The organism is Kitasatospora cheerisanensis KCTC 2395 (assembly GCF_000696185.1).
Taxonomy (GTDB): Bacteria; Actinomycetota; Actinomycetes; order Streptomycetales; family Streptomycetaceae; genus Kitasatospora; species Kitasatospora cheerisanensis.
Window position 1 is genome coordinate 2,202,006 of the sequence record NZ_KK853997.1, and the last position, 114,283, is coordinate 2,316,288.

106 protein-coding genes, 1 pseudogene and 2 riboswitches (2 of these 109 only partly in view) are annotated in these 114,283 nt (G+C 73.3%); of the genes and pseudogenes, 40 read left to right on the forward strand and 67 right to left on the reverse strand.

Annotation, left to right across the window (positions count from 1 at the left end):
• The 3 genes in view from hisB to hisD are tightly spaced (at most 7 nt apart) and all read right to left on the reverse strand, a layout consistent with a single transcriptional unit that may run on beyond the window.
• Positions 1-399, reverse strand: the 5' portion of a protein-coding gene (hisB, locus tag KCH_RS09915; protein WP_035861560.1) for an imidazoleglycerol-phosphate dehydratase HisB. It extends 195 nt beyond the left edge of the window; 399 of the gene's 594 nt are visible here — the first part of the coding sequence; the start codon lies at positions 397-399; the stop codon falls past the left edge of the window.
• A 7-nt stretch (positions 400-406) separates the two neighbouring features.
• Positions 407-1,507, reverse strand: coding sequence for a histidinol-phosphate transaminase (locus tag KCH_RS09920; protein WP_035861568.1), 1,101 nt, complete (start codon positions 1,505-1,507; stop codon positions 407-409).
• Positions 1,504-2,838, reverse strand: a complete 1,335-nt coding sequence (gene hisD, locus KCH_RS09925; protein WP_051652930.1) for a histidinol dehydrogenase — start codon at positions 2,836-2,838, stop codon at positions 1,504-1,506. The genes KCH_RS09920 and hisD overlap by 4 nt, the downstream gene beginning before the upstream one ends.
• A 318-nt stretch (positions 2,839-3,156) precedes the next feature.
• Here hisD and KCH_RS09930 point away from each other — a divergent pair, with 318 nt between their 5' ends.
• Genes KCH_RS09930 through ybaK form a run of 3 tightly spaced genes read left to right on the forward strand, consistent with a single transcriptional unit; the run spans position 3,157 to position 5,867 of the window.
• Positions 3,157-4,587 (forward strand): oxidoreductase, encoded by a 1,431-nt coding sequence (locus KCH_RS09930; protein WP_425268752.1) that lies wholly within the window; start codon positions 3,157-3,159, stop codon positions 4,585-4,587.
• 48 nt (positions 4,588-4,635) lie between these two features.
• Complete coding sequence (locus KCH_RS09935) at positions 4,636-5,364, forward strand: LON peptidase substrate-binding domain-containing protein (protein ID WP_035861571.1); 729 nt, start codon at positions 4,636-4,638, stop codon at positions 5,362-5,364.
• A 14-nt stretch (positions 5,365-5,378) separates the two neighbouring features.
• A complete protein-coding gene (ybaK, locus tag KCH_RS09940; protein ID WP_035861574.1) occupies positions 5,379-5,867 on the forward strand; it encodes a Cys-tRNA(Pro) deacylase in 489 nt (162 codons plus the stop codon).
• A 34-nt stretch (positions 5,868-5,901) separates the two neighbouring features.
• Here the strand turns inward: ybaK and KCH_RS09945 are convergent, their stop codons facing one another.
• The 4 genes and pseudogenes from KCH_RS09945 to KCH_RS09960 all read right to left on the reverse strand — a co-directional run bounded on the left by KCH_RS09945 (position 5,902) and on the right by KCH_RS09960 (position 9,562).
• Complete coding sequence (locus KCH_RS09945) at positions 5,902-6,522, reverse strand: hypothetical protein (RefSeq protein ID WP_084223423.1); 621 nt, start codon at positions 6,520-6,522, stop codon at positions 5,902-5,904.
• Between the two features lie 70 nt (positions 6,523-6,592).
• Positions 6,593-7,339: pseudogene (locus tag KCH_RS09950) on the reverse strand (ABC transporter permease); the annotation flags it as partial.
• 49 nt (positions 7,340-7,388) lie between these two features.
• Complete coding sequence (locus KCH_RS09955; RefSeq protein ID WP_035861582.1) at positions 7,389-8,354, reverse strand: ABC transporter ATP-binding protein; 966 nt, start codon at positions 8,352-8,354, stop codon at positions 7,389-7,391.
• Between the two features lie 53 nt (positions 8,355-8,407).
• On the reverse strand, positions 8,408-9,562 hold the full coding sequence (locus KCH_RS09960; protein ID WP_035861585.1) for an NYN domain-containing protein: 1,155 nt from the start codon (positions 9,560-9,562) through the stop codon (positions 8,408-8,410).
• A 156-nt stretch (positions 9,563-9,718) separates the two neighbouring features.
• Between KCH_RS09960 and KCH_RS09965 the strand changes: the two genes are divergently transcribed.
• The gene (locus tag KCH_RS09965; RefSeq protein WP_157031978.1) at positions 9,719-10,495 is read left to right on the forward strand and encodes a hypothetical protein; all 777 of its coding nucleotides are present in this window, start codon (positions 9,719-9,721) and stop codon (positions 10,493-10,495) included.
• Positions 10,496-10,546: 51 nt separating this feature from the next.
• Here the strand turns inward: KCH_RS09965 and KCH_RS09970 are convergent, their stop codons facing one another.
• Both KCH_RS09970 and KCH_RS09975 read right to left on the reverse strand, forming a co-directional pair.
• Positions 10,547-11,575 carry an aspartate-semialdehyde dehydrogenase gene (locus KCH_RS09970; RefSeq protein WP_035861591.1) on the reverse strand — a complete coding sequence of 343 codons (1,029 nt, stop codon included), beginning with the start codon at positions 11,573-11,575 and terminating at the stop codon, positions 10,547-10,549.
• 150 nt (positions 11,576-11,725) lie between these two features.
• A complete protein-coding gene (locus KCH_RS09975) occupies positions 11,726-12,553 on the reverse strand; it encodes a dihydrodipicolinate synthase family protein (RefSeq protein ID WP_035871396.1) in 828 nt (275 codons plus the stop codon).
• Positions 12,554-12,624: 71 nt separating this feature from the next.
• Here KCH_RS09975 and KCH_RS09980 point away from each other — a divergent pair, with 71 nt between their 5' ends.
• Positions 12,625-13,509 carry a LysR family transcriptional regulator gene (locus KCH_RS09980; protein ID WP_035861594.1) on the forward strand — a complete coding sequence of 295 codons (885 nt, stop codon included), beginning with the start codon at positions 12,625-12,627 and terminating at the stop codon, positions 13,507-13,509.
• Positions 13,510-13,516: 7 nt separating this feature from the next.
• Here the strand turns inward: KCH_RS09980 and KCH_RS09985 are convergent, their stop codons facing one another.
• A complete protein-coding gene (locus KCH_RS09985; protein ID WP_035861596.1) occupies positions 13,517-14,371 on the reverse strand; it encodes an alpha/beta fold hydrolase in 855 nt (284 codons plus the stop codon).
• A gap of 59 nt (positions 14,372-14,430) precedes the next feature.
• On the opposite strand from KCH_RS09985, the gene KCH_RS09990 reads away from it, so the two are divergent.
• The 3 genes from KCH_RS09990 to KCH_RS10000 all read left to right on the forward strand — a co-directional run bounded on the left by KCH_RS09990 (position 14,431) and on the right by KCH_RS10000 (position 16,112).
• Positions 14,431-14,886: a MarR family winged helix-turn-helix transcriptional regulator gene (locus KCH_RS09990; protein ID WP_051652931.1), complete on the forward strand. Its 456-nt coding sequence runs from the start codon at positions 14,431-14,433 to the stop codon at positions 14,884-14,886.
• 21 nt (positions 14,887-14,907) lie between these two features.
• Positions 14,908-15,357, forward strand: a complete 450-nt coding sequence (locus KCH_RS09995) for a type II toxin-antitoxin system PemK/MazF family toxin (protein ID WP_035861601.1) — start codon at positions 14,908-14,910, stop codon at positions 15,355-15,357.
• 89 nt (positions 15,358-15,446) lie between these two features.
• Complete coding sequence (locus tag KCH_RS10000; RefSeq protein WP_035861604.1) at positions 15,447-16,112, forward strand: RDD family protein; 666 nt, start codon at positions 15,447-15,449, stop codon at positions 16,110-16,112.
• A 51-nt stretch (positions 16,113-16,163) separates the two neighbouring features.
• Here KCH_RS10000 and dnaE read toward each other — a convergent pair whose 3' ends face one another.
• Complete coding sequence (gene dnaE, locus KCH_RS10005; RefSeq protein WP_035861607.1) at positions 16,164-19,697, reverse strand: DNA polymerase III subunit alpha; 3,534 nt, start codon at positions 19,695-19,697, stop codon at positions 16,164-16,166.
• A 178-nt stretch (positions 19,698-19,875) separates the two neighbouring features.
• On the opposite strand from dnaE, the gene KCH_RS37120 reads away from it, so the two are divergent.
• Complete coding sequence (locus KCH_RS37120; protein ID WP_051652932.1) at positions 19,876-20,616, forward strand: hypothetical protein; 741 nt, start codon at positions 19,876-19,878, stop codon at positions 20,614-20,616.
• A gap of 69 nt (positions 20,617-20,685) precedes the next feature.
• Positions 20,686-21,777: a winged helix DNA-binding domain-containing protein gene (locus KCH_RS10015; protein WP_035861611.1), complete on the forward strand. Its 1,092-nt coding sequence runs from the start codon at positions 20,686-20,688 to the stop codon at positions 21,775-21,777.
• Positions 21,778-21,784: 7 nt separating this feature from the next.
• On the opposite strand, the gene KCH_RS10020 is transcribed toward KCH_RS10015, so the two are convergent.
• From KCH_RS10020 to KCH_RS46570, 5 genes are all read right to left on the reverse strand, one after another.
• Positions 21,785-22,411 (reverse strand): dienelactone hydrolase family protein, encoded by a 627-nt coding sequence (locus KCH_RS10020; protein ID WP_051652933.1) that lies wholly within the window; start codon positions 22,409-22,411, stop codon positions 21,785-21,787.
• A 72-nt stretch (positions 22,412-22,483) separates the two neighbouring features.
• Positions 22,484-24,712, reverse strand: coding sequence for a M9 family metallopeptidase (locus tag KCH_RS10025; protein WP_425268892.1), 2,229 nt, complete (start codon positions 24,710-24,712; stop codon positions 22,484-22,486).
• Positions 24,713-24,980: 268 nt separating this feature from the next.
• Positions 24,981-25,307 carry a DUF4180 domain-containing protein gene (locus KCH_RS10030; RefSeq protein ID WP_051653920.1) on the reverse strand — a complete coding sequence of 109 codons (327 nt, stop codon included), beginning with the start codon at positions 25,305-25,307 and terminating at the stop codon, positions 24,981-24,983.
• Between the two features lie 32 nt (positions 25,308-25,339).
• The gene (locus KCH_RS44280) at positions 25,340-25,573 is read right to left on the reverse strand and encodes a hypothetical protein (protein ID WP_244305742.1); all 234 of its coding nucleotides are present in this window, start codon (positions 25,571-25,573) and stop codon (positions 25,340-25,342) included.
• Entirely contained in the window at positions 25,510-26,028 is a 519-nt protein-coding gene (locus tag KCH_RS46570) for a helix-turn-helix domain-containing protein (RefSeq protein ID WP_341865369.1), read from the reverse strand. Before KCH_RS46570 ends, KCH_RS44280 begins: the two co-directional genes overlap by 64 nt.
• 205 nt (positions 26,029-26,233) lie before the next feature.
• On the opposite strand from KCH_RS46570, the gene KCH_RS10040 reads away from it, so the two are divergent.
• Positions 26,234-27,223, forward strand: coding sequence for a serine protein kinase RIO (locus tag KCH_RS10040; protein WP_084223425.1), 990 nt, complete (start codon positions 26,234-26,236; stop codon positions 27,221-27,223).
• A 47-nt stretch (positions 27,224-27,270) separates the two neighbouring features.
• Here KCH_RS10040 and KCH_RS10045 read toward each other — a convergent pair whose 3' ends face one another.
• Entirely contained in the window at positions 27,271-28,143 is an 873-nt protein-coding gene (locus KCH_RS10045) for an MBL fold metallo-hydrolase (RefSeq protein ID WP_063750137.1), read from the reverse strand.
• Positions 28,144-28,349: 206 nt separating this feature from the next.
• On the opposite strand from KCH_RS10045, the gene KCH_RS37125 reads away from it, so the two are divergent.
• From KCH_RS37125 to KCH_RS10060, 3 genes are read left to right on the forward strand one after another with little or no spacing between them, the layout of a single operon-like run.
• A complete protein-coding gene (locus tag KCH_RS37125) occupies positions 28,350-30,209 on the forward strand; it encodes a serine/threonine-protein kinase (RefSeq protein ID WP_051652934.1) in 1,860 nt (619 codons plus the stop codon).
• A 57-nt stretch (positions 30,210-30,266) separates the two neighbouring features.
• Positions 30,267-30,821, forward strand: coding sequence for a hypothetical protein (locus KCH_RS10055; RefSeq protein ID WP_035861618.1), 555 nt, complete (start codon positions 30,267-30,269; stop codon positions 30,819-30,821).
• Entirely contained in the window at positions 30,818-31,234 is a 417-nt protein-coding gene (locus KCH_RS10060; protein WP_051652935.1) for a DUF6924 domain-containing protein, read from the forward strand. The genes KCH_RS10055 and KCH_RS10060 overlap by 4 nt, the downstream gene beginning before the upstream one ends.
• Positions 31,235-31,241: 7 nt before the next feature.
• On the opposite strand, the gene KCH_RS10065 is transcribed toward KCH_RS10060, so the two are convergent.
• Together KCH_RS10065 and KCH_RS10070 are read right to left on the reverse strand one after the other, a co-directional pair.
• On the reverse strand, positions 31,242-32,099 hold the full coding sequence (locus KCH_RS10065; protein WP_035861621.1) for an ABC transporter permease: 858 nt from the start codon (positions 32,097-32,099) through the stop codon (positions 31,242-31,244).
• Positions 32,096-34,738, reverse strand: coding sequence for an alpha/beta fold hydrolase (locus tag KCH_RS10070; RefSeq protein WP_035871413.1), 2,643 nt, complete (start codon positions 34,736-34,738; stop codon positions 32,096-32,098). The genes KCH_RS10065 and KCH_RS10070 overlap by 4 nt, the downstream gene beginning before the upstream one ends.
• A 346-nt stretch (positions 34,739-35,084) precedes the next feature.
• On the opposite strand from KCH_RS10070, the gene KCH_RS10075 reads away from it, so the two are divergent.
• Entirely contained in the window at positions 35,085-36,098 is a 1,014-nt protein-coding gene (locus KCH_RS10075) for a mechanosensitive ion channel family protein (protein ID WP_035861623.1), read from the forward strand.
• Between the two features lie 146 nt (positions 36,099-36,244).
• Here KCH_RS10075 and KCH_RS10080 read toward each other — a convergent pair whose 3' ends face one another.
• The 4 genes from KCH_RS10080 to KCH_RS10095 all read right to left on the reverse strand — a co-directional run bounded on the left by KCH_RS10080 (position 36,245) and on the right by KCH_RS10095 (position 39,039).
• Complete coding sequence (locus KCH_RS10080) at positions 36,245-36,706, reverse strand: GNAT family N-acetyltransferase (protein ID WP_035861627.1); 462 nt, start codon at positions 36,704-36,706, stop codon at positions 36,245-36,247.
• A 1-nt stretch (position 36,707) separates the two neighbouring features.
• Positions 36,708-37,646 (reverse strand): RluA family pseudouridine synthase, encoded by a 939-nt coding sequence (locus tag KCH_RS10085; RefSeq protein WP_035861630.1) that lies wholly within the window; start codon positions 37,644-37,646, stop codon positions 36,708-36,710.
• 63 nt (positions 37,647-37,709) lie between these two features.
• Entirely contained in the window at positions 37,710-38,411 is a 702-nt protein-coding gene (lspA, locus tag KCH_RS10090) for a signal peptidase II (protein ID WP_425268893.1), read from the reverse strand.
• A gap of 124 nt (positions 38,412-38,535) precedes the next feature.
• On the reverse strand, positions 38,536-39,039 hold the full coding sequence (locus tag KCH_RS10095) for a TraR/DksA family transcriptional regulator (protein WP_035861634.1): 504 nt from the start codon (positions 39,037-39,039) through the stop codon (positions 38,536-38,538).
• Between the two features lie 583 nt (positions 39,040-39,622).
• On the opposite strand from KCH_RS10095, the gene ileS reads away from it, so the two are divergent.
• Positions 39,623-42,754 (forward strand): isoleucine--tRNA ligase, encoded by a 3,132-nt coding sequence (gene ileS / locus KCH_RS10100; RefSeq protein ID WP_035861637.1) that lies wholly within the window; start codon positions 39,623-39,625, stop codon positions 42,752-42,754.
• 165 nt (positions 42,755-42,919) lie between these two features.
• Here ileS and KCH_RS10105 read toward each other — a convergent pair whose 3' ends face one another.
• From KCH_RS10105 to rsmH, 16 genes are all read right to left on the reverse strand, one after another.
• Positions 42,920-44,224, reverse strand: coding sequence for a DivIVA domain-containing protein (locus KCH_RS10105; RefSeq protein ID WP_035861640.1), 1,305 nt, complete (start codon positions 44,222-44,224; stop codon positions 42,920-42,922).
• 46 nt (positions 44,225-44,270) lie between these two features.
• Complete coding sequence (locus tag KCH_RS10110) at positions 44,271-44,561, reverse strand: YggT family protein (protein ID WP_033216891.1); 291 nt, start codon at positions 44,559-44,561, stop codon at positions 44,271-44,273.
• Positions 44,562-44,638: 77 nt separating this feature from the next.
• Entirely contained in the window at positions 44,639-45,256 is a 618-nt protein-coding gene (locus KCH_RS10115; RefSeq protein WP_035861643.1) for a cell division protein SepF, read from the reverse strand.
• A gap of 193 nt (positions 45,257-45,449) precedes the next feature.
• Positions 45,450-46,238, reverse strand: coding sequence for a YggS family pyridoxal phosphate-dependent enzyme (locus KCH_RS10120; RefSeq protein ID WP_244305264.1), 789 nt, complete (start codon positions 46,236-46,238; stop codon positions 45,450-45,452).
• Positions 46,235-46,969 carry a peptidoglycan editing factor PgeF gene (gene pgeF, locus KCH_RS10125; protein WP_035861646.1) on the reverse strand — a complete coding sequence of 245 codons (735 nt, stop codon included), beginning with the start codon at positions 46,967-46,969 and terminating at the stop codon, positions 46,235-46,237. Before pgeF ends, KCH_RS10120 begins: the two co-directional genes overlap by 4 nt.
• Complete coding sequence (gene ftsZ, locus KCH_RS10130) at positions 46,966-48,189, reverse strand: cell division protein FtsZ (RefSeq protein ID WP_035861650.1); 1,224 nt, start codon at positions 48,187-48,189, stop codon at positions 46,966-46,968. Before ftsZ ends, pgeF begins: the two co-directional genes overlap by 4 nt.
• Before the next feature lie 333 nt (positions 48,190-48,522).
• The gene (locus KCH_RS10135; protein ID WP_035861653.1) at positions 48,523-49,296 is read right to left on the reverse strand and encodes a cell division protein FtsQ/DivIB; all 774 of its coding nucleotides are present in this window, start codon (positions 49,294-49,296) and stop codon (positions 48,523-48,525) included.
• Entirely contained in the window at positions 49,289-50,395 is a 1,107-nt protein-coding gene (gene murG, locus KCH_RS10140) for an undecaprenyldiphospho-muramoylpentapeptide beta-N-acetylglucosaminyltransferase (protein WP_035861656.1), read from the reverse strand. The genes KCH_RS10135 and murG overlap by 8 nt, the downstream gene beginning before the upstream one ends.
• A gap of 5 nt (positions 50,396-50,400) precedes the next feature.
• Positions 50,401-51,765 (reverse strand): putative lipid II flippase FtsW, encoded by a 1,365-nt coding sequence (gene ftsW, locus KCH_RS10145; protein WP_425268753.1) that lies wholly within the window; start codon positions 51,763-51,765, stop codon positions 50,401-50,403.
• Between the two features lie 161 nt (positions 51,766-51,926).
• A complete protein-coding gene (gene murD, locus KCH_RS10150) occupies positions 51,927-53,348 on the reverse strand; it encodes a UDP-N-acetylmuramoyl-L-alanine--D-glutamate ligase (RefSeq protein WP_157032401.1) in 1,422 nt (473 codons plus the stop codon).
• On the reverse strand, positions 53,348-54,409 hold the full coding sequence (gene mraY, locus KCH_RS10155; RefSeq protein ID WP_035861658.1) for a phospho-N-acetylmuramoyl-pentapeptide-transferase: 1,062 nt from the start codon (positions 54,407-54,409) through the stop codon (positions 53,348-53,350). Before mraY ends, murD begins: the two co-directional genes overlap by 1 nt.
• A complete protein-coding gene (locus KCH_RS10160; RefSeq protein WP_035861664.1) occupies positions 54,406-55,809 on the reverse strand; it encodes a UDP-N-acetylmuramoyl-tripeptide--D-alanyl-D-alanine ligase in 1,404 nt (467 codons plus the stop codon). The genes mraY and KCH_RS10160 overlap by 4 nt, the downstream gene beginning before the upstream one ends.
• A complete protein-coding gene (locus KCH_RS10165; protein WP_035861668.1) occupies positions 55,806-57,350 on the reverse strand; it encodes a UDP-N-acetylmuramoyl-L-alanyl-D-glutamate--2,6-diaminopimelate ligase in 1,545 nt (514 codons plus the stop codon). Before KCH_RS10165 ends, KCH_RS10160 begins: the two co-directional genes overlap by 4 nt.
• Before the next feature lie 121 nt (positions 57,351-57,471).
• Positions 57,472-59,598, reverse strand: a complete 2,127-nt coding sequence (locus KCH_RS10170; protein ID WP_035861671.1) for a peptidoglycan D,D-transpeptidase FtsI family protein — start codon at positions 59,596-59,598, stop codon at positions 57,472-57,474.
• Positions 59,595-60,053 (reverse strand): cell division protein FtsL, encoded by a 459-nt coding sequence (ftsL, locus tag KCH_RS10175; RefSeq protein ID WP_208865941.1) that lies wholly within the window; start codon positions 60,051-60,053, stop codon positions 59,595-59,597. The genes KCH_RS10170 and ftsL overlap by 4 nt, the downstream gene beginning before the upstream one ends.
• Before the next feature lie 125 nt (positions 60,054-60,178).
• The gene (gene rsmH, locus KCH_RS10180) at positions 60,179-61,147 is read right to left on the reverse strand and encodes a 16S rRNA (cytosine(1402)-N(4))-methyltransferase RsmH (protein ID WP_035861674.1); all 969 of its coding nucleotides are present in this window, start codon (positions 61,145-61,147) and stop codon (positions 60,179-60,181) included.
• A gap of 488 nt (positions 61,148-61,635) precedes the next feature.
• Between rsmH and KCH_RS10185 the strand changes: the two genes are divergently transcribed.
• The 4 genes from KCH_RS10185 to KCH_RS10200 all read left to right on the forward strand — a co-directional run bounded on the left by KCH_RS10185 (position 61,636) and on the right by KCH_RS10200 (position 67,060).
• Positions 61,636-62,151 (forward strand): beta-class carbonic anhydrase, encoded by a 516-nt coding sequence (locus KCH_RS10185; RefSeq protein WP_035861677.1) that lies wholly within the window; start codon positions 61,636-61,638, stop codon positions 62,149-62,151.
• A 232-nt stretch (positions 62,152-62,383) separates the two neighbouring features.
• A complete protein-coding gene (locus KCH_RS10190) occupies positions 62,384-63,331 on the forward strand; it encodes an AAA family ATPase (RefSeq protein ID WP_035871431.1) in 948 nt (315 codons plus the stop codon).
• A gap of 1 nt (position 63,332) precedes the next feature.
• Positions 63,333-64,652, forward strand: coding sequence for a DUF58 domain-containing protein (locus KCH_RS10195; RefSeq protein WP_035861680.1), 1,320 nt, complete (start codon positions 63,333-63,335; stop codon positions 64,650-64,652).
• On the forward strand, positions 64,649-67,060 hold the full coding sequence (locus KCH_RS10200) for a transglutaminase TgpA family protein (RefSeq protein WP_035861684.1): 2,412 nt from the start codon (positions 64,649-64,651) through the stop codon (positions 67,058-67,060). The genes KCH_RS10195 and KCH_RS10200 overlap by 4 nt, the downstream gene beginning before the upstream one ends.
• Before the next feature lie 176 nt (positions 67,061-67,236).
• On the opposite strand, the gene KCH_RS10205 is transcribed toward KCH_RS10200, so the two are convergent.
• The 3 genes from KCH_RS10205 to KCH_RS10215 all read right to left on the reverse strand — a co-directional run bounded on the left by KCH_RS10205 (position 67,237) and on the right by KCH_RS10215 (position 69,180).
• Positions 67,237-67,614, reverse strand: a complete 378-nt coding sequence (locus KCH_RS10205; protein ID WP_035861687.1) for a DUF3040 domain-containing protein — start codon at positions 67,612-67,614, stop codon at positions 67,237-67,239.
• A 238-nt stretch (positions 67,615-67,852) separates the two neighbouring features.
• Positions 67,853-68,605 (reverse strand): methyltransferase domain-containing protein, encoded by a 753-nt coding sequence (locus KCH_RS10210; protein WP_084223433.1) that lies wholly within the window; start codon positions 68,603-68,605, stop codon positions 67,853-67,855.
• 92 nt (positions 68,606-68,697) lie between these two features.
• Positions 68,698-69,180: an SAV_6107 family HEPN domain-containing protein gene (locus KCH_RS10215; protein ID WP_035861692.1), complete on the reverse strand. Its 483-nt coding sequence runs from the start codon at positions 69,178-69,180 to the stop codon at positions 68,698-68,700.
• 450 nt (positions 69,181-69,630) lie between these two features.
• On the opposite strand from KCH_RS10215, the gene KCH_RS10220 reads away from it, so the two are divergent.
• Positions 69,631-70,239 carry a DUF4126 domain-containing protein gene (locus KCH_RS10220; protein ID WP_035861695.1) on the forward strand — a complete coding sequence of 203 codons (609 nt, stop codon included), beginning with the start codon at positions 69,631-69,633 and terminating at the stop codon, positions 70,237-70,239.
• A 69-nt stretch (positions 70,240-70,308) separates the two neighbouring features.
• On the forward strand, positions 70,309-71,700 hold the full coding sequence (locus KCH_RS10225; protein WP_035861698.1) for a phytoene desaturase family protein: 1,392 nt from the start codon (positions 70,309-70,311) through the stop codon (positions 71,698-71,700).
• Positions 71,701-71,707: 7 nt separating this feature from the next.
• Here the strand turns inward: KCH_RS10225 and KCH_RS10230 are convergent, their stop codons facing one another.
• Positions 71,708-72,445 carry a hypothetical protein gene (locus KCH_RS10230; protein WP_035861701.1) on the reverse strand — a complete coding sequence of 246 codons (738 nt, stop codon included), beginning with the start codon at positions 72,443-72,445 and terminating at the stop codon, positions 71,708-71,710.
• Positions 72,446-72,619: 174 nt separating this feature from the next.
• Positions 72,620-73,534 (reverse strand): methylenetetrahydrofolate reductase [NAD(P)H], encoded by a 915-nt coding sequence (gene metF / locus KCH_RS10235; RefSeq protein ID WP_035861703.1) that lies wholly within the window; start codon positions 73,532-73,534, stop codon positions 72,620-72,622.
• Between the two features lie 171 nt (positions 73,535-73,705).
• Between metF and KCH_RS10240 the strand changes: the two genes are divergently transcribed.
• A complete protein-coding gene (locus KCH_RS10240) occupies positions 73,706-74,812 on the forward strand; it encodes a polyprenyl synthetase family protein (RefSeq protein ID WP_035861705.1) in 1,107 nt (368 codons plus the stop codon).
• 7 nt (positions 74,813-74,819) lie between these two features.
• Here KCH_RS10240 and KCH_RS10245 read toward each other — a convergent pair whose 3' ends face one another.
• From KCH_RS10245 to KCH_RS10260, 4 genes are all read right to left on the reverse strand, one after another.
• Positions 74,820-75,365: a VanZ family protein gene (locus tag KCH_RS10245; protein ID WP_035861708.1), complete on the reverse strand. Its 546-nt coding sequence runs from the start codon at positions 75,363-75,365 to the stop codon at positions 74,820-74,822.
• Between the two features lie 366 nt (positions 75,366-75,731).
• The gene (gene thiE, locus KCH_RS10250) at positions 75,732-76,382 is read right to left on the reverse strand and encodes a thiamine phosphate synthase (RefSeq protein ID WP_035861710.1); all 651 of its coding nucleotides are present in this window, start codon (positions 76,380-76,382) and stop codon (positions 75,732-75,734) included.
• Positions 76,379-76,744, reverse strand: a complete 366-nt coding sequence (locus KCH_RS10255) for an Rv2175c family DNA-binding protein (RefSeq protein WP_035861713.1) — start codon at positions 76,742-76,744, stop codon at positions 76,379-76,381. The genes thiE and KCH_RS10255 overlap by 4 nt, the downstream gene beginning before the upstream one ends.
• Positions 76,745-76,764: 20 nt before the next feature.
• The gene (locus tag KCH_RS10260) at positions 76,765-77,970 is read right to left on the reverse strand and encodes an NAD(P)/FAD-dependent oxidoreductase (RefSeq protein WP_035861716.1); all 1,206 of its coding nucleotides are present in this window, start codon (positions 77,968-77,970) and stop codon (positions 76,765-76,767) included.
• Positions 77,971-78,028: 58 nt separating this feature from the next.
• Positions 78,029-78,140: riboswitch (TPP riboswitch) on the forward strand.
• Here KCH_RS10260 and thiO point away from each other — a divergent pair.
• From thiO to pknB, 4 genes are all read left to right on the forward strand, one after another.
• A complete protein-coding gene (thiO, locus tag KCH_RS10265; protein WP_035861719.1) occupies positions 78,135-79,280 on the forward strand; it encodes a glycine oxidase ThiO in 1,146 nt (381 codons plus the stop codon). Its footprint overlaps the riboswitch before it by 6 nt.
• Complete coding sequence (thiS, locus tag KCH_RS10270; protein WP_035861722.1) at positions 79,277-79,486, forward strand: sulfur carrier protein ThiS; 210 nt, start codon at positions 79,277-79,279, stop codon at positions 79,484-79,486. Before thiO ends, thiS begins: the two co-directional genes overlap by 4 nt.
• 1 nt (position 79,487) lies before the next feature.
• The gene (locus tag KCH_RS10275; protein ID WP_035861725.1) at positions 79,488-80,279 is read left to right on the forward strand and encodes a thiazole synthase; all 792 of its coding nucleotides are present in this window, start codon (positions 79,488-79,490) and stop codon (positions 80,277-80,279) included.
• An 86-nt stretch (positions 80,280-80,365) separates the two neighbouring features.
• Positions 80,366-82,114: a Stk1 family PASTA domain-containing Ser/Thr kinase gene (pknB, locus tag KCH_RS10280; RefSeq protein WP_051652938.1), complete on the forward strand. Its 1,749-nt coding sequence runs from the start codon at positions 80,366-80,368 to the stop codon at positions 82,112-82,114.
• A gap of 16 nt (positions 82,115-82,130) precedes the next feature.
• On the opposite strand, the gene KCH_RS10285 is transcribed toward pknB, so the two are convergent.
• Entirely contained in the window at positions 82,131-82,760 is a 630-nt protein-coding gene (locus KCH_RS10285) for a sulfite oxidase-like oxidoreductase (protein ID WP_035861728.1), read from the reverse strand.
• A gap of 301 nt (positions 82,761-83,061) precedes the next feature.
• On the opposite strand from KCH_RS10285, the gene bfr reads away from it, so the two are divergent.
• Positions 83,062-83,541, forward strand: a complete 480-nt coding sequence (bfr, locus tag KCH_RS10290; RefSeq protein ID WP_035861732.1) for a bacterioferritin — start codon at positions 83,062-83,064, stop codon at positions 83,539-83,541.
• 6 nt (positions 83,542-83,547) lie between these two features.
• Here the strand turns inward: bfr and KCH_RS10295 are convergent, their stop codons facing one another.
• Together KCH_RS10295 and KCH_RS10300 are read right to left on the reverse strand one after the other, a co-directional pair.
• Positions 83,548-83,781 carry a (2Fe-2S)-binding protein gene (locus tag KCH_RS10295; protein ID WP_035861735.1) on the reverse strand — a complete coding sequence of 78 codons (234 nt, stop codon included), beginning with the start codon at positions 83,779-83,781 and terminating at the stop codon, positions 83,548-83,550.
• A 131-nt stretch (positions 83,782-83,912) separates the two neighbouring features.
• Positions 83,913-85,244, reverse strand: coding sequence for a class II 3-deoxy-7-phosphoheptulonate synthase (locus KCH_RS10300; protein WP_035861738.1), 1,332 nt, complete (start codon positions 85,242-85,244; stop codon positions 83,913-83,915).
• Positions 85,245-85,541: 297 nt separating this feature from the next.
• Here KCH_RS10300 and KCH_RS10305 point away from each other — a divergent pair, with 297 nt between their 5' ends.
• The 5 genes from KCH_RS10305 to KCH_RS10325 all read left to right on the forward strand — a co-directional run bounded on the left by KCH_RS10305 (position 85,542) and on the right by KCH_RS10325 (position 90,661).
• Positions 85,542-87,479, forward strand: coding sequence for an anthranilate synthase family protein (locus tag KCH_RS10305; RefSeq protein WP_051652939.1), 1,938 nt, complete (start codon positions 85,542-85,544; stop codon positions 87,477-87,479).
• A gap of 99 nt (positions 87,480-87,578) precedes the next feature.
• Positions 87,579-87,929 carry a CU044_2847 family protein gene (locus KCH_RS42430; protein WP_167574026.1) on the forward strand — a complete coding sequence of 117 codons (351 nt, stop codon included), beginning with the start codon at positions 87,579-87,581 and terminating at the stop codon, positions 87,927-87,929.
• A complete protein-coding gene (locus KCH_RS10315; RefSeq protein WP_035861744.1) occupies positions 87,926-88,813 on the forward strand; it encodes a trypsin-like peptidase domain-containing protein in 888 nt (295 codons plus the stop codon). The genes KCH_RS42430 and KCH_RS10315 overlap by 4 nt, the downstream gene beginning before the upstream one ends.
• A 3-nt stretch (positions 88,814-88,816) precedes the next feature.
• Entirely contained in the window at positions 88,817-89,773 is a 957-nt protein-coding gene (locus KCH_RS10320) for a hypothetical protein (protein ID WP_035861747.1), read from the forward strand.
• 9 nt (positions 89,774-89,782) lie between these two features.
• Entirely contained in the window at positions 89,783-90,661 is an 879-nt protein-coding gene (locus KCH_RS10325) for a transporter substrate-binding domain-containing protein (protein ID WP_035861750.1), read from the forward strand.
• On the opposite strand, the gene KCH_RS10330 is transcribed toward KCH_RS10325, so the two are convergent.
• The 3 genes from KCH_RS10330 to KCH_RS10340 all read right to left on the reverse strand — a co-directional run bounded on the left by KCH_RS10330 (position 90,658) and on the right by KCH_RS10340 (position 93,407).
• Positions 90,658-91,326: a response regulator gene (locus KCH_RS10330; protein WP_035861753.1), complete on the reverse strand. Its 669-nt coding sequence runs from the start codon at positions 91,324-91,326 to the stop codon at positions 90,658-90,660. The genes KCH_RS10325 and KCH_RS10330 overlap by 4 nt on opposite strands.
• Complete coding sequence (gene macS / locus KCH_RS10335; protein ID WP_157031980.1) at positions 91,319-92,425, reverse strand: MacS family sensor histidine kinase; 1,107 nt, start codon at positions 92,423-92,425, stop codon at positions 91,319-91,321. Before macS ends, KCH_RS10330 begins: the two co-directional genes overlap by 8 nt.
• A 109-nt stretch (positions 92,426-92,534) precedes the next feature.
• Entirely contained in the window at positions 92,535-93,407 is an 873-nt protein-coding gene (locus tag KCH_RS10340) for a lysophospholipid acyltransferase family protein (protein WP_051653923.1), read from the reverse strand.
• Positions 93,408-93,586: 179 nt separating this feature from the next.
• On the opposite strand from KCH_RS10340, the gene KCH_RS10345 reads away from it, so the two are divergent.
• Both KCH_RS10345 and KCH_RS10350 read left to right on the forward strand, forming a co-directional pair.
• Positions 93,587-94,366: an alpha/beta hydrolase gene (locus tag KCH_RS10345; protein ID WP_035861756.1), complete on the forward strand. Its 780-nt coding sequence runs from the start codon at positions 93,587-93,589 to the stop codon at positions 94,364-94,366.
• A 10-nt stretch (positions 94,367-94,376) separates the two neighbouring features.
• Positions 94,377-94,973 (forward strand): hypothetical protein, encoded by a 597-nt coding sequence (locus KCH_RS10350; protein WP_244305267.1) that lies wholly within the window; start codon positions 94,377-94,379, stop codon positions 94,971-94,973.
• A 54-nt stretch (positions 94,974-95,027) separates the two neighbouring features.
• Here KCH_RS10350 and KCH_RS10355 read toward each other — a convergent pair whose 3' ends face one another.
• The 5 genes from KCH_RS10355 to KCH_RS10375 all read right to left on the reverse strand — a co-directional run bounded on the left by KCH_RS10355 (position 95,028) and on the right by KCH_RS10375 (position 98,993).
• Positions 95,028-95,786: an endonuclease/exonuclease/phosphatase family protein gene (locus tag KCH_RS10355; RefSeq protein WP_051652940.1), complete on the reverse strand. Its 759-nt coding sequence runs from the start codon at positions 95,784-95,786 to the stop codon at positions 95,028-95,030.
• A gap of 155 nt (positions 95,787-95,941) precedes the next feature.
• The gene (locus KCH_RS10360; protein ID WP_035861770.1) at positions 95,942-96,883 is read right to left on the reverse strand and encodes an ROK family glucokinase; all 942 of its coding nucleotides are present in this window, start codon (positions 96,881-96,883) and stop codon (positions 95,942-95,944) included.
• 198 nt (positions 96,884-97,081) lie between these two features.
• Positions 97,082-97,360 (reverse strand): DUF5304 family protein, encoded by a 279-nt coding sequence (locus KCH_RS45970; protein WP_035861778.1) that lies wholly within the window; start codon positions 97,358-97,360, stop codon positions 97,082-97,084.
• Positions 97,360-98,550 carry an ArsA family ATPase gene (locus KCH_RS10370; protein ID WP_035861780.1) on the reverse strand — a complete coding sequence of 397 codons (1,191 nt, stop codon included), beginning with the start codon at positions 98,548-98,550 and terminating at the stop codon, positions 97,360-97,362. Before KCH_RS10370 ends, KCH_RS45970 begins: the two co-directional genes overlap by 1 nt.
• Before the next feature lie 8 nt (positions 98,551-98,558).
• Positions 98,559-98,993, reverse strand: a complete 435-nt coding sequence (locus tag KCH_RS10375) for an SRPBCC family protein (protein WP_035861781.1) — start codon at positions 98,991-98,993, stop codon at positions 98,559-98,561.
• Between the two features lie 247 nt (positions 98,994-99,240).
• Here KCH_RS10375 and KCH_RS10380 point away from each other — a divergent pair, with 247 nt between their 5' ends.
• Entirely contained in the window at positions 99,241-101,040 is a 1,800-nt protein-coding gene (locus KCH_RS10380) for an AMP-dependent synthetase/ligase (protein WP_035861782.1), read from the forward strand.
• A 170-nt stretch (positions 101,041-101,210) separates the two neighbouring features.
• Here KCH_RS10380 and KCH_RS10385 read toward each other — a convergent pair whose 3' ends face one another.
• Positions 101,211-102,356 (reverse strand): glycosyltransferase family 4 protein, encoded by a 1,146-nt coding sequence (locus tag KCH_RS10385; RefSeq protein ID WP_035861787.1) that lies wholly within the window; start codon positions 102,354-102,356, stop codon positions 101,211-101,213.
• Positions 102,357-102,688: 332 nt separating this feature from the next.
• Between KCH_RS10385 and KCH_RS10390 the strand changes: the two genes are divergently transcribed.
• Both KCH_RS10390 and KCH_RS10395 read left to right on the forward strand, forming a co-directional pair.
• The gene (locus KCH_RS10390) at positions 102,689-103,984 is read left to right on the forward strand and encodes a glycosyltransferase 87 family protein (RefSeq protein ID WP_244305269.1); all 1,296 of its coding nucleotides are present in this window, start codon (positions 102,689-102,691) and stop codon (positions 103,982-103,984) included.
• A gap of 91 nt (positions 103,985-104,075) precedes the next feature.
• Positions 104,076-104,978 (forward strand): carbohydrate kinase family protein, encoded by a 903-nt coding sequence (locus KCH_RS10395; RefSeq protein ID WP_035861790.1) that lies wholly within the window; start codon positions 104,076-104,078, stop codon positions 104,976-104,978.
• A 5-nt stretch (positions 104,979-104,983) separates the two neighbouring features.
• Here KCH_RS10395 and KCH_RS10400 read toward each other — a convergent pair whose 3' ends face one another.
• The 6 genes from KCH_RS10400 to KCH_RS10425 form a co-directional block, all read right to left on the reverse strand.
• Positions 104,984-106,165 (reverse strand): gluzincin family metallopeptidase, encoded by a 1,182-nt coding sequence (locus KCH_RS10400; RefSeq protein ID WP_051652942.1) that lies wholly within the window; start codon positions 106,163-106,165, stop codon positions 104,984-104,986.
• A 94-nt stretch (positions 106,166-106,259) separates the two neighbouring features.
• Complete coding sequence (locus KCH_RS10405; RefSeq protein ID WP_035861792.1) at positions 106,260-107,312, reverse strand: C40 family peptidase; 1,053 nt, start codon at positions 107,310-107,312, stop codon at positions 106,260-106,262.
• A gap of 224 nt (positions 107,313-107,536) precedes the next feature.
• Complete coding sequence (locus KCH_RS10410; protein WP_035861793.1) at positions 107,537-108,610, reverse strand: C40 family peptidase; 1,074 nt, start codon at positions 108,608-108,610, stop codon at positions 107,537-107,539.
• Positions 108,611-108,620: 10 nt separating this feature from the next.
• Positions 108,621-108,801: riboswitch (cyclic di-AMP (ydaO/yuaA leader) on the reverse strand.
• 336 nt (positions 108,802-109,137) lie between these two features.
• A complete protein-coding gene (locus KCH_RS10415; RefSeq protein ID WP_035861795.1) occupies positions 109,138-110,175 on the reverse strand; it encodes a C40 family peptidase in 1,038 nt (345 codons plus the stop codon).
• A gap of 192 nt (positions 110,176-110,367) precedes the next feature.
• Positions 110,368-111,672: an NYN domain-containing protein gene (locus KCH_RS10420; RefSeq protein ID WP_051653924.1), complete on the reverse strand. Its 1,305-nt coding sequence runs from the start codon at positions 111,670-111,672 to the stop codon at positions 110,368-110,370.
• 297 nt (positions 111,673-111,969) lie between these two features.
• On the reverse strand, positions 111,970-112,236 hold the full coding sequence (locus KCH_RS10425) for a hypothetical protein (RefSeq protein WP_035861796.1): 267 nt from the start codon (positions 112,234-112,236) through the stop codon (positions 111,970-111,972).
• 152 nt (positions 112,237-112,388) lie between these two features.
• On the opposite strand from KCH_RS10425, the gene KCH_RS10430 reads away from it, so the two are divergent.
• Both KCH_RS10430 and KCH_RS10435 read left to right on the forward strand, forming a co-directional pair.
• Complete coding sequence (locus tag KCH_RS10430) at positions 112,389-113,192, forward strand: rhomboid family intramembrane serine protease (RefSeq protein WP_244305270.1); 804 nt, start codon at positions 112,389-112,391, stop codon at positions 113,190-113,192.
• Complete coding sequence (locus KCH_RS10435; protein WP_035861801.1) at positions 113,189-113,470, forward strand: Lrp/AsnC ligand binding domain-containing protein; 282 nt, start codon at positions 113,189-113,191, stop codon at positions 113,468-113,470. The genes KCH_RS10430 and KCH_RS10435 overlap by 4 nt, the downstream gene beginning before the upstream one ends.
• A 4-nt stretch (positions 113,471-113,474) precedes the next feature.
• On the opposite strand, the gene KCH_RS10440 is transcribed toward KCH_RS10435, so the two are convergent.
• On the reverse strand, positions 113,475-114,283 hold the 3' portion of the coding sequence (locus KCH_RS10440; RefSeq protein WP_035861804.1) for an aminotransferase class V-fold PLP-dependent enzyme. It continues 568 nt past the right edge of the window; 809 of the gene's 1,377 nt are visible here — the last part of the coding sequence; its start codon lies beyond the right edge, outside the window — the gene reads right to left on this strand; it ends in the stop codon at positions 113,475-113,477.

Sequence of the window (114,283 nt, forward strand, 5' to 3'; positions counted from 1 at the left end):
GGTGTCGTACGAGCCGATCATCGGGGCCATGCCCTCGGGCTCGGAGTGCACCAGGTACGGGCGGCCCGACAGGTCGACCGTGACCTGCGCCAGCGACTCGTCCAGCGGGACGGTGCAGTTGCCGAACCGGTAGATGCCGACCTTGTCGCCGAGCGCCTGCTTGAAGGCGGCGCCGAGGGCCAGGGCGGTGTCCTCGATGGTGTGGTGGGTGTCGATGTGCAGGTCGCCCTCGGTCTTCACCGTGAGGTCGAAGAGGCCGTGGCGGCCCAGCTGGTCGAGCATGTGGTCGTAGAACCCGACGCCCGTGGAGACGTCCGTCCTGCCGGTGCCGTCGAGGTCGATCTCGACCAGGACGGAGGTCTCCTTGGTGGTGCGTTCGACGCGGCCGATACGGGACATTGCGGGTTTACAGCTCCTTGATCACGGTGGAGACGGCGCCCAGGAAGGCGTCGTTCTCGGCGGGGGTGCCGGCGGTGACGCGCAGCCATCCTGGTACGCCGTTGTCGCGGACCAGCACGCCCCGGTCGAGGATCGCCTGCCACACCGCGTGGGTGTCGGCGAAGCGGCCGAACTGGATGAAGTTGGCGTCCGACTCGGTCACGTCGAGACCGAGCCCGCGCAGCGCGGCCACCACGCGGTCGCGCTCGGACTTCAGCTGCGCGACGTAGCCGAGCAGGGTGCCGGTGTGCTCCAGGCAGGCCAGCGCGGTGGCCTGGGTGACGGCCGACAGGTGGTACGGCAGCCGGACCAGCTGCACCGCGTCCACCACCGCCGGGTCGGCGGCCAGGTAGCCGAGCCGCAGCCCGGCCGCGCCGAACGCCTTCGACATGGTGCGGGAGACCACCAGGTTGGGGCGGCCCTCCAGCAACGGCAGCAGCGAGGCGCGGTGCGAGAACTCGACGTACGCCTCGTCCACGATCACCATGCTCGGGCCGGCGGCCTGCGCGGCCTCGTACAGCGCGAGCACGGTGTCCGCGTCCACGGCGGTGCCGGTCGGGTTGTTCGGCGAGCAGACGAACACCACGTTCGGGCGCAGCTCGGCGATCGCCGTGCGGGCCGCGTCCAGGTCGATGGTGAAGTCCTCGTTGCGCGGGCCGGAGACCCAGCCGGTGCCGGTGCCGCGGGCGATCAGCGCGTGCATCGAGTACGAGGGCTCGAAGCCGATCGCGGTGCGGCCGGGCCCGCCGAAGGTCTGCAGCAGCTGCTGCAGCACCTCGTTGGAGCCGTTGGCTGCCCACACCTGCTCCTTGGTCACCCGGTACCCGGTGGTGTCGGTCAGGTACGCGGCCAGGCCGGTGCGCAGCTCGACCGCGTCCCGGTCCGGGTAGCGGTTGAGCTGCCGGGCGGCCTCGGACACCCGCTCGGCGATCCGGGCCACCAGCGGCTCCGGCAGCGGGTACGGGTTCTCGTTGGTGTTCAGCTGGACGGGCACGTCCAACTGCGGGGCGCCGTACGGGGACTGGCCGCGCAGCTCGTCCCGGACGGGGAGGTCGTCGATCTTCGTCACGAGTTCGACCCCGTCCAGTCGCTGTGCCAGTTCTGTTCGTCTCCGACGAAACGCGCCTTGACCGCGTCGCCGTGGCCGGGCAGGTCCTCGGCCTCGGAGAGGTTGACCACGTGCGCGGCGATGTCCGCCAGCGCCTGCCGGTCGTACTCGACGACCTGGACGCCGCGCAGGAAGGTCTGCACGGACAGGCCCGAGGAGTGGCAGGCGCAGCCGCCGGTCGGCAGCACGTGGTTGGAGCCGGCCGCGTAGTCGCCCAGCGAGACCGGGGTGAAGCGGCCGAGGAAGATCGCGCCGGCGTTGCGCACCCGCTCGGAGACGGCGTGCGGGTCGGCGGTCTGGATCTCCAGGTGCTCGGCGGCGTACGCGTTGACCACGGCCAGGCCCTGGTCCAGGCCGTCGACCAGGATGATCCCGGACTGCGGGCCGCCCAGCGCCTCGGCCACCCGCTCGGAGTGCCGGGTGCGGGCGACCTGGGTCTTCAGCTCCGCCTCCACCGCGTCGGCCAGCTCCACCGAGGGGGTGACCAGCACCGAGCCGGAGGTCGGGCCGTGCTCGGCCTGGCTGATCAGGTCGGCGGCGACCTCGGCGGCGACCGCCGTGTCGTCCGCGAGCACCATGATCTCGGTCGGGCCGGCCTCCGAGTCGATGCCGATCCGGCCGGCGAACAGCCGCTTCGCGGCCGCCACGTAGATGTTGCCCGGGCCGGTGACCAGGTTGACGGGCGCGCACTCCTCGGTGCCGAGCGCGAACATCGCCACCGCCTGGGCGCCGCCCACCGCGTACACCTCGTCGACGCCGAGCAGCGCGCAGGCCGCCAGGATCGCCGGGTGCACCCGGCCGCCGAACGCCTTCTGCGGCGGCGAGGACACCGCGATGCCGCGCACCCCGGCCTCCTGCGCCGGCACCACGTTCATCACAACGGAGGACGGGTAGACCGCCAGACCGCCCGGCACGTACAGGCCGACCCGGTCCACCGGCACCCAGCGCTGGGTCACCGTGCCGCCGGGCACCACCTGCGTGGTGTGCCCGGTGCGCCGCTGGTCGCCGTGGACGGCGCGGGCCCGGCGGATCGACTCCTCCAGCGCGGCGCGCACCTTCGGCTCCAGTTGCTCCAGCGCCTCGGCGATCTGCTCGGCCGGGACCCGGGTGGACGTCAGCCGCACCCCGTCGAAGCGCTCGGTGATGTCGATCAACGCCGCCACGCCGCGATGGCGTACGTCCTCCGCGATCGGCCGCACCTTCTCAAGGGCGGCCGCCACGTCGAACTCGGCACGGGGCAGCACGTCGCGGGGGTCCTGGTCGGAGCCGCGGAGGTCGATTCGAGAGATCACAGGCCCAAGTGTAAGGAGTGACGAAAAACGACATCCGGGCATTTCAGTCCGTGATACGAAGGGTGAGACGACGACAAGATCATCGGGGGACGCGGTGGAGCAGGCACCGGACGACTGGACCGACACCGAACGCGGCCTGTGGGAGGCCTTCCGCCACGGCGACGTGTACGACCTGCGGACCGGGCCGGCCGAGCGGCGCACCGACCTGGTCCTGCCCGCCCCCGCCGGCGCCGCCGTCCGCCCGACGGGGACAGCCACGGCCCGAACGACCCGTTCACCGCCGAGGAGTGGGGGCCCGGGCGCACCGTCCGCGCCGAGGTGGTCGCCCGGCTGCTGCTGCACGGGCCGGAGCCCGTCCCCGGCCGGGTCACCGCGCTGAAGCTCACCGGCGCGCTGATCACCGGAGACCTCCGGCTGGCCGGCGGCAGCATCGGCTGCTACGTCGAGTTCCAGCTCTGCCGCTTCGACCGCAAACTGCTGATCTCCGAGGCCAACGCCAGCACCCTGCGGCTGGTCTCCTGCACCCTCCCCCGGCTGGAGGCCTCCCGGCTCGCCACCGAGGGCGACGTCCACCTCGCCCGCTGCGGCATACCCGGCGGCATCCGCCTCACCGACGCCCGCATCGGCACCGACCTGCTGCTCAACCAGTCCGCCGTCGGCCCCGACTCCTTCGGGCGCGCCGTCTCCGCCGACGGCCTCACCGTCAACCAGGACTGCGAGGCCGAACGCCTCGACCTGCTCGGCGAACTCAGCCTCCGCTCGGCCCGGATCGGCGGCCGGCTCTCGCTGCGCGGCGCCGCGCTGCGCTCCGTCCCCAACAACCCGAACGCGCTGAACGCCCCGCGGATCACCATCGGCCACACCCTGTACCTGTCCGGCTCCGACGACAGCACCTGGACCGGCTCCCGCACCGTGTACGGCTCCGGCTACGGCGAGTCCGGCGACGCCCTCGCGGACCGCACCACCCGCCACACCCCGTTCCGCGCCTGGGGCCGGGTCCGGCTCTCCGACGCCCGCTTCGACAACGCCTGCCTGATCACCGCCGCCGAGTTCCACCTCGGCCCCGGCCAGGAGCTCTCCCTCAACCGGATCCAGACCCCCGAACTGCGCTTCACCTGCGCGACCCCGCCCACCGGCACCGTCAGCCTCAACCGCGCCCGGATCGGCAACCTGGTCGACTCCCCCGGCGCCTGGCCCACCGACCAGCACGTCTCCCTCACCGGCTTCAGCTACGAGTCCCTCCGCCCGGCCTCCCCCTTCCCGCTGGAACGCCGCGTCGCATGGGTCGAGTCCGGCGCCGAGTTCCGCCCCGAGGCGTACGAGCAGCTCGCCGCCGCGCTCCGCCGGGACGGCGCCGACGAGGACGCCCGCACCGTCCTGCTCGCCAAGCAGCGCCGCCGCCGCGCCACCCTGCCGCTGCCCGGCCGGCTCTGGGGCCACCTCCAGGACGCCGCCATCGGCTACGGCTACCGCCCCGGCAGGGCCGCCGCCTGGCTGGTGCTCGCCTGGGCGCTCGGCACCCTCTACTTCCAGCACCACCCGCCGGCGGCCGTCAAGCCCGACGAGAAGGTGGTCTGGAACCCGGCCCTGTACGCCGCCGGCAAGGTCCTCCCGCTGATCGACCTCGGCCAGTCCGGCTGGAACCCCGACCACACCGGCCAGTGGGTCGCCACCGCCATGGTCCTGACCGGCTGGGTCCTCGCCACCACCGCCGTCGCGGGCGCCACCCGGCTCCTCCAGCGTGGCTAGCGGTAAGTCCGGAGCGGCGGCGGCCCCACGGGAACTACGCTGTCCGCCGTGACTGATCGGCTCCCGCTCTTCCCGTTGAACACGGTCCTGTACCCGGGCCTGGTGCTGCCCCTGCACGTCTTCGAGGAGCGCTACCGCCGCCTGGTCGCCGACCTGGAGAAGCTGCCCGAGGACGAGCCGCGCCGCTTCGGCGTGGTCGCCGTCCGGGACGGCCGGGAGACCGCACCGGTCCGCGAACTCGACGACCCCGCAGGCCCGTTGGACGGCATCGGGGCGCCCGGCGCCGACCCGCTGGACGCCCTCCACCCGGTCGGCTGCGTCGCCGACATCGCCTCCGTCCGGGAGCAGCCCGAGGGCCGCTACGAACTCCTCGTCACCGGCACCACCCGGTTCCGGCTGCGCGCGGTCGACGCCACCGGCCCCTACCTGGTCGGCGACGTCTCCGTGGTCCCCGAGCAGCCCGGCGAGGGCTCCGGCGCGCTCGCCGCCGGCGTCGAACGGGCCTTCCGCACCTACCAGAAGCGGCTGGCCGGCGCCCGCGAGGCCACCCTCAGCGGCGAACCCGAACTCCCCGACGACCCGCAGGTGCTCTCCTACCTGGTCGCCGCCGCGACCGCCCTGCCGGTGAGCGTCAAGCACGAACTGCTCGCCTGCCCCGACACCGCGCAGCGCCTCACCCGCGAGCTCGAACTGCTCCGCCACGAGAGCGCCGTGATCGCCAAGCTCCCGTCCCTGCCCGCCGTCGACCTCACCCGCCAGGCATTCAGCCCGAACTGAGGACTCCCCCGCCCATGCCCAAGAAGAAGACCGCCGGCGGCACCCCCGCCACCGTCGCCCTCGACGCCGCCGCGGTCCCGTTCACCGTCCACGAGTACGCCCACGACCCGGCCGCGAGCTCCTACGGGGCCGAGGCCGCCGAAGTCCTCGGCATCCCGCCGGAGCGCGTCTTCAAGACCCTCCTCGCCGAGACCGACGGGGCCCTCGCCGTCGCCGTCGTCCCCGTCTCCGGCCAGCTCGACCTGAAGGCGCTGGCGGCCGCGCTCGGCGCGAAGCGCGCCGCGATGGCGGACCCCGCCGCCGCCGAACGCTCCACCGGCTACGTCCTGGGCGGCATCTCCCCGCTCGGCCAGCGCAAGAAGCTCCGCACCGTCGTCGACGCCACCGCCCTCGACCACCCCACCGTCTACGTCTCCGCCGGCAAACGCGGCATGGAGGTCGAACTCGCCCCGGCGGACCTGGTCCGGCTGACGAACGCGAAGACGTGGGCGATCGGCCGGTAGTCGGGGCTGCGGGCGGGTGCGAGAACAGGGGCCCCTACTGCGCCCAGTACGGCGGCCGGTCCGGCTCCCGCTTGCCGAAGGTCGCCGACAGGGCGAGCAGCACGATGGTCGCCGTCATCGGCCACACCAGCAGCGCGCCGTGGGCGGTGAGCTCCAGCGGCCCGTCGAAGGTCCCGCCGTTGCCGACGGCGAGGGCGTGCGCGCGCAGGTCGGACGTGGGGCCGAGGCGGGTGCCGAGCTGCCAGCCGATGACGGAGCCGAGGAGGCCGCCGAGGGTGAGGCCGACGGCGACGGCGATGCCGCCGCCGCGGGCGCGGGTCCAGAGGAAGGCGCCGAGGGCGGTGAGGACGCCGAGGGCGAGGCCGAGCAGGGAGAAGACGCCGACCGCGGCGATCTGCTGTTCGCCTTCGGGGTCGCGGTAGAGGATCCGGTTGTCCTGGACCTCGAAGCCGATCCGGGGGGCGAGCCAGAGCCAGAGCAGGCCGAGGACGACGCCGAGGACCGCTCCGGCGACCGTGATGATCGCGCCGATCCGCAGTTCGGGGCCGACCGGCGGCCGCTCGACGGGGGCGGGCGCCTGGTGCGGGTGGGGCGGGGCGAACGGGTCCGACCCGGGCGGCGGCGTGTCACCCGCAGGTGTGTTCGGTACGGTCACGTCCCCATCGTTTCATGGCTGCCCCCGCCGCTGTCGATCTCCGGACGGGGCGGGGTTCCCGAACGGGGGCTCAGCGGGCGGCGCGCCGGTACGCCCACGTGGCGAGCGTCAGCGAGCCGAGGCCGACGGCGCCGCAGACGCCGAGGTCGAGCAGCACGCGGGCCCAGTCGGGCTGCGGGGCGAAGGTGAGGGCGAAGGCGTCGACGCCGTAGCTGGAGGGCAGCAGGTCGCGCAGCCACTGCACCGGGACGGGCAGCCGGGAGGCCGGCAGGACGCCCAGCAGCAGGGCCGCGGACATGCCCAGCTGTCCGGCGAGGGTGGCGAGTTCCTGTCGCGGGGCGAGGAGGCCGAGGGCCGCGCCGAGCCCGGCGAGCGCGGCGCCGGCCAGCGGGATCACGGCGAGCAGGATCCACAGCCGGCCCATCGGCAGGTCGAACATCCAGCTGCCGGCGGCGGCGGTGACGAACACGCCGGGGACGGTGAAGGAGGCGTACGCGGCGGCGGTGCCGAGGACCACGGAGGCGGGCGGGACGGGCAGCGTCGCGTAGTGGTCGAGGCCGCCGGTGTGCCGGAGCTTCCCGAAGTACTGGGCGAGCAGGTTGAGCGCGACGAAGGCGACGACCAGGACGGCGGAGCCGGACACCACGGCGTGCGCGGACGGGTTGTCGCCGGGGTCGACGACGCCGCGCATCATCACCAGGATGCCGATGGACTGGAAGGTGGCGACGAACAGCAGCGGGATCCGGGAGACCTTGGCGCGGGCCAGCTGGGCGCGGTAGACGGCGGCGAGCGCGGGCAGCAGCCGGGCGGCGGGGCCAGCGGGGCGGCCTGCGCGGTGCCGGTGGCGGCGGGGGCGTCGAGCAGGGTCATCGGGCGAGTCCTCCGTGCCGGCCGCCGAGCCGGAGGTAGGCGTCTTCCAGGGTGGGGGTGGCGAGGGTGAAGTCGTCGAGGGCGGCGAAGGCGGGCCCGGTGGTGACGGCGGCGACCAGTTCGCGGGCCTCGTCGGGGGTGGTGCGCAGGGTCCAGCGGCGGCCGGTGCGCTCGGCGCGGTCGGCGAGCGCGGCGACGGCGGGCACCTCGGTGGGGGCGTCGTGCCGCCAGACCAGGTCGAGCCGGACGTGGCCGTCGACCAGGGCCTTGAGGCCGCCGGGGGTGTCGCAGGCGATGACCTTGCCGCCGTCGACGACGGCGACCCGGTCGAGCACGGTCTCGGCCTCGATGACGTTGTGGGTGACCAGCAGGACGGTCGTGCCGCGCTCGGCGCGGCGGCGGTCGACGGCGCTCCAGACGGCGCGGCGGGCGACCGGGTCCATGCCGGTGGTGGGTTCGTCGAGGACCAGCAGCGGGCGGTCGCCGACCAGGGTGGCGGCGAAGCAGGCGAGGCGGCGCTGGCCGCCTGAGAGTTTGGCGAGCGGCCGATGGGCGAGCGGTTCGAGGCCGAGTTCGGTGATCACGTCGACGGTCTCGGTGCGGGCCTGGCGGCGGGTGAGGCCGCGGAGCCGGCCGGTGGTCTCGGCGGCGAGGGCGACGGTGAGCTCGTCGAGGGCGGTGGATTCCTGGCCGAGGTAGCCGAGCAGCCGGGCGGCCCGTTCGGGGTGGCGGACGATGTCGTGGCCGAGCAGGTCGATGCTGCCGGCGTCGGGGCGGAGCAGGCCGGTGAGCTGGCGGACCAGGGTGGACTTGCCGGCGCCGTTGGGCCCGAGCAGCCCGAAGATCTCGCCGCGTCGGACGGCGAGGTCGATGCCGTCGTTGGCCCGGACCTCGGTGCCGCCCGCCCGGTAGGTCTTGACCAGGCCGCTGACGGTGCAGCAGCCCTGAGGTGCCTTGCTCACGACGGAAGACTCTACGCGCCGTACCGGGCGTTCCGGGCACGCGGGTCGTGCGGTCAGCTGTCCTCCAGCGCCCCCTGGGGCTGCCGGGTGTCGGGGACGCGGGCGGCCAGTTCCTTCCAGAAGCCCTCGCGGATGGCGTACCGGTCCTGCTCGTCGATCTGGTCCTCCTTGTGCGCGAGCAGGCCGAACCGGGCGGCGTAGCGCAGCAGTTCGCCGTCGAGGCGGTGCGGGATGCGCGGGTGGTCGGTCCACAGCAGGGCGGGCCGGTCGGCGGGGCCGAGGCGGTCGAGCCAGCGGCGGGCGAAGACCTGGCCGACCTCCTGCGGGTCTCCGCCGACGCTGGTGAGGTCCTCCTCGCGGTCGGCCCAGCGCTGGGCGGCGGTGGTGAGGCGGTCCAGGGTGGGCAGCGCGTCGGCGGCGGTGGCGGTGTCGGCGCGGTCCAGCCAGCCGCGGTCGGAGGACCAGCGCAGCACCGGTCCGCCGAGCGCGGCGGCAGGCGGGACGACGGGTACGGGGGTGCGGCCGGCCAGGTCCTTGGGGGTGGGGATGACCCGTAACGGGGCGGGGGCGGCGGCCGCGGCGGCCGCCGCCGCGGCGCGGGGCCGGGGCGGGGCGGGCAGGACGGCGACGGGCGCGACCGCGGTGACGGGGGTGACGGGTTCGCGGGGGCGGGCCCAGCGTTCGATCCAGGCGCGGTCGAGGACCCGGCGCTCGTCGGCCTCGCCGACGAGTTCCTCGGACTGGTTGAAGTCGCCGTCGGCGGCCTCCAGCGCCCACAGGTGGACGGCGACACCGTGCTCCTTGGCGGAGGCGACGCCGGGCAGCAGGTCGCCGTCGCCGGTGACCAGGACCACGTCGGCGCAGGCGTGGTTGCGGGCGAGTTCGCTGAGTTCGGCGTGCATGGCGGCGTCCACGCCCTTCTGCACCCAGCGGCCCTCGGCCCGGGTGAGGGCGCCGAGCCGGACGGTGACCCTGGGCAGCACCCGCAGGCGGCGGTGCTCGGGCGCCGGTCTGCGGTCGATCGCGGCGTCGAACCAGTAGATCCGCAGCAGCGGGAGCCCGGTCTCCTCCTCGGCGCGCTCGCGCAGGGCGCCGATCAGCACCGGGTGGTCGACGGCGATCCGTGACCGGCCGGGTTCTCCGGCGAGCAGGCTGGCGGCGGCGCCCAGCACGTAGCCCGCGTCGACCAGGACGACGCAGCGGTCCATCTCCGGCACCTCCTCCTCGGCCCGGTGCCCGGCGGTGGGGGCCGCCCGGCGGTCCGGCCACCGTTGCGCACTCCTTTACCCGTCGTTCGCTCCGCGAACCGCGCCCGGGGGTTCCGCCGCGACCCTGGATACTGGGACATCGTGCGGAAGAGTGCGGTGGCATTGTGCGGAGTGGCGGCGGTCGGCGCGGTCGCCCTCGTCCTGGTGCCCGCGACCGTTCCGGAGACGTCCCGCGGGGACACCGCGCTGGTGTCGGTGGTGGTCAACGGCGGCCGCACGGTGGAGCTGGGCCCGACCGAGACCCGGACGTTCCCGGTCGAGGTGACGGCGACGGACCGGTCCGGCATCCGCGCGGTCGATCCGATCGGCCTGTGGGGCCCGAACTACGCGACGCTCAAGGTCGGCCCGATGACGTGCGTGCCGCTGGACGCCACCGGCACGGTGAGCCGCTGCACGGGCGAGGCGACGGCGGCGGCGACCTCCCGGGTGCTGTTCGACGACCAGGCCGGCACCTGGTTCGTGGACCTGCGGATCCGCGCCGGCGACGGCGACCGCTACGTGTCGAAGTCGGCGGGCGGTTTCTCGCTGAAGCGGACGGCGGGATTCGACGAGGTGTCCGCCCCGGCCCGCGCGGCCTCGGGCGACGCTGTCCAGGTGCAGGCCCGGCTGCGGCGCGCGATGTGGGACGAGCACGACTGGGTGCCGCAGCCGGGCACGCTGGTGTACCTGCAGTTCCGGCCGGCCGGCTCGGACACCTGGACCACCCTGTCGGCGGCGGGCACGGACGGCGAGGGCCGGGTGTCGATGCAGATGCCGGCCCGGCTGTCGGGCGCGTACCAGTGGTTCGCGCCGGGCGACAAGTGGACGGGGGCGGCCGTCTCCGCCGAGATCCCGGTCGAGGTGGACGCGGAGCCGGTGCACCCCGGGCAGTGAACGCGGAAGGGCCGCCGGGGAGTTGCCCCGGCGGCCCGTCCCGGTGGAGCGTCAGCCGCGCAGTTCGGCGGCGACCAGCTCGGCGATCTGCACCGCGTTGAGCGCGGCGCCCTTGCGCAGGTTGTCGTTGGAGAGGAACAGCGACAGGCCGTTGTCGACGGTCTCGTCCACCCGGATCCGGCCGACGTAGCTCGGGTCCTGGCCGGCGGCCTGGAGCGGGGTGGGGATGTCGGTGAGGACGACGCCGGGGGCGTCGGCCAGCAGCTCGGTGGCGCGCTCGGGGCCGATCGGGCGGGCGAAGCGGGCGTTCACCTGGAGCGAGTGGCCGGTGAAGACCGGGACGCGCACGCAGGTGCCGGAGACCTTGAGCCCGGGGATGCCGAGGATCTTGCGGCTCTCGTGGCGGAGCTTCTGCTCCTCGTCGGTCTCGTTGCTGCCGTCGTCGACCAGCGCGCCGGCGAACGGCAGCACGTTGAACGCGATCGGCCGCTTGTAGACGCCCGGCTCGGGGTACTCGACGGCCGCGCCGTCGTGCACCAGCGCGGTCGCGCCGTCGACGACCTTGCGGGCCTGCTCGTGCAGCTCGGAGACGCCGGCCAGGCCGGAGCCGGAGACCGCCTGGTAGGTGGAGACCACCAGCGAGACCAGCTCGGCCTCGTCGTGCAGCGGCCGCAGCACGGGCATCGCGGCCATCGTGGTGCAGTTGGGGTTGGCGATGATGCCCTTGGGGCGCTCGGCGACGGCCGCGGGGTTGACCTCGGCGACGACCAGCGGGACGTCGGGGTCGCGGCGCCAGGCGGAGGAGTTGTCGATGACGACGGCTCCGGCCTCGGCGACCTTCGGGGCGAGGGCCTTGGAGGTGGACCCGCCGGCGGAGAAGATCACGATGTCGAGGCCGCGGTAGTCGGCCGTGGCGGCGTCCTCGACGGTGACCTCGGTGTCCTTCCACGGCAGGGTGCGTCCGGCCGAGCGGGCCGAGGCGAACAGCCGCAGCTCCTGAACAGGGAAGTCGCGCTCCGCCAGGATCTCGCGGACCACGCCGCCGACCTGACCGGTGGCTCCTACGATGCCGACCTTCATCCGTCTCCTCCTCCTACGTGTTTCCCAGCAATCATGCCTTGTCAGAGGGGGTGCGCGCGGTGCCGTCCCAAGGCGTGAACTTCTGCCGTCCGGCGCGGCAATCCCTCCGGTCCGGCCGCGTCCGGGCCGGAAATTCTCCCGTCGGGCGGGTCAGTGGTGGGCGAGCAGCGGCAGCCGCACCGCGGGGGTGGGGATGCGGCCGGCCCGGTGCAGCAGGGCCTTGAGCGCGGTCGGGTTGGGTCCGGCGAACGCGGCCCGGGACACCTCGGCCAGTTCGGCTCCCAGCTTGCGGGCCAGCGGCACGTCGCCGTCCGCCCAGGCCCGGTGCAGGTCGACGAAGCGGGCGGTCTCCAGGTGCGCGGAGGCGAGGATGCCGCCGTCGGCACCGAGCGCGAGCAGCGGGGACAGGAACAGGTCGTCGCCCGCCATGACGCCGCGCGGTTCGGCGGCCAGCAGCGCGATCGTCTGCTCGTCGAGGCCGCCGGGCGCGTACTTGAGGCCCGCGACCTGCGGCAGCGCCAGCAGCTCCAGCAGGGCGCCGGCGCCGAGCGGCTGCCCGGTGCGGTACGGGATGTGGTAGATCACCAGCGGCACGGGGCTGCCGGCGGCCAGCTCGCGGAAGTGCGCGAGCACCCCGGCCTCGCCGGGGCGGACGAAGGCGGGGACGGCGACCAGGGCGGCGTCGGCCCGGCCCTCCAGTCGGCCCAGCGCCTCGGCGGTGCGGGCGGTGCCGCCGTGGCCGGCGCCGACGGTGAGCACGGCGCCGTGCTCGGCGGTGACGCGGCGGCAGAGTTCGACCACCGCGTCCTGTTCGGCGTCGGTGAGCGAGCCGGGTTCGCCGGTGGTGCCGAGGGCGACCAGTCCGGCGGCGCCGGCGTCCAGGCTGTCGCGGGCCAGCTGCTCCAGGGCGTCGAGGGCGACGGCGCCGTCGGCGGTGAAGGGCGTGACCAGCGGGACGTGGATGCCGTGGAGTTCCATGGGGGAAGCGTGCCGGGCGCCGACCGTGCGGGTCCAGTTCACATTTCCGATGCTTCTCATAAGCTGGGCCGATGCTCGATGTGCGACGACTGCGGCTGCTGCGCGAACTGGCCCACCTGGGGACGATCGCGGCGGTGGCGGAGGCCCTGGCGTTCAGTCCTTCGGCGGTGTCCCAGCAGCTGTCGGTGCTGGAGCGGGAGGCGGGGGTGCCGCTGCTGGAGCGGACCGGGCGGCGGGTGGCGCTGACCCCGGCGGGCCGGAACCTGGTGCGGCACACCGAGGCGGTGCTGGAGCTGCTGGAGCGGGCGGACGCCGAGCTGGCGCACGCCCGCCGCGGCCTGGCCGGCCCGCTGCGGATCGGCGCCTACCCGTCCGCGGTGCGCGCCCTGGTGCCCGCCGCGCTCGCCGAACTGGCTTCCCGACACCCGGAGCTGGAGGCGATGGTGAGCGAGGTGGACCCGGCGGCGGTGGCGGCGGCGCTGCGCGCGGGCGAGCTCGACCTGGCACTGGTGCACGAGTACGACCTGGTGCCGGGCGAGCCGGAGGAGGGCATCGCGCTGACCGGCCCGGTGTTCGCCGAGCCGCTGTACCTGGCGGCCCGCTCCCCCGGCACGCTCGCCGACCACCGGGGCAGCCCGTGGATCACCGCCCCGGCCGGCACGCTCTGCCACGAGATGACCCAACGGGCCTGCCAGGCCGCCGGGTTCAGCCCCCGGATCCGGCACCGGGTGGACGACTTCGCGGCCCAGCTGGCGCTGGTGGCGGTCGGCCAGGGCGTGGCGCTGGTGCCGCACCTGGGCACCGGCGACTGCCCGCCGGGCGTGTCGCTGACCCGCCTGCCGGTCTACCGCCGGACCCGCACCGCGTTCCGTGCGGGCGCGGCGGCGCACCCGGCGGTGGCGGCGTTCGCGGCGGCCCTGCACACGGCGGTGCCGGCCGAGCTGCGGACGGCCTGACGGCCCGTCAGCTTTCGGCGAACTCCCGCACTGCGTGCCAGACTTCGGCGGGCCGCTCCTCCTGCATGAAGTGCCCGCCGCCCTCGATCAGGCCGGTGCTGAGCGCCCGCACCCCGGCCTCCCGCAGGCCGGCCGCGTAGGCGTCGAGGTCGACGGGTTCGCGGGTGCCGCGCAGGTAGAGCAGCGGGGTGTCGACGGGGCCGGCGGCGGCCGAGTCGGCGTTGTCGCGGGCGTCCTGCGCGAGGGCCCGGTAGAGGTCGAACCCGGCGGTGAGCTGCGGCAGTTCGCGGTAGGCGGCGGCCTGTTCGGCGCGGGACCCGGGGGTGATCCGGTCGGGGTCGGCGGACAGCACCCGGCGGAAGTGGTCGAAGTACGCCTGCTGGCGTCCGTCGACCAGGAGCTCGGGCAGGTCGGGGACGGCGTGCAGGCCGAAGTGCCAGATGTGCGGGTTGCGCAGCACCTGCTCCCAGGGGGCGACGCCGGGCAGCACGGTGTTCATCACCACCACCCGGTCGACGGCGTCGTGGCGGCGCAGGTAGGCGTAGGCGGCCATGCCGCCGGCGTCGTGGCCGACCAGGGTGGCGCCGGTGAGGCCGAGTTCGCCGATCAGGGTGTGCACGGCGGCGGCGATCCGCCGCTTGGAGCCGCCGGTGGAGCCGGTGGAGCGGCCGATGCCGGGCAGGTCGACGGCCAGCAGGCGGGCGTCCCGGCCGGCCGCGGCCATCACGGGCCGCCAGCTGCGGGAGGACTCGGGCCAGCCGTGCAGCAGCAGGAAGGGCCGGCCGTCGGGGTCGCCGGATTCCACGACGTGCAGGGAGAGTTCGCCAACGGGCACCTGACGGCGCCTCAGTTCGATCGACATGCGACATGTCTACCAAAAGACATGGATCATGTCGATCACCGGCCGTCTAGGCTGGCGGCATGACAGACGACCGCCCGGCCTGGGAGCGCGGCACCGGCTTCCTGCTGGCCCGGCTCGGCTCGCTCACCGCCCGCTCCTGGACGGCCTTCCTCGGCGAGCACCGGCTGACCCAGGCCCAGTACGCGGTGCTGGTCGCGCTCGGGCGGCACGGGCCGGTCGGCCAGGGCCGGCTGGCCGAACTGGTGGCCGTGGACGCCCGCAACCTGGTGTCGGTGCTCGACGGCCTGACGGACCGCCGGCTGCTGGAGCGCCGCCCGCACGACACCGACGGCCGCCGCCGGGTGGTCGCGCTGACCGCCGACGGGCGCGCCCTGGCCGACGGCCTGGCCGCCGCGGCCGCCGCCGAGCAGGACCGCTTCCTGGCCGCGCTGCCGCCGGCCGACCGCACCCGCCTGAACCGGCTGCTCCAGCGCCTCTACGACGCCCAGCTGACCGGCCCCGACCGGGGGGCTTGAACCGGTCGATAGCCTTCCGCCATGCATGAGTTGAACGAGCAGACGGAGCAGCCCGGCCGGTTCGGCACGGCTGCCACGGTGGAGATCGAGGCCGAGCGGGTCCGCGGCGTGCGCACCGAGTACGCACCGGACCACGACGGCGACCCGGACCCGGGCGAGATCGTCTGGACCTGGGTGCCGTTCGAGGAGAACGACGGCCGCGGCAAGGACCGTCCGGTGCTGGTGGTGGCCCGGGAGCGGGCCGGCACGCTGCTGACGGTGATGCTGTCCAGCAAGGGCCACGACCGCGACCCGGACTGGGTGCCGCTCGGCGCCGGGCCGTGGGACCGCAGCGGCCGGGACTCCTGGGTCGCCCTGGACCGGGTGTTCCGGGTGCACGACGGCGGGATGCGGCGCGAGGCCTGTGCCCTGGACCGGGCCCGTTTCCAGCTGGTCGTCGACTCGTTGAGGCACCGTTACGGCTGGCACTGAGTAACGATTGTCGGATGGTCTTACACAGTCTGCCCTCAACCGGGTACAACGGCTCCAGCATCCCCAACAGTTGACCTGGAGTCGGACGCATGAGCAGCAACACCCCTCCTGGCTACGGGCCTCAGGACCCGTACGGCCAGAACCCGTACGGCCAGCAGCAGCCCCCGGCCGGCGGCGGCTACGGCGCGCCGACGCCGCCGCCCCCGCCGCCGGGCTACGGCGAGCAGCAGCCGGGGTACGGCGCCCAGCCCGGCTACGGGCAGCCGGGCTACGGCGCTCCGCAGGCCCAGTGGCCGGGCTGGCTCGCCCCGACCCCGCCGCCCGGCATGCAGCCGGCGCCGGGCACCCGGGTGCTGGCCTCGTTCGGCGACCGCTTCCTGGCGCGCCTGATCGACTGGGCGGTGCTGCTGATCCCGATCGCCGTGGTGTTCTCGATCGCGCCGAGCCTGTTCGTCTACTACCTGCTGATCGCGGTGGTCTACGCCGGCTACGACGCGGCGATGATGCTCACCCAGCACGGCCAGACCGTCGGCAAGAAGGTCATGAAGCTGCGGGTGGTCAGCCTGGCCCACGGCGGCCGTCCGACCGACAACGAGATCTGGACCCGCGCCGGGGTCTGGGGCGGCCCGATCCTGGTTCCGGTCGTCGGCGGCCTGGTCGCCCTGCTGAACGGCCTGTGGCAGCTGTGGGACAAGCCGCTGCAGCAGGCGTTGCACGACAAGGTCGGCAAGACCGTGGTGGTCAAGGAGTACTGACCGGGCGTCAGCAGTGGAGGCCCCCGCCGCGGTGCGGCGGGGGCCTCCGGGTCAGCCGGCCAGGCAGCTCGGGCCGAGCAGCTGCTTGAGGTCGCCGAACAGCGCGGGGTCGGACTTCACCCGGTGCCGGTCCAGGCGCAGCACCACGGTCCTGGTCCGCCCGCGCAGGTGGACGTGCACCTCGGTGCTGCCCTTGTGGTGGGTGAGCACCTCGCCGAGCCGGCCGACGATCGGCGGGGTGAGCTTGTTCTCCGGCACGGTGATCACGATCGGCAGCTGCGCGCCGACGTTGGACAGGTCGGGCACCGAGAGCTCCATGCCCATCAGCCGCGGCACGTCCTCCCGTTTGTCGAGCTTGCCACGGACGAACACCACGGCGTCCTCGACCAGTTGGGAGGAGACCAGCTGGTAGCTGGCGGGGAAGAACATGCAGTCGATGGAGCCCGCCAGGTCCTCGACGGTGGCGATCGCCCAGGCGTTGCCCTGCTTGGTCATCTTGCGCTGGAGGCCGGAGATGATGCCGCCGATGGTGACGATGGCGCCGTCGGGGCGCTCGGCGAGGTCGGCGACCGCGCAGTCCGCCTTGTCGGCGAGCACGTGCTCGATGCCGTGCAGCGGGTGCGAGGAGACGTACAGGCCGAGCATCTCGCGCTCCTGGGTGAGCAGGAAGGACTTCTCCCACTCCTCCTCGGAGAACACCACGTCCAGGCCGAAGCTCGGCTCGTCGGAGACGCTGTCGCCGCCGAAGAGGTCGAACTGGCCCTCCGCCTCCTTGCGCTTGATGCTGACCACGTTGTCGATCATCGGCTCGAACTGGGCGGTCAGGCCCTTGCGGGTGTGGCCGAGGGAGTCGAACGCGCCGGCCTTGATGAGGGATTCGACGGTGCGCTTGTTGCAGACCACGGCCTCGACCTTGTCGAGGAAGTCGGGGAACGAGGCGTACTTCCCCTTGGCCCTGCGGGTGCGGATCATCGACTCCACCACCGGCCCGCCGACGTTGCGGATCGCGGTCAGCCCGAACCGGACGGTCTCGCTGCCGTGCGGGGTGAAGTCGGCGTCGGACTCGTTGACGTCCGGCGGCAGCACCTGGATGCCCATCTTGCGGCACTCGTTGAGGTAGACCGCGGACTTGTCCTTGTCGTCCTTGACCGAGGTGAGCAGCGCCGACATGTACTCGGCCGGGTAGTTGGCCTTGAGGTAGGCGGTCCAGTAGGAGACCAGGCCGTAGCCGGCGGTGTGCGCCTTGTTGAAGGCGTAGCCGGAGAACGGCACCAGCACGTCCCACACGGCCTGGATCGCGGCGTCCGAGTAGCCGCGTTCGCGGCAGCCCTTCTGGAAGGGGACGAACTCGGCCTCCAGGATCTCCTTCTTCTTCTTGCCCATGGCGCGGCGCAGCAGGTCGGCCTGGCCGAGCGAGTAGCCGGCCAGGATCTGCGCGGCCTTCTGCACCTGCTCCTGATAGACGATCAGGCCGTAGGTCGGCTCCAGGATCTCCCGCAGCGGCTCCTCCAGCTCCGGGTGGATCGGGGTGATCTCCTGCTGGCCGTTCTTGCGCAGCGCGTAGTTGGTGTGCGAGTTGACGCCCATCGGGCCCGGCCGGTACAGCGCCAGGACGGCGGAGATGTCCTCGAAGTTGTCGGGCTTCATCAGGCGCAGCAGCGAGCGCATCGGGCCGCCGTCGAGCTGGAAGACGCCGAGCGTGTCGCCGCGGGCGAGGAGTTCGTAGGCGGGCTTGTCGTCCAGCGGCAGCTGGAGCAGCTCGATCTTGACGCCCTTGTTCTTCTCGATCGCCTTGACGGCGTCGTCCATGATCGTCAGGTTGCGCAGTCCGAGGAAGTCCATCTTGAGAAGGCCGAGGCCCTCGCAGGTGGGGTAGTCGAACTGGGTGATGGTGACGCCGTCGGTGTGCCGGGTCCACACCGGGATGTGGTCGGTGAGCGGCTCGGCGGACATGATGACGCCGGCCGCGTGCACGCCCGGCTGGCGGATCAGGCCCTCGATGCCGCGCGCGGTGTCGATCACCTTGCGGACGTCGGGGTCGTTCTCGTAAAGGCCGCGGATCTCGCCGGCCTCGCCGTAGCGGGGGTGCGAGGAGTCGGTGATGCCGGACAGCGGGATGCCCTTGCCCATGACGTCCGGCGGCATCGCCTTGGTGATCCGGTCGCCCATCGCGTACGGGTAGCCGAGGACCCGCGAGGAGTCCTTGATGGCGGCCTTCGCCTTGATGGTGCCGTACGTGACGATCATGGCGACCTTGTCGGAGCCCCACTTCTCCGTCACGTAGCGGATCACGTCGCCGCGCCGGCGCTCGTCGAAGTCGATGTCGACGTCGGGCATGGAGATGCGCTCGGGGTTGAGGAAGCGCTCGAAGATCAGGCCGTGCGGGATCGGGTCGAGGTCGGTGATGCCCATCGCGTAGGCGACCAGCGAGCCGGCCGCGGAGCCTCGGCCGGGGCCGACCGCGATGCCCTGGCTCTTGGCCCACATGATGAAGTCGGCGACCACGAGGAAGTACGCCGGGAACCCCATCTGGATGATGGTGTCCATCTCGTACTCGGCGAGCTTCTTGTGCTCGTCGTCGTAGCCGTTCGGGAACCGCCAGTCCATGCCCTCCCAGACCTTGGACTTGAAGAAGTCCGCCTCGGACGCGAAGCCCTCCGGGATGGGGAAGCGCGGCATCAGGTTCTTGAACTCGAACATGCCGGTGGTGTCGACCCGCTGGGCGACCAGCAGCTGGCTGTTGCGGCAGCCCTCCTGCCAGATGTCGGAGGAGTCCAGGCCGTACATCTCGGCGGCCGACTTGATGTAGTAGCCGGTGCCGTCGAACCGGAAGCGGTCCGGGTCGGAGAGGTTCTTGCCGGTCTGCACGCACAGCAGCAGGTCGTGGGCGCCGGCGTCGGCCTCGGTGGTGTAGTGCGAGTCGTTGGTGACCACCGGCGGGATGTTCAGCTTCCGGCTGATCTCGACCAGGCCGTCGCGGACCCGCTTCTCGATGTCGAGGCCGTGGTCCATCAGCTCCAGGAAGTAGTTCTCCTTGCCGAAGATCTCCTGGTACTCGGCAGCCGAGCGGACCGCCTCGTCGAACTGGCCGAGCCGCAGCCGGGTCTGCACCTCGCCGGACGGGCAGCCGGTGGTGGCCATCAGGCCGGCCGCGTGCTCGGCGATGATCTCCTTGTCCATCCGGGGCCACTTCACCAGCCAGCCCTCCGCGTAGGAGCGGGAGGTCAGCTTGAAGAGGTTGTGCAGGCCCTCCTTGTTCCGGGCCCAGATGGTCTTGTGGGTGTACGCGCCGGACGCCGAGACGTCGTCCTTCTTCTGGTGCGGCTGGCCCCACAGCACGCGCTTGGTGTTGGTCCGGGAGTCCGGCGCGACGTACGCCTCGATGCCGATCACCGGGGTGATGCCGGCGGCGGTGGCCTGCTTGTGGAACTCGGCCGCGCCGTACATGTTGCCGTGGTCGGTCATCGCGACGTGGCTCTGGCCCAGCCGCTCGACCTCCTTGAACAGCTGCTTCAGCCGGGCGGCACCGTCCAGCATCGAGTACTCGGTGTGGACGTGCAGGTGCGCGTACGGCTGGTCGCTCAAGGCGGGGCCTCCGGGGTCCTGAAGGGGGCTGAAACGCGTATGGTCCGAGCCACCACCTGGGCTCGGACCACGGCTTCCGGGATCGCGGGTCCGAGTCTAGTCCCTGCCGACCCGCTCCCCCCGCAGGCATGGAGGCGCTAACCTCCGACCACCAGACGGTTACGGGAGGGGACCCGCCATGGCCTTCGTCCAACCACCGCCGCCGGCGCCGCGCGCCGGGGCCCGCGGACTGCCCGGGATCGGCGTGCTGCTGCTGATCCAGGTCGTCGTGGAACTCGCGATCCTCGGCTACGACCTGAGCCAGGCCGGTGTGCACTACCTGCCGATCGCGCTCGGCGTGCCGCTCGACGCCCAGTACTTCGTGCCCGCCCCGGTCATGTTCACCGGCCTCGACACCGCGCTGGTGGTCGCCTCGCTGGTGCTGGCCTTCGCCGCGTTCGGCCGCCGCCCGTGGGCCAGGGCCGGCGCCGTCGTCGCCTGCGGCCTCAAGGGCTACATCGCGGCGACCGGCCTGATCACCCTGCTGATCCGCGACTCGGACGTCCTGCTGGACCGGGGCTTCGCCTGGACGCTGCTCTCCGCGACCATGGTGGTGAACGTCCTGATCGCGCTGGTCGTGGCGCTGGTGGCGGTCGCCGGCCGGGAGCCGTCGACGCCGGTGGCCGGCCCGTACGGGAACCGGCCCCCGTTGCAGTCCGGCTGGGGCGTGCCCCACCAGCCGCCCGCCCCGGCGGCGGGGTACCAGCCGCCGTACCCCGGGCAGCAGCCGCACACCCCGCCGCCGCCCCGGCAGCAGCCGCAGCACCCGCCGGTGGACCGGCCGCAGCAGCCCGCGGCCGAGCCCGGCGCCGCGTACGCCTACCCCCCGCCGCCGCCCGCCCCGCCCGCCCCGCCCGCGCAGCCGCCCGGCCTGTCCTGACGGGTTGTTACAGTGCCCGCCGTCGGCTCCCGCGCCCGGGGGCCGACGGCGACGAGAGGGGATCCGGCGATGCCCGCCGAACGCACGCTGTCCGACCGGGAGTTGACGGTCCGGTACTTCGAGCGGCAACTGCTGGACCGGGGCACGCCGATGCCCGCCGCCGAGGGCGTGCGCCGGCTGGCCGCCCTGCAGGCGCAGTACTCGCCCTCGCCGCACCTGGCGCTCTGGTCGCGGCTGCCGGGCTTCACCACCGCCGAGCTGGACGCGGCGCTGCTCGACGGCAGCGTGGTGAAGTCGACGCTGATGCGCGGCACCCTGCACCTGGTGCCGGGCGAGGACTACGGCCACCTGGCCGCCGCCTGGCGCCGCCAGTGGCTGACCTCGCTGCGCGGCCGGCACCGGACCGCCGGCCTGGACGAGGAGCGACTGGCGGCCGGACTGCGGGAGTTCACCGCCGTGCCGCGCAGCGCGCAGGAGCTGCGGGAGCGGGTGGCGGAGCTGTCCGGCGGCCGGGTCCGCACCGAGGACCTGCTGCACTACGCGCGGGCGCTGCTGCCGCTGGTGCACGTCGCCCCGTCCGGACACTGGCGCTCCCACGGGAAGCCGCAACTGGTGCTGTGGCCCGGCGAGTTGCCGCCCGAGCCGGCCGCCACCGCCCGGCTGGTGCGCCGCTACCTGGCCGCGTTCGGGCCGGCCTCGCGGGCCGACGCCGCGCACTTCACCGGCCTGCCGCTGCGCCGGCTCGACCCGGCGCTCGCCGAGCTGGGCGGGCTGACGGCGTACCGGGCGGAGGACGGCCGGGAGCTGCTGGACCTGCCCGACGCCCCGCCGCCCGGCGACCCGGACCGCACCCTGCCGGTGCGCTTCCTGCCGAAGTGGGACGCCGCGCTGCTCTCGCACGCCGACCGCACCCGGATGCTGCCCGCCGACCTGCTGCCGCAGGTCTACCGGGCGGTGAACGGCACCCTGCTGGCCTCCTACCTGGTGGACGGCCTGGTCGCCGGGACGTGGAGCCACAGCTGCACCCGGGGCGCCGCGCAGCTCACCCTGAGCCCGCTGGTGGAGCACGGCGCCCGGCCCGAGCTGGTCGCGGAGGGGGAACGGCTGCTGGCGTTCCTGGAGCCGGCCGCGACCGCCCGGACGGTGGTCTTCTCCGCCTGACCCGGCGTCAGCCCTGCTGCTGGTCCAGCTCGGCGAGGAAGTCCAGCGCGGCCGCCCAGGTCCGCTCGGTCGCCTCGGCGTCGTGGTCGGGCAGCTCGGGGTCGGTGTACAGGTGCCCGGCGCCGCGGTAGCGGTGCACCTCGACGTCGGCGCCGGCCCGGGTCATCAGCAGGTACCAGGTGTTCAGCCAGTCCTCGGACTCGAAGGCGTCCGGCTCGGCCACGTGCAGCTGCACCGGGATGCCGGTGGCGGCGTCCTCGCGCAGGTCGGAGGTGCCGTGCAGGAGCAGCAGGCCGCGGGCCTGCTCGTCGGCGAGGGCCAGGTTCTGCGCGAGCGAGCCGCCGAGCGAGAACCCTGCGTACACCAGGCCGTTCTCGGCGGGCAGCAGCGGGGCGACGGCGGTGACGGCGCGGCGCAGCAGTTCGTCGTTGCCGACCTCGTCGCGGTACGCCATGCCCTCCTCCAGCTCGTCGAAGGTGCGGCCCTCGTACAGGTCGGGGGTGTGCACGGTGTGCCCGGCGGCGCGCAGCCGGTCGGCGGCCCGGTGCACGGCGGGGCGCAGGCCGTACGCGGAGTGGAACAGGACGATCTCGGCCACGGGTGGCTCCTCGGTACTGGGTGCTCGACCCTCCATGATCTCCCATCCCGGAACGCGCCGGGGCCCGGCCCACCGGTGGGTGGGCCGGGCCGTTCGGTTCGGCGGGGGTCAGAACGAGGTGCTGACCGACGCTCCGTCGAAGCCCTGCTGGGCGTACAGGCTGATGTAGTTGTAGCCCGCGGGCGGGTTGCTGATGGTCAGGGTCTCGCTGTTGCCGCTGTTGGTGGACTTGGCGTTGTAGGAGCCGGTGGTGGCCCAGTTGCTGCCGTTGTAGTACAGGTCGGCGTTGCCGGTGCCGCCGGTGGCGGTGATGGTCAGGCTGGTGGTGCCGGCCGGCACCCACAGGTAGAAGTACTGGTAGTTCTGGACGGTGGCGGCGAGGTTGGAGCGGCCGCAGTTCTGGCCGAGCTGGCGGGTGTCGGCGCCGGTGCACTCGGGGAGGGTGGGCACCGTCGGGGCGCCGCAGTTGCCGCCGTTGCAGGCGGTCAGCCAGGCGTTGAAGTCGGCGTCGTAGCGGGTGCCGATGGTGGTCTTCAGGATGGTGCGGGCGCCGTTCCAGTCGCCGGCGCGGTACTTGGCGAGCACGGCGTCCATGTCGGCGCGGTGCGACTGGAGCATGTAACGGACGGCCAGGTAGCCCCAGTTGTAGACCCGGGTCTGGTCGGCGTTGTCGTAGGTGGTGTCGAACAGGGTGGACAGCGCGTAGGTGTGCTTCCCCGCCTCGGCGATCGCGTCGGTGTACTCGACGCCCCGGTAGGCGTAGGAGATGTACTCGGCGAAGCCCTCGACCCACCAGACGGTCGGGGTGGTCATGCCGGCGTCGAAGTCGCCGTACATGTCGAACCGGCCGTCGAGGTAGTGGGTGTACTCGTGGTTGAGGTTCCAGATCTGGAAGTCCGGACGCAGCCACTCGGCCTCGTGGGCGATGAACCGCGGCTGGTTGCCGGCCGCGTCCGGCTTGCCCTCCAGGTACATGCCGCCGTTGTCGGTGGAGATGTCGTAGATGGTGCCGGCGTACAGCTTGTAGTCGTTGCTGGAGTGGAACACCACCACCTCGATGGTGGAGTTGTTGTCGTTGGCGACCGCGCCCTTGTCCCGGGTCACGCCGTGGAAGAAGGCGTCCTGGCCCTTGAGGCTGGTGCAGGCGGTGTTCAGCTGATCGGCCGTCAGCGCCTGGGCGATGATCTTGATGCTGGGGCTGCAGGTGTAGTTGACCGTCAGCACCGCGGCCTTCAGGCGGCTCGGCAGGTCGCAGGTGCCGTAGAAGGCGCAGTTGGCCTTGTCGTAGGCGTCGGTCATCTCGGCGGAGACCGCCCACATGGTGGCGGTGCGCCCGGTGATCGAGCTCTGGTCCAGCAGGCTCTTCACCAGCGGCCGGACCTTGGCCTGCATCGCCGGGTACTGGAGGAAGCGCCCGAGCTCGCGGCCCGAGTTGACGACGATGAAGTCGCTGTCGCCGCCGAGCAGCGCGTTGTTGCGGGTGGCGAACGCCTGCAGGGCGTCCAGCACGCTCGGGTCGGCCTGCACGGCGGGCAGGAAGTCGCTGTTCTGGTGGCCGCGCCACAGCACCGTGTACACGGCGTTGACGGCGTTGCGCATGTTCCAGTTCGAGTCGTAGCTGCTGTCGTAGGCGTTCAGCAGCCGCTTCACCACCGACAGGTAGCGGGCGTTCTCGGCCGCGCTGTCGATCAGGGTGACGGCCTCGCCCAGCGTGAGGCCGTTGACGTCGCTCACGTCCTGCGAGTGCGAGGAGGCGAAGAACCGGTCCAGGCCGCCCTCGATCGCGGTCTTGAGGCTGCTGCCGTAGGTGCCCACCACGTCCGGGTTGTACCACTGCACGTAGTAGCCGGCCCGCAGGTACAGCACGATCTGGAGCGCCGAAGTGGAGTTGTCGCCGGGGTAGTTGGCGGAGACGTCGCGCAGCGCGTTGGCCACCGTCACCATCTGCGACTCGTTGAACGCCAGCTTCGCGTCGTTCCCCTTGAGCTGGAACAGGGTGTTGACGCACTCCGAACTGGCGGACTTGATCTGGGTGACCAGCGCGCTGCCGGTCTTCCCGGTGAAGTCGGCGATGTTGCAGGCGGCGGCCGCCGCCAGGGACTTGGCCGCCGGTGCGGCCGGCTCGCCGCCGGACAGCAGCGGCGGGCTCTTGCTGGCGTCCGCCCGCACCTCGCGGTCGGAGTCCTTGCGGCGCTCGGACTCGGCGGAGCTGCGCGGCGCCGACTTCGACGCCTTCGCGGGCTTCGCCGACCGGTCACCGGCGGGGGCGGCGGCCGCCCGGGCGCCCGGCACGAAGGCGGCCAGGAATCCGAGGGCCAGACAGAGGGAGAGCAGCAGACTCAACGTTCGCGCGGGGGACGCGAGCGATATCCGGAAGGTTCGCACGTGGGGGCCTCCGGGCCGATATGACGCCGCGCGTAGGGGGCGCGGCGGAGGGGTGGGAGACCGTCGAGACACCGCTCGGCGGCCGGTGACATGTACAATTGCACATGTCACCTCACGCCGGAACCCCTCCCGGCCGGATCAACTGACCCGCATAACCTCCGAGTTGCCCCTCGGCCGCCTCAGCCCGCGCTCGCCTCAGCCCCCGCTCGCCTCGGCGGCCTCAGCCGGCGAAGCGCTCGGCCAGCTCCGCCAGGTCCGCGACGAACCACAGCTGCAGGCCGCGGTTGCTCTCCCGCACGAAGTCCCGCAACGCGTCCGACCGCTCCACCTGCGGCGAGACGTCACCCACCACCGCGAGACCCATCCGGTACTGCGCGAACTTCTGCACCACCCCGCCCGCGACGCCGCTGCGCAGCCGGAAGAACTCCTCCCCCAGCCGCGACACCGGCACCGCCACCCAGGACGCCCCCTGGTAGTACGCGTTCCCCAGCAGGTCCACCGCGTCCTGCTCCCCCGCGACCGGCTCCCCCTCCGCCGCGCACACCATCACCTGGACCCCGCCCAGCTCCTGAACCACCGTCACCGCACGTCTCCCGTCAGCTCCTCGATCATCCCCAGCACATCCCCGACCCGCCGCGGCGGACCCAGCACCACGAACCGCAAGGCGCTCCGCGACTCGTCCCGCACCGCCTGCACCCACAGCGGCCGCGACTCCCCCGACCACGCCCCGGCCGCCGCGAGCACCGCCGTCACCAGGCGATCCGCGTCCCCCCGCCCCACCCCGTCCACCTGCACCACCGCCGAGACCTCCACCCGCGAAGGGCTCGCCGCCCCGCCCCTCCCCCGGTGAACGCCTCCACCTCCCCCCGCGCGATCCGGTACTGCTTCCCGATCCGCGTCGCCTTCAACTTCCCGTCCCGCACGTAGCCCCGGACGGTCTTCACATGCAGCCCCAACAACCCGGCCACATCCTCAACGGAATAGAACTCCTGCCGCACGCCGCATCCTTCCCTATCACTCCCCATCACGCCACCAATACCGAACATTACCGCCCACTCACCACGCCCACTCAACGCGCCCACGCCCCGCCAGGGGCGCGAGGAACTGCGCGAGCAACCACCCCCCGCCGGCCAGCTCGCGCGTACCTCCGAAACCCCCGCCCCACGGCGCGCCCCTCCACGGCACCCGCACCACGCCTTCGGCGACCAGATCGCCCCCGCCACGTGTCGCGCCCTCTCGAAGCCGGGCCCGAAATAAATCCCTTGCATCCACCGAAGCGCCCGCTAGGGTTGTCCCCGTCCTTCCGCATGCGTTCGTGCGGGAGTGGGTCGAGAGGAGGTGTGGTCAGGATGGTTGCCGCCGTGTCGCGGCGCGCTTTCGCCTGCGCGCCATACGAGTCCTCCCGTCTTCTTCCCACCGGCTGACAGCGCGTCACTCCGCGCCCCGGTGGGCCACTCCCCAGGAGCCACCGCAGTGCGCGAGCGCTTTGCCGACAGCGAGTCCTTCTCCCGTATCCGCCCCAAGGGCGCTTCCCGTCGCGGCCGCAAGGCCGACCGTTTCGACGACGCCGAGCCCGAGTACCTCTACTTCCCCACCGACGCGCCCGAGTTCGAGCCCGAGGCCGAGTCCGACTCCGAGGGCTGGGACGAGGAGACCCCGAGCGTCTCCGACGGCCCGGCCGTCGGCGACCGCTGGTCGACGTGGGACCAGTCCACCCCCACCGAGAAGGGCCCCGAGCCGCGCCCCGACTGGGTGGTCACCGAACTCGCGGCGGTCGACACCGAGTTGGGCATCGTGAAGACCGGCAAGGAGGCCGACGTCTTCCTGCTGGAGCGCGCCGTCCCGGGCACCGAGCGTCGGACGCTGATGGCGGCCAAGCGCTACCGGGATGCCCAGCACCGCATGTTCCACCGCGATTCCGGCTACCTGGAGGGCCGCCAGCACAAGGAGTCCCGGGTGAGCCGGGCGATGGCGAAGCGCACCGCGTTCGGCAAGGAGGCGATCGCCGGCCAGTGGGCGGCGGCCGAGTTCGCCGCGCTGTGCCGCCTGTGGTCGGCGGGCGTCGCGGTGCCGTACCCGGTGCAGATCACCGGCACCGAGATCCTGATGGAGTTCGTCGGCGACGAGTCGGGCGCGGCCGCCCCGCGGCTGGCCCAACTGCGCGCCGAGGAGGCCGATGTCGAGGACCTGTGGGCGCAGTTGGGCCGGAGCCTGTCCCTGCTGGCGTACGACGGCTACGCGCACGGCGACCTCTCGGCGTACAACATCCTGGTGCACCGGGGCCGCCTGGTGATCATCGACGTGCCGCAGATCGTGGACGTGGTGGCGAACCCGCGCGGCCTGTCCTTCCTGGAGCGGGACGTCCGCAACGTCGGGGCCTGGTTCGTCTCCCGCGGCCTGCCGCCCGAGCGGGTGGAGGCCTTGGTGGAGTCCCTCGCCGAGGACGCCCGCCTACGCCGCTGACCACCCGTCGGCCCGCGCACGGCCGGGCCGACCGACGGGCCGTCAGGTCACTCGCTGGGCCAGAGGATGAACCGCGGCAGCACCACCCGCCGCGGTTCTCCGCCGGCCGCCGCGAGCGCCCCGCGGATCTCGTACAGGTGGGCGACGGCGAGTTCGAGCGGGGCTTCGTACGGCTGGTAGGTGTAGCGGATCGGGTAGTCGACGCCGGGCTTCACCGACATCTCGATGTGGCAGCCGAGGACGTGGCTGACGGGCCGCCGTTCGGCGAGGTCGATCATCCGGTCGATGCTGTGGGCGAACGCGGCCCAGTCCTCGATGTAGAGCCGGCCGGGGTAGACGGTGTCGCCGGTGAGCAGGAAGCCGCTCCACGGGTCGTAGTAGGTGACCGAGGCGGCGTGGTGCCCGGGGGTGGCGAGGCACTCCAGCACCCGCCCGCCGAGGTCGATCCGGGCGACGGCCTCCGGGTCGGCGCCGAAGCCGAACCACGGCCAGGCGACGTCCTTCCCGGCGGGGACGAGTTCGGTGCCGGGCCGGCCGGCGAACTGCCCGTCCCCGGCGACGTGGTCGCCGTGCGCGTGGGTGTGCACCACCAGCAGCCGGTAGTCCTCCCGCGGGTGGCGGGCGAGCCAGGCGTCGATCAGCTCGTCGACGGTCCGCCGCAGCGGCAGGTACGCGGCTTCGGCGGTGGCCCCGGTGTCGATCAGTACGGCCCGCTCGTTGCCGAACAGCAGGTACAGGAACGGCGCTTCGTAGTTGACGGCCATGTTCTGCCGCAGGATCACGGTGTGCTCGTCGTGCGCGTACACCTGCAGGTCGGGGTCGGTGTTGTGCTTGGCCGACGGCGAGCCGTGGTTCCAGGTGACGTCCAGCGGCCGCGTCCCGGGCCGTCCGGTGGTGAAGTCGATGGGGTTGTCGGGCACTGCGGCGTTCCTCCGGATCCGGCGGGCAGGTGGGGCTCCTGACCGTACGTCAGTACCAACGCGCCGCCCGAACAGACGTTCCGAGGTGCCGTGTAGAGTCACCGCGGCGAGCCGGGGTGCGCGGACCGGACCGACTTCCCATCGGCCGTCCGGGCAGCCAGACTCTCTGCTGACAAGTCGTACAACATGCTCGGGGGATGCGGGACATGTGGGGTCGGGGGACCGTGCTCGGGGGCCGCTACGCCCTCACCGAGCGGCTCGGCAGCGGCGCCATGGGCGAGGTCTGGCGGGCCGAGGACCGGGTGCTGGGCCGTCAGGTCGCGGTGAAGATCGTGCTTCCGGCGCTGATGGAGGACGAGGTCTTCGCGGCCCGCTTCCGGCGCGAGGCGACCGTGCTGGCCGCGATGAGCCACCGCGGCGTGGTGCACATCCACGACTACGGCGAGGACGTCTCCGATCCGTCCGCGAAGATCGCGTACATCGTGATGGAGCTGCTGTCCGGCCGGCCGCTGGACAAGGCCAAGGGCCGCGGCAGCTTCCCGCCGGACCGGGCGCTGGACATCACGGCGCAGATGCTGGACGCCCTGCACGCCGCCCACCAGCAGGGCATCGTGCACCGCGACATCAAGCCGTCCAACCTGATGATCGATCAGGACGGCCGGGTCACCGTCACCGACTTCGGCATCGCCCGCACCCTGGCCGACACCCGGATCACCACCGCCCACGCGGTGATCGGCACCGCCCTGTACATGGCCCCGGAACGCGCCGAGGGCAAGGACGCCTCGGCGGCGTCCGACCTGTACTCGGTCGGCGTGGTGCTGTACGAACTGCTGGCCGGGAAGCCGCCGTTCAGCGGGGAGACCCCGCTGGAGGTGGTGCTCAAGCACGTCCGCGAGCCGGTGCCGGAGCTGCCGGGGACGGTGCCCGCACCGGTGCGCGCCGTGGTCGCCAGGGCGCTCGCCAAGCAGCCCGGCGACCGCTACCCGGACGCCGCGGCGATGGCCGCCGCCGCCCGGCAGGCGATGTCCACCCCGGCCGGCCTGGGCGCCGTCGTCGCCCTCGCCGGGCCGGACGAGAACCCGCCCGCCGTCCCCGCCCCGGCCCCCGTCCCCGCCAACGCCAACCCCAACGCCGCCACCGTGCCCGCGCGGGCCGAACGCGGCGGCCGGCGGCGGCTGGTCACCCTGGTCCTCCCGATCGTGCTGGTCACCGGCGGCGGGGTGACGGCCCAGCAGTTCGACCTGCTGCCCTGGCAGCACCGGGCGGAGAGCGGCGTGGCCGCCAAGTCCCAGGACCCCCAAGCCGGTTCCCCGTCCGCGTCCGGTTCCGCGCCGAGCGGCCAGGCCTCCGGCACCGTACAGGGCAGCGCCACGCCGCCGCCGTCCTCGGCCCCGCCGGCCACCGACCAGGCCGGCAACCCCGTCCCGCCCGGCGGCGCACCCGCCCCCGGCGCCAACACCGGCAACGGCGGTACGGGCAGCGGCGGTTCGACCACCACCGGCGGCGGCAGCACCGGGACCTCCGGCGGCGGCACGGGCAGCTCCGGCGGCTCGAACAGCGGCGGCGCGGGCGGCGGCGGTGGCGGCAACGCCAACCCGGCCCAGCCCGCCCCGGCCACCAGCAAGCCCACCGCCAACGGCCCGGCCGCGGGCTGCGGCGGCAGCGGCTGGGGCCGGCTGGTCAACGTCGGCACCGGTCAGGCCGCGGGCCTGGGCTCGGCCGCCCTGAGCGCGGGCGTCCCCGTGGTGTCGGGCAGCAACACCTCCTACGGCTGGATCAGGAGCACCGACGGCACCGGCGTCACCACCTTCACCGCCTGCAAGAGCGGCAGCGGCGTCAGCCTCGGCGCCCGCTACGCCGGCAGCCCGAACATCGCCGAACTGGCGGGGGCGAGCTCCTACGGCGACATGACCAACTGGTACGCGACGGATGCCGGTTCGGGCACCTTCCAGCTCAAGTTCGGCTACGGCGTGCAGAGTTGCCTCACCGACACCGGCAGCGGCAGCACCCTCGCGGTCACCACCTGCTCGCCCGGCTCCACGTCCCAGCTCTTCCGGTTCTCCTGACCCCGACTCCCGCGCGTCGCGACGGAGTTGTCACACCCCTCGGGAAGAGTTCCGGACATGGCCGAACAGTACGTCACCGCGTTCGCGGTGGACGCCGCGCTGCTGCTGCGCCTGCCCGGCTCGGGCGGGCCCGGGCTGCCGGGCGTCCCGGCGTCCGCGGCCCTCACCGAACTGCTCTCCGGCCGCCTGCGGGCCGGCGCGGACTCCCGCTACACCGCGCTGCTCCCGGCCCTCGCGGGCACCCTCGGCACCCCGCTCGGCGAGGTGGTCCTGACCGGCCGCCACTGGGACGAACTCACCGGCGTCTTCCACACCCTGCGCCTGCCGGCCCTCGCCACCCTCTGGTCCCGCCGCTGGCCCTGGCCCGACGGCGCCACCGACGACGGCCCCTGGCCCTGCCCCACCCTCACCCCGCACGCCGCGCTCCCCGCCGTGCTGGCCGACCTCGACGCGCTCGACCCGGAGGCGCTCCCCGGGCACCCCACCGAGCACCTGGAGGACGAGGACCTGGAGGACGCCGCCTGGTTCCTCACCGAGCACCTCCCCACCTGGGCCTCCCACGCCCACGCCCGGGCCCTCGACCTGCTGCTGCTCCGCGACGGCGCCCGATGACCCGTCGACTGCCGCCCGCCCGGGGCGCCGCCCTGCTGGTGCGCACCGACTTCACCGACTCCGCCGCCTGGCACCGCCTGCGCCGGACGGTCGCCACCCCCAGCGCCGAGGGATTCACGCCCGTCGTCGCCGAGGTCGACGACCCTGCCTTCGCGGGCCTCGGCGTCGCCGCCCTGACGGCCCGTCTGCCGCCCGATCACGGCGCCCCGCTGCTGGTGCTGGCCGACCGCCGGGCCTTGGCTGACCCCGAACTCCCGCTGCTGGCGGCCGATCTGCGCGACCCGGCGGCCCCGGCCCTCCGGGTCGCCGCCGCCGCACTGTGGAGCGTCGAGAACAACCTGTCGCTCGCCAACCTGGACTACGCCGACTTCCTCCGCGCCGCGGGAGCCGACGGCGTGTTCCGCGGTTTCTGACCGGACGTCAGGACACCACGTCCTTGGTCGCGAAGCCGCGGAAGGCCAGCGCCAGCAGGATCACCGAGTACGACAGCGACAGCACCACGCCCTGGATCATCCCGCCCCACTCCAACTGCGGCTGCAGCGCGTCCGCCCAGGCGTACTGCCAGTGCGCGGGGAACCACTCGCGCAGCGAGCCCAGCGCGGTGACGGCGTCCAGCACGCCCGTGATGATGGACGCGAACACCGCGCCGCCGACCGCGCCCAGCGGCGCGTCCGTCGCGGTGGACAGCCAGAACGCCAGCGCGCCGACCACGATCTCCGCCAGGAAGACGAACAGCACGGCGAGCGCCAGCCGGGGCAGCGCCTCCGTCGCGGACAGCGTCGCCCCGGTCGGGAGCTTCAGGTCGCCCCACCCGTACGCGGCGGTGCCGACCACCAGGCCGACGGCGGGCAGCAGCACGATCGCCGCGGCCGAGAACGCCATCGCCACCAGGAACTTCCGCGCCAGCAGCCGCGCCCGCGGCACCGGCGCCGCCAGCAGGTACCGCAGCGAGGACCAGCTCGCCTCCGAAGCCACCGTGTCGCCGCAGAACAGCGCCACCGGGATCACCAGCAGGAAGCCGGTGCCCATGAACAGCAGCGTGGTGGCGAAGTTCGCGCCGGACGCGGTGGCCAGCTCGATGAACGTGGTGCGGTTCTCCCGGCCGGGCGTGCCGCCGATCTGGAAGGCCGCCAGGACGACGAACGGCAGCAGCGCCAGCACCCCGCCGATCACCAGCGTGCGGCGGCGCCGCAGCTGCCGCATCGCCTCCACCCGCAGCGGCAGCGTCCGCCCGGGCCGGTACCCGGGCGCCGCCGTCTCCACCACCGTGCTGCTCATGCCGCTCCTCGGATCAGGGACAGGAACGCGTCCTCCAGCCGTCGCTGCGGGCCGATGCCGGTCACCGGCACGCCCAGGCGCACCAGTTCGGCGGTCAGCCGGCTCACCGGCAGACCGTCCAGGCGGACCAGCAGCCCGCCGTCCACCGCCTGCGCCGACTCGACGCCGTCCGTCGCGGCCAGCTTCTCCGCGACCGCGGCCGTCTCCGCGAAGCCGTCCTCGACGCTCACCAGCAACTGCTCACCCGCACCGGTGATCTCCGCGGTCGGCCCGGCCACCACCAGCCGGCCGCGCTCCATCACCACCAGGTGGGTGCAGGACTGCTCGACCTCGGCGAGCAGGTGGCTGGAGACGATGACCGTGCGCCCGGCCGCGGCGTAACGGACCATCACCTCCCGCATCTCGCGGATCTGCGGCGGGTCGAGCCCGTTGGTCGGCTCGTCCAGGATCAGCAGGTCCGGCAGCCCCAGCATGGCCTGCGCGATCGCCAGCCGCTGCCGCATGCCCTGCGAGTACGTCCGCACCGCGCGCTCCAGCGCCTCGCCGAGCCCGGCGATCTCCAACGCCTCCGCGAAGTGCGCGTCCTCCACCGGACGCCCGGTGGCCGCCCAGTACGACTCCAGGTTGGCCCGCCCGCTCAGGTGCGGCAGGAAACCCGCGCCCTCGACGAACGCCCCGACCCGGGACAGCACCGGCGCACCCGGCCGGATCGCGTGCCCGAACACCCGGATCTCGCCCTCGTCGGGCCGGATCAGGCCCATCAGCATCCGCAGCGTGGTGGTCTTGCCCGCCCCGTTAGGCCCGAGCAGGCCGAGCACCTGCCCGGCCTCCACCCGGAACGACAACTCCCGCACCGCGTACCGGTCCACCGAACCCTGGTACTTCTTCGACAGTCCGGTGATCTGCAACGGCACCCCGGCCAGCTCCGGGTCCGGCGCGGGCGGCGCCACCCGCCGACGCCGCGCGAACACCAGCACCCCGCCGATCGCCAGCGCCACCAGCGGCAGCACCCAGGTCCGGTTCGGCACCGGCGCGGCCTCGGTCCGCAGCCGATCCACCGTCGGCACGCCCAACGGGCCCGCGGCGGCCACCGTGTACGTCGCGGCCTGCGCCGGCGAGGCGTACGCCAGGTCCGTGGACGCCAGCACCAGCCGCAGCCGGTGCCCGGCCGGGAACTCGTGGTCCACCGCCGGCAGCGCCACCTGCACCGTCCGCCCGCCCGCCGCGTCCGCCCCGGTCACCCGCAGCGGGGCCACCAACTGCTGCGGCAGCGACTGCTTCCCGTCCGGCGCGACGTCGTACAGCTTCGCGAACAGCACCGCCTCCGGGACGTCCGCCGACACCCGGACCGCCACCGTCGGCGCACCCGTCAGGTGCAGCGCGCCGCCGAGCGGCGCGGAGTCGAAGGCGGCGAACTGGCCCGGGAAGTCGATCGACAGGCCCGCGCCCACCGAGGACAGCTGCGACAGCGCCCCGATGCCCGGCAGCGTCGAGATGTTCGGCGGCGACCCGCCCGGCGGGTTCGCGATCCGCTGCTCACGGCCCGTCAACTCCACGCTGCGCTGCGCCGTTCCGCCCAGCCCGGGGTAGCTGTCGGCGTCCGCGCCGCGCAGCACCGCCTGGAAGCCCGTCGAGTCGACACCGCCCGTGCGGGTGACCCGGAACGCGGGGCCGGTCGAACCGCCGGAGCCCTTCAGCCAGTGGTCGAACCACGCCGTCACCCGGTCGTCGACCCGGGTGCTGCTCTCCTGCCCGCCGTCGTGGCCCGCACCGAACCAGTCCACCGCCACCGGCGCGCCGTTCGCGGCCACCGCCTTCGCGATCCGGTCGCCCTGGTCCAGCGGGAACAGCGAGTCCTGCTGCCCCTGGACCACCAGCGTCGGCACCTTGATCCGCTCCGCCACCGAGGACGGGCTCGACCGCTCCAGCACCTGCACGGCCGCCGCGTCCGGCCGCCCGGCCGCCGCGATCCGGTTGTACATCGCGCACAGCTCGTCCCGGAACCGCCCGCAGCCCACCGGGCCCTGCTGCCCGTCCTGCTTCGCACCCGTCGGCGCGGACGCCGAACCCGTGGTGAAGAAGATCCCCGCCCACAGCTTCTTGAACACCCCGTCCGCGGCCGAACTCCCCTGCGCCGCCTGCGGGAACAGCGCATCCGCCAGGTTCCACCAGGTGATCTGCGGCGCGATCGCGTCGATCCGCCCGTCGTACCCCGCCGCCAGCAGCGACACCGCCCCGCCGTACGAGGCGCCCGTCACCCCGACCCGCGGATCCCCCGCCCCGTCCAACTGCACCTCGGGACGCTGCGCCAGCCAGTCCACCAGCCGCGACACGTCCGCGACCTCACGCTCCGGCTGATTCAACCCGATCTGCCCCGAGGACTCCCCGAACCCGCGCGCCGACCACGTCAACACCGCGTACCCGGCCCGGGCCAACTCCTCCGCCCGCTGCCGCTCCCCGTCCTTCGACCCGCCGAACCCGTGCGCCAGCAGAACCGCCGGCCGCCGCCCCGACCCACCCGCCGTGAAGAACGACGTGTCGATCCGGACCCCCTCCGAAACCTCCAGGAACCGGTCCTCCCGATGCACGGCCGCCGGCTCCCCCGCCACGGCCGCGACCGCACCCCCACCGACCAACAGCGCCACCACCGCGCCCCGGCCACCACCACCCGCCGACGCATCACCCACTCACGCCACGCCTCAGCGAACCCCATAGTCGCCGATCCTAACCACGCCCCGAGTAGGACCTTCGTTAACCCACACCCCACCCCCTCACCCTCCGCAGACGGGCCACGAACGGACGGCCAGGCGCAAGCTCCAACCACCGCCCCGCACCGACCACCCTCCCCCATCCATCCCGTTCCGCAGGCGCAGGCCAAAGGCGGACGGGCGGGCGCAGAACCCTGGGCGCAAAGGTCCCAAACCATCCCCAACCAGCACGCTATCGTGCAATTCCCCACCCCTCGCGCACGCCCCGAGGTGCCCCGTGCTGTGGCCGCTCGCCAGCCTGCTCTCCGCGATCTTCGCCACCTTCCTCGCCGGCTGGCTGGTCGACCAGATCCTCCAGCGTCTCGCCGCCCGCCACCCCGACTCCCCGGTCTGGGAGTCACTGCGCCGCTGCCGGATCCCCTTCCAACTGGCGCTGCTGACCGCACTCCTGCTGCTGTTCCACCCGACCCGCCGCCTCTTCCCCCACCACGACGACGCCGCCGTCCGCCACACGGTGCTCCTCGCGCTGATCGCGTCTCTCGGCTGGCTCACCGTCAGAGTCCTGGCAGCGACGCTGGAAGCGGTCCTCGCCCGCTACGAGACGGTCACCGAGGACGCCTCCCGGATCGGCCGCGTCCGGACCCAGCTCGGTCTGGTCCGCCGGGTGGGCTCGGCCCTGGTGTGGGTGGTGACGGTCGGCGCGATGCTGCTGACGTTCGGCGCGATGCGCACGGTCGGCGCGAGCCTCCTCGCTTCCGCGGGCCTGATCGGCATCGTCGCCGGCATCGCCGCGCAGTCCACCCTCGGCAACTTCTTCGCGGGCCTGCAGATCGCGTTCAGCGACACCGTCCGGATCGGCGACACGGTCGTGCTGGAGGGGCAGCAGGGGACGGTCGAGGAGATCACCCTCTCCTACCTGGTGCTGCGCCTGTGGGACCAGCGCCGCCTGGTGGTCCCGGTGTCGTACTTCGTCTCCCGGCCGTTCGAGAACTGGACCCGCCGCGATCCGGGCCTGCTCGGCTGGGTGCTGCTCCACCTCGACCACCGCACCCCGGTCGAGGCGCTGCGTGCGGAGTTGGAGCGCTTCCTCGCCTCCACCGACCTGTGGGACGGCGAGGACTGGTCCCTGACCGTCACCGACACCACGCCGTCCACCATCGTGGTCCGCGCCCTGATGACGGCCCGCAACCCGGACGACGCCGGCAACCTCAAGCTGGCCGCCCGTGAACACCTGATCGCCTACCTGAGGGACCGTCACCCGGAGTCCCTCCCCCGGATCCGCACCGACTAGCACCGCCCAACACCGACCCAACACCGCCCGGCACCCCACCAGCGCCACCCAGCGCCACCCGGGCACCCCGGTCCCCGGTGCCCACGAACGCAGCGGGCGCGGGCCGACGTCCCGTCAGCCCGCGCCCACCCGTTCGTCCGGAACGGCTACAGCACCCGCGTCATCGTCCGGTGCGGAATCCCCGCGTCGTCGTACTCGGGCCCCTCGGCCGCGTACCCGAGCCGCTCGTAGAAGCCCAGCGCCTGCACCTGCGCGTGCAGTTCGAGTTCCTTCGCGCCGCGCTCGCGCCCGAGCTCCTCGACGGCCCGCACCAGCCGGGCGCCGAGGCCGGTGCCGCGGGCGGCCGCGACGACGGCGAGCCGGCCGAGCAGCACCCGGTCCGCGACGCCGCCGGTGATGGTGAGCGCCTCCGCGCCGGAGATCAGTCGCGCGGTGCCGAGCGGCGTGCCGTCCTCGCCGACGGCGAGCAGGTGCGCCGAGGTCGCGTCGTACTCGTCGTACTCCAGCTCGGCGGGGATCTGCTGCTCCTCGACGAACACGGTGCGCCGCACCGCCCACACCTGGGCGAGCTCGTCCTCGGTCGCGGCGACCCGGATGGCCACCGTCATCTCAGCTCTCCTCGGCGATGACGTCCAGCGCGTGCTGCAGGTCGTCGGGGTAGGCGGAGGTGAACTCGACCCAGCGCCCGTCCTCGGGGTGTTCGAAGCCGAGCGAGACGGCGTGCAGCCACTGCCGGGTCAGGCCGAGGCGCTTGGCGAGGGTCGGGTCCGCGCCGTAGGTGAGGTCGCCGACGCAGGGGTGGCGCAGCGCGGACATGTGCACCCGGATCTGGTGGGTGCGGCCGGTCTCCAGCTTGATGTCGAGCAGGGACGCGGCGCGGTACGCCTCGATCAGGTCGTAGTGCGTGACGGAGGGCTTGCCGTCGCGGGTGACGGCCCACTTCCAGTCGCTGCTGGGGTGGCGGCCGATCGGCGCGTCGACGGTGCCGGAGAGCGGGTCGGGGTGGCCCTGGACCAGCGCGTTGTACTTCTTCTCGGTGACCCGGTCGTGGAACTGCCGCTTCAGGTCGGTGTAGGCGCGCTCGGACTTGGCGACCACCATGATCCCGGAGGTGCCGACGTCGAGGCGGTGCACGACGCCCTGGCGCTCGGCGGCGCCGGAGGTGGAGATCCGGTAGCCGGCGGCGGCGAGGCCGCCGATGACGGTGGGGCCGGTCCAGCCGGGGCTGGGGTGCGCGGCGACGCCGACGGGCTTGTCGATGACGACCACGTGGTCGTCGTCGTGGATGATCCGCATGCCCTCGACGGCCTCGGCGACGATCTGCACCGGGGCGGCGGGGCTGGGGATCTCGACCTCCAGCCAGGATCCGGCGGTGACCCGGTCCGACTTCCCGGCGACCGCGCCGTCCAGGGTGACCTTGCCCTCGGCGGCGAGCTCGGCGGCCTTGGTGCGGGAGAACCCGAACATCCGGGCCAGGGCGGCGTCCAGCCGCTCGCCCTCCAGGCCGTCGGGTACGGGGAGGCTACGGGTCTGCGCTGCGATACTCACCCACCCGAGTATGCCCGACCCGTACCCGCCCCTTTCACGCCGCCTCTCACGCCGGCGGGCCGGTCAGGCCTTGGGCTGCCCGTCCTCGCCGTCGGCGGCGGGCTTCTCCTCGGCCTTGGCGGCCGGCGCCCCGTGGACGGTGCCGTCCGGGTTGGAGCCGCGGAAGGAGAGCAGGACGACCAGGATGCCGCCGCAGACGATCGCCGAGTCGGCGAGGTTGAAGACGGCGAAGTGCTGGACCGAGATGAAGTCGACCACGTGGCCGCGGAACGCGGACGGGGAGCGGAACAGCCGGTCGGTGAGGTTGCCGAGGGCGCCGCCGAGCAGCAGGCCGAGGGCGATCGCCCAGGGCAGGCTGTACAGGCGGCGGGCGATCCGCCAGATCACCACGATGACGCCGGCGGCGATGGCGGTAAACAGGATGGTCATCGCCTGGCCCATGCCGAACGCGGCGCCGCCGTTGCGGATCACCTGGAGGGTCATCCAGTCGCCGATGACCTGGATCGGCGCGGTGCGGTCCTCCAGGTTGGCGACGACCAGCAGCTTGGAGCCGAGGTCGATCAGGTAGGCGAGCAGCGCGACGACCAGCAGGACGCTGATCCGGCGGCGGCGGACCACCGCGCGGGCGCCGTCGGCGGCGGTGGCGCCGCTGCGGGCGGGGCGTTCCTCGGGCGCGGCGGGGCTCACCCGGTCACCCGCCTCGGCGGAGGGGGCGCTGGGGACGGCGTCGTCCTGGGTCTGGTGGGAACCTGGCGTGCTGATGATCCGCTCCGCTGCCGTGGGAAAAGCCGGTCGTCGTTACGGGGACGAGAGTACGACACCCGTGGGCCCGTTGGCCGCCCCGTACGACAATGCGCGGCGTACGGGGCGGCCGGGGCGCGGACCGGGGTCAGCGGCGTTCCTGCTTGGCCTTGCAGCTGACGCACAGGGTGGCGCGCGGGAAGGCCTGCAGGCGGGCCTTGCCGACGGGCTGGCCGCAGGACTCGCACAGGCCGAAGCCGGTGCCTTCGAGGCGGGCCAGGGCGCGTTCGGTCTGGGCGAGGCTGTCGCGCGCGTTGTTGGCGAGCGAGAGCTCGCTCTCCCGGTTGATGTTCTTGGTGCCGGCGTCGACCTGGTCGTCGCCCGCGCCGTCGTTGGAGTCCCGCATCAGGCCGGCGATGGCGGCCTCGGAGGCCTCGATCTCGGAGCGCAGCCGGAGCAGGTCGGCGGCCAGTTCGTCGTGGAGTTCGGCCACCTCGGCGGCCGTCCACGGCTCTTCGCCGGGGCGGACCGGCAGGTCGGCCGGGTCGACCGCCTCGGCGCCGCCGCGCGCGCCGGAGCCGGCCGGCACGTGGGTGCGGCTGCTGGCCGCGGTGTGTCCGGTGGTGCCGGTCTTTCGCCGCGCAGTACTCACGGTCCCCTCCCCTGGGTCGCCCGCCACGGCCTTGCGCGACCTGGCGGTCACGGTTCCTGTCGCCTTCTCAGCCATGGCTTTCGACCTCATTCACGAATGATCAGAAGCGTCGGTTCCCGACGATCTTGCCGGTCCCGGAACGATAAACCTCATCGAATCCGCCTACAACGGGACATACCGAAGCGTTTCTCCGATCCCACCCGGCCAGCCGCCGTCGGTGCCGGCGCTGCACAAGTTGTGCCCAGATCGCTCGGGGCTAACCACCGCGGACCCGGCTCGCGGGTGCGCGAAACGGCTTGCGGGGGCCGATACACTGGGCCGTGCAAGGCGCAGATGGGACGAGTACCGACGTACGCAGCCATGAGCGACCCGGGGACGGTGCGAGCCCGGGGGTGTGCACGGCGGGAAGATCACCCCGGAGCCGCCGGAAGAACGGCCCGTCCAGGGCCCACTAGACCCGGCAGCAAACCCAAAGAGAGGGCCGCAGCGCGCGCGGTCAAGGAGGGTGGTACCGCGGGGCGGCTCGCCGTCTCGTCCCTCCGTCGGAGCCAGTCCACGCATCCGCCGGAGGTAGACGCACCCCATGTCGCCCACCTACAACCTCGTTCCGCCGCAGGTCGACCTGCCTGCCCTGGAGCACCAGATCCTCTCCTTCTGGCAGGACCAGAAGATCTTCCAGCGCAGCCTGGAGCAGTCCGAGGGCCGCCCCGAGTGGGTGTTCTACGAGGGCCCGCCCACCGCGAACGGCATGCCCGGCGCGCACCACATCGAGGCCCGCGTCTTCAAGGACGTCTTCCCGCGCTTCCGCACCATGAAGGGCTACCACGTGGCCCGCAAGGCCGGCTGGGACTGCCACGGCCTGCCGGTGGAGCTCGCGGTGGAGAAGGAGCTGGGCTTCTCCGGGAAGCCGGACATCGAGAAGTACGGCATCGCCGAGTTCAACGCCAAGTGCCGCGAGTCGGTGACCCGGCACACCGACGCGTTCGCCGAGCTGACCGAGCGGATGGGCTACTGGGTCGACCTCGACCAGGCCTACCGCACCATGGACCCCTCGTACATCGAGTCGGTGTGGTGGTCGCTCCAGCAGATCTTCGACAAGGGCCTGCTGGTCCAGGACCACCGGGTCGCCCCGTGGTGCCCGCGCTGCGGCACCGGCCTGTCCGACCACGAGCTGGCCCAGGGCTACGAGACCGTGGTCGACCCCTCGGTGTTCGTGCGCTTCCCGCTCACCTCCGGCCCGCTGGCCGGGAACGCCGCCCTGCTGGTGTGGACCACCACGCCGTGGACCCTGGTCTCCAACACCGCCGCCGCCGTCCACCCGGAGGTGACCTACGTGGTCGCCACCGACGGCAACGAGCGCCTGGTCGTCGCCGAGCCGCTGGTCGGCAAGGCGCTCGGCGAGGGCTGGGAGACCACCGGCGAGTCCTTCACCGGCGCCGAGATGGAGCGCTGGCACTACCGGCGCCCGTTCGAGCTGGTCGAGATCCCGGACGCCCACTACGTGCTGACGGCCGAGTACGTCACCACCGAGGACGGCACCGGCATCGTCCACCAGTCGCCCGCGTTCGGCGCCGACGACCTCGCGACCTGCCGCCGCTACGGCCTGCCCGTGGTCAACCCGGTGGAGAGCGACGGCACCTTCGCCGCCGACGTGCCGCTGGTCGGCGGGGTGTTCTTCAAGAAGGCCGACGAGACCCTGGTCGCCGACCTGAAGGCCCGTGACCTGCTGTTCCGCCACCTCCCGTACGAGCACAGCTACCCGCACTGCTGGCGCTGCCACACCGCGCTGCTGTACTACGCGCAGCCGTCCTGGTACATCCGGACCACCGCCGTCAAGGACGCGATGATCCGCGAGAACGAGGCCACCAACTGGTACCCGGAGACGGTCAAGCACGGCCGCTTCGGCGACTGGCTGAACAACAACATCGACTGGGCGCTGTCCCGCAACCGCTACTGGGGCACCCCGCTGCCGATCTGGCGCTGCGAGGACGACCACCTGACCTGCGTCGGCTCGCTCGCCCAGCTCTCCGAGCTGACCGGCACCGACCAGTCCGGCCTGGACCCGCACCGCCCGTACATCGACGAGGTCACCTTCCCCTGCCCGCAGTGCTCGACCACCGCGGTCCGGGTGCCCGAGGTGATCGACGCCTGGTACGACTCGGGTTCCATGCCGTTCGCGCAGTACGGCTACCCGTACCGCAACAAGGAGCTGTTCGAGCAGCGCTACCCGGCGCAGTTCATCTCCGAGGCGATCGACCAGACCCGCGGCTGGTTCTACACGCTGATGGCCGTCGGCACCCTGGTGTTCGACAAGAACTCGTACGAGAACGTCGTCTGCCTGGGCCACATCCTGGCCGAGGACGGCCGCAAGATGTCCAAGCACCTGGGCAACATCCTGCAGCCGATCCCGCTGATGGACCAGCACGGCGCCGACGCCGTCCGCTGGTTCATGGCCGCCGGCGGCTCCCCCTGGTCGGCCCGCCGGGTCGGCCACGGGACGATCCAGGAGGTGGTCCGCAAGACCCTCCTCACCTACTGGAACACCGTCTCCTTCCAGGCCCAGTACGCCCGCACCGTCCACTGGGCGCCGTCCGCGAACGACCCGGCCGCGGCCGACCGTCCCGCGCTCGACCGCTGGGTGCTGTCCGAACTGCACACCCTGGTGCGCGAGGTGGACGCCTCCTACGAGGCGTACGACACCCAGCGGGCCGGCAAGCTGCTGTCGGGCTTCGTCGACGACCTGTCCAACTGGTACGTCCGCCGCGCCCGCCGCCGCTTCTGGCAGGGCGACGCCGCCGCGCTCGCCACCCTGCACGAGGCGCTGGAGACCGTCACGCGCCTGATGGCCCCGCTGACCCCGTTCATCACCGAGCGGATCTGGCAGGACCTGGTCGTCCCGGTCACCCCGGACGCCCCGGTCTCCGTGCACCTGTCCAGCTGGCCGGTCGCCGACGAGACGCTGATCGACACCGAGCTGTCCAAGGACATGGTGCTGGTCCGCCGCCTGGTCGAGCTCGGCCGCGCCACCCGCGCGGAGTCCGGCGTGAAGAACCGTCAGCCGCTGTCCCGCGCGCTGATCGCCGTCCAGGGCTGGGAGGAGCTCTCCGCCGAGCTGCGCGCCCAGATCGCCGAGGAGCTCAACGTCTCCGTCCTGGAGTCGCTGTCCGAGGTCGGCGGCTCGCTGGTCGACGCCTCCGCGAAGGCCAACTTCCGCGCCCTCGGCAAGCGTTTCGGCAAGGGCGTCCAGGACGTCGCCAAGGCCGTCGCCGCCGCGGACGCCGCCCGGCTCTCCGCCGAGCTGCGGGCCGGCGGCGAGACCTCGGTCGAGCTGAACGGCGAGACCGTGACGCTCTCCCCCGAGGAGGTGGTCATCACCGAGACCCCGCGCGAGGGCTGGGCCGTCGCCAACGAGTCCGGCGCCACCGTCGCCCTCGACCTGGAGATCACCCCGGAGCTCAAGCGCCTCGGCGTGGTCCGCGACGCGATCCGGCAGATCCAGGAGGCCCGCAAGAAGTCCGGCCTGGAGATCGTCGACCGCATCCACCTCCAGCTCGCCACCACCGACGAGGACACCCTCGCCGCCCTGACCGAGCACCAGAACCTGATCGCCGCCGAGGTCCTGGCCGAGTCCCTCGGCCTCACCATCACGGACCCCGACGCCCCGCGCTTCGCCGACGAGGGCCTCGCCCTGGAGTTCACCCTCCGCAAGGCGTAGGCGCTCGGCGGGTACCGCGCCCCGCCGCAGGATCGCGTCGTGACGGCAAGCCGTTGCCCACGGCGCGATCCTGCGGTCCGCGCCCCCCGGTCGTGCACCCACGCGAAGGGCGCCCCCAGCCTCAGTGGCCAAGGGCGCCCTTTCGAGTGCGCGTTGCGGGACCGCTTAGTTGTCGCCGTCCTCGTCGATCAGGAAGCCTCGCATCGGAGCGGGGGCCTGCTGCATCGGCTGCGGGGGCTGCGGCCGCACGGCCGCCATCGGCTGGGTCATGCCCGCCGGGGCCATCGCTCCGTTGGAGCTCGCGGAGGCGCCGCCGAAGGACGGGGTGCCGGCCGAGCTGCCGAAGGAGTTGCCACCGAAGGACTGGTTCCCGCCGAAGGACGGGGTGGAGCCGAACGACGGCGCCGAGGAGGACATCGCACCGGCACCGGCGGGCGCCATCGACGACGCGGCCGGCGGCAGCGACGCGGTGGCGGGGATCCGCGGCGGGGCGAGCGAGTCGTCCGCCTGCGACTCCAGCTGGCGCAGCTGGGTCTCCAGGTACGACTTCAGCCGCGTGCGGTACTCGCGCTCGAAGGCGCGCAGGTCCTCGACCTTGCGCTCCAGCGTGGCGCGGGCGGACTCCAGGGAGCCCATCGCGACGCGGTGCTTCTCCTGCGCGTCCCGCTCCAGCGCGTCGGCCTTGGCGCGGGCGTCGCGCTCCAGGCCCTCGGCGCGGCTGCGGGCCTCGCCGACGATCTTGTTGGCCTCGGAACGGGCCTCCGAGATCGCCTGGTCGGCGGTCTGCTGGGCGAGCGCGAGGACGCGGGCGGCGCTGTCGCCACCGGGACCCTGCTGCTGCTGCATCGGGCCGCCCATCGGGCCGCCCATCGGCTGGAGCTGCTGGCCGCCCATGGGCTGGAGCTGCTGACCGGGCATGTTCTGCCCCATCTGCTGCTGCATCGGGTTGCCCATCGGCTGCAGCATCTGACCGCCCATCGGCTGGACCAGCTGCTGCTGGCCGCCCATGGTCTGGCCCATCTGCTGCTGCATGGGGTTGCCCATCGGGTTGCCCATGCCCTGCTGGGGGCCGGCGGGCAGCTGCGGCGCGCCGGACGGCAGGCCGAGCGGCTGGTTGCCCATCCCCTGCTGGTTGCCCATGCCCTGCTGGGGGCCGCCGAGCTGCTGCGGACCGGGGCCCTGCTGCTGGCCGGGCACCGGCGGGCCGGATATGGCGGCGGGCACGGGAGCGCCGGGGCGCCCGCCGTCCTGCGGAGCCTGCTGCTCCTTGCGCATGTTCGCCTGGTTCTGCGCGGCGGCACGCGTGGCGGCCGCCAGCTTGGCGCGCAGGTCCTCGTTCTCGCGCAGCAGGCGGGTCAGCTCGGCTTCGACCTCGTCGAGGAAGGCATCGACCTCGTCCTCGTCATAGCCTTCGCGCAGCCGGACGGTCGTGAACTGCTTGTTCCGAACGTCCTCGGGGGTCAATGGCATCTCTTCACCTCAACGTGATCGTCGGACCGGCATCCTGTCGCATCGTTCAGAACGACAGGCGCTGCACGAGCGAGATCAGGACATACACAATGATCATCAGTACGAAGAAGGACAGGTCGAGCGCCACGCCCCCGAGACGCAACGGCGGGATGAATCGCCGAAGAAGCTTGAGTGGCGGATCCGTGACAGTGTACGTGGCCTCCAGCACCACGACCATGGCCTTCCCAGGACGCCACGAGCGGGCGAACTGGAACACCCAGTCCATCACCAGCCTGAAGAGCAGGATCAGCAGGAACACGGTCAGCACCCAGTAGAGCACCGAACCGAAGATCCCCATCGCTTCTCCCTCTCCCTGGCCGACGGTCCGTCAAGCGACGAACTGTCGATTGATCCACACAGAAAGTCGTGGCCGGGTCAGCTCTGGTTGAAGAACCCACCCTCGGCGATCCGAGCCTTGTCCTCCGCCGTGACATCGACGTTAGCAGGCGACAGGAGGAACACCTTCTGTGTCACGCGCTCGATACTGCCGTGCAGACCGAAGACCAGTCCAGCCGCGAAGTCTACGAGCCGCTTGGCGTCCGTGTCGTCCATCTCCGTCAAATTCATGATCACGGGCGTACCGCCACGGAACTGTTCCCCGATGGTACGGGCCTCGTTGTAGGTCCTCGGGTGCAGCGTGGTGATGCGGTAGGGCTCTCGTTCGTTGACGACCTTGGGCATGATCACCGGGGTGCTCTTCTCCAGGTTGCGGTGGCGCTCGGATGTGATGGACGACACGGGGGCCATGCGCGGCTGCTCCTGGCGGATCGGGACCGCGGCGGGCACCGGCTGGGGCGCGATCTGGGCCACGGGCGCCGGCTGCGCGGCGGCCGCGGCGGCGGGGGCCGGGGACCGGAGGTCCTCGGTGCGGCCGGTGCGGATCGGCTCCGGGTCCGTGTCGTAGTCGTCGTCGGGGTCGTACCCCTGGCTGTCGTAGGTCTCGTCCTCGACCAGGCCGAGATAGACCGCCATTTTGCGCATCGCGCCGGCCATGCTGCTGTCTCCTCCGCTCATGCGCCCACCGTTCGCCTGCGGACGCCGTGATGGTCACGGCCTGTCAGGCCGACGGTCCGTCAGAACCGCGGAGGTGTGCGCTCGGATGCGATCCACGGTTTACCAGCAGACTGATCATCTGCTAGGTTCTGTCCTATTTTGTCCTGCAGTCTGATCTACTTACTCGGTGACGTTACCCGAGCGGTGACCGCACTCCGAGTACCGCCGTACCGACGCGTACATGTGTCGCTCCGGCGGCGATCGCCTGCTCCAAATCTCCGCTCATCCCTGCCGAAACCATCGTGGCAGTCGGATGCTGCGCGCGTACGGCGCTTGCGATTTCCGCAAGGCGCGCGAAGGCGCGCGCGGGGTCGCCCGCCAGGGGGCCCGCGAGCGGTGCGACCGTCATCACACCGTCCATGCGCAGCCCGGGCGTGTCGGCGATCTTCTCGGCGAGCGCGAGCACGTCCGCGGGGGCGACGCCGGCGCGGTGCTCGCCCTCGCCGGCCTCCTTGTCGAGCGCGACCTGCACCAGGCAGCCCAGCGGGGGGCGTTCGGCGTTGCGAACGGCGGCGGACAGCGAGTCCACCAGGCGCGCGCGGTCCACCGAATGCACCAAATCGGCATAACGCACCACGGAACGGGCCTTGTTGGTCTGCAATTGGCCGACGAAGTGCCAGCTGAGCGGAAGGTTCACGCAGCGCTCGGCCTTCGGCGCGGCGTCCTGGTCGCGGTTCTCCGCGACGTCGGTGACGCCGAGTCCGGCGAGCAGGGCGGTGTCCTCGGCGGGGTAGGTCTTGGTCACCACGATCAGGGTGACCTCCTCGCGCGGGCGGCCGGCCGCGGCGCAGGCGTCGGCGATCCGCCGCTCGACCACGTCGAGGTTGGCGCCGAGCTGCTCGTAGCGGGCGCGCTGAGCGTCCGTCAGGGCGGCGGCGAAGTCCGCCCCGCCCGGGAACGGACCGTAGATGTCGTTCGTCATGAGAGTGGAGGCCCCAGCCAGACGTAGCTCGCGAGTCGGCCGGTCCGCTGCTCCCGACGGTAGGAGTAGTGGTCCGGCGATTCGAGGGTGCAGACAGATGATCGCACCACATCATGGACGCCCGCCTCGGCGAGTTGGGCGGCGACCCCGGCCGGCACGTCCAGGGCGGGAGTGCCCCAGGAGGTTTCGGCGCGGGCGGCCGGGACGATCGCGGCCACCTCGGCGCGCATCGCCTCCGGCACTTCGTAGCAGCGGCCGCACACGGCGGGGCCGGTGGCGGCGAGGATCCGCTCGGGGCGGGCGCCGAGTTCGCGCATCGCGGCGACCACGGCGGGGACCACTCCGGCGGCCAGGCCCGGGCGCCCGGCGTGCGCCGCGCCGATCACGCCGGCCTCGGGGTCGGCCAGCAGCACCGGGGTGCAGTCGGCGGTGAGCACCGCGAGGGCCAGCGGCCGGTCGGTGACCACCGCGTCCACGGTCGGCGCGTACCCGGCGGGCTGGCGGTCCGTCACCACCGCGACGTCCGCGCCGTGCACCTGGTTCATCCAGACCACATCGGCCGGATCCAGTCCCAGTTCCCGGGCTGCGAGGAAACGGTTCTGCTGGACGTTCTCGGGCGAATCGCCCACTGCGCCGCCGAGGTTGAGCTCCCCGTACGGCGCGGTGCTCACCCCGCCCCACCGGGTGGTGGAGGCGAAGTGAGCACCGTTGCGGAAGGCCGTACCAATCACTTCAGGAAGTCCGGCACGTCGAGCTCCTCGGCGGGGCTCTCGACGTAGGGCTGGCGCACCGGCTGCACCTGCGGCGGCACCGGGGAGGTGGTCGCCGTCGCCGGGGCCGGGGCCTCGGACGGGCGGGCCGGCTCCTCGGAGCGGGTGACCGAGCCGATCGAACCGTAGGACGGCCGGGTCGCCGGGCGCTCCGGGGTGCTCGACGAGGAGCTGCCGCTCGACGCCGAGCTGGAGGCCGACTTGACCACCGGGTCGCGGACGATGGCCGGCGGCTGCCCGCCGTCGAAGCCGGCCGCGATCACGGTGACCCGGACCTCGTCGCCCAGCGCGTCGTCGATGACGGCGCCGAAGATGATGTTCGCCTCGGGGTGGGCGGCCTCGCTGACCAGCTGGGCCGCCTCGTTGATCTCGAACAGGCCGAGGTCGGAGCCGCCCGAGATGGACAGCAGCACGCCGCGGGCGCCGTCGATCGAGGCCTCCAGCAGCGGCGAGGAGATCGCCATCACGGCCGCGGCCTTCGCACGGTCCTCGCCGCGGGCCGAGCCGATGCCCATCAGCGCCGAACCGGCGTCCGACATGACGGACTTGACGTCGGCGAAGTCCAGGTTGATCAGGCCCGGGGTGGTGATCAGGTCGGTGATGCCCTGGACGCCGGAGAGCAGCACCTGGTCGGCGGAGCGGAACGCGTCCAGCACCGAGACCTGGCGGTCGGAGATCGACAGCAGCCGGTCGTTCGGGATGACGATCAGGGTGTCGACCTGCTCGCGCAGCGAGGCGATGCCGTCCTCGGCCTGGTTGGCGCGGCGGCGGCCCTCGAAGGTGAACGGGCGGGTGACCACGCCGATGGTGAGCGCGCCGAGCGAGCGGGCGATGTTGGCCACGACGGGCGCGCCGCCGGTGCCGGTGCCGCCGCCCTCGCCGGCCGTCACGAAGACCATGTCGGCCCCCTTGAGGACCTCCTCGATCTCCTCGCGGTGGTCCTCCGCGGCCTTCCGGCCGACCTCGGGGTTGGCGCCGGCGCCGAGGCCGCGGGTGAGTTCGCGGCCGACGTCGAGCTTCACGTCGGCGTCGCTCATCAGGAGGGCCTGCGCATCGGTGTTGATCGCGATGAACTCGACGCCCTTGAGCCCGACCTCGATCATCCGGTTGATGGCGTTGACTCCGCCGCCGCCGATGCCGACGACCTTGATGACCGCGAGGTAATTCTGGGGTGCTGCCACGTCGGGGCCTCTCGCCTCGAATTTCCGGGTCGGCTCCCCTGGATACGAAGGCCGACGGATGTCGATGGGTGGGAAGCACGTGGTTCCAACCCGAACCCTAAACTTGAGGTTGAGGGTTATGGCTGTGCCGGTGTCAGTTCATTGTCGAGCACAGCTCGTTGACACAGGACAGTAGGTCGCAACCAGCGCGTGTTTCAACGAACACGCCGAGCTTCCCTTTTTCTTTTGAGCCTATGTGATCATCGACCCCCCGGTGAAACCGGGGTGACCATCAAGGGTCGGACCGGAGCCTCGGCCCCGTCAATACCGCCCCCAGGCACAGAACTTACCGGATCAGCCGGACACCGCCGGGGCATCCGGCGCACTCACGTCGTAATTCGACGCCTTCCGGCCGAGCAGCGCCGTCAGCACCCGCGCCTTGCGGGCCGTCTCCTCGGCGCTCCCCCAGCGCACGGTCGCCCCCGAGGACAGCTGCAGCCGGATGTCGTCGTACGAATAGACCGTGAGCGAACCGGCCTGCTTCGCCACCTCCGCGGGCAGCCCGGCGGCCACCGTGACGGCCGAACGCACCAGCGTGGGACGGTCGATGACGGACAGTGCGTCGTTGGCCGGCTGCCCCAGCTGGAGCGCCACCACCGGCACCCCGGCCGGCGGCTGCGGTCCGGTGGCGAACTCCACACCGTGCGCGTCGACCTGGACGAACCGCCCGTCGTCGGCACGGATCGCGGCCACCGGTTGACGCTCCGTCACCTTCACCCGCAGCGTGTGCGGCCAGCCGCGCCACACCTCGGCCCGGGCCACCCGGGGCACCTTCGCCACCAGCCGCTGGGCCTCGTCCAGGTCCACCCGGGCCAGCGGGCCGCGGGCGGTGGGGCCGAGCGCCCGCTCCACCTCGTCCTGGCTCAACTGCCCGGAGTCCAGGCCCTGCACGGCCACCCGGCGGACCTCCAGCGCGGACGAGAAGAACACCGTCCAGCCGAGCCCGCCGAGCACCAGGGCGCCCAGCGCCACCAGCACCAGCACGCCCCGGCGGGACAGCCGGAGCCGGGGCGGACGGGCCTCGTCGCCGTCCTCCCCGAACTCCTCGTCGTAGTCCTCGTCAGCCACGGCGGCGGCCGCCGCGGCCGGCCTCGATCGCCTCGTACACCATCTGCACCAGCAGGTCGTCGGCGTCCCGGCGGCCGAACTCGGCGGCGGAGCGCGACATCTCCCACAGCTTGGCCGGGTCGGTGAGCACCGGCAGCACGTTCTTCAGCACCCAGTCCGTGGTCAGCTCGGCGTCGTCGACCAGCAGGCCGCCGCCGGCCTTCACCATCGGCTGGGCGTTCAGCCGCTGCTCGCCGTTGCCGATCGGCAGCGGCACGAACGCGGCCGGCAGGCCCACCGCGGCCAGCTCGGCCACCGTCATCGCGCCGGCCCGGCAGAGCATCATGTCGGCCGCCGCGTACGCCAGGTCCATCCGGTCCAGGTACGGCACCGCGCGGTACGGCGGCATGCCCGGGATGTCGTCGATGGTCGGCAGCTCGTTCTTCGGGCCGACCGCGTGCAGGATCTGCACGCCGTACTGCTGGAGCCGGGGGGCGATCGCCTGCACCGTCTCGTTCAGCCGGCGGGCGCCCTGCGAGCCGCCGGACACCAGCAGGGTGGGCAGCCGCTGGTCCAGGCCGAAGTAGTGCCGGGCCTCCGGGCGCACCGTGCCGCGGTCCAGGGTGGCGATGGTGCGGCGCAGCGGGATGCCGATGTACCGGGAGTCGCGCAGCTTGGAGTCCGGGGTGGAGACCGCCACGAAGTCGCTGTAGCGGGCGCCGATCTTGTTGGCCAGGCCGGGGCGGGCGTTCGCCTCGTGCACCACGATCGGCACGCCGGCCCGCTTGGCCGCCAGGTAGGCGGGCATCGCCACGTAGCCGCCGAAGCCGACCACCGCGTCCGCGTTGACCCGCTCGATCACCTCCTGGGCGGCCCGCACGGTGCCGCGCAGCCGGCCCGGGACGGTGATCAGCTCGGGCGTCGGCTTGCGGGGCAGCGGCACCGCCGGGATCAGCGCCAGCTCGTAGCCGCGCTCCGGGACCAGCCGGGTCTCCAGGCCGCGCTCGGTGCCGAGGGCGGTGATCCCGATGGACGGGTCGTGCCTGCGCAGCGCGTCCGCGAGCGCCATGGCCGGCTCGATGTGACCGGCGGTCCCGCCGCCGGCGAGTACGACATGCACGAAATTCACCGCTCCCTGCGCGACGACCCGGGGGCCTTGCGCGCTGTGGTTCTCCTACCTGGCACCACCCGGTCCAGGACGGACCCGAACCGGGAGTTGGCCCCTTTACGCCATCGGCGGGGCCGGGCAGCCAGCGCTGCCTTCGCCGCCGGAGTGCTGCGCGCGAAGCACAGCAGCAGCCCGACGGCGCACATGGCCGACAGCATCGCGGAACCGCCGTACGAGAACAGCGGCAGCGGGACGCCCGCGATGGGCAGGAGTCCCAGCGCCGACCCCAGGTTGACCACGGCCTGAGCCATGATCCACGTGGTGGCGGCGCCCGCCGCGTACCGGACGAACGGGTCCGTGGTGCCGAGAGCCACACGGATACCCGCGTAGCCTAGTGCCGCGAAGAGCGCGAGCACCGACAGCGTCCCCACCAGGCCCAGTTCCTCGCCGGTCGCGGCGAAGATGAAGTCGGTGTGCGCCTCCGGGAGTTGCCCCCACTTCTCGACGCCCGCGCCCAGTCCGGATCCGAACGGCCCGCCCGCCGCCAGCGCGTACAGGCCGTGCAGCGCCTGGAAGCAGTCCAGGTTGGGGTCCGGCTTGGTGACGCCGACGCAGGCGAGCCGGCCGAGCCGGTGCGGCACCGTGATGATCAGCGCGGTGCACGCGACCACCGCGATGCCCAGGGTCGCCGCGAACAGCCGCAACGGCGCGCCGACCATCCAGAGCAGCCCGAACAGCATCGCGACCAGCACCATCGTGGTGCCCATGTCGCCGCCCAGCATGATCAGCATCATCAGCACGACGGTGCCGGGCACCAGCGGGACCAGCAGGTGCTTCCACTGGTTGAGCATGTGCGTGCGCTGCTTGCGGGCCAGCAGGTCGGCCGCCCACAGCAGCAGCGCGAGCTTGGCGAACTCGGACGGCTGGATCTGGAAGAAGCCCAGGCTGATCCAGTTCCGGTTGCCGTTGATCCGCACCCCGACGCCCGGGATCGCCACCAGGACCAGCGCGGCCACCACCCCGAACAGCAGCGGGTACGCGGCGCTCCGCAGCAGCTTCACCGGGGCCCGGGTCAGCGCGACCGCGATCGCCCCGCCCAGCAGCAGCGCGATCAGCTGCTTGCGGAAGAAGAACGTCATCGGCAGGCCGAAGTCGATGACCACGCTCTGCGAGGCGGAGAACACCATCACCAGGCCGAGCACCACCAGCAGCAGCGCCGAACCCAGGATCAGGTAATAGGGCGTCAGGGGACGGGCCATCAAGTACCCGAACCGCTCGCGCGCCGCGCGCAGCCGGGCGACGGGGCCCTCCGACTTGAAGGTGGTCGTGGTCGCCGAGACCAGTCGCAGACGCGGCTGCTTCTCGTTGCTGGCCACCACCATCTCCTCATCTTCGGGGGTCACATGCAGGGGCGCGGGGAACTGCGCGACAAGCGCAACGCACGTCCGCAAGGTCGCGATCAAGTGCGGGTCGTTCTCCGGCATCGCGATCTTGCGGTGGGGTGCCTTCCGCTGCGCGCAGTTCCCCGCGCCCCTGGGTCTGCCTACAGCTCGCGTACCGCTGCCGCGAACAGGTCGCCGCGCTCACCGTAGTTGGTGAACATGTCCATCGACGCGCAGGCGGGTGCGAGCAGCACGGTGTCGCCCTTCTGCGCGGCGGCGGCGGCCACGCGGACGATCTCGGTCATCGCCTCCGCGCCAGTCTTCCCCGGCGCGGGTTCGAACACCGGGACCTCCGGGGCGTGTCGCGCCAGCGACTCGCGGATCAGCTGCCGGTCCTGCCCGATCAGGACGGCGGCCCGCAGCCGGTCGGCCGCGCCGGCGACGAGTTCGTCGAAGGTCGCGCCCTTGGCGAGGCCGCCGGCGATCCACACCACCGGGCGGTACGCGGCCAGCGAGGCCGCCGTCGCGTGGGTGTTGGTGGCCTTGGAGTCGTCGACGTAGGTGACGCCGTCGATCTCGGCGACGTGCGCGATCCGGTGGGCGTCGGGCGTGAAGGCCCGCAGCCCGTCCCGGACGGCCTTGGCGTCGACGCCGTAGGCCCGGGCGAGCGCGGCGGCGGCGAGCGCGTTGGCGATGTTGTGCGGCGCGGGCGGGTGGATGTCCGCGACGGCGCCGATCTCGGCGGCGGCGCGGTCCCGGTCGGGGACGAACGCGCGGTCGACGAGCAGGCCGTCGACGACGCCGAGGTTGGAGACGGCGGGGGCGTCGAGGCCGAAGCCGATCGCCCGGCAGCCCTCCTCGACGTCGGCCTCGCGGACCAGCGCCTCGGTGGCGGGGTCGGCGAGGTTGTACACGCAGGCGACCTGGTTGCCCTGGTAGATCCGGCCCTTGTCGGCGGCGTACGCCTCCATGGAGCCGTGCCAGTCGAGGTGGTCGGGGGCCAGGTTGAGCACGGCGCCGGAGTGCACGCGCAGCGACGGGGCCCAGTGCAGCTGGTAGCTGGAGAGCTCGACGGCGAGGACGTCGTAGGGCTCCTCGGCGAGGACCGCGTCCAGCACCGAGACGCCGACGTTGCCGACGGCGGCGGTGCGCCTGCCGGCGGCGGTGAGGATGGACGCCAGCATCTGGACGGTGGTGGTCTTGCCGTTGGTGCCGGTGACGGCCAGCCAGGGGGCGGGCTCGCCGGTGGCGGGGTGCGGGGTGCGCAGCCGCCAGGCGAGTTCGACGTCGCCCCAGACCGGGACGCCGGCCTGCTCGGCGGCGGCGAACAGCGGGCTGTCCGGCGCCCAGCCGGGCGAGGTGACGATCAGTCGGGTGCCCTCGGGCAGGCTCGCGCCGTCCCCGAGGCGGACGGTGACGCCCTGTGCGGTGAGGGCGGCGGCCTTGGCGTCCAGCGCGGGGCCGGTGCCGCCGTCCACCACCGTGACGTGCGCGCCGAGGTCGTGCAGGACCTTGGCGGCGCTGACCCCGGAGAGGCCGAGTCCGGCGACGACGACCGGTAGTCCGGCCCACTCCGGGTTGATCATCCGGTCACCCATCCCGCGTAGAAGAGTCCGAGTCCGACGGCGACGCACAGGCCCTGGATGATCCAGAACCGGACCACGATCAGGACTTCGCTCCAGCCCTTGAGTTCGAAGTGGTGCTGGAGCGGCGCCATCTTGAAAACGCGCTTGCCGGTCATCCGGAACGAGCCGACCTGGATGATCACCGAAAGGGTGATGATCACGAACAGGCCGCCGAGGACGGCGAGCAGCAGCTCGGTGCGGGAGACGATGGCGAGGCCGGCCAGCGCGCCGCCCAGGGCCAGCGAGCCGGTGTCGCCCATGAAGATCTTGGCGGGCGAGGTGTTCCACCACAGGAAGCCGAAGCAGGAGCCCATCAGGGCGGCGGCGACCACGGCGAGGTCCAGCGGGTCGCGGACGTCGTAGCAGGACGCGGTGGCCGTGATCGCGTAGGCGCAGTTCTGGGTGTGCTCCCACAGGCCGATGAAGGTGTAGGCGCCGAAGACCATCACCGAGGCGCCGGTGGCGAGGCCGTCCAGACCGTCCGTCAGGTTCACGCCGTTCGACATCGCGGCGATCATGAAGTACGCGAAGAGGACGAACAGCACGGGGCCGATCTTCCACTCGAAGTCGCGCACGAAGGACAGGCTCTCCGAGGCCGGGGTCTTCCCCCGGCTGTTCTCGAACTGCAGCGCCAGCACGGCGAAGGCCAGCGCGACGAAGGACTGGCCGAGCAGCTTCGCCTTGGCCCGCAGGCCCAGCGAGCGGCGCTTGACCACCTTGATGTAGTCGTCCAGGAAGCCGACCAGGCCCAGTCCGGTGGTCAGGAAGAGCACCAGCAGGCCGGAGGCGGTGGGCGACTCGCCCGTTATCGCCTTGGTGGCGAAGTAGGCGATCAGGGTGGCCACGATGAAGGCGATGCCGCCCATGGTGGGCGTGCCCTTCTTGCTGTGGTGCGCCTTGGGGCCGTCGTCCCGGATGTACTGGCCGTAGCCGTGCCGGGCGAGCAGCTTGATCAGGGCGGGGGTGCCGAGCAGGGTCAGCACCAGGCCGATCAGGCCCGAGAGGAGGATCTGCTTCACTTCGCGGCACCGTCCGCGAGCAGTGCCTCGGCGACCTTCTCCAGGCCGACCGAACGGGATGCCTTCACCAGGACCACGTCCCCCGGCCGCACCTGACTGCGCAGCAGCTCGATCGCCGCGTCCGCGTCGGACACCAGCACCGACTCCTCACCCCACGAACCTTCGTTCCTCGCGCCCAGTTCCATCCGGGCCGCCTCGCGTCCGCCGACCGCCACCAGCTTGGTGATGTCGAGCCGGACGGCGAGCCGTCCGATGGTGTCGTGCTCGTCGAGGCTGTCCTCGCCGAGCTCCCGCATCTCGCCGAGCACCGCCCAGGTGCGGCGGCGCTCCGGGCCCCTGCCCGCCATCGTCGCCAGCGCCCGCAGCGCTGCCCGCATGGACTCCGGGTTCGCGTTGTAGGCGTCGTTGACGACGGTCAGGCCATCGGCCCGGTCGACCACCTCCATGCGCCAACGGGACAGCGCACCGGCTTCGCCGAGTGCCTCGGCGACGCGGTCGACGGGCATCCCGAGCTCCACCGCCACCGCGGCGGCGGCGAGGGCGTTCGAGACGTGGTGCTCACCGTACAGGCGCAGCTGCACGGGTGCGGAACCGGCCGGGGTGCTGAGCGTGAACTGTGGCCTCCCGGTGGCGTCCAGGCGAACATCGGTGGCCCGGACGTCGGCGTCCGGGGACTCGCCGAACAGCACCACGCGGGCCTTGGTGCGGCTGCTCATGGCGCGCACCAGCGGGTCGTCGGCGTTCAGCACGGCGACGCCGTCGGCGGTGAGCGCCTCGACCATCTCGCCCTTGGCCTCGGCGATGCCTTCCTTGGAGCCGAACTCGCCGAGGTGCGCGGTGCCGATGTTCAGCACCAGGCCGACGGTGGGCGGGGTGATGCCGGTCAGGTACTCGATGTCGCCCTTGTGCCGGGCGCCCATCTCCATCACCAGGTGGCGGGTGGTCGGGGCGACCTGAAGGGCCGTCAGCGGGTGGCCGATCTCGTTGTTGTGCGAGCCGGCCGGGAAGACGGTCTCGCCGTGCTTGGCGAGCAGTTGGCCGATCAGGTCCTTGGTGGAGGTCTTGCCGGCCGAGCCGGTGAGGCCGACGATCCGCACCTCGGGGGCGCGGGCGACCACCGCGCGGGCGAGCCGGCCGAGCGCGACGACCACGTCGTCGACCAGGATCGCGGGCACGCCGACCGGGCGGGTGGCGAGCACCGCGACGGCGCCGTCGGCGACCGCCGTGGCGGCGAACTCGTGGCCGTCGACGCGTTCGCCGAGCACGCACACGAACAGGCCGCCGGGCTCGATCCGCCGGTTGTCGGTCACCACCGCGCCGGTGATCAGCGCGTCCGGGTCGGCGGCGTCCAGGGTGCCGTCGACCGCCTTCGCGGCCTCGGCCAGGGTCAGAGCGATCACCGGTCCACCTCCATGAGCTGTTCCATCGCGCCCCGCAGCACCTCGCGGTCGTCGAACGGGCGGACCTCGCCCTTCACGTACTGCCCGAGCTCGTGGCCCTTGCCGGCCACCAGCACGGTGTCCCCGGCGTGCGCCCGGGCGACGGCCAGCGCGATCGCCTCGGCCCGGTCCGGGACGGCGAGGACCTCGCCGCGCTCGTCCTCGGGCACCTCGGCGGCGCCGCCCAGCATGGTAGCGAGGATCGCCAGCGCGTCCTCGGAGCGCGGGTTGTCGCTGGTGAGGACGGCAGTGTCGGCGAGCCGGGCGGCGATCGCGCCCATCGGCCCGCGCTTGTACGGGTCGCGGTCGCCGCCGCAGCCCACCACCACGTGCAGCCGGCCCTTGGTGACCTCGCGCAGCGAGGCGAGGACGGCGCTGAGCGCGTCCGGCTTGTGCGCGTAGTCGACCACGGCGACGTACGGCTGTCCGGCGTCGACCTTCTCCAGCCGGCCGGGGACGCCGGGGACCTGCGCCACTCCGGCGACCGCGGCGTCCAGGGCGATGCCGGCGGTGGCCAGGGCGGTGATCGCGCCGAGCGCGTTGGAGACGTTGAACGGGCCGGGCAGCGGCACCGAGGCCTCGGCGCGGGCGCCGTCCGGGCCGAGCACGGTGAAGGTGGAGCCGGCCGGGCCGAGCTGCACGTCGACGGCGCGCCAGTCGGCGGCCGGGTCGCCCGCGGCGGAGAAGGTCACCATCGGGATCCGGGCCTCGCCGGCCAGCCGGCGGCCGTAGGAGTCGTCGCGGTTGGCGACGCCGAGCCGGGCCTTGCCGGGCTCGAACAGCCGGGCCTTGGCCCGGTAGTAGTCCTCCATGTCGGGGTGGAAGTCGAGGTGTTCCGGCGTCAGGTTGTTGAACAGCGCGACGTCGTAGGCCACCCCGTCGGTGCGGCCGTACACCAGCGCGTGGCTGGAGACCTCCATGACCACCGAGTCCGCGCCGGCCTCGTTCATCACGGCGAGCACCGCGTGCAGGTCGGTGGCCTCGGGGGTGGTGCGCTCGGACTTGATCCGCTCCGCGCCGACCCGCATCTCCACGGTGCCGATCACGCCGGGCAGCCGGCCGGCCCCGCGCAGGCCGCCCTCGACCAGGTACGAGGTGGTGGTCTTGCCGTTGGTGCCGGTCAGGCCGATCATCAGCATCCGCTCGGCGGCGGCCCCGTAGACCGCCGCGGCGAGTTCGCCCATCACCGCGCGCGGGCTGTCCACCACGAGCAGCGGCACGCCCGCGTCGGCGGCCAGTTCGGCGCCGGCGGCGTCGGTGAGCACCGCGACCGCACCGGACGCCACCGCGCCGGCGGCGAACGCCGCGCCGTGGTGGTTGGCGCCCGGGAACGCCACGTACACGTCGCCGGGGCGGACCGCCCGGGAGTCGTGGGTGACGCCGGTGATCTCGGCGCCCTCGACGGGCGGCAGCCCGAGCAGCCGGGCCGCCTCGGCGAGGGGCAGCGCCGCGGTGCGGCTCGGACGGGGAGGACTCGCGGAGATTTGATCGGATTTCGGCACGGCCGGAAGGCTATCGGCCCCACGCCCCCCGGGGCCAAACCGGGCCCCGTCGGCGGTGACGCTGCTCACATCGCGCTCGTCGCGCGTTGCGCGCCGCGGAGTGTCGGGGGTGTCGCTCATCTCAGGGCTTCCAGTCGACGGGCAGGTTCGGCGCCTCGCTGCCGCTCGGCGGGACCTGGAGGGACTTGAGGGTGAACTCCATCACCTGCTTGAAGACGGGCCCGCACAGCTGCCCGCCGAAGTGCCCGTTGACCGGGTCCTGGATGACGCAGGAGACCGTCACCCGGGGCTGGTCGGCGGGCGCGAAGCCGATGAAGGAGGCGGTGTACCCGGAGTACTTGCCGGTCTTCGGGTCCACCCGGTTGGCAGTGCCGGTCTTGCCGGCCACCCGGTAGCCCGGGATCTGCGCCTTGGTGCCGGTGCCCTGCTCGTCGGTGACGACGGACTCCAGCATCTCGGTCAGCGTCTTCGCGGTCGATTCCGTCACCACCCGGCTCTGCTCCCCGGCCGGCGCGGGCGTGTACCGCCCGTCCGGGCCGGTGGTGCCGGCCAGCAGGCTGGGGGCGACCCGGACGCCGCCGTTGGCGATGGTGGAGAACACCGAGGTGGCCTGCAGGGCGTTCACCGACAGGCCCTGGCCGAACGGGATGGTGTACTGCTGCGAGCCGTTCCAGTCCTCCGGCTTGGCCAGGATGCCGCGGGTCTCGCCGGGGAAGCCCAGCCCGGTGGGCTTCCCGATGCCGAACCGGTCGAGGTAGCCGGCGAGCACCTTGTTGGCCTCGGCCTGGGTGGCGCCCAGGTGCTCGGCGGCCTCGATGGTGCCGATGTTGGAGGACTTGGCGAGCACGCCCGCCAGGGTCAGGTACCAGGTCTCGTGGTCGACGTCGTCGTGGAACACCCGGTCGGCGCGCTGCAGCGTGTTCGGCACCGTCACGTGGGTGTCCCAGTTCGCCGAGCCGGTGTCCAGCACCGCGGCCATGGTCATCAGCTTGGCGGTGGAGCCGGGCTCGTACGCGTCCTGCAGGGCGGGGTTGCCGAGCTGGTCGGCGCGGGCCGAGGCCAGGTCGTTCGGGTTGAAGCCCGGGGAGGCGGCCATCGCCAGCACCTGACCGGTCTTCACGTCCTGGACTATCACGTAGCCCTTCTCCGCCCCGGCGTTGGTCACCTGGTCGGTGATGGCGCGCTGGGCCGCCCACTGGATGTCCGGGTCGACGGTCAGCCGCAGGTCGCTTCCGGGCACCGCGTCCTGCCGGCTGCCGCCGGCGGTGGCGACCCGGCGGCCGGCGGCCGAGGCGTAGGTGGAGTATCCGTCCTGGCCGGCCAGCAGCTGCTGGTACTGGAGTTCCAGGCCTCCGGTGCCGGTGCCCTCCGAGTTGACGAAGCCGACCAGGTTGGCGGCCAGGCCGTTCGCCGGGTAGCTGCGCCGCGTCGACTGCTCCCAGAACACGCCGGCCAGCGGGTTCACGCAGGCGGTGTCGAGGAACTGCCGGCCGCCCTTCTCGGGGGCCTTGCCGAGCAGTTCGCGCTGGCCGCGGCAGGCCGCGGTGTCGGCCTGCTTGGTCAGCGTGCTCTTCAGGTCGGCGATCCGGCCCTTCGCCTGCGGGGTCTGACGGGAGGTCAGCAGCGCGTACTGGCTCTTCGGGTTCTTCGCGTTCAGGTGCAGCGCCGCCGCCAGCTTCTCCTTCGGCTGGCCGAGGATCGGCGCGAGCAGCGCCGCGGCCTGCTCGGGGGCGTCCGGCAGGTGGGTCGCCTCGGGAGTGAACATGGTCGGGTCGGCGGTGATGTCGTACGCGTCCACGCTGGTGGCGAGCACGGTGCCGTCGGCGGCGGTGATCGTGCCGCGCTCGGCGGGCAGCGCCACCCGCACGTACTTGTTGGCGCCGGCGGCGGCCGCCAGCGCGTCCGAGTCCAGCAGTTGGAGCTGCACCAGGCGGCCCGCGAAGATCGCGAACACCAGGCCCAGGCAGACCGTCACCAGCCGCAGCCGGCGCTTCGGGTCGGCCAGCGTGATGGACCGCGGCCCGGCCGGCGGGCGTCGGGGCGGCCCGGGCCGGCGGGCGTCGGGGCGCGGCCGGGGACGGGCGGCGGGCCGGCCCTGCCCGGCGGACGGGCGAGGGCGGGCCGGGCGCGGCGCGGCGGCGTCGCCGGAGCGGCGCGGCTCGCCGACCCGGCGGCGGGGCGCGGCGGGGCGCCCGCCGGCGGGCGGGGTGCGGCGGGGGCGGTGCGGGTCGCCGGGCGGGCGGGTCACCGCTGGGCCCGGGCGAGGCGCTGCCGGACGCGGCGGGGGGCGGGGCGGGGCCAGGTCGATGCCGGGGTCGCCGGGCCGGCGCCCGGCGACGGGGAGGGCGAGCCGGAGGCGGCGGGGCGCTGCCAGGGCTCGGTGCTGCTGCGCGGCACCGGCGGGTTGTCCTCGGCGGACTTGGGCTTGCCGGTGACGCTGCCGTCGGCGCCGAGGAAGACCGGGTCGCCGCCGGGGACCATGCCGAGTTCGCGGGCGCGCTGCTCCAGCGCGTCGGGTGCGGACTGGGCGGCGATGTCCTGCTGGAGGGACTGCTGCTGGTCGGTGGCCTCGGTGGTCTGCTTCTTCAGCCTGGACAGCGTGAACGAGCCTTCGTTGAGGGCGGTGTTGAGCATCAGCAGGCCGAGCAGCCCGGCCGACAGCAGGGTGACCACCAGCACCGCGAACGGGGTGCGCCCCCGCATCGAGCGCGCCCCGGGGCGGACGGTGATCCGCGCCCTGCCCCCCTGCCCGGGGACGCGCCCCGGGTCCGCTCGCCGGCCACCGGCACCGCTCCACTCCCCTTCGATCCGCTGCTCCCGGCGGCTGGCTACCTCCGGGTCTCTCTGATCCTCTCCGCCACGCGCAGCCGTACGGGCGCGGCGCGCCGGTTCTCCTCGATCTCCTCCTCGGTGGCCAGTTCGGCACCGCGGGTGAGCAGTTTCAGCCAGGGCTGGAGCTCCTCGGGGATCACCGGCAGGCCCGGCGGGGCGGTCGAGGTGGCCCCGGCCTGGAGGTACTGCTTGACCAGGCGGTCCTCCAGCGACTGGTAGGACATCACGACGATCCGGCCGCCCACCGCCAAGGCGTCCAGCGCGCCGGGGATGGCCCGGTCGAGGACCTCCAGTTCGCCGTTGACCTCGATCCGCAGCGCCTGGAAGGTCCGCTTCGCCGGGTTGCCGCCGGTGCGGCGGGTGGCGGCGGGGATGGCGTTGCGGACCAACTCCACCAGACGCGCGCTGGTGGAGAACGGTTCCTTCTCGCGTTCCCGGAGCACCGCGGAGGCGATCTTCCCGGCGAACCGCTCCTCGCCGTACACCTTGAGGATCCGGGCCAGGTCGCCGTGGCTGTAGGTGTTGAGGACCTCGGCGGCGGAGATGCCGCGGGTCTGGTCCATCCGCATGTCGAGCGGGGCGTCCTGGGCGTAGGCGAAGCCGCGGTCGGCCTCGTCCAGCTGCATCGAGGACACGCCGAGGTCGAACAGCACGCCCTGCACGGCCGGGATGCCGAGCTCGTCGAGGACGCGCGGGATCTCGTCGTACACGGCGTGCACCAGGGTGGCGCGGTCGCCGAAGCGGGCCAGCCGCTCGCCGGACAGCTTCAGCGCCTGCGGGTCGCGGTCGACGGCGACCAGGCGGACCTCGGGGAAGCGGGTCAGCAGGGCCTCGCTGTGGCCGCCGAGGCCCAGGGTGGCGTCCACCACCACCGCGCCGGGTGCGGAGATCGCCGGGGCGAGCGCGTCCAGGCAGCGCTCCAGCATCACCGGGATGTGCCGGGGGGTGGGGCTGTCGGTACTCATACGGGGGCGGGGCCTTCCTCAGGTGCAGGGTGTGCCCGGCCATTCTCGCCTACCGGCCCGCCGGTTCCGCACGCCGCCCGTGGTCCCCGCCCGCTCGCTCGGGGGAAGGAGCGACCGCCCGGCGCCGGGGAAGGTGCGCCAGGTGGGCACGGAGCGGGAGGAGGCCGCGGGCTGCGTGCGGGCCGGTGGCCCGGTGCGGAGAGCGGCCGGGCGCCCGGTTGCCGGGTGCCGTCCGCCGTGCTCCACTGCGCGGCCAGACTATCGCCCACGCCTCGCCAGTCAACGCTCCGCGACGGCGCACCACCCGGCCGGCCGTATCGGTCTGCGCAGGTCGGGCCGGTGCTGCGGCCGCGGGCGGACGGGGCGCGGGCGCTCGCGGCGCGCCGGTCGAACCGGGTCGAAGCCGCCCGAACCGTGTCCGGGCCCGGCGGGTAAAGGCTTCCGCAGGTGGGCCCCGCGGGCGGCGCGCCGCCACTACCGTCGTCGCCATGGCACCTGCACCCGGCTCCGACCGGCCGTCCGAGACCGACCGCTTCGTGGCGGCGAACCGCTCCTACGCCGAGACCTTCCGGGACGGCGGCATGGACGCCCGCCCGGTGCGGAAGGTCGCGGTGGTGGCGTGCATGGACGCCCGGCTCGACCTGTTCGCCGCGCTGGGCCTGGAGCTCGGCGACGCGCACATCATCCGCAACGCGGGCGGCGTGGTCACCGACGACACGATCCGTTCGCTGACCGTCAGTCAGCGCGCCCTGGGCACCCGGACCGTGGTGCTGATCCACCACACCGGCTGCGGCCTGCTCGGCCTGACCGAGGACTTCCGGCACGACCTGGAGCGCGAGGTCGGTCAGCGCCCGCAGTGGGCGGTGGAGGCGTTCACCGACCTGGACGCCGACGTCCGCCAGTCCATGCAGCGGGTCCGCACCTCGCCGTTCCTGCCGCACCGCGACCAGGTCCGCGGTTTCGTCTTCGACGTCCACACCGGGCTGCTCCGCGAGATCCGCTGAAACCGTCCGGGCCCCGCCCTCGTCCCAAACCGGGACAGCCTTCGCGTGTCGCCCGGCCGGGTGACTTCTGGCCGTGGGACAAGGAAGAATGCGCCAAGTATTCGGGGTGGGCCGGGCTCGAACCAGCCGCCCGGCGACTGTTGCACATGGGAGCGTACGGGTGACGACCATCAACGGACAGGGCACGGAGCAGCCGGAGTCGGGCCGCTACGAGCGCCGGGAGCCGGTCGGGCTGGCGGAGCTTACGGCGGTGGTCGACCGGGTCCGGGCGTCCGTCGAGAGCGTGATCGAGGGCAAGCCGGAGGCGGTCCGGATCGCGCTGACGGTGCTGCTCGCCGAGGGCCACCTGCTGCTGGAGGACGTGCCGGGCGTCGGCAAGACCATGCTCGCCAAGGCGCTGGCCCGCTCGGTGGACTGCACGGTGCGCCGCATCCAGTTCACCCCGGACCTGCTGCCGTCGGACGTCACCGGCACCAACGTCTTCGACCAGCACCAGCGGGACTTCGAGTTCCGGCCGGGCGCGATCTTCGCGCAGATCGTGGTCGGCGACGAGATCAACCGGGCCTCGCCGAAGACCCAGTCCGCGCTGCTGGAGTCGATGGAGGAGCGCCAGGTCACCATCGACGGCACCTCCTACGAGCTGCCCTCGCCGTTCATGGTGATCGCCACCCAGAACCCGGTCGAGATGGAGGGCACCTACGCCCTCCCGGAGGCCCAGCGCGACCGCTTCATGGCCCGCATCTCGATCGGCTACCCCAGCCCCGAGGCCGAGTACGCGATGCTCGACCTGCACTCGGCCGCCAACCCGCTGGACGACCTGCAGCCGGTCGCGCACGCCGCCGACCTGCTCAAGCTGATCGAGGTCGTCAAGGGCGTGTACGTCTCCGACCCGGTCCGCCGGTACGCCGTCGACCTGGTCGCCGCCACCCGCAACACCCCCGAGCTGCGGCTCGGCGCCTCCCCCCGGGCCACCCTGCACCTGGTCCGCGCGGCCCGCGCGCACGCCGCCCTGGACGGCCGCGACTACGTGCTGCCGGACGACATCCAGGCGCTCGCCGTGCCGGTGCTGGCGCACCGTCTGCTGCCCACCTCGGAGACCCAGCTGAGCCGCCGCACGGTGGAGAACGTGGTGCTCGACCTCGTGGCCCGACTGCCGATCCCGCGCCCGCAGGGCCGCTGAGGTGGCGGGCCCCGCCCGGCCCTCCGGGCTGCGCGCCGCCCTCAACGGGCTGACCACCCGGGGGCGTTCGTTCCTGGCCGCCGGCCTGACCGCCGCGCTCTGCGCGTACCTGTTCGGCCAGGACGCGCTGTTCCAGGTCGGCGTGCTGCTGGCGGTGCTGCCGGTGGCGTCCGCGCTGCTGCTGGTGCGCACCCGCTACCGGGTCGCCTCCGGCCGCCGGCTCAGCCCGCAGCGGGCCGCGGCCGGCCAGGAGGCCCGGGTGCACCTGCGGCTGGACAACGTCTCCCGGGTGCCCACCGGCCTGCTGCTGCTGGAGGACAAGGTCCCGTACGTGCTGGGCCCGCGCCCGCGCTTCGTGCTGGACCGGGTCGAACCGCGCGGCTTCCGCGAGGTGTCCTACCGGGTCCGCTCCGACCTGCGCGGCCGCTACCCGCTCGGCCCGCTTCAGCTGCGGCTGTCCGACCCGTTCGGGATGTGCGAGCTGACCCGCTCGTTCAGCGCCGCCGACGTGCTCACCGTCGTCCCGCAGACCCAGGACCTGCCGCCGGTGCGGCTGCCCGGCGAGTCCGCCGGGCAGGGCGAGTCCAACGCGCACGCGCTGGCGCTGGCCGGCGACGACGACGTGATCCCGCGCGAGTACCGGCACGGCGACGACCTGCGCCGGGTGCACTGGAAGTCCACCGCCCGCTACGGCGAACTGATGGTCCGTCGGGAGGAGCAGCCGCTGCGCGCCCGCGCCACCGTGCTGCTCGACACCCGGGAGACCGCGCACCGCGGCTCCGGCCCGGCGTCCTCGTTCGAGTGGGCGGTGTCCGCCGCCGCCTCGATCAGCGCCGACCTGGTGCAGCGCGGCTACCAGACCCGGCTGCTCACCGACACCGGCCGCGCCCACCCGCAGCACGGCGCGAACGCCACCACCGCCGCCGAGTCCATCGGCGTGCTGCTGGACGCCCTCGCGGTGGTCGAGCACTCCGACGGCGGCACCCTGGCCCGCGCCGAGGAGGTGCTGCGGCTCGGCGGCGAGGGCCTGCTGGTGGCGATCGTCGGCGACCTCGACGACGAGCAGGCCGAACGCCTGGCCCGCCTGCGCCGCCGGGCCGGCGGCGCCGTCGCCCTGCTGCTGGACACCGGCACCTGGGCGGGCCTGCGGCACCTGTTCCCGGACGCCGCCGACGAGCAGGCCGACTCGACGGTCGGCCGCCTGCGCGACGCCGGCTGGACCGTCCTGCCGGTCCGGGCCGGCGACTCGCTGCCCGCGCTGTGGCGGGCCGCCGACCGCACCCAGAACTCCGTTCCCTACCGAGACGAGGTCGGCGCTTGACCACCCGGGCCAAGTTGACGCTCTGCGCGGCCCTGGCCACCGCCCTGGCGGCGCTGTGCCTGTCCCCGCTGTTCAAGGACTCCTTCGCGCTGGCCCCGCACGGCGTGCTGATGATCGTCGTCGCGGCCGCCGCCGGCGCCGGCCTGCGCGCCCTGCCGCTGCCCCGCGCCCTGGTGCTGCCGCTCCAGCTGCTCGTCGTGCTGTACGTGCTGATGCTGACCACCGTGCAGTCCTCGATGACCATCGGCATCGTGCCCGGCCCGGGCGCGCTCGACGCCGTCTCCGGGCTGCTCGCCGACGGCGGCAACGACATCCAGGAGTACGCGATCCCGGCCCCCACCACCGACGGCCTGCGGCTGATCGTGGTCGGCGCGGTCGCCCTGGTCGCGGTCCTGGTCGACGCCCTCGCCGTCACCTACCGCCGGGCCGCCGCCGCGGGCCTGCCGCTGCTCGCCCTGTACTCGGTGGGCAGCGGCCTGGCCGGCGCGCCGGGCGGCATGTGGCTGTGGTTCCTGTTCGCCGCGGCGGGCTTCCTGATCCTGCTCTACACCGAGGGCCAGGACCGGCTCACCCGCTGGGGCCGGGTCTTCCACGGCACCGGCCGCTCCGCGGTGGCGCTGTCCAACGGCGGCCGCCGGGTCGGCCTGATCGCGCTCGCCGCCGCCGTCCTGCTGCCCGCCCTGGCGCCCGCCGCCGGCTCCGGCCTGTTCGACGGCTTCGGCGGCCGCGGCGGCGGCAGCGGGAACGGCAGCGGCGCGGGCGACGAGCGCTCGCTCAACCTGGTCGTCGCGCTCACCGCCAACCTGCGCTCCGGCGACGACACCGAACTGCTGCGCTTCTCCACCAACGCCACCGAGGCCGACCAGCTCTACCTGCGGGTCGCCTCGCTCAGCGAGTTCAACGGCGAGGAGTGGAAGCCCGGCGGCCAGTCCGCCGAGCAGCTGCCCACCACGCTGCCCTACCCCGAGGGCCTGGCCACCAGCGTCAACACCAGCCAGATCCGCACCAACGTCAAGATCTCCGACCGGCTCGGCACCACCTGGCTGCCGATGCCGTACCCGGTGTCCTGGGTCGAGCTGCCGTCCACCACGAACTGGCGCTTCGACCGCACCGGCCGCACCGTCACCGGCGTCAACGGCCAGAAGACCAACGGCCTCTCGTACGCCGTCGGCTCGGTCACCGTCAACGCCACCGCCGCGCAGCTCCGCTCGGCCGGCCCCGCGCCCGCCGACATCGCCGGCCACTACCTGTCGCTGCCGAACAACCTGCCCCCCGTGGTCGGCGAGACCGCCCGGACGATCACCGCCGGCCTCGACAACCCGTACGACCGGGCCGTCGCGCTCCAGCAGTACTTCACCAAGGGCGACTTCACCTACAACACGAAGATCGAACCGCGCACCGGGCCGGACGCCATCGCCAAGTTCCTCCAGGACCGCGAGGGCTTCTGCGTGCACTTCGCCGCCACCATGGCCGCGATGTCCCGCTCGCTCGGCATCCCGTCCCGGGTCGCCATCGGCTTCACCCCCGGCACCGGCGACGCCACCAACCGGATCGTCCGCAGCTCCAACTACCACGCCTGGCCGGAGCTGTACTTCGCCGGCCTCGGCTGGATGCGCTTCGAACCCACCCCCAACCGCGGCACCGTCCCGCTGTACTCCGTCCCGCAGGTCGCCAACCCCACCCAGCCCAGCGCCCAGCCGAGCGCCTCCGCGACCGACAGCCGGCCCTCCGCCGGCCCGTCCGCCTCCAGCGCCTGCACCCCGCAGCAGCACCGGATCGGCGACTGCGACGACGAGACCGCGGTCGTCGAGCACCGCACCACCGCCACCGCCTGGTGGCAGACCTGGCCCGCCCTGCTGAGCGCCGCCGGCCTGCTCCTCGTGCTCGCCGTCCTGGCCACCCCGATGCTGTTGCGCCGCAGACTGCGCCGCCGCCGCCTCGGCGCCGGCCGCCACGGCCCCGGCGCGGACGGGCCCCGGCTCACCGACGAACAGGTGCTCGCCGCCTGGGCCGAACTCGTCGACTCCGCCTGGGACCTGGGCCTGCCCCCGGACGAGGCCCGCACCCCCCGGAACGCCGCCCGCCGGCTCGCCGAGGACGCCCGCCTCGACCCCACCGCCGCGGAGGCCGCCGGCCGGGTCGCGCTCGCCACCGAACGCGTCATGTACGCCCGCGAGTCCGACCCGTCCCCGCACCTCGGCAGCGACGTCCGCACCGCCCGCGAGGGCCTGCTCATCCAGGCCACCCGCGGCCGCCGCCTGCGCGCCCTGTTCCTCCCCGCCTCCACCGTCCGTCTCTGGTGGCGCACCCAGGACCGCATGGCCGCCACCCGCGAACGCCTCGCCGACCGCTACGCCAGGGCCCGCGAAACCCTCACCCGCCCCTTCCGCCGCCCCCCGAAGGACTGACCGGGGCGCAGTTCCCCGCAGGGCCACGAGAGCGGCCCCGGCAAGATCCGCCCGCCTTCCCCGCGCCCCGTCAGGGGCGCGGGGAAGGCGGCGAGCAAGCACCCGCGAACGCAAAGATCCGCCCGACGAGGAAGGCTTCCTCCTCGGGCGGATCCGGTTGGTTCACGGTCGCGCTGCTACAACCCGCTCTGCTCGTCGCGGCGCCGCTGCCAGCGCTGTTCCATTCGATCCATGACGCCGGTCTTCCGGCGAGGCGCTGCCGCCTGCCGTGGACCGTGTCCGGCCGGGCCTCGTCGCCACGCGGTTACCGCGAGGACCGCACAGCCCAGCATCACCAGGAACCCGACCACACTGACCCAGATGACCTGCGCGACCAGGCCTCCCATGAGCAGCGCGATGCCCGCCACGAAGCCCGCCGCGGCCAGGTAGACCCGCCGACGGGTGTAGGTGCGCAGGCCGGTTCCCTCAAGCGCTGACGCGAACTTGGGATCTTCGGCGTACAGCGCTCGCTCCATCTGCTCGAGCAGTCGCTGCTCGTGCTCCGAGAGCGGCACGGAGTCCTCCTACTCGTCGGTCGCGGGGCGACCGGTCCGCCACCCCTGGCTCGGGCCTGTGTGGTCCATATGCCCCACCGGTCTGGCCGTCATGCTTACCGGCTTTACCCAGATCATACGGTCCACGGGCCCGGTTCGGCGTGGTCAATCAGGCGTGGCTCGGGCCACCACGAGGTGGGCCCGCACCTTTGCAACGAGCGGACCCCCCACTTGGTGCCCCCACTGTGCCGGAGGGTGATCAGACCGCTTCGGCGAGCAGGTGGAGCTGGGTGGCGACGGCGTGGAACGCGGGCTGCTCGGCGGCGGCCAGTTCGAGCTTGAGCAGGGCGTCGAGCGCGCCGGGCTCGGTGTCGACCAGGACGCCGGGAACGAGGTCGGCGAAGACCCGGATGCCGTGCACGGAGGTGACCCGCAGGCCGGCGTCGGCGGCGAGGGCGTCGAGCTGGTCGCCGGTGAAGCGGCGGGGCATCGGGTCGCCGGCGCCCCAGCGGCCGTCGGGGGCGTCCAGCGCGGTGCGGGCGTCGGTGAACTGGCCGGCCACCGCGCGGGCCAGCACGGCGCCGTTGCGGTTGGCGGCGAGCAGGCTGACCAGGCCACCCTTGCCGAGGGTGCCGACCAGGTTGCCGAGCGCCTCGGCGGGGTCGTCGACGACCTCCAGGACGCCGTGGCAGAGCACCGCGTCGACCGAGCCGGCCGGGACCAGCTCGGGCAGCGTCTGGGTGTCGCCCTGGACGGCGCGCACCAGCTCGGTGACCCCGGCCTCGGCGGCCCGCCGCTCCAGGGCGAACAGGGCGTCGGGGCTGGGGTCGACGACAGTCACCCGGTGGCCGAGCCTGGCGACGGGCACGGCGAAGTTGCCGGTCCCGCCGCCGGTGTCGACGACGTCCAGGACCGGCTGTCCGAGCTCGGCGGAGCGCCGCTCCAGCGCCGACCGCAGCACCTCCCACACCACGGCGGTACGCAGCGCACTGCGGGGACGAGTCGGATACAAGGCGGCACCCCTCTTGGCAGGTCTTCCACGGCGGGAACCCCACCACCCTATCCGGCCCGACCGGACCGGCCGGGAGCGGCGCAGCGCCGGGCTCAGGGGTGCAGGGCCAGGATCCGCTCCACGATCCGCAGGTACAGGGCGGTGTTGCGGATCAGGTCGTCCGCGTCGCGTTCGCCGGCGGCGCCGGTGATGCCGGCCTCGGCGGCGGCGCGGCGGCGGGCTCCGGCGGCGAAGTAGGCGGCCCACTCGGCGAGTTCGGGAGCGACTTCGGGCAGCAGCTCCCAGGCCGGGCGGATCGCGTGGCGGCGGCGCGGGTTGCTCGGTCGGCCGCGGACGGCGAGGACGGCGGCGGTGGCGCGCAGTGCGGCGAGGTGGGCGGTGGCGTAGCGCTCGAGCGGATCCTGCCTGCCGCGGGCGTGCACCAGGGTGCGGTGCGCGTGGCGGAGCAGTTCGAGGGCGGCGGGCGGTGCGGCGACCCGCCGCAGCACCGGACGGGCCTCGGCGCCGCGCGCGGAGGGCAGGGTGGGTTGATCGACGGCAGGGCGGGCGACAGGCTCAGGACGACTGATGGTCATGGGTCTCCCCCGTTCACTCCGGACCTTGCCCGGGCCGGTCGGCCCGGTCATGCATCCATCGTGAACGGGGGGTCTGACAACTCCGGACCGTTCGTGTCCGGTCGGTCGTCCCCACGGCCGCTCCCCCGAAAGGGGCTGGGCTCCGCCGCCCCGTGTCGGCGGTGCCCGGCCCCCGTCGGCGGCCGTTGGTCGCGCCCAGGGCCTGTGGTGCGGGCCACCGGTCCCCCGTCGACGGCAGCCTGCCCCGGGCGCTTCGGGCGGCTCCACCCGGCGGCGGCCTTCCCGTTGCCCACTACTGTGCCGTCGCGGGGTGACAGCGGGAATCCGTGCGGGTACTCAACCGGGGATCTGAGTACGGATACTCAGACGCCCCCGACGGTGGGCGGGGGCGGGTACGGTGGCGGTTCCCGTCCGAGGTCCGGTCGGGCCGGGTGCTGCGAGGGGGCTGGGGTGGAGGCCGTTCCGCTGATCTTCACCAGCGGCTGGGCGAGCGGGATCAACGCCTACGCCGTGGTGCTGCTGCTGGGGCTGTTCGGCCGCTTCGGCGGCGCCGACTCGGTGCCGCCGGTGCTGGAGCGCACCGACGTGCTGATCGCCGCGGCGGTGCTGTTCCTGTGCGAGGCGGTGCTCGACAAGATCCCGTACGTGGACAGCGTGTGGGACGTCCTGCACACCGTGATCCGTCCGATCGCCGGCGCGACCGTGGGCGCGCTGCTGGCGGCGCACGACCCGGGCTCGCTGGGCGAGGTCGCGGCGGGCGCGGTCGGCGGCACCACGGCGCTGCTCAGCCACGGCATCAAGGCCGGGCTGCGGATGGCCGTGAACACCTCGCCGGAGCCGGCCTCCAACATCGTGGTCAGCCTGGGCGAGGACCTGTCGGTGGCCGGCATGGTCACCCTGGCGGTCTTCCACCCGTGGCTGGCGGCCTCGGCCGCGGCGGTGCTGCTGGTGCTCGGGGCGCTGCTGGTGTGGTTCGCGGTCTCCCGGATCCGGCGGTTCTGGCTGCGCCGCAGGGAGCGCAGGCTGGCCCGGGAGGCGGCGCGGGCGGCGGCGGCCTGAGCGGGCCGCCCCGCGCGCCCCGGAGGCCGTGGGCGGGCGCCGGGTGAGTGCCGCATAGGATCTTCTGCCATGGCTCGGATCATCGTCGTCGGCGCAGGTATGGGCGGTCTGGCCGCCGCGTCCAGGCTGGCCACCCTCGGGCACCGGGTGACGGTGCTGGAGGCGGCCGGGACGTACGGCGGGCAGGTGGGGGCGTACCGGCGCGAGGGCTTCGGCTTCGACACCGGGCCCGGACTGCTCGCGCTGCCCGCGGTCTACCGGGACCTGGCGCTGAAGACCGGCCGGGAGCCGCTGGAGCAGCTGGTCGGGCTGCGGCCGGTGGAGCCGGAGAGCCGGCACCTGTTCGCGGACGGCACCGAACTGGTGCTGCCGAACGCCTCCCGCGGCGGCGTCGGCCAGGCGCTGGACGCCGCGTTCGGCGCGGGCTCCGGCGAGCGCTGGAACGACATGGTCAACCGGGGCCGCACCGTCTGGGAGGCCACCCGCCGCCCGCTGCTGGAGGAGCCCCGCCCGGCCGTCGACCCCGCCGACCCGTACCCGGTGCCGCCGCGCCGCGGCCTGTCCCGGCTGCTGCCGCGCGGCCGCCACACGCTGGCAGACGTCGCCGCCCGCGAACTCGACGGCGCGCCCGGCCCGGCGGCGCTGCTCGCCGAGTACGCGCTGCGCTACGGCCTGGACCCGCTGGCCGCGCCCGCCTCGGCGACCGTCCTGCCGTACATGGAGCAGTCGTTCGGCGTCTGGTACGTGGACGGCGGCCTGCGGGCGCTGGCCGACGCGGTGTTCGCGCGCTGCGAGAAGCGCGGCGTCGAGTTCCGCTTCGACACCCCCGTGCGGGCGCTGGAGCGCGCCGGCGGGCGAGTCACCGGCGTCCGCACCGACGACGGGGTGCTGGAGGCGGACGCGGTGCTGTCGGCCGTCCCCGGCCTGGGCGTCGCCGAGCCCGCCGAGCCCGCGCCGGGCCGCTTCACCGTGCTGCTCGCCCTGGACGGCGCCCGCCCCGCCGGCACCGCGCACCGCACCGTGCTGCACGGCGCGGACGTCGCCGTCGAGGCCCGCGCCGTCTTCGCCGACCGCACCCTGCCCGACCGCCCGACCGTGCAACTGCTCCGCCCCGACGACCCGTCCCTCGTCCCCGGCCCGGACTCCGAGGCGGCCGTCCTGACCGTCACCGTCCCCGCCGGGATCACCCTGACGGACGCCCAGCAGGACGCCTATGCCGAGCAGTTGCTCACCCAGCTGGCCAGCGCGGGCATCGACCTGCGGAGCCGGCTGCGCTGGCGGGAGACCCGGCTGACCGCCTTCGTCCCCGCCCCCGCGCTGGCCGGCGGCCGGCTCGCCCAGGCCAACGAACCGGGCGAGCCCGGCCTGTACCTGATCGGCGCACACGCCCACCCCGGCGGCGGACTGGCCCGCGTCGGCATGTCCGCCTCGATCACCGCCGGCCTGCTCGGCCCGGCCTGACGATCCCTCAGTACTGCTGCTGGTAGTACCCGTTGTGCTGCTGCTCGCCCGGCTGCTGCGGGATGTACGGCTGCGCATACTGCTGCTGCTGCGGGTACTGGTAGACCGGCTGGCCGTACTGGTCGTAGCCGATCAGCTGCGGCTGCTGCTGCCACTGCTGGGCGTACGGGTCCTGGTACTCCTGGTACGCCTGCTGCTGATAGCCGTAGTCCGGCTGCTGGTAGTAGTACTGCTGCTGCTCGGGCTGCTGCGGCTGCTCGTACTGCTGTTGCTGGTACCCGACCGGCTCGTCGGCGTAGATGCCCGCGTCGAGCTCCTGGAACTCCTCGTACGCGTACGGCTCTTCGACCACCGGCTCGACCTCGACCGGGCCGACCTCACCGACCTTCGGGGCCGCCACCGCCGCTGCCGCCGCGACCGTCGCGCCGCCGGTGGCCGCCGCCAGCAGCGGGACCTTCGCCAGCGGACCGGGCAGCCCGCCGTCCGCGCGGCGCAGCGACCAGCCCACCGGGCGGCCGCGCTTGACCGACATGGTGACCATCGCCTGCCCAGCCGCGAAGGCCCCGGCACCCGCCACGATCACCGGCACGGAGGACTGCGTCATCCCCGCCACCACCCCGAGGAACCCCGCCAGCGCCAGCGCCCGCCAGTGCAACGCGGCCCGGTTCTGCAGCAGCAGTTCGGCCACCAGCCACACCGCGACCAGCGCCAACGCGCCGTAGAGGAACAGGTGTCCGATGCCCATCCCCGCAACCTCCAGACGCCACCATCACCGGGCGGTTGCGGGCGACTGTACATCCTCCGGGCAAACACCACCTCATCCCCCACCGGCAGGCCCGGACGCCCGCCCCGGCAGCGATCTCCCCGCCCCGGCCCCGCCACCCGCGGACCGGCTGCCGAAGCCCGGCCCGGAGGGCGGTCAGTGCTTGTGGAGGCCCAGGTTCTGGTAGATCTCCAGCGTCGAGGTGCTGTGGTTGAGGGTGATGAAGTGCAGGCCGGGGGCGCCCTCCGCGAGCAGCCTCTCGGCCATGGCGGTGGCGTGCTCCAGGCCGACGGCGCGGAGCTCGGCCGGGTTGTCGGCGGCCGCCTCCAGGCGGCGCCGGAACTCGGGCGGGAAGTCGGAGCCGGAGAGCTGCGGGAAGCGGACGAGCTGGCGGACGTTGGTGACCGGCATGATCTCCGGGATGATCGGCGTCTCGCAGCCGGCCGCGGCGACCCGGTCGCGCAGCCGGAGGTAGTCCTCGACCTCGAAGAACATCTGGGTGATCGCGTAGTCCGCGCCGGCCCGGCACTTGGCGACGAAGTGGCGGATGTCCTCGTCCCACTCGGTCGAGCGCGGGTGCATCTGCGGGAACGCGGCCACGCCGACGCAGAAGTCGCCGATGCTCTTGATGAGTTCGACGAGTTCGTAGGCGTAGCTGACGCCCTCGGGGTGCCGGACCCATTCGCCCATCGGGTCGCCGGGCGGGTCGCCGCGCACGGCGAGCACGTTGCGGACGCCCTCGTCGGCGTACTGCCCGATGATGTTGCGCAGTTCGGCCACCGAGTGGTCGACGGCGGTGAGGTGGGCGACGGGGGTGAGGGTGGTCTCGGTGGCGATCCGGCCGACCAGGTTGACGGTGCGGCCGCGGGAGGAGCCTCCGGCGCCGTAGGTCATGCAGACGAAGTTGGGGTCGAGCGCCTCGACGCGGCGGATCGCGTCCCAGAGTTTGCGCTCGCCCTCTTCGTTGCGGGGCGGCATGAACTCGAAGGAGAAGGAGCGGTCGCCTGCCGCCAGCAGGTCGCGCACGGTCTGCGCGCGGTCGCTTCTGGTGGAGGGAATCCCGAGTGCCATGCAGGCAGGTTAGCCGTCGGCGGCGCGGCCCGGACAAACGGCGTCCAAACACTGAGACAGTGGTTGAGATTTTTCGGACGCCGCCCGGCGGACCGGCCCGGGCGGCGGCGGACGAGGGCACCCAACGGGGGGCGTTAGTCTGACTGTCAGCCCATCTAACCGGAGTTTCAGGTGCCCTCCTCCACCCGTCTTCCCCGCAACCCCGTCGATGCGGAGGACGTGCGCGACCGCGTCAACGCCGCGCTGAGCGCGTTCATGGCCGAACGGACCGCCCTGCTCTCCGGCATCTCCGACCAGCTCGGGCCGGTCGCCGACGCACTGCGCGAGTTCCTGCTCGACGGCGGCAAGCGGCTGCGCCCGGCCTTCTGCTACTGGGGCTGGCGCGCGGCCGGCGGCGACGCCGACGAGCCCGGCATCGAGCGGGCCGCGGCGGCGCTGGAACTGCTGCAGGCCAGCGCCCTGGTGCACGACGACCTGATGGACCGCAGCGACACCCGCCGAGGCCTGCCGGCCGTGCACCGCCGCTTCGAGAACCTGCACCGGGCCAGCGGCTGGCGCGGCGACCGCGAGCAGTACGGCGCGTCCGCGGCGGTGCTGCTCGGCGACCTGCTGCTGATCTGGTGCGACGAGCTGTTCCAGCGCTCCGGCCTGCCGACCGCCGCGGTCGTCGCCGCGAAGCCCGCGTTCGACCTGATGCGCACCGAAGTCATGCTCGGCCAGTACCTGGACGTGCTGGAGCCGGTCGCCGGCGACTCCGCCGACGCCGACGCGCTGGACCGGGCCCGTACGGTGCTGCACTACAAGTCCGCGAAGTACACCATCGAGCGTCCGCTCCAGGTCGGTGCGCTGCTGGCCGGCGCCGGGCCGGACCTGGTCGAGGCGCTCGGCAACTTCGGCCTCCCGCTGGGCGAGGCGTTCCAGCTCCGCGACGACCTGCTCGGCGTGTTCGGCGACCCGGCGGTCACCGGCAAGCCGGCCGGCGACGACCTGCGCGAGGGCAAGCGCACCCTGCTGATCGCGCACGCGATGCGCGGGCTGTCGGGGGTCGACGCCAAGCAGTTGGACACCCGGCTCGGCGCCCCCGACCTCGACCCGGCCGAGATCGCCGAGCTGCGCGAGCTGATCTCCGCCAGCGGCGCCCCGGCGATCGTCGAGGCCCGCATCGACCAGCTGCTCACCGAGGCGCTGGCCGCCCTGCATGCGGCCCCGATCGCGGACGACCAGACCAGCGAGGTGCTGCAGGCGCTGGCCGACGCGGCGACGGTGCGCAAGTACTGACGGCCCGTCAGCGGTTCCACCGGCGTCGGGAGGCCAGCGCGGCCAGCCCGGCGCCGGCCGCGTTCAGCAGGACGTCGTCCACCGAGGACACCCGGTCCAGCCACAGCACGTACTGGGCGGTCTCGACCAGCACCGAGCAGGCCGCACCGAGCGCGAGCACCCGCCACACCGAGGCCAGCGCGCGGAAGCGGATCGGCGCGAAGTAGCCCAGGGCGGCGAACACCAGCAGGTTGCCGCCGATCTGCACGACCGCGGTGACCGGCGTGCCGTGGGTGAGGATCGCCCACAGGTCGTGCAGCGGCAGCAGGCTCACCCGGCGGGGCGCGGTGCCCGCCCCCGGGCCCGGCAGCATGATCATCCAGACCCACGGCACCGTCCCGTGCACCATCGCCACCACCGCGGCCGGCCCCCGCCACGCCCCCGCCTTGCGCCGGGCCGACAGCCACACCAGCGCGGCGGACAGCGGCAACGCGACCAACGACCAGAACACCACGCCGTTGACGGTCCCCAGCCACGGCTGCCACCCGGCACGCCGGTGCAGCGGCCGCTGCATGAGAAAGGCAACGGCCGCCGCAGCGAACACGGCCGGAACAAGTAGCGCCGTCCACCGGGCGCGGGCAGTCGAGCTCACGCCTCCAGGAGTCCGGCAAGGCCCGCCGCGGTTCCCACCAGGAGCCCACCCACGGCCGTCCGTTACGGGCCCCGGCGGCCGGTTAACTCCTTCGCGGCCCACGCCCGGCGCCCAGCGCCGCCCCCATCCACCGCACAGCACGAACAGCCCGGCCCACTTCACCGGAGTCAGGCACACGCACCGGGCCACGCACACGTCGTCCCCAAACCCCACCCCGCTCCGTGCCGCGGGGCCCACCGTCGACAGTCCCGTCCTGCCCGGCAGGCCGCGCCGCAGGGGAACGGTCGCTTAGCGCAGGCGGGCGGCGAGTTGCTTCGCGGCTGCGGCCGGGTCCTCGGCTGCGGTGAGGGCGCGGACGACCACGATGCGGGTGGCTCCGGCGTCGAGGACCTGGTCGAGGTTGGTGAGGTCGATGCCGCCGATGGCGAACCACGGCCGGGCCGGATTCCGGCCGGCCGCGTGGCGGACCAGGTCGAGGCCGGGGGCGTGGCGGCCGGGCTTGGTGGGGGTGGGCCAGACCGGGCCGGTGCAGAAGTAGTCGACGCCGGGCTCGCTGATCGCCGCGTCGACCTCGGCCTCGGCGTGGCAGGAGCGTCCGATCAGCACGTCCTCGCCGAGGATGGCGCGGGCGACCCGCACCGGCAGGTCGTCCTGCCCGAGGTGCAGCACGTCCGGCCGGGCGCCGTACGCGACGTCGGCGCGGTCGTTGACGGCCAGCAGCTTGCCGTGCCGCTTCGCCGCGTCCGCGAACACCTCCAGGTACTCGAGTTCCTGGCGGGCCTCCAGGTTCTTGTCCCGGAGCTGGACGATGTCGACGCCGCCGGCCAGCACGGCGTCCAGGAAGTCGGCGAGGTCGCCCTGCTCGCGGCGGGCGTCGGTGCAGAGGTAGAGCTTCGCGTCGGCGAGCCGCTGACGGGCCGTCACGGCGTCGGCGGTCACAGCGCCATGGCCTGGGCGCGGCGCTTGACCTCGGTGCCGCGGTTCTCGCGCAGCGCCTGGATGGGGCTGCCGGGCAGCGACGGGTCCTCGGTGAACATCCACTCGAGGATCTCCTCGTCGGAGAAGCCGCAGTCGCGGAGCACCGTGAGGGTGCCGACCAGGTGCTTGACCGGGCCGTCGTCCTCGATGAAGTCGGCGGGCACCTGCAGGGAGTTGTTCGCGCCGCGGCGGACGGCCAGCAGCTTGCGGCTGCGCACCATGTCGCGGACCTCGGTGATCACCACGCCCCACCGCTCGGAGATGTCGGGCAGGTACAGCCACGCAGGGACCAGGGCGTCGATCTTGGGATCAATTGTGCTCACGCCCCCAGCCTACCCACGCGCTACGCCGTCGCCGCCTTCAGCTGCACGGCCGGGTCGGCGGCGAGCGCCGGATCGAGCACCGCGCCGCGTTCGATCAGCCGCCGGCCCTGCGCCAGGTCGCGCGGCCGGTCGACGGCGAGCAGCGCGACCACTGCGCCGTCGCGCAGCCACAGCACCGACCAGGAGCGCTCGGACGGGGAGCCGCGCCACAGCAGGTGGTCGGCGCCGGCGTGGCGGCCCGCGTACTGCACCATGCGGTCGAACTGCTCGGACCAGAAGTACGGGACGGGGTCGTAGGGCGCGTCCAGGGCGCCGAGCACCGAGGCGGCGACGGCGCCGCCGGAGTGCAGGGCGTGGTCCCAGTGCTGGACGGCGAGCCTGGCGCCGAACCGGGCGGACGGGTAGGAGGTGCAGTCGCCGGCCGCCCAGACGCCGGGCAGCGCGGTGCGCAGCCGGTCGTCGACGGGGATCGTGCCGTCGGGGTCGAGGGCGAGCGGTCCGCCGGCCAGCCAGTCGGTGGCGGGGCGGGCGCCGATGCCGACCACCACCTCGTCGGCGGGCAGGTGGGTGCCGTCGGCGAGCAGCACCCCGCCGTCGGCGGCGCCGGCGACGGCGGCGCCGCAGTGCAGTTCGGCGCCGGCTTCGGCGTACCAGTCGGCCATCAGCGTGCCGAGTTCGGCGGGCAGCGCCCCGGCCAGCGGGGTGGCGGCGGCCTCCACCACGGTGACGTGGCAGCCGAGGGCGCGGGCGACGGTGGCGGTCTCGGCGCCGATCCAGCCCGCGCCGACCAGCACGATCCGCTTGCCGGGGGTGAGCGCGGCGCGCAGCGCGTGCGCGTCGTCGACGGTGCGCAGGGTGCGGGCGCCGGGCAGGCCGGGCAGCGTGCGGGGGTCGGCGCCGGTGGCGATCACCAGGGCGCCGTACGGGAGTTCGCCGCCGTCGGTGTGCAGGGTGTCGGCGGCCAGGCCGGTGGCGCGGCGGCCGGTGAGGAGTTCGACGCCGAGTTCGTGCCAGTCGATCTCGAAGGCAGTGGCGTCGGACTTGCCGAGCAGCACGTCCTTGGAGAGCGGCGGCCGGTCGTACGGGAGGTGGAGTTCGTCGCCGACCAGGGTGATCGCGCCCTGCCAGCCGCCCTGCCGCAGGTTCAGCGCGGCCTGCGCGCCCGCCATGCCCGCCCCGACCACGACGACCCGGTCCGTTGCCCTCAGCTCAGCCACGGCGTCCACCCTAACCCTGCCGTACGCCCCTGTGGGCGCGGGTCGGCCCGGCGATAAGGTGGGGGTACTACCTCATCACGGGAGCCCGGCGCACCGGGCTGAGAGGCGGGCTGTGCGGCCCGCGACCGTCCGAACCTGATCCGGGTCATGCCGGCGAAGGGAGAAGAAGCGCTGTGGCACATTCGGACGTGCTGGTGATCGGCGGGGGCATCATCGGCCTCGGCGTCGCCTGGCGCACCGCGCAGCGCGGCCTGTCGGTCGCGGTGGTGGATCCGTCGCCGGGCGGCGGCGCGGCGCGGGTCGCCGCGGGCATGCTCGCCCCGGTCACCGAACTCCAGTACGGCGAGGAGCCGTTGCTGCGCCTGGGCATGGCGTCCAACGAACGGTACGGGGCGTTCGCGGCGGAGCTGACCGAGCTGACCGGCCTGGACACCGGCTACCGCCGCACCGGCACGCTGGCCGTCGCGCTGGACGCCGACGACCGCGCGGAGCTGCGCGAACTGCACGCCTTCCACGGCCGGCTGGGCCTGGCCTCGGAGTGGCTGACCGGCCGGGAGTGCCGCCGGCTGGAGCCGATGCTCGCCCCCGGCGTGCGCGGCGGCCTGCACGTCGCCGAGGACCACCAGGTGGACGGCCGCCGGCTGGCCGCCGCCCTGGTCGCGGCGTGCAAGCTGCTGGGCGTGGCCTTCCACCGGACGCAGGCCGCCGAGCTGGTCACCGACGGCGAACGCGCCATCGGGGTACGGCTGTTGACGGGCGAGCAGCTGACGGCGGACCGGACGGTGCTGGCGGCCGGCTCCCGCAGCCACCTGCTGCCGGGCCTGCCGGAGGGGGTGCTGCCGGCGATCCGCCCGGTCAAGGGGCAGGTGCTGCGGCTGCGCGTCCCCGAGCAGTACGCGCCGTTCCTGTCCCGCAACGTGCGCGCCGTGGTGCGCGGGCAGCACCTGTACCTGGTGCCGCGCGCGGACGGCGAGCTGGTGGTCGGCGCGACCACCGAGGAGCAGGGCCACGACACCACCGTCACCGCGGGCGGCGTGTACGAGCTGCTCCGCGACGCGCACGAACTCGTGCCCGGCATCACCGAGTTGCCGCTGGTGGAGACGGGCGCCGGGCTGCGGCCGGGCTCCCCCGACAACGCGCCGCTGCTCGGCCCGACCGCGCTGCCCGGCCTGGCCGCCGCCACCGGCCACTACCGCAACGGCGTGCTGCTCACCCCGGTCACCGCCGACCTGCTCGCCGACTACCTGGCCACCGGCGAAGTCCCGCCGCTCGCCGCCGACTTCGCTCCCGACCGCTTCCGCACCGAGGTGCCCGCATGAACACCGTCGCCCTGACCGTCAACGGCGAACCCCGCACGCTGCCCGAGGACACCACCCTGGACGCGGTGGTCGCCGAGGTGTCCGCCGCCAACACCGGCGTCGCCGCCGCCGTCAACGAGGCCGTGGTGCCCCGCAGTTCGTGGCCCGCCACGGCGCTGCGCGCGGGCGACCGGGTCGAGATCCTCACCGCCGTGCAGGGAGGCTGAGATGGCCGACGACCTGCTGACCATCGGCGACACCGCGTTCACCTCCCGGCTGATCATGGGCACCGGCGGCGCCCCCAGCCTGGACGTGCTGGAGCAGGCGCTGAAGGTGTCCGGCACCGAGCTGACCACGGTCGCGATGCGCCGGGTGAACACCGCCACCCAGGGCTCGGTGCTGGAGGTGCTGGCCCGCAACGGGATCCGGATCCTGCCGAACACGGCCGGCTGCTACACGGCCGGCGAGGCGGTGCTCACCGCCCGGCTGGCCCGCGAGGCGCTCGGCACCGACTGGGTGAAGCTGGAGGTGATCGCCGACGAGCGCACCCTGCTGCCCGACCCGATCGAACTCCTGGACGCCGCCGAGACCTTGGTCGACGACGGCTTCACGGTGCTGCCGTACACCAACGACGACCCGGTGCTGGCCCGCAAGCTGGAGGACGTCGGCTGCGCGGCGATCATGCCGCTGGGCTCGCCGATCGGCTCCGGGCTGGGCATCCGCAACCCGCACAACTTCCAGCTGATCGTGGAGTCCGCGAACGTCCCGGTGGTGCTGGACGCGGGCGCGGGCACCGCGAGCGACGTCGCGCTGGCGATGGAACTCGGCTGCTCCGCCGTCATGTTGGCGTCTGCCGTGACGCGCGCCCAGGAGCCGGTGCTGATGGCCGACGCGATGCGCCGCGCCGTCGAGGCCGGCCGCCTGGCCCACCGGGCGGGCCGGATCCCGCGCCGCTACTACGCCGAGGCGTCCTCCCCCACCGAGGGCCTCGCCGACACCCGCGAGCGCCCGGCCTTCTGACGGGGCGCGCACCCGGCAGGTGACCGAATCGAAAGCGGACCCTGCCGGGCGTGCGGGGCTGCGGCCCCTAGACTCCTGGGGTGGACATGACCCTGAACGATCCCCTGCTCGGTGTGCTGCTCGACGGGCGCTACCGGGTCGAGCAGCGGATCGCCGTGGGCGGCATGTCGACCGTCTACCGCGGCACCGACACCCGGCTGGACCGTACCGTCGCGCTGAAGGTGATGCACCCTTCGCTGGCGGGCGACGCCGACTTCACGGCGCGGTTCATCCGCGAGGCGAAGGCGGTGGCCCGGCTCGCGCACCCGAACGTGGTCAACGTGCTGGACCAGGGCGCGGATCCGCGCGCGGTGTTCATGGCGATGGAGTTCGTTCCCGGCCGCACCCTGCGCGAGCTGCTGCGCGACCGCGGCGCGCTCTCGGTGCGGGCCGCCCTGGACGTGCTGGAGCCGGTGCTCGCGGCGCTCGGCGCGGCGCACCGGGCGGGTCTGGTGCACCGGGACGTGAAGCCGGAGAACGTGCTGATCACCGACAACGGGCTGGTGAAGGTCGCGGACTTCGGCCTGGTCCGGGTGATGGGCGCCGCCGACTCGACCGCCACCGCCGCCACCGAGGCGGGCCAACTGCTGGGCACCGTCTCGTACCTGGCGCCGGAGCAGATCAGCCAGGACGCGCCCACCGACCAGCGGGTGGACGTCTACGCGGCGGGCATCCTGCTCTACGAGATGCTCACCGGCAGCCGCCCGCACACCGGCGAGAACGCCGCCCAGGTGATGTACCGCCACCTGCACGAGGACGTCCCCGCCCCGTCCCGCACCGCCCCCGCGGTGGGCCCGGAGCTGGACGCGATCGTGGCCGCGGCCACCGCCCGCGACCCGCAGGCCCGGCCGTGGGACGCGGTGGAGCTGCTGGCCGCGGTGCAGCGGGTCCGCCGCTCACTGCCGGCCGCGCAGCTGGACGCGGAGCCGCCGGCGTCCGGCCGGCCGACCCCGCAGTACGGCCCGGGCGAGGCGACCGCGGTGATCAGCGCGCCGCCCGGCCTGGAGCGCACCAGCGTGCTGGAGGTCCCGCCGGACCTGCTGCCGCCGGTCCGGCCGGTGAACGACGAGGCCCGGCCGAGCCGCCGGGCCGGGCGCCGCGGCGGGCGCCCCGCCCGCGGCCGCGGCCGCCTGCCGCTGATCTGGTCGGCGGTGGGCCTGGCCGTGGTGCTGCTGGTCGGCGGGGTGACGTACGCGCTGTCCAGCGCGGTGTACGCGACGGTGCCGAGCGTGCTGGGGCAGAACCAGCAGCAGGCCGCGGCGGTCCTGGACAAGCAGGGCCTGCACGGCTCGTTCAGCCAGCAGTTCAGCGAGTCGGTGCAGGCCGGGCAGGTCATCTCCACGGACCCGGGGGTGGGCGCGCGGGTGCGCAAGAGCGACGCCGTGAAGGTGGTCGTCTCGCGCGGCCCCGAGCGGCTGCCGGTACCGGACCTGACGAACCGTCCGGTGGCGGAGGCGAGCAAGGCGCTGGCCGACGCCCGGCTGACGGCGGGCACCACCACCGAGCAGTTCAGCGACACGGTGCCGAAGGGCGCGGTGATCTCCACCGACCCGGCCGCCGGGACGGCGCTGGCCCCGAACTCGCCGGTGGCGCTGACCGTCTCCAAGGGCATGCGCCCGGTGCCGGACGTCTCCGGACTGTCCAAGGAGGACGCGTCGAAGGCGCTGGAGGAGGCCGGGTTCGTCCCGCAGATCGCCGGCCTGCTGCCGCTCGGCAAGGTGACCGGGCAGTCGCCGTCGGCGGGGACGCCGCGCCCGCAGGGGTCGACGGTGACGATCACCGTCAGCCTGTTCTGACGCCCCGTCGGGCCGCTCAGCGCAGCGGCCCGTCGCCTTCCTGCTCCTGGTAGGAGTAGCGCTGCTCCTGCCAGGGGTCGGCGCGGTTGTGGTAGCCGCGCTCCTCCCAGAAGCCGCGCCGGTCGGCCCGCATGTACTCGACGGCGCGCACCCACTTGGGGCCCTTCCAGGCGTACAGGTGCGGCACCACCAGGCGGACCGGGAAGCCGTGTTCGAGGGTGAGCGGCTGCCCGTCGTGGTGGGTGGCGAACACCGTCGACGGGTCGGCGAAGTCGTCGAGCCGCAGGTTGGCGCTGTAGCCGTACTCGGCCCACACCATGACGTGGGTGACGCCCGGGTCGGGCGGGGCGAGGTCGAGGACCGTCCGGGCGGCGACGCCGCACCACTCGTTGCCGAGCATCGAGAACTTGGTGACGCAGTGGAAGTCGGCGCGGACGGTGGCCTTCGGCAGGGCGTGGAAGGCGGCGAAGTCCCAACTGGTCTTCTCCGCGTCGGCGGTCGCCCCGAACACCTGGAAATCCCAGCTGTCCGGCTTGAACCGGGGCACCGGCCCGTAGTGCAGAACGGGCCAGCCGCGCTGCCGGCGCTGGCCCGGCGGGAGCCTCGGGTCAGACGGCGGCGGCTGTTCCGGTTGGTGCTGACCCATGGCTCCATGGTGACAGACGGCGGTCCGCGAACTGCGCGCGCCCCCACCGCGCGCCCCTGCGGGGAATGCCTTCCGGCGGAGGGGGGCAACACGACGCAAATCCGCGCAGGCGTTCGGGGCAGATACCCCCGAACGGCCCAATCCCGGCCGCATCGCCGCAGGTCAGCGATTTGCCGCCGAAACGGAAATGTCGATCTCCGGGCCCCCGGTAAGCGTGAACTTACTGGAACTGCGCCCCCGGCGGCTGCCACCATGCGGGCAACCGGGCACCGCCCGGAACTACCCGTCAGGAAGGCAGGCCATGCAGGGCGATCCCGAGGTCATCGAGTTCCTCAACGAGCAGCTGACCGCCGAGCTGACCGCGATCAACCAGTACTTCCTGCACGCGAAGATGCAGGAGAACAACGGCTGGACGAAGCTCGCGAAGTACACCCGGCACGAGTCCTTCGACGAGATGAAGCACGCCGAGACGCTGACCGACCGGATCCTGTTCCTGGAGGGCCTGCCGAACTACCAGCGGCTGTTCCACGTCCGGATCGGGCAGACCGTCAAGGAGATGTTCGAGGCCGACCGGCAGATCGAGGTGGAGGCGATCGACCGCCTCAAGCGCGGAATCGTGGTGATGCGCGCCAAGAACGACGTCACCTCGGCGAACATCTTCGAGGACATCCTCGCCGACGAGGAGCACCACATCGACTACCTCGACACCCAGCTGGAACTGCTCGACAAGCTCGGCGAGGCGCTCTACATCGCGCAGCTGATCGAACAGCCGGAGAGCTGACCCGGGTCAGGCGGCCTGCGGGGCGGACGGTTCGGCCAGGCCCAGCTTCTGGGCCAGCCGGGCGGTGGGGCAGGGGCGGGCGCCGTGCTCGCCGAGCAGCGCCTGGATGCGCCGCACGCAGGAACCGCAGTCGGTGCCGGCCTTGCAGCCCCGGGCTATCTGGCGCGGGGTGGTGGCGCCCTCGTCGATCTTCTGCTTGACCTGGGCCTCGGTGACCGCATGGCACATGCACACGTACATGTGCGGCCCCTTCCACCATCGACACTGTTTGCTGAGCCTTACCTTACCTGGTGCTCCGGGCACGAAGAAGGCCCCTCCGCCTCGGATCACCCGAGAGCGGAGGGGCCTTCGTCACACCGGCCGCGCCGGGACTACTGGTTGCGGTACATCTCGGCGACCAGGAACGCCAGGTCCAGCGACTGGCTGCGGTTGAGCCGCGGGTCGCAGGCCGTCTCGTAGCGCTGGTGCAGGTCGTCGACCAGCACCTCGTCGCCGCCGCCGACGCACTCGGTGACGTCGTCGCCGGTCAGCTCCACGTGGATGCCGCCCGGGTGGGTGCCGAGCGCGCGGTGCACCTCGAAGAAGCCCTTGACCTCGTCGAGCACGTCGTCGAAGTTGCGGGTCTTGTGGCCGCTGGAGGCCTCGAAGGTGTTGCCGTGCATCGGGTCGGTGATCCACACCACCTGGGCGCCGGACGCGGTGACCTTCTCCACCAGGGTGGGCAGGTGGTCGCGGATCTTGCCCGCGCCCATCCGGGTGATGAAGGTGAGCCGGCCGGGCTCGCGCTCCGGGTCCAGCCGGTCGATCAGGGTGAGCGCGTCGTCGACCGTGGTGGTCGGGCCGAGCTTCACGCCGATCGGGTTGCGGATCTTCGACGCGAACTCGATGTGCGCGTGGTCCAGCTGACGGGTGCGCTCGCCGATCCACACCATGTGGCCGGAGACGTCGTACAGGTCGCCGGTGCGCGAGTCGGTGCGGGTCAGCGCCGTCTCGTAGTCCAGGATCAGCGCTTCGTGCGAGGAGAAGAACTCGACCGTCTTGAACTCCTCCGGGGCCACCCCGCAGGCGTTCATGAAGGCCAGCGCCTGGTCGATCTCCCGGGCCAGCTGCTCGTAGCGCTGACCGGCCGGGGAGTTGCGCACGAAGTCCTGGTTCCAGGCGTGCACCTGGCGCAGGTCGGCGTAGCCGCCGGTGGTGAAGGCGCGCACCAGGTTCAGCGTCGAGGCGGAGGCGTTGTACATCCGCTTCAGGCGCTCGGGGTCGGGGATCCGCGACTCGGGGGTGAACTCGAAGCCGTTCACCGAGTCGCCGCGGTACACCGGCAGCGTCACGCCGTCCCGGGTCTCGGTGTTCTTCGAGCGCGGCTTGGAGTACTGGCCGGCGATCCGGCCGACCTTCACCACCGGCACGGACGCGGCGTAGGTGAGCACCGCGGCCATCTGGAGCAGGGTCTTGAGCTTGTTGCGGATCTGGTCGGCCGACACGGCGTCGAACGCCTCGGCGCAGTCACCGCCCTGCAGCAGGAACGCCTCACCACGCGCGACGGCGCCGAGCCGGGCGCGCAGCTGGTCGCACTCGCCGGCGAAGACGAGCGGCGGATAGGAGGCGAGCTCCGCAAGGGTCTTGCGCAGAGCCTCTTGGTCCGGCCATTCAGGCTGCTGCGCCGCGGGCAGGGACTGCCAGGAGTGGTTAGTCACGGTCACAGGGGCAAGGCTACGGGGTCGTTCAACCGGATTGGGGACGCCGCCCGGTGGGTGAGACAGGTCGTGGACATCCCCCCGGGCCGCCGCCCGGTGGGCTAAGGTCTGCTCCATGACCGCGTCGCACACCTTCTCCTGGTGGTGGGCCAGCCCGTTGGGCGGCCCACGGATCGCGCGTCCCTAGAGACCGATCGACGGCCGCCCTTCGGGGCGGCCGTCGGCGTCTGTGTCCAGCGTCACGGCCTTCCCGGAGGGCGGCGGCAGAGCCCGCAGCCAATCCCCGGAAGGAACCCCGCAGTCGTGACCACCACCGCAGCCGACCTGCTCGCCCGGCTCACCGCGCCCGGCGCCCCCGCCTTCGCCCTGCTGCACCGCCGCGCGCCCCGGCTCGCGCCGGACACCGTCGAGCTGCTGCTCGGCACCGTCTCCGAGCACGACACGCTCGCCGAACTCCCGGTCCGGCACGGCGTCCCCGCCGACGGCCCGCGGCACGACCTGCTGGCCCTGGTCCCGTACGCCCAGCTGCGCGAGCGCGGCTTCGCGGCCCGCCAGGACGGCACCCCGCTGCGCGCGCTGGCCGTCGAGGAGCAGTACGCGCTGCCGCTGGCCGAGGTGCTGGCCGCGCTGCCGGACGCCCCGGTCGAGCTGAGCGGCGGCGGCTTCGACCTCGGCGACGAGGAGTACGCCGGGATCGTCCGCGCCGTCATCGAGGACGAGATCGGGCGCGGCGAGGGCGCCAACTTCGTGATCCGGCGCGACTTCCGGGCCGCCCTGGACGGCTTCTCCACCGCCACCGCGCTCACCCTGTTCCGCCGCCTGCTGGAGCACGAGCGCGGCGCGTACTGGACGTTCCTGGTGCACACCGGCGACCGGGTGCTGGTCGGCGCCTCCCCCGAGGTCCACGTCCGGCAGTCCGGCGGCACCGTGGTGATGAACCCGATCTCCGGCACCTACCGCTACCCGTCGACCGGGCCCACCGCCGAATCCCTCCTCGAATTCCTGCGCGACCCGAAGGAGTTGGAGGAGCTCACCATGGTGGTCGACGAGGAGCTCAAGATGATGTGCGCGGTCGGCGACCTCGGCGGGCAGGTGCTCGGGCCGCGCCTGAAGGAGATGTCGCACCTCGCGCACACCGAGTACGAACTGCGCGGCCGCACCTCGCTGGACGTCCGCGAGGTGCTGCGGGAGACCATGTTCGCCGCGACCGTCACCGGCAGCCCCGTGCAGAACGCCACCCGGGTCATCGACCGGTACGAGCGCGGCGGGCGCGGCTACTACTCGGGCGCGCTGGCGCTGATCGGCCGCTCCGCCAGCGGCGGCCAGCAGCTGGACTCGCCGATCTGCATCCGGACCGCCGACATCGACCCCGCCGACGGCTCGCTCGTCGTCCGGGTCGGCGCCACCCTGGTCCGGCACTCCGACCCGTACTCGGAGGTCGCCGAGACGCACGCCAAGGCCGCCGGCGTGCTCGCCGCGATCGGCGCCCGCCCGGGCCGGCCCGCGAAGGCCGCCGGCGCCCGGCCCCGACTCGCCGAGGACCACCGGGTGCAGGCCGCGCTCGACTCCCGCCGGGCCGGGCTCGCCCCGTTCTGGCTGCGGATGCAGCAGCCCGCGCTGCCCCGCGAGGGCGCCGAGGCGCTGGTGGTCGACGGCGAGGACACCTTCACCGCGATGCTCGCCCACCTGCTGCGCTCGCTCGGGCACACCGTCACCGTGCTCCGCCACGACACCCCGGGGCTGCGCGAGCGGGCCGCCGCCCACCCCGGCCCGCTGGTGCTCGGCCCCGGCCCCGGCGACCCCGCCGACCCGGCCGACCCGAAGATGGCCCTGCTGCGCCCGATCGTCGCGGACGCCCTGGCCGCGGCCCGGGACGGCTCCCGGACCGCCCCGCTGCTCGCCGTCTGCCTCAGCCACCAGCTGCTGTCCGCGCAGCTCGGCCTGCCGCTGGCCCGCAAGGCGGTGCCCTACCAGGGCGCCCAGGAGGCCGTCGACCTGTTCGGCGCCCGCCGCACCGTCGGCTTCTACAACACCTTCACCGCCCGCTGCGACGAGGCCGCGGCCGGCCGGCTGGCCGCCGAGGGCGTCGAGGTGGCCCGCGACCCGCGCACCGGCGACGTGCACGCGCTGCGCGGGCCGGGCTTCGCGGGCGTCCAGTTCCACCCCGAGTCGGTGCTCACCAGGGACGGCGTGCAGATCGTCGCCGAGCTGCTGCGCACCGTCCCGGCCGTGCGCCGCTGACCCGTCCGCCCCACCCGTCACGAACCCTGAAAACCTCTAGTACGAGGCAGAGTTGACTGATATTCATATCCTGCTTCGCGAGCGGGCATGGAGGGGGACATGGCGCATTCAGCAGAGCACGACACGGTGGAGATCGTCCTCGACGACGGGACCGTCCTGCACGCGGCCGTCCGCGCGGGCTCCCAGCCGACGGCCGGGGACGCGGGGGCGGTCTCCCGGGCGGTGACGCACAGCCTGGGCGACGTGCGGCGGACCGTCCGCGCGGTGGGCCGGTGGGCCCGGGAGACCGCGCGGGAGGCCGGCGACCCGGACTCCTTCGAGGTGGAGTTCGGACTCACCCTGGGAGTGAAATCCGGCCAGTTGATCAGCGTGCTGGCGGAGGCGTCCGGCGAGGCGAGCCTGGTGGTCCGGCTGGGCTGGTCGCGCCCGGACGACCGCCCCGCCGAGTGACGGCGCACGACGCACCGGCCGCCGCGCTCTGGCTGGCGGGCCCCGACGGGGAGTTCCTCGGCAGCGGCTTCCACCTCGGCGCGGGCCGGGTGATCAGCTGCGCCCACGTGGTGGCCGGCCGGCCGACGCTCACCGCCCGCCACGCCGGCGCCGCGCACCCGGCCCGGGTGGTGCTGCTCGCCCCGCCCGAACGCCCACCCGGCGCGGCCGTCCACCCGCCGCCGGACCTGGCGGTCCTCGACGTCCCCGGCCTGGCGGGCGCACCCTCGGTGCCGCTCGCCGACCGCGACGTCCCGAACGGCGCCGCCGCGCTGGCCCACGGCTTCGCGGTGAACGAACTGACCAACGAGGTCGGCCCGGAGTCCGCCCGGCTCACCGTGGCTGGCCCCTCCGGGCTCGGCCTGCGGGTCCAACTCGGCTCGATCCCCTTCGGGTTGAGCGGCAGCATGGCGATCGACGACAACGGCCGGGTGATCGGCGTGGTGAAGGCCACCGCGCACACCTCCGAGACCAGGGGCGGCTGGATCACCCCGCTCTCCGACCTGCTCCCCCTGCTCGGCGCCCGGCCACCCGCCCCGCCCCGCAAGGTCACCGCCCAGGCCTGCGCCCGACTCCTCGCCGAGATCCCGCTGCTCCAGGACCCACCCGCCCGACTCGAACTGATCCAGTCCGTGAACGAGCAACTCGGCCCCGGCGCGGGGATCAAGGTGCCCTACCACGGGCATGCATTCCTGCACCTGAGCAGCATCGCCGCCGCCTGCCTGAACCACAGCAGCCCGGACGAGGCACTGCCGGCGCTGCTGACCTCGACGCACGCGCTGTGCGGACCGCACCGGTCCCTGGACGAACTCGGAGCACTGCTGCGCATCGACCTGGAGGAGTGACGCATGGACCGCTGCACCACGGAGACCCGCAACCTGCTGCAGCGCATCCTGTCGGGCTGGCACGAGCTGGCCCCGCTGCTGTCCCACCTGGAGCAGCACCTGGCCGAGAACACCGGCTACGTCGTCCAGGTCCAGCCCGCCAACCTGTCGCTGTCCGCCGACCGGATCGCCAAGTACCTGGCCGAGGACCACCCCCAGCCGGGCGCCGCGATCAGCCACCTGCACGACTGGCTGACCCACGTGATGGGCCCCCAGCAACGCGGCGACTGGGTCGGCTTCCTCGCCCGCGTCCAGGGCGGCCGCGGGTTGACGATGCATCAGCGCGCCGACTTCGTCGTGATCGCCGACATCCTGTGCTTCCCGCCCGTCCCCCCGACCCGGGCCAGCGCCAAACACCTCCGCGACCTCGCATCCAGCGCCCTGACCAGCGGCAGCATCGACCGGCTCACCGAAGAACTGTCCCTACTGGAACCGCAGTTGGCCCAGCAGGCCCGGAAGGCGATGGAACGCTCGCGCACCCGCGTCGCCTACCGGATCTCCACCCGGCACCGGACCGCACTCGCGGTCGGAGCCACGTTGCTCGCCACCGCGGGCGTGGTGACGGCCGTGGCGCTGCCCCACGGCCCGCCCCCGCTGCCCGACCAGGCGGTGAAGTGGTCGCCGGCCGATGTGCAGCCGGGCGACGGGTCCTCGGCCGAGGTGAACGTCCCGGCCGAGGCGAACCGTCTGGTCGCGCACATCCAACTGACGGACAAGGACCCCGATCTCGGCAGCTGCCCCGGCATGAAGATCGCCCTCTCCGCCGAACCGGGCGGAAGCACCGGCTGGCAGGCCCCGGACAAGCCGCTGTCGGTCACCGTCCCGCCCGGCCACTCCGGACTGCGGATCACCCTGCGCCTGCAAGCTCCAACCGGTTGCGAGCAGCACATAGACACCCAGCGCGTCGAGTTCGAGCGATAGGAGGTACCCGTGCACGCACCGCGCCCCGTCCGCCTGGCGGCCTGTCTGCTTCTGCTGGCCACCGCTGCGTTCGGCTGTTCCGACGACAGCAAGCCGGATCCGTTCGACAGCGATCCGATCAAGATCGGCTTCAAGGACGGCCGTCCGGGCATGTCCGTCCTCACCAGCAAGGGCAACTACGACGGCTTCGAGCCGCACGTGGCGCAGAAGGTGGTGCAAGGTCTGCTGCACCGCGACTTCACCTCGCTGCCGGTGACCACGGCGAACTGGAAGGGCGCCCTCCTCGACGGCAAGACCAACCACAACAAGGTCGACCTGGTGATCGCCGACATCTCCGAACGGGAGGACCTGAAGAAGGACTTCGACCTGGCCGGCCCTTACCTTCAAACCCCGCTCGGCGTCCTGCTGAAGGCCTCGGACACCCGCGAGATCAACAAGGCCGAGGACCTCCGTCCGCTCGCCGTCTGCGCGCAGGAGGACACCACCGCCTACAACACCCTGGTGCAGAACGGCGGCCGGCCCCCCGTCACCGGAACCGACCTCAACGCCTGCATGGAGCGGCTCAACGACGGCACCGCCGATGCCGTGCTCGCCGACTACGTGGTCCTGCAGGGCATCGCGATCAACTCCGGCACCGGCACCCAGCACACCTACCGGGTCGCCCGGAAAGCCCGGATCGGCAAGCCGCAGTACCTGATGATGATGCTGCCCAAGGGACATCAGAAGGCCTGCGAGCTGCTCCGCCAGGCGATCGCCGACTACCTCGAGGACACCGACTGGACAACCACCTTGAAGGAGGACCTCGGGCTCGACGACTTCACCAACGAGGAGATCCGGGACACCTTCCGCCCCGTCACCACCTCGGTCGGCGACCGCTGCTCGGCCTAGCTCAGTTCCTCGTCCAGCCCCTGCTCGATCGCGTACCGCACCAGCTCGACCCGGTTGTGGAGTTGGAGCTTGCCCAGGGTGTTCTGCACGTGGTTCTGCACGGTGCGGTGCGAGAGCACCAGACGGTCGGCGATCTGACGGTACGACAGGCCCTTGGCGACCAGGCGCAGGACCTCGGTCTCCCGGGGGGTGAGTTGCGGGGCGGCCGGCTGCGCCGGGGTGCCGGGTTCGGTGGCGAGGCGGCGGAACTCGCCGAGCACCAGGCCGGCCAGGCCGGGGGTGAAGACCGGGTCGCCGACCGCGGTGCGGCGTACCGCGTCGATCAGCTCCTCGCGGCCGGCGGACTTCACCAGGTAGCCGGTCGCCCCGGACTTCACCGCCTCCAGCACGTCGGCGTGCTCGCCGCTCGCGGAGAGCACCAGCACCCGCACGGCCGGGTCGGCGGCCACCACCTGGCGGCACACCTCGACGCCGGGCAGCGCGGGCAGGTTGAGGTCCAGCACCACGACCTGCGGCGTGCTGGCCCGGGCGCGCCGGACCGCCTCCTCGCCGTCCCCGGCGGTCGCAACCACCGCGAACCCGGCCTCGGCCAGGTCCCGGGCCACGCCCTCGCGCCACATCGGGTGGTCGTCCACCACCATCACGCGCACCGGCTGATCAGTCATCGCCACCCCTCCGCGGCCACCGCAGTTCCACTTCGACGCCCTGGCCGGGCACCGAGTACAGCTCGGCGCTGCCGCCGAGGTCCAGCATCCGGCCGCGGATCGACTGCGCGACGCCGAGCCGGCCGTCGCGCTGCGCCTGCGCCAGCCGTTCGGGCGGGAAGCCGGGGCCGTCGTCGCGGACCGAGACGGTGACGGCCTCCGGCTCGTCCTCGACCAGGATCCAGGCCCGTGCGCCGTCGCCCGCGTGCACCCGGACGTTGTCGAGCGCGGCGGCCACCGCGGCGGACAGTTCGGCGGCCACCGGCGCGGGCAGCACCACCGGCGTGGCAGGTGCGGCGACGGTGATCCGCTCGTCCGCGTGCCGGGAGATCAGCGGGCGCAGGTCGGCCTCGCCGTCGGCGCGTTCGGGGAGTTGGGCGCCCGTCATCAGGGCGCGCAGCGCCCGTTCCTGTTCCCCCGCCAGCCGGCCGAGCTCGGCGGCGTCGCCCTGTTGACGGTGCACCAGGGCGAGCACCTGGAGGACGCCGTCGTGGATGTCCCGGGAGAGCCGTTCGCGTTCCCGGGTGGCGGCCTCCACCTGGAGGGCGCGGGTGAGCACGGCCTCGCTGGCGCGGGCGAGTTCGATGACGTAGCCGATCGCGCAGCCGGCGACCAGCAGCAGCACGATGTTGTGCAGGTTGTCGGGGCTGATCCCGCCGTGGCCGAGGATGTTGGCGGCGCCGATCACCGCCCCGGCGAACGCGGCGGGCCGCCAGCCGCCCTTGCCGGCGAAGCCCAGCACGGTGCCCGCCGCCCAGATGGTGGGCAGCGTCGGGGCGCCGGCGTGGACCCGGGCGGGGGTGTCGATGAAGCCGCTCATCACGATGCCGAACACGGCGAACAGCAGGTCGGTGCCGAGCACCGGCCAGGTGCACCGCTTCGGGCCGGCGAAGGCCCGGGTGCTGGCCAGCGTCCACAGCGTCAGCGCGCCCAGGTAGATCCAGCCGGACACCGGGTGCAGGAACTCCCGGTACGCGGTGAAGAACCGCAGCACCGCGTAGCCCAGCGCCAGCACCCGGAAGTACCCCATGGCGCGCCACAGCGGCAGTTCCACCGACATCCCGCCGGCCATCACGGCCGCGGCCGGCCCCGACGGGACCGGCCTGCCGCCCCCGGGCTGCGCCGGGACGGGTCTGTGCTCCTGCACTGCAAGCCCCCCTGACGGCCGGTCAGGCCCCGGTGTCCTTCTCCTGCTCGGCTGCCTTCTCGGCCTGCTCGGACTTCTCCGCGGCGGCCTTCTCCTGCGCGGCCTGCTCGGCGGCGGCGGCCTTCTCCTCCGCGGCAGCGGCCTTCTCCTCCGCGGCCTGCTCGGCGGCGGCGGCCTTCTCGGCCTTCTGCTGCGCCTTGCGGTCCGCGTCGGCGGCCTTCTTCTCCTCGGAGAGCTGGCGCTTGGCGGCGGTCGCGTAGATGTCCACGTACTCCTGGCCGGACAGCCGCATGATCTCGTACATCACCTCGTCGGTGACCGAGCGCAGGATGAACCGGTCGTTCTCCATGCCCTGGTAGCGGGAGAAGTCCAGCGGACGGCCGATCCGGATGCCGGGGCGGACGCCGAAGTTGGGGATCACCTGGCCGGGCGGCTGCACCTTCTCGGTGTCGATCATCGCGACCGGGATCACCGGAGCGCCGGTGGCCAGCGCGACCCGGGCCAGGCCGCCGACCTTGCCGCGGTACAGCTTGCCGTCGGGCGAGCGGGTGCCCTCGGGGTAGACGCCGAACACCTCGCCGCGCTCGATCACCGCGATGCCGCTGCGGATCGCCGCCTCGCCGGCGCCGCGGGCGCCCGAGCGGTCCACCGGCAGCTGGCCGACGCCCTTGAAGAACGCGGCGGTCAGCCGGCCCTTGATGCCGGGCGTGGTGAAGTACTCGGCCTTCGCGATGAACGTCACCCGCCGCTTGAGCAGCGCGGGTAGGAAGAACGAGTCCGAGAAGGACAGGTGGTTGCTGGCGAGGATGGCCGGACCTTCGTCCGGAATGTTCTCCTCGCCCTCCATCCACGGCCGGAAGAAGATCCGCAGCAGCGGCGCGACGATCATCTTCATCAGTCGGTAGAACAACCGGGGCCTCCTGTTGTGCGGACCGGACGATCCTAATGCTTGCGCCCGCGCGCCCGTGCACCGGCGATCCGTCCGGCCCGGCTCCGGGCCTCTGTACGGGGCTTCCCGCCCGTGGGACGATCGAGCCACCCTCACCCTGCCCCGCACTTCCAGGAGTCCTGCCGATGCCGCTGCTGCCGGGAGCCGAGCCGTACCGCCACGACGGCGGTCCGGTCGGCGTGCTGCTCGTCCACGGTTTCACCGGTTCCCCGCAGTCCATGCGCCCGTGGGCCGAACACCTGGCCGCCGCCGGGCTCTCCGTCTCCGCTCCGCTGCTGCCCGGCCACGGCACCCGCTGGCAGGACCTCCAGCCGACCCGCTGGGAGGACTGGTACGCGACCGCGGACGCCGCCCTCGCCGAACTGGCCGACCGCTGCGAGCAGGTGTTCGTCTGCGCGCTGTCGATGGGTTCCTCGCTCGCCCTCAAGCTGGCCGAGCGGCACGGCGACCGGATCTCCGGACTGGTGCTCGTCAACCCGTCGGTGCGCTCCGACAACCCCGCGACGGTACTCCTTCCGGTGCTCCGCCACCTGGTGCCCTCGCTGCCCGGGGTCGCCGGGGACATCGCGCTGCCCGGCGCGGTCGAGGTCGGCTACGACCGGGTTCCGCTGCACGCCGCCTGGTCACTGGCCCGGCTGTGGAAGAGCGTCCAGGCGGGAATGCCCGCCGTCACCCAACCCGTTCTGCTGTTGCACAGTCCGCAGGACCACGTGGTCTCGCCGAGCAACTCGGCGATGGTGCTCGCCCGGATATCCTCGACCGATGTGACGGAGCTGCTGCTCGACCGCAGCTTCCACGTGGCCACGCTGGACCACGACGCCGGTCTGATCTTCGAGGCGAGCCTCGACTTCGTCCGGCGGCTGGCCCCGGCAGCGGCGGTCGATGCCGGGAACCACTCGGGCTGAAAGGCCGATAGTGAACGAGACCAGCAAGGCGAACGACGACGAGGACCTGCCCCGCGACGACCCGAAGGCGGCCGAGTCCGCCGAAGAAGCCGCGCCCGAGCCCGCCCCGCGGCGTCCCGCCGCCGGCAGCCAGGCCGAGCAGGACGCGATCTTCGCCGCGCTGGTCGCCCAGTTCGACGAGCCGGTGGACGCCACCGACCCGGTCTGGCCGGACGCGGAGAACGTCCCCGAGCGCCCCGTCCGGCGGCCGAGCGCGCCCACCGGCCCCACCGGCCTCGGCGACTTCACGCCCCGCCCGGTCCCCCGCCCCGCCGCCGGCGGCCCGCGCGACTACTCCGTCGCGGAGGACGAGGACGAGGACCACTTCGTCCCGCCGGAGCCCCCGCCGCTGCCGCAGGCCGACACCACCGCCAAGTTCGCCTGGCTGGCCGTCCTCGGCGGGCCCGCGCTGCTGCTGTTCGACGCGGTGGTCTGGCGCGAGGTCTCCGGCTGGCCCGCCTGGGTCGGCGTCATCGCCTTCCTCGGCGGCTTCGGCACCCTGGTCTCCCGCATGAAGGACCGCGACGACGACGAGCCCGAGGACCCCAACGGCGGCGCCGTCGTCTGACGCCCGCGCCGCGCACCGGGGCTGACGACCGCTCGGCCCGGCCCGGCCCGGCCGTCAGGGCGCGGGCACCCGCAGCGCCGCCAGTACCGGCAGGTGGTCCGTCGCCGCCCGCAGGTCCTCCGCCGAGACGCCCGGCAGCGGGTACGGCACCCCGCAGCCCAGCACGTCGATGTCCGGCGTGGCGAACACCCCGTCGATCCGCTGGTACGGCAGCGCCGGCACCGAGGTCAGCGTCCCGCCCCACGGCGCCTTCGCGTGAGCGTCCGTCAGCTCCTCCGCGAACGCCCGCCAACCCGGGCCCTCCGGTGGCTCGTTGAAGTCCCCGGCCACCACCGAGGGCTCCCCCGGCCGCAGGTGACGCCGCAACAGCTCGAACTGCCGCAGCCGCTCCTCGGGTTGGAGACTCAGGTGGCAGCTCGTCACCGAGAACGGGCGCGACCCGCCGATCCGCAGCAGCGCACTCGCGAACCCGCGCGCGTGCAGCCCCCGGGTCTTCGGCAGCAGCACGTCCCGCAGCTCCACCACGTCCACCCGCAGCTTGCCGAGCAGCAGCGGCCCCGCCGCGACCCGGCCGCCGCCGGCCAGGATCACCATCCCGGTCCGGTGCGCGAGCCACGCCGCGGCCTTCTCGCTCTTCCAGTACCGCGGCGACTCCTGCACACACACCACGTCCGGATCGCACGCCCGGATCACCCGAGCCACCGCCGCCCGGTCGTCGCGCAACGACCGCACGTTGTAACTCATCACCCGCACCCGCCGCGCGCCGTCCGGCTCCACCCCGGACGACGCCAACGCAACATCAGTGTCCGTCACCTGACAGACAGTAACAGGACGGGAACCAGGAGGGCAGGGCTGTTCCGGCGGCACGTGGAACTGCCCGGAACGGAGCGCACCCGCCCGGCAGGATCGCGCCGCGCACCATGACGTGCACGTGTCCGCGACCCGACCGGGCGGGTGCCCCGGGAGAACTAGCTGCGCGCCAGGTCCGCCGCCCCGGCGATCCCCGCCGCCGAGCCCATCGACGCCAGCACCACGTTGGCCCGCGGTCGGGCCGGACCCCCCGTCAGGTACTTCCCGAACGCGGCCGTGACCGGGTCGAGCAGCAGCCGGCCGGAGTCCGAGACGCCGCCGCCGAGGACGAAGACCGCCGGGTCGAAGAGCGCGGCGAGGTCGGCCATGCCGCGGCCGAGCCAGTCGGCGATCTCCGCGTAGCAGGAGAGGGCCAGCGGGTCGCCCTCCTCCGCGGCCTGGGTGATGTGGATGCCGCGGATGGTCTCGGCGACGCCGTCGTTGAGTTCGAGCATGCGCTTGCCGGCGATCGGGTCGGCGGCGGCCTTCTCGCGGCCGTAGCGCCGCAGCGAGCGCCCGGAGCCGTACTGCTCCCAGCAGCCGTGGCCGCCGCAGCCGCAGAGCAGGCCGTCCGGGACCATGTTGAGGTGGCCGATCTCGCCGGCCACGCCGAACCGTCCGCGGTGCAGGCGGCCGTCGAGGACGATGCCGCCGCCGATGCCGGTGCCGACGGTGATCAGGACCATGTCCTCGTACTCGGCGGCGGCGCCGAACCGGAACTCGGCCCAGGCGGCGCAGTTGGCGTCGTTCTCGACCACGGTAGGCAGGCCGGTGAGCTCCTCGACGCGCTGCTTGAGCGGCTCGTTCTCCCAGGCGATGTTGGGCGCCATCAGGACGGTGGAGCGGTCCCGGCTGACGAAGCCGGGCGCGCCGACGCCGACGGCGGCGACGTCGGAGTACTGCTCCTTCAACTCCCGTACGCCCTGGGCGATGGCGTCGACCGCCCACTGGGGGTCGGCCGGGGTGGGCACCCGGGTCTTGGCCAGAATCTCGCCGGACTCGTCGACCACGCCTGCTGCGATCTTGGTACCGCCGACGTCCACGCCGATGGTCAGAGCCATGTGTCCCTCAGCTATTCACTCGTTCCCGCTCAGCGGGAAACGGTACCGGCTGAGGGGTGCCCACGTACACAGTCCGGCCTACATTATCCGAAGGCATTTCCCGGCGAACTTGGCCGCATGCATTCAGAAGTCATACCAACTGTCCCGTTCGGTGATGGCTCGAAACCATAACGTGACAATGGCGAACCACCGGCTTAACTACTTGTCGGAGGCCTCTTCGGCCCCGTCGAGGTCCACCCGCTCGGTCTCGGCGTGTTGGGGCGCCGACCAGCGCTGTTCGTGCCCAGCCACCGCGGCCCGGTACGCGGCCAGCAACTCCCCGCCGGCGGCGGCCAGGTGGCCGTACACCTCGGGGTTGGACTCGCGCAGCCGGCCACCGATCTCGACGGCCTTGCCGCCGAGTGCGGTCGCGAACTTCCGCACCTCTTCCACCAGCGGCGCGAAGTCGCCCGTCCCGCCCGGCTGTTCCGTACCCATCACACGCTCCCGTCGGTCGGATTCCACTGCCCGCGCGGCCACAGCGCCGGGTCGGGGGTGAACCGCACCGACAGCGTCCCGTCGGCCAGGCCGGCCCCGCTGACCGTGCAACGGCGCAGCGCGGACGGGAGTGCCACGACCCGCCGGTAGCTTCCGGCGCCGAGGACCAGTTCGTCGCCGCGGCGCAGCAGTTCGAGGTCCTCGCGGTCGGCGCCGGGCAGCGGCAGATGCCATATCAGCAGGTTCTCGGCGGCCAGCCGGTCCTCGGTCCACGGCTCGCCGGACGCGGGGACGCCGGGGGCGCCGGCCCGGTAGAGCTGCTCGGCGAGCGCCTCCAGGCTGCCGTCGGGCTGCCGGGCGGTCAGCAGCGGGACGTCCAACTGTGCGGCCAGGTCGTTGAGTTGCTCGCGCTGCCGGGCGGCGGTGCGGGCCAGCCACGGGTCCGCGGAGTCGACCGCGGCGGCGGGGTGCGCGCCGTGCGCGACCACCGCGTCCAGCGGCAGGCCGTGCAGGGCGAGTCCGGCCCGGATCCGGGCGAGCGCGCGCGGCGCGGGGCGGGCGGCGTCCAGCACCAGGCGGACGGTGGTGCCGGGCGCGGTGATCGCGGCGGCGGCCTCGGCCAGCGCGGCGGACGCGGCGGTCCGGGCCTCGAACAGCTTGTCGGTGGGCATCGGGACGCCCGCCAGCCCGGCCAGCAGCGGGCGCAGCGCGCGGGCGGCCTGGCGCTGTTCGGGCAGCAACCGGGCCAGGTAGCGCTCCAGTTGGGCGGGCAGCGCCAGGGTGGCGATCAGTTCGGCGGGCGCCGGGGCGGCGACCACCAGCACCTCGGCGTCGGCCCGGGACAGCGCGCGCAGCAGGGCGAGGGCGCGGGTGCCGGGCAGCGGGGTGAGTTCCTCGGGGTCGAGCGGCTGGGCGCCGATCAGGTCGAGCGCGGGGGCGAGCCGGTCGCGGTAGCCGTCCAGCGCGGCGCGGAACGCGGCCTGCTCGTCGATCCGGACGGCGGCCAGGCACCGTTCCAGTCCGACGGGTTCGTGGCCGAGCCGGACGCCGAGCAGGTCGTCGACGGCCCGGTGCGGGTCGTCGGCGGCCAGCAGCAGGGTCTCGCTGCCCTGCCGGGCGTGGTGCAGGGCGGTGGCGGCGGCGATCCTGGCGGACTCCGGGCCGCTGATCAGTACGGTGCGGGTGGCCACGGGCCCGGTCAGCCCTCGACGCGCTTCTTCAGGCCGGCCAGCGCCCGGTCGATGATGACCTTCTCCGCCTTGCGCTTGATCATGCCGAGCATCGGGATCTTGACGTCCACGGCCAGCTGGTAGGTGACCTCGGTGCGGCCCTGGCCCGCGGGGGCGAGCCGGTAGGAGCCGTCCAGGGCGCGCAGCATCTGGCTCTTGACCAGGGTCCAGCTGACCTCGCGGTCGCCGTCCCAGGTGTAGGCGAGCACGTGCTCGTCGCGGATCGCGCCGGCGTCCAGCAGCAGGCGCACCTCGGCGGCGCGGCCGTCCGGTCCGGTCTGCAGGACCTCGATCTCCTTCAGTTCGTCGGTCCACTCCGGGTAACCGGCGAAATCGGCGATCACCGCCATCACCTCGGCCGGGGTGGCGTCGATGACAATGCTCGACCTGGTGTGCTCCGCCATTGCGGCCTCCGCGATCTCCCTGTGCTGCTGTACGCCCAGCAGAGGCTATCGCGGGCGGGACCGCGCGCTTCCCGCGCGGGCACCTACCGGCGGGTCACCTGTGGACTGCCGTAGGGTTCCCTTCGGTCCATCCCACGTCCGACCTGCGATGTGACGATTGGAACAACGAGGCCGACCCCCCTGGTCGAACTCACCTACCCAGCAGTAACGTCCAGTCGTCCCGCAGCGTCGCAGACGAGGAGCAGTCTTGCTCGAGGAGTTCAGCCTTCCGGCCCGCTACCAGGTCCCGAGTGAGGGCAACCTCGCCGACCTGGTCCACCAGAACGCGGAGCGGCACCCGGGCGTCGCTGTGCTCAGCCGCAAGGCGGACGGGCAGTGGCAGGACCTCACCGCCGCCCAGTTCCTCGCCGAGGTGCACGCCGCCGCCAAGGGCCTGATCGCCGCCGGCGTCGGCCCCGGCGACCGGGTCGCCGTGATGTCCCGCACCCGCTACGAGTGGACGCTGCTCGACTTCGCGATCTGGACCGCCGGCGCGATCACCGTCCCGGTCTACGAGACCTCCTCCGCCGAGCAGGTGCAGTGGATCCTCGGCGACTCCGGCGCGCTCGTCGTGATCACCGAGACCGACCAGCACGCCGCCGTGGTCGCCGGGGTCCGCGAGGCGCTGCCCGAGCTCAAGCACACCTGGCAGATCGAGCGCGACGGCATCGCCGCGCTGGTCCGCGGCGGCCAGGACGTCGCCGACCAGGTGATCGCCGAGCGCCGCGTGATCGCGAACGCCGACTCGATCGCCACCATCGTCTACACTTCCGGCACCACCGGCCGCCCCAAGGGCTGTCAGCTCACCCACGGCAACTTCCTCGCCGAACTGGGCAACGTCACCGCCCGGATGCCCGAGCTGTTCGTCACCGGCGAGTCCTCGGTGCTGCTGTTCCTGCCGCTGGCCCACGTGCTCGGCCGGATCGCCGAGATCGCCGCGGCCATCGCCCCGGTCAAGCTCGGCCACGTCTCCGACATCCGGAACGTCACCGAGGAGCTCGGCTCCTTCAAACCGACGCTGATCCTCGGCGTCCCCAGGGTCTTCGAGAAGGTCTACAACACCGCCCGCGCCAAGGCCCAGGCCGACGGCAAGGGCAAGATCTTCGACCGCGCCGCCGACACCGCCGTCGCCTACAGCCGCGCCCTCGACGCCGGCGGCCCCTCGCTCGGCCTGCGGATCAAGCACGCGATCTTCGACAAGCTGGTCTACGTCAAGCTGCGCAACGCGCTCGGCGGCCGCTGCAAGACCGCCATCTCCGGCGGTGCCCCGCTCGGCGAGCGGCTCGGCCACTTCTACCGCGGCATCGGCTTCTCCGTCCTGGAGGGCTACGGCCTCACCGAGTCCTGCGCCGCCACCACCTTCAACCCCAACGTCCGGCCCAAGATCGGCACCGTCGGCCAGCCGCTGCCCGGCTCCTCGGTCCGGATCGCCGAGGACGGCGAGGTCCAGCTCAAGGGCCCGCAGATCTTCACCGGCTACTGGAACAACCCCACGGCCACCGCCGAGGCCCTCCAGGACGGCTGGTTCTCCACCGGCGACCTCGGCTCCCTCGACGCCGACGGCTACCTGACCATCACCGGCCGCAAGAAGGAGATCATCGTCACCGCCGGCGGCAAGAACGTCGCCCCCGCCGTGATCGAGGACCGCATCCGCGCCCACGCCCTGGTCGGCGAGGTCATGGTGGTCGGCGACCGCAAGCCCTTCATCGCCTGCCTGATCACCGTCGACGACGAGTTCTTCCCCCGCTGGAAGGCCCTCAACAACAAGCCCGCCGACGCGACCGTCGCCGACCTCCGCGAGGACCCAGACCTCCTCGCCGCCCTCCAGGCCGCCGTCGACGACGGCAACCAGGCCGTCTCCCACGCCGAGGCCGTCAAGAAGTTCCGCCTCCTCACCACCACCTTCACCGAGGCCAGCGGCCACCTCACCCCGTCCCTCAAGCTCAAGCGCAACGTCGTCCTCAAGGACTACGCGGCCGACATCGAGGCCCTCTACACGAAGAAGTAGGGGCGCACCGCCAGAGAGGCACCGCCAGAGAGCGCACCCACAGGGGCGCGTGGGGGCACCTCCCAGCCCGCCAGGGCTGGGGGAGAACTGCGCGAAGGGGAACGCAGCTGTCAGCAAGATCGCGGCACGGGCCATGACCTGCACGTGCTCGCGACCTTGCTGACGGCCACTCAGTTCGCACCCTCCAGCAACCCCGTGAGCCGCTCCGCCAGCATGTCCCAACGCCAGGCGTCGTGGACCCACTTGCGTCCGGCCTCCCCCATCTCCCGTCGCAGGTCCGCGTCCCCCAGGAGTCGCACCAGCCGCTCCGCCAGGACGCTCTCCCCGCCCTTCCCGGGCACCACGTACCCCGTCTCACCCTCCCGTACGGCGTCCGGCGCGCCCCCGGAGTCCCCGGCGACGACCGGCAGCCCGGTCGCCGAGGCTTCCAGGTAGACGATCCCGAGGCCCTCGACGTCCAGCCCGCCCCGCCGGGTGCGGCACGGCATCGCGAAGACGTCCCCGGCCCCGTAGTGCGCCGGGAGCTCCTCCCACGGCACCGCGCCGGTGAAGACCACCGAGGACCGCACCCCGACCGAGTCCACGAGCTTCTCCAGCTCGCCGCGGTACGGCCCGCCGCCGACGATCAGCAGCACCGTCTCGGGCTGCGCCGCGAGCACCCGCGGGAGGGCCCGGATCAGGGTGTCCTGCCCCTTCCGGGGGACGAGCCGGGAGACGCACACCACCACCGGCCGCTCGGAGAGCCCGAGCCGGGCCCGGACGGCGTCCCCGCCGGAGTCCGGCCGGAAGGTCGACTCGTCGACGCCGGGCGGCAGTTGGACCATCCGCGCGGCGGCTCGCGGGCCGACCGCCTTCGCGATCCGCGAGCGGGTGTACTCGCCGAGGTAGGTGAGGACGTCCGTGTTGCCGCCGATCCGCCGCAGCAGCTGCGCGGAGACCGGGAGTTGGGCCCACGCGGCCTCGTGCCCGTGGGTCATGCCGAGCAGCCGCTCGGCGCCGGCCCGGCGCAGCGTGGGGGCCATCAGGCCGAGCGGGGCGGCGGCCCCGAACCAGACGGAGGTGCACTTCTCGGCGCGCAGGATCTCGACGGCCCGCCGGGTGATCCGGGTGGTGGGCAGCATCATCTTCGTACGGTCGCGGACGACCGGGAAGGGTTGTGCGGCGTCGAACTCCGCGACCTCCCGGCCGTCGCGCCAGGTGGAGGCGTACACCACGACCGACCCGGCGGGCTGCCGGACGGCCATGTTGTGGACGAACGCCTGGATGCCGCCTGGCCTGGGCGGAAAGTCGTTGGTGACGATGAGGGTTCTGTTCATGTGCCGCGGCTCGCTCGGTCAGGGGGTGCTCGGAGTACCTGTGAGTGGTCCGTACGATAGGTCACCGTGCCCGTCCGCCGGGAACGCGGCCCGCACCCGTCGACGACGGCGCGGCGGGACCGTCGCAGGACCGGAAGGTTCGGACACGGTTCGGAGAAGTTTGAGGACACCGCCGCAACCGATGCGATGTGCTGGTGGTCCTTACCGGTACCCCCGGCGCGCGTGCCAGGTACCGGTACGACGCGACGACCCGAAGGAGCGTAGTGGAGTCAGCCCAGGCCGAACGGCCCGGCAGTTCGGAGCCCCCGGCGCTGTCTGCCTCGTCCGGTTCCGTGCCGAGCCGTCGTCCGCTGTGGGCCCTGGCGGCCGGCTGGACGGTCTCCCGGACACTGCTCGTGCTGGTCGTCACCGGCGTGCTGCGGATCGCCAGCACGGACGTGACGGCGGACGTCTCGGTGATCTACCACAGCTGGTACGAGGTGCTGCGCACCGGCACGTTCCCGCTGGACGACGTGACCTGGCAGTACCCGCCGGGCGCGGCGCTGGTGATCCTGCTGCCGGGCCTGCTGCCCTGGTCGTACCTGGTGTCGTTCTTCGTGGTCTGCGTCGTGGTGGACGCCGCGGCGATGGGCCTGCTGATGCGCGCGGGCGTCCGGAAGGGCCGCAGCTACCTGGGCGCCTGGTACTGGGTGGTGGGCGTGCCGCTGCTCGGGCCGACGGTGTACTGCCGGTACGACATCATCGTGACGGCGCTGGCGGTCGCGGGTCTGCTGGTGGCGCTGCGGCGGCCGGTGCTGAGCGGCGTTCTGCTGGGCCTGGGCGGCCTGTTGAAGATCTGGCCGCTGCTGGCGCTGATCGGCACCCCGCGCGGCCGCCGCACCCGGCGGGCGTGGACCTCGGCGGCGGCGTTCGCGGCGGCGCTGGGCTTCCTGCTGACGGCGGGCATGAACGGGGCGTTCGAGTTCCTGAAGTTCCAGTCGGAGCGCGGGATCGAGATCGAGTCGCTGGGCGCGCTGCCGCTGCACTTCGCGAAGCTGGCGGGGTCGTGGAACGGCACCGTGACGATGAACTACGGCTCGGTGGAGTTCCTCGGCCCGTGGGTGCCGGTGATCTCCAAGGTGATGGTCGGCATGACGGTGGCCGGTTTCGGCTGGCTGCTGATCTGGCGCCTGCGGGCGGCCCGTTGGACCTCGGCGACCACCTTCGACGCGGCGCTGTGCGCCCTGCTGATCTTCACGGCGACCAGCCGGGTGATCAGCCCGCAGTACATGATCTGGCTGGTCGGCCTGGCGGCGGTGTGCCTGACGGTGCGCGGCAGCAGCCAGCGTCCGGTGGCGGTGCTGGTGCTGGCCGCCACGGTGCTGACCACCTTCGAGTTCCCGGTGATGTTCGGCATGGTGAACCGCAGCGAGCTGCCCGGCGTGCTGGTGCTGACGGCCCGCAACCTGGTGCTGCTGGCGGCCACGGTGCTGTCGGCGTACCGGCTGTGGCGCTCCACCCGGCGGCGCGAGGCGCTGACCACGGTGGTGCTGCCGGCCGGGCAGCTCGTCCCGCAGTACCCGGTGCGGCCGGGCATCGCCTACGAGCAGGACCTGCTGGACGACCTCAGCCCGGCGGACCGCGCCTGACCCTCCGCCGCCCGTCCCCGCACCCCTCGACTGTCCTGCAAGTTTCTGAAAGAGCTTGCAGGGCAGTGCTTTTCGCTGCCACCATCGCCGGATGATCGACTACGACATCCTGATCGTCGGCGGCGTCGGCGTGGACACCATCGTGCGGGTGGACCGCCTGGAGGTCCCGCCCGGCCGCGACTCGGTGGGCGTGCCCCCGGTGCTCGACTACCCGGCGCACACCGGGAACGGCGTCGCACTCGCCTGCCACGCGCTGGGTCTGCGCACCAAGTTCGCCGACTTCCTCGGCGACGACCCGCAGGGCGCCCTGGTGCTGGCCGAATACGCCCGCCGCGGCCTGGACTTCAGCCACCTGCCCGCCCCCGCCGGCACCCCGCGCAGCGTCAACCTGGTCGACGCGGACGGCCTGCGGTTCTCCTTCTACGACGGCCGCCACCCGGCGGACGCCCGGCTGCCGCGCGAGTTCTGGCTGCCGCTGCTGGAGCGCTCCCGCCACGTCCACCTGTCGATCACCGGCGTCAACCGGGACCTCTACCCGGACATCGAGCGTCTGGGCCGCTCCAGCTCCACCGACCTGCACGCCTGGGACGGCGAGAACGAGCACCACCGCCACTACGCGCTCCGCTCGGACCTGGTGTTCCTGTCCGCGGCGGCCCTCGCCAACCGCCCGGAGGCGGTGATGCGCTCGGTCCTGGCCCAGGGCCGGGCCGAGCTGGTGGTGGCCACCGCGGGCGCGCACGGCTCCTTCCTGCTGACCCGCGAGGACGAGGCGCCCCGGCACTTCCCGGCCGTGGACCCGGGCGCGCCGATCGTGGACAGCAACGGCGCGGGCGACGCGTTCGTCTCCGCCTTCCTGCACCGCCGGCTGGCGGGCCGCCCGGTCGAGGAGTGCATGCGGGCCGGCGCGGCGGCCGGCGCGTTCGCCTGCACCACGGCGGGCACCCACACCGCGTTCCTGGACGCGGCGGGCCTGGACCGGGCGCTCGCGGGCTGAGCCGGTCAGGCCCGGAGGGTGGCCACCTCGGCCTCCCAGTCCTTGGTGAACTCGGCGACGCCGAGGCCGAGTTCGGCCCGGAAGGCACGCTCCAGCCCGCCGCTGCCGTTCTGCCCGACGGCCCGGTACAGCGCCACCAGCCGCTCCGGGCCGTACCGGCGGGCGATCAGGTCGCAGGCCAGCCAGGACAGCTCGTAGGCCTGCGCGATGCCGGCCGAGCCGGCGGTGAAGGCGTCGTCGGCGGGCAGCCCGCTGGGCAGCCGTCCGGCCCGGACGTCCTTGGCGAGTTCGGGGGCGATCTGCCGGACGGTCCGCCCGGCGCCCTGGTAGCCGGTGTAGTCGGCGACGCCCTCGGACAGCCACAGCGGCGTCCACGGCCTGGTGTCGGCCCGGGTGGCGACGTGGGTGGCCTCGTGGGTGACCACCACCCGCCGCCCGAGGTCGCTGAGCTGCCGGTACGCGTCCGGGTTGACCACGATCCGGTCGGCGGGGGTGTGCGTCGGCGCGCCGCCGACCGCCAGGGTGACTGCGGCTATCCCCTGGTACGCGTCCGCGGAGACGTCCATCCGGCGGGCGAACTGCTGGACGGTGAGCGGCAGTTCGAGCAGCAGCCGGCCGGGCTTCCAGGCGCCCCAGACCGATTCGACGATCGGCATCGAGCGCTCGGCGAGGGCGGCCAGGTCGGCCAGTTCGGCGTCCTCGCCGAGCCCCAGCACCAGGCAGTGCGGCGCGTTCGCGGACCGGACGGCGCCCAGGTCCCAGGGCGCGGCGGCGCCGGTGGGCACCTCCCGGACCACCCGCCAGCCGGCCCGGTCGCGGACGAGTTCGACCTGCCGCTCCAGCAGCGCCGGGTAGTCGTCCACGCCGGAGATCCGGTAGCCGAGCTCGGCGCCGACGGTCAGCCGGTCCACGCCCGGCGCGGGCTCGGTGAAGGTGGTCGGCCGCAGCGTGTACTCGGTGAACCGGATCGCGGCGGTGCGGGCCAGCAGGTCCCGGTCGGCCTCCTCGGCGCCCGGGGCCGTCGGCATCAGGCCGGCGTCGCGCCGCAGGATCGCCTCCGCGCGCTGCGCCAGCGCCCGGGTGACGGCCTCCCGGCTGCCGGCCGGCGTGCCGGGCCGGGCGGGGCGGCGGCCGCGCCGGACGGCTCGGCGGGCCGGACCCGGGGCAGCGAGAGCTGGGCGGCGCACCCGGCGGCGGCCAGCAGGGCGGCCCGCCGGGACAGCGGCGCACCGGCCCGCCGCGGGGCCTGCGGCAGGTCGGTGACCAGGGGCTCGTGCTGGTTCAGACCCGCACCACCGAGTTGACCGGCATCGCGCTGACGCTCTCGTAGCGGACCCGGGCCCCGGGGTGGGGCGCATGCACGACGACACCGCCGCCGGCGTACATGCCGACGTGGTGCCTGTCCTTGAAGAAGATCACCAGGTCTCCGGGCCGGGCTTCGGCGAGGCTCACCCGCCGGCCGGCCGAGGCCTGTTCCTGCGAGGTCCGCGGCAGGGTCACTCCGGCCTGCCGCCACGCCCAGTACATCAGACCGGAGCAGTCGAACGTGCCGGGCCCGGTGGATCCGTACACGTACGGGGAGCCGATCTTCGAGACGGCGGCGGCCAGCGCGGCCGCGGCGCGCTCGGAGGCGGGGGGCTGGTCGCCGAGGTCGAGCCGGTCGGCGCCGCGGGCGGCGCGCGCCTGGGCCTCCCGGGCGTCCTCGTCGGCGAGCCGGGCCCGGTCGGCGGGCGCGAGCCGCCCCAGCAGCCGCTGGGCCTGGGCGAGGCGGCTGCGGACCTCCTCCTTGGCGGCGGCCAGCCGGTCCCGGGCCTGTTCGAGCTCGGCGAGCTTGGCGGTGGTCTCCTGCCGGCGCTGGTCGAGCCGGCGCTGCCGCTCGCGCAGGTCGCGCAGGATGTCGTTCTGCCGGTCGGTGGCCTGGCCGAGCGAGCGGGCGCCGGACAGGTAGGCGGCCGGGTCGTTGTCGAGCATCAGCCGGACGGTGGGGTCGATGCCCTGGGAGCGGTACTGGGCGGCGGCGACGGCGCCCAGGTCGGCGCGCAGCCGGTTGAGCTCGTCCTGCCCGGCGGCGACCTGCCCCTGCAGCGTGCCGGCCTCGGTCTGCAGCCGCTTCTGCTGCTCCAGCGCGGCGTTGTACTTCTCGGACGCCTGCTCGGTCTCCTCGTACAGCCGGTCGACCTGCGCCTTGACCTCGCTGCGGTCCGGCGGGTCGGCCGGGGTGGCGGTGGCCGGGCCGACGCCGAGCTGGAGCACTCCGGCCGCGGCGGCCGTGAGCGCCAGGACGCGGGCGAGGCGCTGGACACCGGGCAGTGGGGGGCGACGGTGCACGGACACGTGCGACGACTCCGTTCCTGCGGCCGGCCTCCGCCGCCGCCCGCGGCTCGGGCGGCCGTCCGCACGGGGGGCCGGGCCAGAGGTTAGCGAGTCGGACGGATCCAGTCCAAACCCCGACAGCACCGAATATTTGACCGCGAATCGGACACCGGAACGAGCCCGCCGGGAAAGGCAACGGCCCGGCACCCCGTGCGGGGTACCGGGCCGGAGGCTCCGACGGTCCGTCAGATCCGGACGATCTTGTTGATCGGCATCACGGTGGCCGACTCGTAGCGGACCTGCGCGCCGGTGTGCGGGGCGTGCACGATCTGCCCGTTGCCGACGTACATGCCGACGTGGTGCTGGTCGCCGTAGTAGATGATCAGGTCGCCCGGACGGGCGTTGGCGATGTTGGTGCCGAGGCTGGTGCCGGCGCCCGCCTGGGCCTGCGAGGTGCGCGGGATGGACACGCCCGCCTGCGCGTACGCCCACTGCATCAGGCCGGAGCAGTCGAAGGTGCTCGGGCCGGCCGCGCCGTACGAGTACCAGCTGCCCAGCTTGGACAGCGCGGCGCTCATCGCGGCGCCCGCGTAGCCGGCCGGGGCCGGGGCCGCGGCCACGGCGCCGAGGTCGGCGCGGGCGGTGTCGCGGGAGGCACGCTCGGCCTGGGTGCGGGACTCGGAGGCGGCCTTGGCCTCGGCCGCGGCGAGCTCGTCGCGCTCCTTCTGGGTGAGCGTGTTGAGCAGCTCCTGCGCCTTGGCCAGCTTCGCCTGGACGTCCTCCTTCTCGGCCTTGAGGGCCTTGGTGGTGGTGTCCAGCTCGGCGAGCTTCTGCTCGGCCTCCTTGCGCTGGCCGTCGAGCTTGGCCTGCTCGGCCTTGAAGCTCTTCAGCAGGTCGGCCTGGGTGGCGCCGACGGTGTTGAGCGTGCCGGCCTGCCCGAGGAAGGTGTCGGGGCTGCTGGACAGCATCAGCTGCATGGTCTGCGGGATGCCGCCGCTGCGGTACTGCTCGGCGGCGATGGTGGCCAGGCTCTCCTGAACGGTGGTCACCTGGTCCTGCTGGCGGGCCAGCTGGTCCTGCAGCTGGGAGACCTGCTTCTGCAGGTTCTGCTGCTTCTCGACCGAGGCGTTGAGCGCTTCGGTCTTCACCTCGGCGTCTTCGTTGAGCTGGTCGACCTGCTGCTTGACCTGGTCCTTGGTGGGCGCCGGGTCGGCGTGCGCGCCGGTCTGGGCGGACAGCGCCACGGCGGTGGCGGCAGCGGCAGTGAGAATCGAGACCCGGGCACGGCCGACGGGCTTGGGACGACGATGGGACGCCACGAAGGCGGACTCCTTCTTCCTCACACCGCCTACCGGGTGAGCTGACGGGTTCGGGCCGGAAGAGATGCCCTACGGCGCCTCACCGCCCGCTGTCGCGGCCGACCTGGCGCCGATTCACCCCGGGGGAACGTGGTTCCCCGGCTCCGTTCGACAGCACCCCCGCAGGGGATCCCCGTCGGCGGATCACGTTCTGACGATCCGCCCGCTGCGTCACGGACTCGGCGGCGACCTCCGCCGTCGCCCCCCATGGGCGATCGACTCTGCGGCGGTCGAAGCACGACCCTAGTAACCGATCCGTGATCCGTTCAAATCCTTGTCAGAAAAAAATCTGATTCTGAGTCAATGTGAATGGGAAAACTGACCGAAAGTAAGGGATTCGTTGCACAGTGCGCAGCATTTCCCTCCGTTCGGCTCAGAAACGCAACGCCCGGACGTGTCGTAGATCACAGGAGGATCTCGACCCGTCCGGGCGTGTCACGGTGCGTCAGTTGTCGCCCTATGGGGCGTATGTCCGATTCTTCGGGGCGTCAGACCCGGCGGATCGTCGAGATCGGCAGGGTGTCGGCCTTCATGGTCTTCACCACGTCGCCGGTGCGCGGCGCGTGCACCACCAGGCCGTTGCCGATGTACATGCCCACGTGGTGCCGGTCGCTGTAGTAGACGACCAGGTCGCCGGGCTGGGCGTTGCGCCAGTCGGTGCCCACGTTGGTGCCGACGGTGGCCTGCGACTGCGAGGTGCGCGGCAGCGAGACGCCGGCCTTCGCGTACGCCCAGACCATCAGGCCGGAGCAGTCGAAGGTGCTCGGGCCGGTCGCGCCCCACACGTAGGCCGCGCCCTGCTTGCTGAGCGCCGCCGACACCGCGGTGGCCGCGTAGCCGCTGGCCGGCGGCAGGGTGGACGGGTCGACCCGGGAGGAGCTGCGCGAGGCCGCGCCGTCACCGCCGCGCAGGATCGCGGCGCGGTCGGCGGCGGACAGCTGGCTGAGCAGCTTCTGCGCCTGCTGCAGCTTGGTCTGCACGTCGTTCTTGGCGTCGTTGAGCGCCTGGGTGGAGCTGTCCAGCTCGGCCAGGACGGCCGCGGCCTCCTGCTTCTGCTGGTCCAGCCGGCGCTGCTGGTCCTTCAGCGAGCGCAGCGTCTCGGCCTGGGTGCTGGCGGCCTGGTCGAAGGAGGAGGCCTGGTCCAGGTACTTGTCCGGGTCGGAGGAGAGCATCAGGCGCATCGACGGGTCGACGCTGCCCTGGCGGTACTGGTCGCCGGCCACCGCCGCCAGCCCGGAGGCCAGGTCGGTCAGCTGCTCCTGGCCGCGGGCCACCTGGTCCTGCAGCTGGTCGGCCTGCTTGCGCAGCTGGTCGGCCTTCTCCTTGGCGCCGTTGTACTTCTCGGCGGCCTGCTCCTGCTCCTCCAGCAGCTTGTCGACCTGCGCCTTGACCTCGTCCTTGCTCGGCTGGGCCGGCGCGGCGTGCGCACTCACCTGGGCCGACAGGGCGACCGCGGTCGCGGCGGCAGCGGTGAGCACGGTCACCCGGGCGCGACTCGGCTGCTTGGGACGGCGGTGGGAGGCCAAGGGGGGCTCCTTCTTCCTGCTGGACTCACCCGTACGGGCGATAGTCCGGAATATAGGTTTGACGCCAGACCCTAGTGAAGTCCCCACCCCCGCGTCCACTCCCCGGGGGCTCCCGGATCCGCTTCTCCGCCCGCCTTCACGACACCGACACACTCCGGCCGCCGGAGGGCCTCTGACCTGCCGTCAGTCCGTTCAGCTGCGCGACAGCCGGTTCAGCAGCAGCACCGAGGCCACCGGGCGGGCGCCGGCCTTGCGGACCCCGTCCGCGACCTCCTTGTCGGTGGAGACCACCACCACCGGCCGCCCCTGCGGCTCGGCCCGCACCAGGCGGCGGATCAGCTCGTCCGCGGTCTCCCCGGTCCGGCTGAACCGGACCCGCACACCGCGCGGCGGGGCCATGATCACCGGCACGTCCAGGTCCTGGCCGTCGAACACGCAGGTCACCTCCGCCTGGGTCCGCTGCGCCAGCATCGCCAGCCCGCCCAGCAGCCTCAACCGCTGCTGCTCCAGCGGCAGTTGCGGGTAGCCGGTCTTGGTCACGTTGTAGCCGTCCACCACCAGGTGGACCTGCGGGATGGCCAGCAGCTGGTCCAGCAGCGCCGGGTCGTCCTCGGCCAGGCCGCGCCGGGCCACGTCGTGCGGCGAGGCCGAACCGGGCTCCACCGCCTCCACCAGATCGGCCGGGCGCAGCGCCGTCACCGGCAGCGCCAGCTCCCGCTGCAGGCCCTGCGCGGACTGCAGCACGGTGTCCAGCAGCAGGCGCAGCCGCATGTCCTCGACGCTGCGGCCCTCCCGGGCGGTGCGCCGGCCGCTCTCCACCGCGGCCTCCAGCTCGGCGACCCGGTGCCGCAGCCGGCGGGCCTCGCTCTCGGCGGCGCTGCGCTCGCTCGCGGCGGCGGCCCGGGCGGCCTCCAGCTCGGCGGCCAGCCGGCGGCTCTCGGCCTGCGCCCGGCGGGTGTCGGCCTCCAGCGAGCGGACCTTCTTGCGCAGCGAGTCGGCCTCCCGCCGCACCCCTTCGGACTCGGCGCGGTGCCGCTCCAGTTCGCCGCGGGCGGCGGACCGGGCCTCGGCGAGTTCCTCCTGCAGCTTCTCGGCGAGCCGGACGGCCTCGGCGGCGGCGCCCTCGGCGTCGACCCGCTCGGCCTGCTCGCCGGCCTCCTCGACCAGCCGGGCCCAGCCGGCCGGCCGCACCAGGTAGGCGGCGGCGGCCACGTCCATCGGATCGGCGGCGGCCGGCACGGTGCCCGCCTCCAGCGCGCGCACCAGGTCGGGCTGGCCGAGCCGCAGCCGCTCGGCTATCCGCAGCCGGAACGCCGGGTCCGACTCCAGTGCGGCGGCCAGCGCGGTCGCCGCGTACTTGGCCCGCCGGGCCGGGGTGAACTTGGCGTACGGGCGCAGCGCGGCGGGCAGTTCACCGGCCGCGATGCCGCCGAGCGCGTCGGAGGCGATGCCGACCACCCGGCGCCGGACGCCCTCGGGCAGCACCCGGACGGCCATCTCGCCGTTGCCGTCCTCGGAGTCCGGGGCGGTCGCGGCCGCCGCGGGCCCGTCGGTCTGCTGGACCGGAGCGGGCGCGGTCCCGTCCGTGCCCGCGGGCGCGTTCGCTGCCTCCGCCACTGTTCTCGGCTCCGATCCTGGTCCGGGGGCGGGCCCCGGCGGGTGCCGGGGGCGTTGGAATCCGCCGCTGCTTGCAATTGTCCCGTCTACCGTGCCGCACCGACAGCACCCCGCCGACGAGTCCGCCCCGCGTCCCTTGTCCGGGGACGGACGGGGACGCGGGGCGGTGGAAGTGCGTCAGCCCTGCTCGGGGGCGCCGTCCGTGAGCTCCTCGGCGCCGGGGCGGGCCACCAGCTCGACCTGGTCCACGGCGTTGCACCAGCGGCAGCGCACCGACTCGATGGTCTCGGAGAGCACCTGGGTCTCCTCGACCTTGGAGTCGCCGGACAGGTCGAAGTGCAGGAAGTCGATCACCCGCGAGGAGCGGGTGACGTCGAAGCGGGTGAGGTTGCCGCACAGGGTGCAGCGCCAGCGGGTCTCGGCAGTCGGCGCGGCGATGGTCATCAGAGTGGTCCCTCTCGGCTGGTCCCGGTTTCCGGGCCTCCAGCCTATTGCCTGTGCTCCGGGGGCCGGGTCACCGGTCCACAGCCCGGACGCTCACCTGGACGGAGCAGCGCCCGGTGTCGCGGGTGCGCCCCCGAGGAATGCTCACCGTCATGGTGCTCTCCGCCCCTGCCCGGGCCGGCTCGCCGGCGGCCGAGCGGGCCGCCCGCACCCCGGTCGTCAGCTACCTGCTGATCGCGCTGTCCGCGCTGGTCCTGATCGTCGGCCCGTCCGGTCCGGACCCGTCGTACGGCGGCGGCGACGCCCGGGCCTGCGCCGAGCAGCGCTACGAGCACCGCTGGGGCGCGGTGCCGGCCGAGTTGCTGAGCGGCAGCCCCCTGACGGCCGCTCAGCTGTCCGCGCTGCCCCCGGCGGCGCCGGGCTGCGTGCTGCCGCCCACGCCCGGCAAGGTTCCCGAACTGTCGGTGCTCACCTCGCTGTTCGTCCACGCGGGCTGGCTGCACCTGATCGGCAACCTGCTGTTCCTGTTCGTCTTCGGCCCGGCCGTGGAGTCGCGGCTGGGCCGGTTCCGCTTCCTGACCGGCTACCTGGCGATCGGCTACCTGGCCACCTACGGCTACGCGGTGGCCGAGGCGCACACCGCGGACGGGATGCGCGCCCTGGTCGGCGCGTCCGGCGCGATCGCCGGGGTGCTGGGCGCGTACCTGCGGCTGTGGCCGCGGGCCCGGGTGACCGCGCTGGTGCCGGTCCTGCTGTTCCTCCCGCTGCGCCTGCCGGCCTGGCTGGTGCTCGGGCTGTGGTTCGCGCTGCAGGGCTGGTCCGTCGGCGCGGGCGGCAACGGGGTGGCCTATCTGGTGCACGTGATCGGCTTCGTGACGGGCTGGCTGTTCGCCTGGGCCGCCCGTCCGGCGGGCGATACCCTGGGCGCACCTTCTCGAACAGGAGTTGCTCAGTGATCACCGCGATCGTCCTCATCAACACCAGCGTCGACCGGATCCCCGAGATCGCCGAGGCGATCGCCGCCATCGAGGGCATCAGCGAGGTCTACTCGGTCACCGGCACCTACGACCTGGTCGCGATGGTGCGGGTGCGCAACCACGAGGACCTGGCCGAGGTGATCCCCGGCCGCCTCAACAAGATCCCGGGCGTCTCCAACACCGAGACCCACATCGCGTTCCGCACCTACTCGCAGCACGACCTGGAGGCCGCGTTCTCGCTCGGCCTGGACGAGTAGCCGCTCAGCGCCCCCGGCCCCGGTCGATCTGCTCGGTGGCGACGCAGCGCCCGCCCTCGTTGCGGTAGCTCCACCGCGCGCCGTCGGTGACCAGGTCCCGAACCGCCGTCAGGAACCGGTCCAGGTGCTCGACGGGGGTGCCGGCGCCGAAGCTGACCCGGATCGCGTTCAGGCTGCGCTCCCCCGGCAGCGAGGGCTCGGGGGCGCCGCACTCGCTCGGCGCGGCGTCCTCGCCGCCGAGCAGGGTCCGCACCAGCGGGTGCGCGCAGAACAGCCCGTCCCGGACGCCGATGCCGTACTCGGCGGACAGCGCGGCCGAGAAGTGCGAGCTGTTCCAGCCGCGCACCACGAAGGACACCACGCCGACCCGGTCGGCGTGCTCGCCGAACAGGCTGAGCACCCGCACCTCGGGGATCGCGGCCAGACCCTCCGTCAGCTTCGCCACCAGCGCCCGCTCCCGGGCCTCCAGCTCGTCGAAGCCGGCCTCGGTCAGCGCCCGGCAGGCCGAGGCGATCGCGTACGCGCCGATCACGTTCGGCGAGCCGGCCTCGTGCCGGGCCGGACCGGTGTGCCACTCCACCGCCACCGAGCCGTCCAGTTCGCGCGCCACGGTCCGGCTCGCCCCGCCGCCGGCCAGGTACGGGTCGGCCGCGTCCAGCCAGTCCGACCGGCCCGCCAGCACGCCGGCGCCGAACGGCGCGTACAGCTTGTGGCCGGAGAACGCGATCCAGTCGACGTCCAACTCCCGCACCGAGACCCGGTGGTGGGGCGCCAGCTGGGCCGCGTCCAGCACCACCCGGGCGCCGTACCGGT

Coding starts and splice junctions, on each gene's coding strand:
- ybaK (WP_035861574.1), top strand. CDS start 5,379: ATGCCCAAGAAGAAGACCGCCGGCGGCACCCCCGCCACCGTCGCCCTC.
- KCH_RS09960 (WP_035861585.1), bottom strand. CDS start 9,562: ATGGACCGCTGCGTCGTCCTGGTCGACGCGGGCTACGTGCTGGGCGCC.
- KCH_RS09970 (WP_035861591.1), bottom strand. CDS start 11,575: ATGAAGGTCGGCATCGTAGGAGCCACCGGTCAGGTCGGCGGCGTGGTC.
- KCH_RS09975 (WP_035871396.1), bottom strand. CDS start 12,553: ATGGAACTCCACGGCATCCACGTCCCGCTGGTCACGCCCTTCACCGCC.
- KCH_RS09980 (WP_035861594.1), top strand. CDS start 12,625: ATGCTCGATGTGCGACGACTGCGGCTGCTGCGCGAACTGGCCCACCTG.
- KCH_RS09985 (WP_035861596.1), bottom strand. CDS start 14,371: ATGTCGATCGAACTGAGGCGCCGTCAGGTGCCCGTTGGCGAACTCTCC.
- KCH_RS09990 (WP_051652931.1), top strand. CDS start 14,431: ATGACAGACGACCGCCCGGCCTGGGAGCGCGGCACCGGCTTCCTGCTG.
- KCH_RS09995 (WP_035861601.1), top strand. CDS start 14,908: ATGCATGAGTTGAACGAGCAGACGGAGCAGCCCGGCCGGTTCGGCACG.
- KCH_RS10000 (WP_035861604.1), top strand. CDS start 15,447: ATGAGCAGCAACACCCCTCCTGGCTACGGGCCTCAGGACCCGTACGGC.
- KCH_RS37120 (WP_051652932.1), top strand. CDS start 19,876: ATGGCCTTCGTCCAACCACCGCCGCCGGCGCCGCGCGCCGGGGCCCGC.
- KCH_RS10015 (WP_035861611.1), top strand. CDS start 20,686: ATGCCCGCCGAACGCACGCTGTCCGACCGGGAGTTGACGGTCCGGTAC.
- KCH_RS10020 (WP_051652933.1), bottom strand. CDS start 22,411: ATGGAGGGTCGAGCACCCAGTACCGAGGAGCCACCCGTGGCCGAGATC.
- KCH_RS10030 (WP_051653920.1), bottom strand. CDS start 25,307: ATGGTGTGCGCGGCGGAGGGGGAGCCGGTCGCGGGGGAGCAGGACGCG.
- KCH_RS46570 (WP_341865369.1), bottom strand. CDS start 26,028: ATGCAAGGGATTTATTTCGGGCCCGGCTTCGAGAGGGCGCGACACGTG.
- KCH_RS37125 (WP_051652934.1), top strand. CDS start 28,350: ATGTGGGGTCGGGGGACCGTGCTCGGGGGCCGCTACGCCCTCACCGAG.
- KCH_RS10055 (WP_035861618.1), top strand. CDS start 30,267: ATGGCCGAACAGTACGTCACCGCGTTCGCGGTGGACGCCGCGCTGCTG.
- KCH_RS10060 (WP_051652935.1), top strand. CDS start 30,818: ATGACCCGTCGACTGCCGCCCGCCCGGGGCGCCGCCCTGCTGGTGCGC.
- KCH_RS10065 (WP_035861621.1), bottom strand. CDS start 32,099: ATGAGCAGCACGGTGGTGGAGACGGCGGCGCCCGGGTACCGGCCCGGG.
- KCH_RS10080 (WP_035861627.1), bottom strand. CDS start 36,706: ATGACGGTGGCCATCCGGGTCGCCGCGACCGAGGACGAGCTCGCCCAG.
- ileS (WP_035861637.1), top strand. CDS start 39,623: ATGTCGCCCACCTACAACCTCGTTCCGCCGCAGGTCGACCTGCCTGCC.
- KCH_RS10105 (WP_035861640.1), bottom strand. CDS start 44,224: ATGCCATTGACCCCCGAGGACGTTCGGAACAAGCAGTTCACGACCGTC.
- KCH_RS10110 (WP_033216891.1), bottom strand. CDS start 44,561: ATGGGGATCTTCGGTTCGGTGCTCTACTGGGTGCTGACCGTGTTCCTG.
- KCH_RS10115 (WP_035861643.1), bottom strand. CDS start 45,256: ATGGCCGGCGCGATGCGCAAAATGGCGGTCTATCTCGGCCTGGTCGAG.
- KCH_RS10120 (WP_244305264.1), bottom strand. CDS start 46,238: ATGACGAACGACATCTACGGTCCGTTCCCGGGCGGGGCGGACTTCGCC.
- ftsW (WP_425268753.1), bottom strand. CDS start 51,765: ATGGTGGTGGCCAGCAACGAGAAGCAGCCGCGTCTGCGACTGGTCTCG.
- ftsL (WP_208865941.1), bottom strand. CDS start 60,053: ATGCGGGGGCGCACCCCGTTCGCGGTGCTGGTGGTCACCCTGCTGTCG.
- rsmH (WP_035861674.1), bottom strand. CDS start 61,147: ATGAGTACCGACAGCCCCACCCCCCGGCACATCCCGGTGATGCTGGAG.
- KCH_RS10185 (WP_035861677.1), top strand. CDS start 61,636: ATGGCACCTGCACCCGGCTCCGACCGGCCGTCCGAGACCGACCGCTTC.
- KCH_RS10215 (WP_035861692.1), bottom strand. CDS start 69,180: ATGACCATCAGTCGTCCTGAGCCTGTCGCCCGCCCTGCCGTCGATCAA.
- KCH_RS10225 (WP_035861698.1), top strand. CDS start 70,309: ATGGCTCGGATCATCGTCGTCGGCGCAGGTATGGGCGGTCTGGCCGCC.
- KCH_RS10230 (WP_035861701.1), bottom strand. CDS start 72,445: ATGGGCATCGGACACCTGTTCCTCTACGGCGCGTTGGCGCTGGTCGCG.
- metF (WP_035861703.1), bottom strand. CDS start 73,534: ATGGCACTCGGGATTCCCTCCACCAGAAGCGACCGCGCGCAGACCGTG.
- KCH_RS10245 (WP_035861708.1), bottom strand. CDS start 75,365: ATGCAGCGGCCGCTGCACCGGCGTGCCGGGTGGCAGCCGTGGCTGGGG.
- thiS (WP_035861722.1), top strand. CDS start 79,277: ATGAACACCGTCGCCCTGACCGTCAACGGCGAACCCCGCACGCTGCCC.
- KCH_RS10275 (WP_035861725.1), top strand. CDS start 79,488: ATGGCCGACGACCTGCTGACCATCGGCGACACCGCGTTCACCTCCCGG.
- pknB (WP_051652938.1), top strand. CDS start 80,366: ATGACCCTGAACGATCCCCTGCTCGGTGTGCTGCTCGACGGGCGCTAC.
- KCH_RS10285 (WP_035861728.1), bottom strand. CDS start 82,760: ATGGGTCAGCACCAACCGGAACAGCCGCCGCCGTCTGACCCGAGGCTC.
- bfr (WP_035861732.1), top strand. CDS start 83,062: ATGCAGGGCGATCCCGAGGTCATCGAGTTCCTCAACGAGCAGCTGACC.
- KCH_RS10295 (WP_035861735.1), bottom strand. CDS start 83,781: ATGTACGTGTGCATGTGCCATGCGGTCACCGAGGCCCAGGTCAAGCAG.
- KCH_RS42430 (WP_167574026.1), top strand. CDS start 87,579: ATGGCGCATTCAGCAGAGCACGACACGGTGGAGATCGTCCTCGACGAC.
- KCH_RS10320 (WP_035861747.1), top strand. CDS start 88,817: ATGGACCGCTGCACCACGGAGACCCGCAACCTGCTGCAGCGCATCCTG.
- KCH_RS10330 (WP_035861753.1), bottom strand. CDS start 91,326: ATGACTGATCAGCCGGTGCGCGTGATGGTGGTGGACGACCACCCGATG.
- macS (WP_157031980.1), bottom strand. CDS start 92,425: ATGTCGGTGGAACTGCCGCTGTGGCGCGCCATGGGGTACTTCCGGGTG.
- KCH_RS10340 (WP_051653923.1), bottom strand. CDS start 93,407: ATGAAGATGATCGTCGCGCCGCTGCTGCGGATCTTCTTCCGGCCGTGG.
- KCH_RS10345 (WP_035861756.1), top strand. CDS start 93,587: ATGCCGCTGCTGCCGGGAGCCGAGCCGTACCGCCACGACGGCGGTCCG.
- KCH_RS10360 (WP_035861770.1), bottom strand. CDS start 96,883: ATGGCTCTGACCATCGGCGTGGACGTCGGCGGTACCAAGATCGCAGCA.
- KCH_RS45970 (WP_035861778.1), bottom strand. CDS start 97,360: ATGGGTACGGAACAGCCGGGCGGGACGGGCGACTTCGCGCCGCTGGTG.
- KCH_RS10375 (WP_035861781.1), bottom strand. CDS start 98,993: ATGGCGGAGCACACCAGGTCGAGCATTGTCATCGACGCCACCCCGGCC.
- KCH_RS10385 (WP_035861787.1), bottom strand. CDS start 102,356: ATGAACAGAACCCTCATCGTCACCAACGACTTTCCGCCCAGGCCAGGC.
- KCH_RS10395 (WP_035861790.1), top strand. CDS start 104,076: ATGATCGACTACGACATCCTGATCGTCGGCGGCGTCGGCGTGGACACC.
- KCH_RS10420 (WP_051653924.1), bottom strand. CDS start 111,672: ATGGCCGTCCGGGTGCTGCCCGAGGGCGTCCGGCGCCGGGTGGTCGGC.
- KCH_RS10425 (WP_035861796.1), bottom strand. CDS start 112,236: ATGACCATCGCCGCGCCGACTGCCGAGACCCGCTGGCGCTGCACCCTG.
- KCH_RS10430 (WP_244305270.1), top strand. CDS start 112,389: ATGGTGCTCTCCGCCCCTGCCCGGGCCGGCTCGCCGGCGGCCGAGCGG.